This is a genomic window from Lentzea sp. NPDC004789 (assembly GCF_053601075.1).
This window is the reverse complement of record NZ_JBSGBE010000004.1, coordinates 9,520-123,643: the sequence shown is the minus strand read 5'-3', so window position 1 is coordinate 123,643 and position 114,124 is coordinate 9,520. Positions and strand designations below refer to the sequence as shown.

Annotated in this window: 108 protein-coding genes and 1 tRNA gene (1 of these 109 cut by a window edge); 40 read left to right on the top strand and 69 right to left on the bottom strand. The window is 68.7% G+C overall.

Annotation, left to right across the window (positions count from 1 at the left end):
- The 3 genes in view from ACWEIJ_RS10990 to ACWEIJ_RS10980 are tightly spaced (at most 11 nt apart) and all read right to left on the bottom strand, a layout consistent with a single transcriptional unit that may run on beyond the window.
- Positions 1–198: the 5' portion of a hypothetical protein gene (locus ACWEIJ_RS10990; RefSeq protein ID WP_449836980.1), read on the bottom strand. Its footprint begins 411 nt before the window's first position; 198 of the gene's 609 nt are visible here — the first part of the coding sequence; the start codon lies at positions 196–198; the stop codon falls past the left edge of the window.
- On the bottom strand, positions 195–1,145 hold the full coding sequence (gene meaB, locus ACWEIJ_RS10985) for a methylmalonyl Co-A mutase-associated GTPase MeaB (RefSeq protein WP_449836979.1): 951 nt from the start codon (positions 1,143–1,145) through the stop codon (positions 195–197). Before meaB ends, ACWEIJ_RS10990 begins: the two co-directional genes overlap by 4 nt.
- Before the next feature lie 11 nt (positions 1,146–1,156).
- Complete coding sequence (locus ACWEIJ_RS10980) at positions 1,157–2,347, bottom strand: acetyl-CoA C-acetyltransferase (RefSeq protein WP_449836978.1); 1,191 nt, start codon at positions 2,345–2,347, stop codon at positions 1,157–1,159.
- A gap of 124 nt (positions 2,348–2,471) precedes the next feature.
- Here ACWEIJ_RS10980 and mce point away from each other — a divergent pair, with 124 nt between their 5' ends.
- Entirely contained in the window at positions 2,472–2,918 is a 447-nt protein-coding gene (mce, locus tag ACWEIJ_RS10975) for a methylmalonyl-CoA epimerase (protein WP_449836977.1), read from the top strand.
- Here mce and ACWEIJ_RS10970 read toward each other — a convergent pair.
- Both ACWEIJ_RS10970 and ACWEIJ_RS10965 read right to left on the bottom strand, forming a co-directional pair.
- Entirely contained in the window at positions 2,881–3,459 is a 579-nt protein-coding gene (locus ACWEIJ_RS10970; RefSeq protein ID WP_449836976.1) for a TetR/AcrR family transcriptional regulator, read from the bottom strand. The genes mce and ACWEIJ_RS10970 overlap by 38 nt on opposite strands.
- A gap of 48 nt (positions 3,460–3,507) precedes the next feature.
- The gene (locus tag ACWEIJ_RS10965; protein WP_449836975.1) at positions 3,508–3,864 is read right to left on the bottom strand and encodes an SPW repeat domain-containing protein; all 357 of its coding nucleotides are present in this window, start codon (positions 3,862–3,864) and stop codon (positions 3,508–3,510) included.
- A 164-nt stretch (positions 3,865–4,028) separates the two neighbouring features.
- Here ACWEIJ_RS10965 and ccrA point away from each other — a divergent pair, with 164 nt between their 5' ends.
- The 3 genes from ccrA (at position 4,029) to ACWEIJ_RS10950 (ending at position 7,096) form a co-directional block, all read left to right on the top strand.
- Positions 4,029–5,342, top strand: coding sequence for a crotonyl-CoA carboxylase/reductase (ccrA, locus tag ACWEIJ_RS10960; protein ID WP_449836974.1), 1,314 nt, complete (start codon positions 4,029–4,031; stop codon positions 5,340–5,342).
- 36 nt (positions 5,343–5,378) lie between these two features.
- Positions 5,379–6,704, top strand: coding sequence for a chromosome segregation protein (locus tag ACWEIJ_RS10955; RefSeq protein WP_449836973.1), 1,326 nt, complete (start codon positions 5,379–5,381; stop codon positions 6,702–6,704).
- Between the two features lie 263 nt (positions 6,705–6,967).
- On the top strand, positions 6,968–7,096 hold the full coding sequence (locus tag ACWEIJ_RS10950) for a hypothetical protein (protein ID WP_449836972.1): 129 nt from the start codon (positions 6,968–6,970) through the stop codon (positions 7,094–7,096).
- Between the two features lie 12 nt (positions 7,097–7,108).
- Here ACWEIJ_RS10950 and ACWEIJ_RS10945 read toward each other — a convergent pair whose 3' ends face one another.
- Positions 7,109–7,648 carry a histidine phosphatase family protein gene (locus ACWEIJ_RS10945; RefSeq protein ID WP_449836971.1) on the bottom strand — a complete coding sequence of 180 codons (540 nt, stop codon included), beginning with the start codon at positions 7,646–7,648 and terminating at the stop codon, positions 7,109–7,111.
- 29 nt (positions 7,649–7,677) lie between these two features.
- On the opposite strand from ACWEIJ_RS10945, the gene ACWEIJ_RS10940 reads away from it, so the two are divergent.
- From ACWEIJ_RS10940 to ACWEIJ_RS10930, 3 genes are read left to right on the top strand one after another with little or no spacing between them, the layout of a single operon-like run.
- Positions 7,678–8,214: a GNAT family N-acetyltransferase gene (locus tag ACWEIJ_RS10940; RefSeq protein WP_449836970.1), complete on the top strand. Its 537-nt coding sequence runs from the start codon at positions 7,678–7,680 to the stop codon at positions 8,212–8,214.
- Positions 8,214–8,897, top strand: a complete 684-nt coding sequence (locus ACWEIJ_RS10935; protein WP_449836969.1) for an alpha/beta fold hydrolase — start codon at positions 8,214–8,216, stop codon at positions 8,895–8,897. Before ACWEIJ_RS10940 ends, ACWEIJ_RS10935 begins: the two co-directional genes overlap by 1 nt.
- Positions 8,898–8,928: 31 nt before the next feature.
- Complete coding sequence (locus ACWEIJ_RS10930) at positions 8,929–9,144, top strand: hypothetical protein (RefSeq protein ID WP_449836968.1); 216 nt, start codon at positions 8,929–8,931, stop codon at positions 9,142–9,144.
- An 85-nt stretch (positions 9,145–9,229) separates the two neighbouring features.
- Here ACWEIJ_RS10930 and ACWEIJ_RS10925 read toward each other — a convergent pair whose 3' ends face one another.
- Positions 9,230–9,523, bottom strand: coding sequence for a hypothetical protein (locus ACWEIJ_RS10925; RefSeq protein WP_449836967.1), 294 nt, complete (start codon positions 9,521–9,523; stop codon positions 9,230–9,232).
- A 32-nt stretch (positions 9,524–9,555) separates the two neighbouring features.
- Here ACWEIJ_RS10925 and ACWEIJ_RS10920 point away from each other — a divergent pair, with 32 nt between their 5' ends.
- The gene (locus ACWEIJ_RS10920; RefSeq protein WP_449836966.1) at positions 9,556–9,765 is read left to right on the top strand and encodes an FmdB family zinc ribbon protein; all 210 of its coding nucleotides are present in this window, start codon (positions 9,556–9,558) and stop codon (positions 9,763–9,765) included.
- Here ACWEIJ_RS10920 and ACWEIJ_RS10915 read toward each other — a convergent pair.
- Positions 9,692–10,090: a hypothetical protein gene (locus tag ACWEIJ_RS10915; RefSeq protein ID WP_449836965.1), complete on the bottom strand. Its 399-nt coding sequence runs from the start codon at positions 10,088–10,090 to the stop codon at positions 9,692–9,694. The two genes, ACWEIJ_RS10920 and ACWEIJ_RS10915, sit on opposite strands and share 74 nt — an antisense overlap.
- Here ACWEIJ_RS10915 and sigJ point away from each other — a divergent pair.
- Positions 10,089–10,991, top strand: coding sequence for an RNA polymerase sigma factor SigJ (gene sigJ, locus ACWEIJ_RS10910; RefSeq protein ID WP_449836964.1), 903 nt, complete (start codon positions 10,089–10,091; stop codon positions 10,989–10,991). The genes ACWEIJ_RS10915 and sigJ overlap by 2 nt on opposite strands.
- On the opposite strand, the gene ACWEIJ_RS10905 is transcribed toward sigJ, so the two are convergent.
- The 6 genes from ACWEIJ_RS10905 to dhaK all read right to left on the bottom strand — a co-directional run bounded on the left by ACWEIJ_RS10905 (position 10,963) and on the right by dhaK (position 16,503).
- Positions 10,963–11,550, bottom strand: coding sequence for a DUF3558 family protein (locus ACWEIJ_RS10905; protein WP_449836963.1), 588 nt, complete (start codon positions 11,548–11,550; stop codon positions 10,963–10,965). The two genes, sigJ and ACWEIJ_RS10905, sit on opposite strands and share 29 nt — an antisense overlap.
- A gap of 43 nt (positions 11,551–11,593) precedes the next feature.
- A complete protein-coding gene (locus ACWEIJ_RS10900; RefSeq protein WP_449836962.1) occupies positions 11,594–13,369 on the bottom strand; it encodes a 3-hydroxyacyl-CoA dehydrogenase family protein in 1,776 nt (591 codons plus the stop codon).
- A gap of 295 nt (positions 13,370–13,664) precedes the next feature.
- Positions 13,665–14,372, bottom strand: coding sequence for a dihydroxyacetone kinase phosphoryl donor subunit DhaM (dhaM, locus tag ACWEIJ_RS10895; protein WP_449836961.1), 708 nt, complete (start codon positions 14,370–14,372; stop codon positions 13,665–13,667).
- A 37-nt stretch (positions 14,373–14,409) separates the two neighbouring features.
- Entirely contained in the window at positions 14,410–14,799 is a 390-nt protein-coding gene (locus ACWEIJ_RS10890; RefSeq protein ID WP_449836960.1) for a hypothetical protein, read from the bottom strand.
- Positions 14,800–14,870: 71 nt separating this feature from the next.
- Positions 14,871–15,509: a dihydroxyacetone kinase subunit DhaL gene (gene dhaL, locus ACWEIJ_RS10885; protein ID WP_449836959.1), complete on the bottom strand. Its 639-nt coding sequence runs from the start codon at positions 15,507–15,509 to the stop codon at positions 14,871–14,873.
- Position 15,510: 1 nt separating this feature from the next.
- Positions 15,511–16,503 carry a dihydroxyacetone kinase subunit DhaK gene (dhaK, locus tag ACWEIJ_RS10880; protein ID WP_449836958.1) on the bottom strand — a complete coding sequence of 331 codons (993 nt, stop codon included), beginning with the start codon at positions 16,501–16,503 and terminating at the stop codon, positions 15,511–15,513.
- Positions 16,504–16,647: 144 nt separating this feature from the next.
- On the opposite strand from dhaK, the gene ACWEIJ_RS10875 reads away from it, so the two are divergent.
- Entirely contained in the window at positions 16,648–17,643 is a 996-nt protein-coding gene (locus ACWEIJ_RS10875) for an ABC transporter substrate-binding protein (RefSeq protein ID WP_449836957.1), read from the top strand.
- 24 nt (positions 17,644–17,667) lie between these two features.
- Here ACWEIJ_RS10875 and ACWEIJ_RS10870 read toward each other — a convergent pair whose 3' ends face one another.
- From ACWEIJ_RS10870 to ACWEIJ_RS10850, 5 genes are all read right to left on the bottom strand, one after another.
- On the bottom strand, positions 17,668–19,173 hold the full coding sequence (locus ACWEIJ_RS10870) for an aldehyde dehydrogenase family protein (RefSeq protein WP_449836956.1): 1,506 nt from the start codon (positions 19,171–19,173) through the stop codon (positions 17,668–17,670).
- Positions 19,174–19,250: 77 nt separating this feature from the next.
- The gene (locus tag ACWEIJ_RS10865; RefSeq protein WP_449836955.1) at positions 19,251–20,261 is read right to left on the bottom strand and encodes a hypothetical protein; all 1,011 of its coding nucleotides are present in this window, start codon (positions 20,259–20,261) and stop codon (positions 19,251–19,253) included.
- A gap of 199 nt (positions 20,262–20,460) precedes the next feature.
- Positions 20,461–20,706, bottom strand: coding sequence for a hypothetical protein (locus ACWEIJ_RS10860; protein WP_449836954.1), 246 nt, complete (start codon positions 20,704–20,706; stop codon positions 20,461–20,463).
- 11 nt (positions 20,707–20,717) lie between these two features.
- Positions 20,718–22,409: a sodium:solute symporter family protein gene (locus ACWEIJ_RS10855; protein WP_449836953.1), complete on the bottom strand. Its 1,692-nt coding sequence runs from the start codon at positions 22,407–22,409 to the stop codon at positions 20,718–20,720.
- Positions 22,410–22,529: 120 nt separating this feature from the next.
- Positions 22,530–23,705 carry an MFS transporter gene (locus ACWEIJ_RS10850; protein ID WP_449836952.1) on the bottom strand — a complete coding sequence of 392 codons (1,176 nt, stop codon included), beginning with the start codon at positions 23,703–23,705 and terminating at the stop codon, positions 22,530–22,532.
- Positions 23,706–23,785: 80 nt separating this feature from the next.
- Between ACWEIJ_RS10850 and ACWEIJ_RS10845 the strand changes: the two genes are divergently transcribed.
- Both ACWEIJ_RS10845 and ACWEIJ_RS10840 read left to right on the top strand, forming a co-directional pair.
- The gene (locus ACWEIJ_RS10845; RefSeq protein WP_449836951.1) at positions 23,786–24,418 is read left to right on the top strand and encodes a TetR/AcrR family transcriptional regulator C-terminal domain-containing protein; all 633 of its coding nucleotides are present in this window, start codon (positions 23,786–23,788) and stop codon (positions 24,416–24,418) included.
- The gene (locus ACWEIJ_RS10840; RefSeq protein WP_449836950.1) at positions 24,411–24,989 is read left to right on the top strand and encodes a hypothetical protein; all 579 of its coding nucleotides are present in this window, start codon (positions 24,411–24,413) and stop codon (positions 24,987–24,989) included. The genes ACWEIJ_RS10845 and ACWEIJ_RS10840 overlap by 8 nt, the downstream gene beginning before the upstream one ends.
- Here ACWEIJ_RS10840 and nucS read toward each other — a convergent pair.
- Positions 24,941–25,600, bottom strand: coding sequence for an endonuclease NucS (nucS, locus tag ACWEIJ_RS10835; protein ID WP_449836949.1), 660 nt, complete (start codon positions 25,598–25,600; stop codon positions 24,941–24,943). The two genes, ACWEIJ_RS10840 and nucS, sit on opposite strands and share 49 nt — an antisense overlap.
- Positions 25,601–25,696: 96 nt before the next feature.
- On the opposite strand from nucS, the gene ACWEIJ_RS10830 reads away from it, so the two are divergent.
- Positions 25,697–26,191: an NUDIX domain-containing protein gene (locus ACWEIJ_RS10830; RefSeq protein WP_449836948.1), complete on the top strand. Its 495-nt coding sequence runs from the start codon at positions 25,697–25,699 to the stop codon at positions 26,189–26,191.
- Here ACWEIJ_RS10830 and ACWEIJ_RS10825 read toward each other — a convergent pair.
- Positions 26,188–27,114, bottom strand: a complete 927-nt coding sequence (locus tag ACWEIJ_RS10825; protein ID WP_449836947.1) for a GlxA family transcriptional regulator — start codon at positions 27,112–27,114, stop codon at positions 26,188–26,190. The genes ACWEIJ_RS10830 and ACWEIJ_RS10825 overlap by 4 nt on opposite strands.
- A gap of 109 nt (positions 27,115–27,223) precedes the next feature.
- Here ACWEIJ_RS10825 and ACWEIJ_RS10820 point away from each other — a divergent pair, with 109 nt between their 5' ends.
- Positions 27,224–27,799 carry a DJ-1/PfpI family protein gene (locus ACWEIJ_RS10820; RefSeq protein ID WP_449836946.1) on the top strand — a complete coding sequence of 192 codons (576 nt, stop codon included), beginning with the start codon at positions 27,224–27,226 and terminating at the stop codon, positions 27,797–27,799.
- Positions 27,796–28,203, top strand: coding sequence for a hypothetical protein (locus ACWEIJ_RS10815; RefSeq protein WP_449836945.1), 408 nt, complete (start codon positions 27,796–27,798; stop codon positions 28,201–28,203). The genes ACWEIJ_RS10820 and ACWEIJ_RS10815 overlap by 4 nt, the downstream gene beginning before the upstream one ends.
- On the opposite strand, the gene ACWEIJ_RS10810 is transcribed toward ACWEIJ_RS10815, so the two are convergent.
- Positions 28,200–28,898 carry an SDR family oxidoreductase gene (locus ACWEIJ_RS10810; RefSeq protein ID WP_449836944.1) on the bottom strand — a complete coding sequence of 233 codons (699 nt, stop codon included), beginning with the start codon at positions 28,896–28,898 and terminating at the stop codon, positions 28,200–28,202. The genes ACWEIJ_RS10815 and ACWEIJ_RS10810 overlap by 4 nt on opposite strands.
- A 102-nt stretch (positions 28,899–29,000) precedes the next feature.
- Here ACWEIJ_RS10810 and ACWEIJ_RS10805 point away from each other — a divergent pair, with 102 nt between their 5' ends.
- Entirely contained in the window at positions 29,001–29,855 is an 855-nt protein-coding gene (locus tag ACWEIJ_RS10805) for a helix-turn-helix transcriptional regulator (RefSeq protein WP_449836943.1), read from the top strand.
- Here the strand turns inward: ACWEIJ_RS10805 and ACWEIJ_RS10800 are convergent.
- The gene (locus ACWEIJ_RS10800; RefSeq protein WP_449836942.1) at positions 29,770–30,528 is read right to left on the bottom strand and encodes an enoyl-CoA hydratase-related protein; all 759 of its coding nucleotides are present in this window, start codon (positions 30,526–30,528) and stop codon (positions 29,770–29,772) included. The two genes, ACWEIJ_RS10805 and ACWEIJ_RS10800, sit on opposite strands and share 86 nt — an antisense overlap.
- A gap of 18 nt (positions 30,529–30,546) precedes the next feature.
- The gene (locus ACWEIJ_RS10795; RefSeq protein ID WP_449836941.1) at positions 30,547–32,541 is read right to left on the bottom strand and encodes a protein meaA; all 1,995 of its coding nucleotides are present in this window, start codon (positions 32,539–32,541) and stop codon (positions 30,547–30,549) included.
- A 103-nt stretch (positions 32,542–32,644) separates the two neighbouring features.
- Here ACWEIJ_RS10795 and ACWEIJ_RS10790 point away from each other — a divergent pair, with 103 nt between their 5' ends.
- A complete protein-coding gene (locus ACWEIJ_RS10790; RefSeq protein WP_449836940.1) occupies positions 32,645–32,932 on the top strand; it encodes a hypothetical protein in 288 nt (95 codons plus the stop codon).
- Positions 32,933–32,947: 15 nt separating this feature from the next.
- Here the strand turns inward: ACWEIJ_RS10790 and murA are convergent, their stop codons facing one another.
- A complete protein-coding gene (gene murA / locus ACWEIJ_RS10785) occupies positions 32,948–34,210 on the bottom strand; it encodes a UDP-N-acetylglucosamine 1-carboxyvinyltransferase (RefSeq protein ID WP_355436631.1) in 1,263 nt (420 codons plus the stop codon).
- 35 nt (positions 34,211–34,245) lie between these two features.
- On the opposite strand from murA, the gene ACWEIJ_RS10780 reads away from it, so the two are divergent.
- Entirely contained in the window at positions 34,246–34,818 is a 573-nt protein-coding gene (locus ACWEIJ_RS10780; RefSeq protein ID WP_449836939.1) for a cob(I)yrinic acid a,c-diamide adenosyltransferase, read from the top strand.
- Here the strand turns inward: ACWEIJ_RS10780 and ACWEIJ_RS10775 are convergent.
- From ACWEIJ_RS10775 to ACWEIJ_RS10765, 3 genes are read right to left on the bottom strand one after another with little or no spacing between them, the layout of a single operon-like run.
- On the bottom strand, positions 34,815–35,246 hold the full coding sequence (locus ACWEIJ_RS10775; protein WP_355436637.1) for a DUF2550 domain-containing protein: 432 nt from the start codon (positions 35,244–35,246) through the stop codon (positions 34,815–34,817). The two genes, ACWEIJ_RS10780 and ACWEIJ_RS10775, sit on opposite strands and share 4 nt — an antisense overlap.
- A gap of 22 nt (positions 35,247–35,268) precedes the next feature.
- Complete coding sequence (locus ACWEIJ_RS10770) at positions 35,269–35,634, bottom strand: F0F1 ATP synthase subunit epsilon (protein WP_449836938.1); 366 nt, start codon at positions 35,632–35,634, stop codon at positions 35,269–35,271.
- A gap of 35 nt (positions 35,635–35,669) precedes the next feature.
- On the bottom strand, positions 35,670–37,202 hold the full coding sequence (locus tag ACWEIJ_RS10765) for an FAD-dependent monooxygenase (protein ID WP_449836937.1): 1,533 nt from the start codon (positions 37,200–37,202) through the stop codon (positions 35,670–35,672).
- A 47-nt stretch (positions 37,203–37,249) separates the two neighbouring features.
- On the opposite strand from ACWEIJ_RS10765, the gene ACWEIJ_RS10760 reads away from it, so the two are divergent.
- Positions 37,250–37,852, top strand: coding sequence for a TetR/AcrR family transcriptional regulator (locus ACWEIJ_RS10760; RefSeq protein ID WP_449836936.1), 603 nt, complete (start codon positions 37,250–37,252; stop codon positions 37,850–37,852).
- A gap of 70 nt (positions 37,853–37,922) precedes the next feature.
- Here the strand turns inward: ACWEIJ_RS10760 and ACWEIJ_RS10755 are convergent, their stop codons facing one another.
- The 12 genes from ACWEIJ_RS10755 to ACWEIJ_RS10700 all read right to left on the bottom strand — a co-directional run bounded on the left by ACWEIJ_RS10755 (position 37,923) and on the right by ACWEIJ_RS10700 (position 50,397).
- Positions 37,923–39,653, bottom strand: a complete 1,731-nt coding sequence (locus tag ACWEIJ_RS10755; protein WP_449836935.1) for an ABC transporter ATP-binding protein — start codon at positions 39,651–39,653, stop codon at positions 37,923–37,925.
- Positions 39,650–41,176 (bottom strand): ABC transporter transmembrane domain-containing protein, encoded by a 1,527-nt coding sequence (locus ACWEIJ_RS10750; protein ID WP_449836934.1) that lies wholly within the window; start codon positions 41,174–41,176, stop codon positions 39,650–39,652. Before ACWEIJ_RS10750 ends, ACWEIJ_RS10755 begins: the two co-directional genes overlap by 4 nt.
- A gap of 106 nt (positions 41,177–41,282) precedes the next feature.
- Positions 41,283–42,719: a F0F1 ATP synthase subunit beta gene (gene atpD, locus ACWEIJ_RS10745; RefSeq protein ID WP_204763927.1), complete on the bottom strand. Its 1,437-nt coding sequence runs from the start codon at positions 42,717–42,719 to the stop codon at positions 41,283–41,285.
- On the bottom strand, positions 42,712–43,626 hold the full coding sequence (locus ACWEIJ_RS10740; RefSeq protein WP_204763928.1) for a F0F1 ATP synthase subunit gamma: 915 nt from the start codon (positions 43,624–43,626) through the stop codon (positions 42,712–42,714). Before ACWEIJ_RS10740 ends, atpD begins: the two co-directional genes overlap by 8 nt.
- An 8-nt stretch (positions 43,627–43,634) precedes the next feature.
- Positions 43,635–45,281 (bottom strand): F0F1 ATP synthase subunit alpha, encoded by a 1,647-nt coding sequence (gene atpA / locus ACWEIJ_RS10735; protein ID WP_449836933.1) that lies wholly within the window; start codon positions 45,279–45,281, stop codon positions 43,635–43,637.
- 46 nt (positions 45,282–45,327) lie between these two features.
- Positions 45,328–46,161 (bottom strand): F0F1 ATP synthase subunit delta, encoded by an 834-nt coding sequence (locus ACWEIJ_RS10730; protein ID WP_449837333.1) that lies wholly within the window; start codon positions 46,159–46,161, stop codon positions 45,328–45,330.
- Between the two features lie 3 nt (positions 46,162–46,164).
- On the bottom strand, positions 46,165–46,698 hold the full coding sequence (locus ACWEIJ_RS10725) for a F0F1 ATP synthase subunit B (protein ID WP_449837332.1): 534 nt from the start codon (positions 46,696–46,698) through the stop codon (positions 46,165–46,167).
- A 44-nt stretch (positions 46,699–46,742) separates the two neighbouring features.
- Positions 46,743–46,985, bottom strand: a complete 243-nt coding sequence (locus ACWEIJ_RS10720) for an ATP F0F1 synthase subunit C (RefSeq protein WP_449837331.1) — start codon at positions 46,983–46,985, stop codon at positions 46,743–46,745.
- 76 nt (positions 46,986–47,061) lie between these two features.
- Positions 47,062–47,841, bottom strand: a complete 780-nt coding sequence (gene atpB / locus ACWEIJ_RS10715; RefSeq protein WP_449836932.1) for a F0F1 ATP synthase subunit A — start codon at positions 47,839–47,841, stop codon at positions 47,062–47,064.
- A gap of 150 nt (positions 47,842–47,991) precedes the next feature.
- Complete coding sequence (locus ACWEIJ_RS10710; RefSeq protein WP_449836931.1) at positions 47,992–48,438, bottom strand: hypothetical protein; 447 nt, start codon at positions 48,436–48,438, stop codon at positions 47,992–47,994.
- 88 nt (positions 48,439–48,526) lie between these two features.
- The gene (locus ACWEIJ_RS10705; RefSeq protein ID WP_355436670.1) at positions 48,527–49,666 is read right to left on the bottom strand and encodes a glycosyltransferase family 4 protein; all 1,140 of its coding nucleotides are present in this window, start codon (positions 49,664–49,666) and stop codon (positions 48,527–48,529) included.
- Between the two features lie 80 nt (positions 49,667–49,746).
- The gene (locus ACWEIJ_RS10700; protein ID WP_449836930.1) at positions 49,747–50,397 is read right to left on the bottom strand and encodes an L-threonylcarbamoyladenylate synthase; all 651 of its coding nucleotides are present in this window, start codon (positions 50,395–50,397) and stop codon (positions 49,747–49,749) included.
- Between the two features lie 401 nt (positions 50,398–50,798).
- Here ACWEIJ_RS10700 and ACWEIJ_RS10695 point away from each other — a divergent pair, with 401 nt between their 5' ends.
- The 4 genes from ACWEIJ_RS10695 to ACWEIJ_RS10680 are packed head-to-tail and all read left to right on the top strand — an operon-like array spanning position 50,799 to position 53,588.
- Positions 50,799–51,074, top strand: a complete 276-nt coding sequence (locus tag ACWEIJ_RS10695; protein ID WP_449836929.1) for a hypothetical protein — start codon at positions 50,799–50,801, stop codon at positions 51,072–51,074.
- Positions 51,071–51,601 (top strand): DUF3558 domain-containing protein, encoded by a 531-nt coding sequence (locus ACWEIJ_RS10690; RefSeq protein WP_449836928.1) that lies wholly within the window; start codon positions 51,071–51,073, stop codon positions 51,599–51,601. Before ACWEIJ_RS10695 ends, ACWEIJ_RS10690 begins: the two co-directional genes overlap by 4 nt.
- 20 nt (positions 51,602–51,621) lie before the next feature.
- A complete protein-coding gene (locus tag ACWEIJ_RS10685) occupies positions 51,622–52,845 on the top strand; it encodes a hypothetical protein (protein WP_449836927.1) in 1,224 nt (407 codons plus the stop codon).
- On the top strand, positions 52,842–53,588 hold the full coding sequence (locus tag ACWEIJ_RS10680; protein ID WP_449836926.1) for an ESX secretion-associated protein EspG: 747 nt from the start codon (positions 52,842–52,844) through the stop codon (positions 53,586–53,588). The genes ACWEIJ_RS10685 and ACWEIJ_RS10680 overlap by 4 nt, the downstream gene beginning before the upstream one ends.
- Positions 53,589–53,707: 119 nt before the next feature.
- On the opposite strand, the gene ACWEIJ_RS10675 is transcribed toward ACWEIJ_RS10680, so the two are convergent.
- A complete protein-coding gene (locus tag ACWEIJ_RS10675; RefSeq protein WP_449836925.1) occupies positions 53,708–54,664 on the bottom strand; it encodes a TIR domain-containing protein in 957 nt (318 codons plus the stop codon).
- 191 nt (positions 54,665–54,855) lie between these two features.
- Here ACWEIJ_RS10675 and ACWEIJ_RS10670 point away from each other — a divergent pair, with 191 nt between their 5' ends.
- Together ACWEIJ_RS10670 and ACWEIJ_RS10665 are read left to right on the top strand one after the other, a co-directional pair.
- On the top strand, positions 54,856–56,562 hold the full coding sequence (locus tag ACWEIJ_RS10670; RefSeq protein WP_449836924.1) for a hypothetical protein: 1,707 nt from the start codon (positions 54,856–54,858) through the stop codon (positions 56,560–56,562).
- Positions 56,559–56,882: a hypothetical protein gene (locus tag ACWEIJ_RS10665; RefSeq protein WP_449836923.1), complete on the top strand. Its 324-nt coding sequence runs from the start codon at positions 56,559–56,561 to the stop codon at positions 56,880–56,882. Before ACWEIJ_RS10670 ends, ACWEIJ_RS10665 begins: the two co-directional genes overlap by 4 nt.
- Before the next feature lie 10 nt (positions 56,883–56,892).
- Here ACWEIJ_RS10665 and prmC read toward each other — a convergent pair whose 3' ends face one another.
- The 5 genes from prmC to rpmE form a co-directional block, all read right to left on the bottom strand.
- Positions 56,893–57,759 (bottom strand): peptide chain release factor N(5)-glutamine methyltransferase, encoded by an 867-nt coding sequence (gene prmC / locus ACWEIJ_RS10660; protein WP_449837330.1) that lies wholly within the window; start codon positions 57,757–57,759, stop codon positions 56,893–56,895.
- An 18-nt stretch (positions 57,760–57,777) separates the two neighbouring features.
- Positions 57,778–59,163, bottom strand: a complete 1,386-nt coding sequence (gene lpdA / locus ACWEIJ_RS10655) for a dihydrolipoyl dehydrogenase (protein ID WP_449836922.1) — start codon at positions 59,161–59,163, stop codon at positions 57,778–57,780.
- Between the two features lie 11 nt (positions 59,164–59,174).
- A complete protein-coding gene (locus tag ACWEIJ_RS10650; RefSeq protein ID WP_449836921.1) occupies positions 59,175–60,383 on the bottom strand; it encodes an acyl-CoA thioester hydrolase/BAAT C-terminal domain-containing protein in 1,209 nt (402 codons plus the stop codon).
- 22 nt (positions 60,384–60,405) lie between these two features.
- Complete coding sequence (gene prfA / locus ACWEIJ_RS10645) at positions 60,406–61,470, bottom strand: peptide chain release factor 1 (RefSeq protein WP_449836920.1); 1,065 nt, start codon at positions 61,468–61,470, stop codon at positions 60,406–60,408.
- Positions 61,471–61,555: 85 nt separating this feature from the next.
- Positions 61,556–61,768, bottom strand: a complete 213-nt coding sequence (gene rpmE / locus ACWEIJ_RS10640; protein WP_355436719.1) for a 50S ribosomal protein L31 — start codon at positions 61,766–61,768, stop codon at positions 61,556–61,558.
- 254 nt (positions 61,769–62,022) lie between these two features.
- Here rpmE and ACWEIJ_RS10635 point away from each other — a divergent pair, with 254 nt between their 5' ends.
- Positions 62,023–62,409 carry a hypothetical protein gene (locus tag ACWEIJ_RS10635; protein ID WP_449836919.1) on the top strand — a complete coding sequence of 129 codons (387 nt, stop codon included), beginning with the start codon at positions 62,023–62,025 and terminating at the stop codon, positions 62,407–62,409.
- Positions 62,410–62,582: 173 nt separating this feature from the next.
- Here the strand turns inward: ACWEIJ_RS10635 and rho are convergent, their stop codons facing one another.
- The 6 genes from rho to argS all read right to left on the bottom strand — a co-directional run bounded on the left by rho (position 62,583) and on the right by argS (position 71,108).
- The gene (rho, locus tag ACWEIJ_RS10630) at positions 62,583–64,538 is read right to left on the bottom strand and encodes a transcription termination factor Rho (protein ID WP_449836918.1); all 1,956 of its coding nucleotides are present in this window, start codon (positions 64,536–64,538) and stop codon (positions 62,583–62,585) included.
- A 322-nt stretch (positions 64,539–64,860) separates the two neighbouring features.
- Positions 64,861–65,706 (bottom strand): homoserine kinase, encoded by an 846-nt coding sequence (gene thrB / locus ACWEIJ_RS10625; protein ID WP_449836917.1) that lies wholly within the window; start codon positions 65,704–65,706, stop codon positions 64,861–64,863.
- Positions 65,703–66,767: a threonine synthase gene (gene thrC / locus ACWEIJ_RS10620; RefSeq protein WP_449836916.1), complete on the bottom strand. Its 1,065-nt coding sequence runs from the start codon at positions 66,765–66,767 to the stop codon at positions 65,703–65,705. The genes thrB and thrC overlap by 4 nt, the downstream gene beginning before the upstream one ends.
- Positions 66,764–68,065, bottom strand: a complete 1,302-nt coding sequence (locus ACWEIJ_RS10615) for a homoserine dehydrogenase (protein ID WP_449836915.1) — start codon at positions 68,063–68,065, stop codon at positions 66,764–66,766. The genes thrC and ACWEIJ_RS10615 overlap by 4 nt, the downstream gene beginning before the upstream one ends.
- Positions 68,062–69,480, bottom strand: a complete 1,419-nt coding sequence (gene lysA / locus ACWEIJ_RS10610) for a diaminopimelate decarboxylase (RefSeq protein WP_449836914.1) — start codon at positions 69,478–69,480, stop codon at positions 68,062–68,064. The genes ACWEIJ_RS10615 and lysA overlap by 4 nt, the downstream gene beginning before the upstream one ends.
- Entirely contained in the window at positions 69,480–71,108 is a 1,629-nt protein-coding gene (gene argS / locus ACWEIJ_RS10605) for an arginine--tRNA ligase (RefSeq protein ID WP_449836913.1), read from the bottom strand. The genes lysA and argS overlap by 1 nt, the downstream gene beginning before the upstream one ends.
- 170 nt (positions 71,109–71,278) lie before the next feature.
- On the opposite strand from argS, the gene ACWEIJ_RS10600 reads away from it, so the two are divergent.
- The 3 genes from ACWEIJ_RS10600 (at position 71,279) to ACWEIJ_RS10590 (ending at position 74,835) form a co-directional block, all read left to right on the top strand.
- The gene (locus tag ACWEIJ_RS10600; RefSeq protein WP_449836912.1) at positions 71,279–72,130 is read left to right on the top strand and encodes a DUF3105 domain-containing protein; all 852 of its coding nucleotides are present in this window, start codon (positions 71,279–71,281) and stop codon (positions 72,128–72,130) included.
- Positions 72,130–72,822 (top strand): DUF305 domain-containing protein, encoded by a 693-nt coding sequence (locus tag ACWEIJ_RS10595; protein WP_449836911.1) that lies wholly within the window; start codon positions 72,130–72,132, stop codon positions 72,820–72,822. The genes ACWEIJ_RS10600 and ACWEIJ_RS10595 overlap by 1 nt, the downstream gene beginning before the upstream one ends.
- A gap of 138 nt (positions 72,823–72,960) precedes the next feature.
- Positions 72,961–74,835 carry an acyl-CoA dehydrogenase family protein gene (locus ACWEIJ_RS10590; protein WP_449836910.1) on the top strand — a complete coding sequence of 625 codons (1,875 nt, stop codon included), beginning with the start codon at positions 72,961–72,963 and terminating at the stop codon, positions 74,833–74,835.
- A 219-nt stretch (positions 74,836–75,054) separates the two neighbouring features.
- Here the strand turns inward: ACWEIJ_RS10590 and ACWEIJ_RS10585 are convergent, their stop codons facing one another.
- Positions 75,055–76,224, bottom strand: a complete 1,170-nt coding sequence (locus ACWEIJ_RS10585) for an ROK family transcriptional regulator (protein ID WP_449836909.1) — start codon at positions 76,222–76,224, stop codon at positions 75,055–75,057.
- 151 nt (positions 76,225–76,375) lie between these two features.
- Between ACWEIJ_RS10585 and ACWEIJ_RS10580 the strand changes: the two genes are divergently transcribed.
- The gene (locus ACWEIJ_RS10580; protein ID WP_449836908.1) at positions 76,376–80,605 is read left to right on the top strand and encodes a GH92 family glycosyl hydrolase; all 4,230 of its coding nucleotides are present in this window, start codon (positions 76,376–76,378) and stop codon (positions 80,603–80,605) included.
- A gap of 259 nt (positions 80,606–80,864) precedes the next feature.
- On the opposite strand, the gene ACWEIJ_RS10575 is transcribed toward ACWEIJ_RS10580, so the two are convergent.
- Positions 80,865–81,779: a cation diffusion facilitator family transporter gene (locus tag ACWEIJ_RS10575; protein WP_449836907.1), complete on the bottom strand. Its 915-nt coding sequence runs from the start codon at positions 81,777–81,779 to the stop codon at positions 80,865–80,867.
- A 149-nt stretch (positions 81,780–81,928) separates the two neighbouring features.
- Here ACWEIJ_RS10575 and ACWEIJ_RS10570 point away from each other — a divergent pair.
- Positions 81,929–82,003, top strand: a tRNA-Arg gene (locus tag ACWEIJ_RS10570).
- Positions 82,004–82,877: 874 nt separating this feature from the next.
- Here the strand turns inward: ACWEIJ_RS10570 and ACWEIJ_RS10565 are convergent.
- The 5 genes from ACWEIJ_RS10565 to pglX form a co-directional block, all read right to left on the bottom strand.
- Positions 82,878–83,135, bottom strand: a complete 258-nt coding sequence (locus ACWEIJ_RS10565) for a hypothetical protein (protein WP_449836906.1) — start codon at positions 83,133–83,135, stop codon at positions 82,878–82,880.
- Positions 83,132–84,379, bottom strand: coding sequence for a polymorphic toxin-type HINT domain-containing protein (locus ACWEIJ_RS10560; protein ID WP_449836905.1), 1,248 nt, complete (start codon positions 84,377–84,379; stop codon positions 83,132–83,134). Before ACWEIJ_RS10560 ends, ACWEIJ_RS10565 begins: the two co-directional genes overlap by 4 nt.
- Positions 84,380–84,715: 336 nt before the next feature.
- Complete coding sequence (locus ACWEIJ_RS10555) at positions 84,716–85,216, bottom strand: hypothetical protein (protein ID WP_449836904.1); 501 nt, start codon at positions 85,214–85,216, stop codon at positions 84,716–84,718.
- Positions 85,213–93,138 carry a polymorphic toxin-type HINT domain-containing protein gene (locus ACWEIJ_RS10550; protein ID WP_449836903.1) on the bottom strand — a complete coding sequence of 2,642 codons (7,926 nt, stop codon included), beginning with the start codon at positions 93,136–93,138 and terminating at the stop codon, positions 85,213–85,215. The genes ACWEIJ_RS10555 and ACWEIJ_RS10550 overlap by 4 nt, the downstream gene beginning before the upstream one ends.
- Before the next feature lie 845 nt (positions 93,139–93,983).
- Positions 93,984–97,481: a BREX-2 system adenine-specific DNA-methyltransferase PglX gene (gene pglX, locus ACWEIJ_RS10545; protein WP_449836902.1), complete on the bottom strand. Its 3,498-nt coding sequence runs from the start codon at positions 97,479–97,481 to the stop codon at positions 93,984–93,986.
- A gap of 155 nt (positions 97,482–97,636) precedes the next feature.
- Between pglX and ACWEIJ_RS10540 the strand changes: the two genes are divergently transcribed.
- The 3 genes from ACWEIJ_RS10540 to ACWEIJ_RS10530 all read left to right on the top strand — a co-directional run bounded on the left by ACWEIJ_RS10540 (position 97,637) and on the right by ACWEIJ_RS10530 (position 98,722).
- Positions 97,637–97,900 (top strand): hypothetical protein, encoded by a 264-nt coding sequence (locus tag ACWEIJ_RS10540; protein ID WP_449836901.1) that lies wholly within the window; start codon positions 97,637–97,639, stop codon positions 97,898–97,900.
- Positions 97,901–98,142: 242 nt separating this feature from the next.
- A complete protein-coding gene (locus ACWEIJ_RS10535; protein WP_449836900.1) occupies positions 98,143–98,355 on the top strand; it encodes a hypothetical protein in 213 nt (70 codons plus the stop codon).
- 31 nt (positions 98,356–98,386) lie between these two features.
- Entirely contained in the window at positions 98,387–98,722 is a 336-nt protein-coding gene (locus tag ACWEIJ_RS10530; RefSeq protein ID WP_449836899.1) for a hypothetical protein, read from the top strand.
- Positions 98,723–98,982: 260 nt separating this feature from the next.
- Here the strand turns inward: ACWEIJ_RS10530 and ACWEIJ_RS10525 are convergent, their stop codons facing one another.
- The gene (locus ACWEIJ_RS10525) at positions 98,983–100,629 is read right to left on the bottom strand and encodes an SWIM zinc finger family protein (RefSeq protein WP_449836898.1); all 1,647 of its coding nucleotides are present in this window, start codon (positions 100,627–100,629) and stop codon (positions 98,983–98,985) included.
- Positions 100,630–100,849: 220 nt separating this feature from the next.
- Between ACWEIJ_RS10525 and ACWEIJ_RS10520 the strand changes: the two genes are divergently transcribed.
- Both ACWEIJ_RS10520 and ACWEIJ_RS10515 read left to right on the top strand, forming a co-directional pair.
- Positions 100,850–101,551, top strand: coding sequence for a hypothetical protein (locus ACWEIJ_RS10520; protein WP_449836897.1), 702 nt, complete (start codon positions 100,850–100,852; stop codon positions 101,549–101,551).
- Entirely contained in the window at positions 101,548–101,811 is a 264-nt protein-coding gene (locus tag ACWEIJ_RS10515; protein ID WP_449836896.1) for a WhiB family transcriptional regulator, read from the top strand. Before ACWEIJ_RS10520 ends, ACWEIJ_RS10515 begins: the two co-directional genes overlap by 4 nt.
- Here the strand turns inward: ACWEIJ_RS10515 and ACWEIJ_RS10510 are convergent.
- From ACWEIJ_RS10510 to ACWEIJ_RS10495, 4 genes are all read right to left on the bottom strand, one after another.
- Positions 101,796–101,963, bottom strand: coding sequence for a hypothetical protein (locus tag ACWEIJ_RS10510; protein WP_449836895.1), 168 nt, complete (start codon positions 101,961–101,963; stop codon positions 101,796–101,798). The two genes, ACWEIJ_RS10515 and ACWEIJ_RS10510, sit on opposite strands and share 16 nt — an antisense overlap.
- Before the next feature lie 391 nt (positions 101,964–102,354).
- Positions 102,355–102,720, bottom strand: coding sequence for a hypothetical protein (locus ACWEIJ_RS10505; RefSeq protein ID WP_449836894.1), 366 nt, complete (start codon positions 102,718–102,720; stop codon positions 102,355–102,357).
- Position 102,721: 1 nt separating this feature from the next.
- Positions 102,722–103,378, bottom strand: a complete 657-nt coding sequence (locus tag ACWEIJ_RS10500) for a WXG100 family type VII secretion target (RefSeq protein WP_449836893.1) — start codon at positions 103,376–103,378, stop codon at positions 102,722–102,724.
- A gap of 13 nt (positions 103,379–103,391) precedes the next feature.
- On the bottom strand, positions 103,392–103,700 hold the full coding sequence (locus ACWEIJ_RS10495) for a hypothetical protein (protein ID WP_449836892.1): 309 nt from the start codon (positions 103,698–103,700) through the stop codon (positions 103,392–103,394).
- A 121-nt stretch (positions 103,701–103,821) separates the two neighbouring features.
- Here ACWEIJ_RS10495 and ACWEIJ_RS10490 point away from each other — a divergent pair, with 121 nt between their 5' ends.
- Complete coding sequence (locus tag ACWEIJ_RS10490) at positions 103,822–104,091, top strand: hypothetical protein (RefSeq protein WP_449836891.1); 270 nt, start codon at positions 103,822–103,824, stop codon at positions 104,089–104,091.
- Between the two features lie 65 nt (positions 104,092–104,156).
- Here ACWEIJ_RS10490 and ACWEIJ_RS10485 read toward each other — a convergent pair whose 3' ends face one another.
- Together ACWEIJ_RS10485 and ACWEIJ_RS10480 are read right to left on the bottom strand one after the other, a co-directional pair.
- Positions 104,157–104,552, bottom strand: coding sequence for a type II toxin-antitoxin system VapC family toxin (locus ACWEIJ_RS10485; RefSeq protein ID WP_449836890.1), 396 nt, complete (start codon positions 104,550–104,552; stop codon positions 104,157–104,159).
- Positions 104,549–105,262 carry an alpha/beta fold hydrolase gene (locus ACWEIJ_RS10480; protein WP_449836889.1) on the bottom strand — a complete coding sequence of 238 codons (714 nt, stop codon included), beginning with the start codon at positions 105,260–105,262 and terminating at the stop codon, positions 104,549–104,551. Before ACWEIJ_RS10480 ends, ACWEIJ_RS10485 begins: the two co-directional genes overlap by 4 nt.
- A gap of 97 nt (positions 105,263–105,359) precedes the next feature.
- Between ACWEIJ_RS10480 and ACWEIJ_RS10475 the strand changes: the two genes are divergently transcribed.
- Entirely contained in the window at positions 105,360–106,322 is a 963-nt protein-coding gene (locus ACWEIJ_RS10475; RefSeq protein ID WP_449836888.1) for a helix-turn-helix transcriptional regulator, read from the top strand.
- Positions 106,323–106,390: 68 nt separating this feature from the next.
- Positions 106,391–107,884: an amidase gene (locus ACWEIJ_RS10470; RefSeq protein ID WP_449836887.1), complete on the top strand. Its 1,494-nt coding sequence runs from the start codon at positions 106,391–106,393 to the stop codon at positions 107,882–107,884.
- On the opposite strand, the gene ACWEIJ_RS10465 is transcribed toward ACWEIJ_RS10470, so the two are convergent.
- From ACWEIJ_RS10465 to ACWEIJ_RS10455, 3 genes are read right to left on the bottom strand one after another with little or no spacing between them, the layout of a single operon-like run.
- Complete coding sequence (locus ACWEIJ_RS10465; protein WP_449836886.1) at positions 107,824–110,052, bottom strand: SseB family protein; 2,229 nt, start codon at positions 110,050–110,052, stop codon at positions 107,824–107,826. The two genes, ACWEIJ_RS10470 and ACWEIJ_RS10465, sit on opposite strands and share 61 nt — an antisense overlap.
- A 34-nt stretch (positions 110,053–110,086) precedes the next feature.
- Positions 110,087–110,644, bottom strand: a complete 558-nt coding sequence (locus ACWEIJ_RS10460) for a hypothetical protein (RefSeq protein WP_449836885.1) — start codon at positions 110,642–110,644, stop codon at positions 110,087–110,089.
- Entirely contained in the window at positions 110,641–113,337 is a 2,697-nt protein-coding gene (locus tag ACWEIJ_RS10455; RefSeq protein WP_449836884.1) for a scabin-related ADP-ribosyltransferase, read from the bottom strand. Before ACWEIJ_RS10455 ends, ACWEIJ_RS10460 begins: the two co-directional genes overlap by 4 nt.
- Positions 113,338–113,933: 596 nt before the next feature.
- Between ACWEIJ_RS10455 and ACWEIJ_RS10450 the strand changes: the two genes are divergently transcribed.
- Positions 113,934–114,124 (top strand): hypothetical protein (locus tag ACWEIJ_RS10450; RefSeq protein WP_449836883.1); only part of this gene is annotated, 191 nt, incomplete at its 3' end.

Here is a 114,124-nt window from a genome sequence, read left to right as displayed (position 1 = left end):
GCCGATGCCGGTGAAGGCGACGCCGATGACGCCCGCGATGATCCCGCCGACCGGCTCGCCGTCCGCGAACGCCAAGACGGCGCCGACCAGGGCGAGAATGCCGAGGACGCCGGCGACCGAACCGCCGGCCAGCACCTTGCGGGTGGCGCTCCTGCCGAGGTCGACGACGACGGGCGGAGGCGGTCCCCAAGCGGTCATGGCCGCAGGTTACCGCTGATCAACTGCTCGGCGGCGGCGAACGGGTCCAGCTCACCGGACACCACGCGCTTGGCCAGCTGGTCCACCGCGCCGAACCGGGTTCGCACGCGTTCCACGGCGATCGCCTCGATCTCGGCGCCCGCGCGGCGCAGCCGGCGTTCCTCCAGCTCGCCGTGCGCGGCGAGCCACGACCGGTGCTCGGTGACGGCCTCGACCACGCGGTCCAGGCCCTGCGCCCGCGCGGCCACCGTCTTCACCACGGGCGGCCGCCACAGCGGGCCCTCGCGGTCGCGGCGGCCCAGCGAGATCATGTACTTGAGGTCGCGCGCGGTCTGGTCCGCGCCGTCGCGGTCGGCCTTGTTGACCACGAAGACGTCGGCGATCTCCAGAATGCCCGCCTTGGCGGCCTGGATGCCGTCGCCCATGCCCGGCGCGAGCAGCACCAGGGTCGTGTCGGCGAGCGCGACGATCTCGACCTCGGACTGACCGACGCCGACGGTCTCCACGAGGATCACGTCGAACCCGGCGGCGTCGAGCACGCGCAACGCCTGCGGGGTGGCCCACGACAGTCCGCCCAGGTGCCCGCGCGTGGCCATCGAGCGGATGAAGACGCCGGAGTCGGTGGCGTGGTCGCCCATCCGCACGCGGTCACCCAGCAGCGCGCCGCCGGAGAACGGGCTGGACGGGTCCACCGCGATCACCGCGACCCGCTTGCCCTGCTCGCGATAAGCCCGCACCAGGGCGTTGGTCGAGGTCGACTTGCCGACGCCGGGAGCGCCGGTGATCCCGACGACCTGGGCGTTGCCCGTGTGGGGAGCGAGCGCGGCGGCCACCTCGGGCAGTGCGGAACTCCCCTGCTCCACCAGGGAGATCAGCCTGGCGACCGCGCGCGGCTCGCCGTCACGCGCGCGGTCGACCAGTCCTGCTACGTCAACAGCTTTGGCCACAGCCGAAGACACTAGGCCTTCGAGGGCACGCGGATGATCAGAGCGTCGCCCTGACCACCACCACCGCACAGCGCGGCCGCACCCACGCCGCCGCCGCGCCGCTGCAGCTCAAGTGCGAGGTGCAGGGCGATGCGGGCGCCGGACATGCCGATCGGGTGGCCGAGCGCGATGGCGCCACCGTTGACGTTGACCTTGTCCTCGGAGATGCCGAGCTGCTTGGTCGAGACGATGCCGACCGCCGCGAACGCCTCGTTGATCTCGACCAGGTCGAGGTCGGCGGGCTCGATGCCCTCCTTGGCGCAGGCGGCCTTGATGGCGTTGGACGGCTGCTCGTGCAGCGAGGCGTCCGGACCCGCGACGACGCCGTGCGCGCCGATCTCGGCGAGCCACTCCAGGCCCAGTTCCTCCGCCTTGGCCTTGCTCATCACGACCACGGCCGCGGCACCGTCGGAGATCTGCGACGCCGAGCCCGCGGTGATGGTGCCGTCCGCGGCGAACGCCGGGCGCAGCTTCGCGAGCGACTCGGCGGTGGTGTCGCCGCGCACGCCCTCGTCCGTGCTGAACAGGATCGGGTCGCCCTTGCGCTGCGGGATGGCGACCGGCGCGATCTCGGCGTCGAACACGCCGTTCTCGGCGGCCTTCGCGGCGAGCTGGTGCGAACGCGCGGAGAAGGCGTCCTGCTCCTCGCGCGTCACGCCGTAGCGGCCGTTGTACTTCTCGGTCGACGAGCCCATCGCGACCTGGTCGAACGCGCAGAACAGGCCGTCGTGCGCCATGTGGTCCTGCAGCGTCACGTCGCCGTACTTGAACCCGCTGCGCGACTTGGGCAGCAGGTGCGGCGCCTGGGTCATCGACTCCTGGCCACCGGCCACGACGATGTCGAACTCACCGGCGCGGATGAGCTGGTCGGCGAGCGCGATCGCGTCGATGCCGGACAGGCAGACCTTGTTGATGGTCAGCGCGGGCACGCTCATCGGGATGCCGGCGGCGACAGCGGCCTGGCGGGCTGGGATCTGGCCCGCACCGGCGGTGAGCACCTGACCCATGATCACGTACTGCACCTGCTCGGGAGCCACGCCCGCGCGTTCCAGTGCCGCCTTGATCGCGACGCCACCCAGCTGGGCGCCGGAGAAATCCTTGAGCGATCCGAGCAGTCGCCCCATCGGGGTGCGCGCCCCGGCGACGATGACGGAACCGGACACAGCTGCCTCCATGGAAGAGCGAACGGTCGTTAACTGAGCACCATACCCGCGGCTACTGGGCGGTAATTCTGTGAGACCCCGCACAGACCCACCTGCACCGATCAGGTAGCTACCCTTGCCCGTTATGAACGCAGAACTCGCTCGATTCGTGACCGCGGTCGACCATGTGGGCATCGCGGTGCCCGACCTGGACGTGGCGATCTCGTTCTACCGCGACAACTTCGGCCTCGAAGTCGCGCACGAAGAGGTGAACGAGGAGCAGGGCGTGCGCGAGGCGATGCTGCACGCGCCCGGCGACCACGACGGCACCGCGATCCAGCTGCTGGCGCCGCTGAACGAGGACTCGACGATCGCCAAGTTCATCGGCCGCTCCGGCCCCGGCCTGCAGCAGCTCGCCTATCGAGTGTCCGATGTGGACCTCGCGGCGGACGTGCTGCGGGGCAAGGGCCTGCGGCTGCTCTACGACCAGGCCAAGCGCGGCACGTCCAACAGCCGCGTCAACTTCGTGCACCCCAAGGACGCGGGCGGCGTGCTCATTGAGCTGGTCGAGCCCGCGGCATCAGCGCACTAGCCACGAACGTCAGCTCTCGGTCGATCGGGTCGTCCTCGTCGCTGTGCCGTGCCACCGAATGCCGGTAGCTCACGGCCAGCGCGAGGAGCGCCGCGGCGGCCTCCACGTCCTTGATCGCCACGGCCGCGCCGCCCGCGGCGAGGATGACCTGTTTGATCTGCGCCGCGACGTTGTCGTAGCGCGCCTGCATGGCGTCGCGGACAGCCGAATGCGTATCCGCTTCACGCCACAGCAGGTGTGACAGCAACGGTGATGCGTTCAGGCGCGCGTCCAGTGCCGCGACGAGCCTTCTGAGCGATTCGGCGATGTCCCCCGCCACTACGACCCTGCGGTGGTCGACCGTGCTGTCCGGCAACCGGGCGACCAGCGCGGCCAGCAGGTCCTTCTTGCGGTTGAAGTAGTAGTGCACCAGGCCTTTGGGCACGCCGGCGCGTTCGGCGATGCGCGAGGTCGGGGTGGCGTCGAAGCCCGAGTCGGCGAAGAGCTCCTCGGCTGCGGCCAGGATGCGTTCCTTGGCCGAGTCCTCCACGCGTTCCTCCATCGAGCAGGGATGTGGGCCCAAGAACTCCTCCTGGGCCCACGGTTTTCGTCAGTGCTGAGCCGCAGCAGAGTGCGCGGCGTTCGCGGCGGGCATCGCCAGTGCGCCCGCGGCGACGGTGAGCACACCACCGACCCAGGACGCCCACGAGGCGGCCGTCATGTCGGTGTAGCTCATCACCCACGGCGAGATGAACAGCAGTGCGCCGAGCACCATCTGCACGTACTCCCCGTAGATCATCGCGGGCATGGCGAGGTCGACGAGTCCGTCGATCGCGATGAGCGCGCCGAGCACGATCATCGTCCACATGGCCGCGTTCGAGGTGTCCACGACGAGCGGAGAGAGCAGCACCAGCACGCCGATAGCCACCTCGGCCCAGTCCTGCCACCTGGTCCACGCCTTGGTCATCTCCACACACCTCCTCCTTACTCGGACACCTCCATGCTCCGCTTGGTTGGCCGCCCGGTCAAGAAACTTCAGTGGAATCCCTCACAGGCGTGATTCTGAATCGGTTACTCCTGAGTAACCTCCGGCAACCTGCGACGATCCCTCACTAGGGAAGGAATGCCGCCGTGCAGAAGATCCTTGATGCGATCCTGGCCGACGAGCTGGACGCGATCGGTTCCTTGGACGTTCCGGAGAGCTATCGGGGCGTGACCGTGCACGCGGACGAGGCCGACATGTTCTCGGGCCTCGAGACGCGGGACAAGGACCCGCGCAAGTCGCTGCACGTCGACGAGGTCGCCACGCCCGAGCTCGGGCCGGGCGAGGCGCTGGTGGCCGTGATGGCGTCCGCGATCAACTACAACACCGTGTGGACCTCGATCTTCGAGCCGGTGTCCACGTTCGGGTTCCTGAAGAAGCTGGGCGGCCGGCACGACCTGCCGTACCACGTCGTGGGCTCGGACCTGGCGGGCGTCGTCGTGCGCGTCGGTCCCGGCGTCACCGCGTGGAAGCCGGGCGACCGCGTCGTGGCGCACTGTCTGGACGTGCCGCTGGAGGCGCCGGACGGCCACAACGACACGATGCTCGACCCGCAGCAGCGGATCTGGGGCTTCGAGACGAACTTCGGCGGTCTCGCGGACCTCGCGCTGGTGAAGTCGAACCAGCTGATGCCGATGCCCAAGCACCTCACGTGGGAGGAAGCGGCGTCGCCCGGTCTGGTCAACTCGACCGCGTACCGCCAGCTGGTGTCCGTCAACGGCGGCAACATGAAGCAGGGCGACACGGTCCTCATCTGGGGCGCGTCCGGCGGTCTCGGTTCGTACGCCACGCAGTTCGCGCTGAACGGTGGCGCGACGCCGATCTGCGTCGTCTCCTCGCCGGAGAAGGCGGAGATCGTTCGTTCCATGGGCGCCGAACTGATCATCGACCGGTCCGCGGAGGGCTACAAGTTCTGGAAGAACGAGCAGGAGCAGGACCCGCGCGAGTGGAAGCGGTTCGGCGCGAAGATCCGCGAGCTGACCGGCGGTGAGGACCCGGACATCGTGTTCGAGCACCCCGGCCGGGAGACGTTCGGCGCCTCGGTGTTCGTGACGCGCAAGGGCGGCAAGATCGTCACGTGCGCGTCGACCTCCGGGTACATGCACCAGTACGACAACCGCTACCTGTGGATGAACCTGAAGTCGATCATCTCGTCGCACTTCGCGAACTACCGCGAGGCGTGGGAGGCGAACCGCTTGATCGCCAAGGGAAAGATTCACCCGACAGTGTCCAAGGTGTACTCACTGGACGAAACGGGCCAGGCCGCCTACGACGTGCACCGCAACGCGCACCAGGGCAAGGTCGGCGTGCTGTGCCTTGCGCCGGAAGAAGGTCTGGGCGTTGTGGATCATGAGATGCGCGCGAAGCACCTGACTGCCATCAACCGATTCCGGGGTGTGTGACCTTCTGGGGTTACCCGAACGGGTAGCGTGAGGGGCATGGGCCCCCTCGCCGACGACCGTGACCTCGTCCCTCTGGGATCCGGCTTCGACATCGTCAAGCGCGGTTACGACCGCGCCCAGGTCGAGGACCATCTCGAACGCCTCGACTCGGACCTGCGGCTGCTGGCCGCGGACCGCGATGCCGCCGTGTCCCAGACGTCCGACCTGGCGCGCCAGCTGGAGGCCGCACGCTCGGAGATGACCGAGCTGCGCAACCAGGTGGAACGCCTGTCGCTGCCGCCGACGACGCTGGAGGGGCTCTCCGAGCGCCTCCAGCGCATGTTGCGGCTGGCCCAGGACGAGGCCAACGAGATCAAGGCCCGTGCCGAAGCGGAAGGCGGGCACATCCGCGCCAAGGCGGAAGCCGACGCGGGTGTGCTGCGCCAGCGCTACGAGAAGCTCATCGCCGAACTGGACGAGCGCCGCGCGGCCATGGAGGCCGAGCACAAGGGCGTGCTGGAAACGGCCCGCGCCGAGGCCGAGAAGATCGTCTCCGAGGCCGAGGCCGCGGCCCGCAAGATCTCCGACGACTCCGAGGCCCGCCGCGTGACCGTCGAAGAGGACTTCGAGATCGCGATGGCCGCCCGCCGCTCCGAGGCCATGGCCACCCTCGCCCAGCAGGAGGCCACCTCGAAGGCCGAAGCCGACCGCCGGGTCCGCGAGGCCACCGAGGAAGCCGCCCGCATCCGCGCGGCCGTCGCTCAGGAGCAGACCTCGTCGAAGGCCGAAGCCGAACGCCGCGTCCGCGAGGCCACCGAAGAGGCCAACCGCCGCCGCCACGACTCCATCACCGAGGCCACCGCCCGCATCCAGGAAGCCACCGACGAGGCGAACCGCCGCGTCCGCGAGGCCACCGAGGAAGCCAACCGCCGCACCACCGCCGCCACCCAGCGCGTCGACCAGCTGCGCAACCTCCGCAACCGCCTCTCGCACCAGCTGCACAGCGTGCGGACGGCGTTGCAGGAGGTCGTGCCGCTGCTCGACCCGGTGGAGGAGGAGTCGGAGCCGCCCGCGGGCCAGCTGGAACCCGCCGCGCCGGTGCCGGCCCAGCCCGCGCCCGCCGCCGCGCCTCAGTCGACGCCTGCCGCACAAGCCGCGCCGCCTCAGGCGAACCCCGCTGCGCAGCCCACGCAGGCCGCGCCGTCTCAGGCGGGCCAAGCCGCACCGAGCAAGCCTGCCCAGGCATCGGCTCCGGCACAGGCTGCAGCGCCTCAGACGGCCTCGGCACCGTCTGCCGCAGCACCGGGCAAGCCCGCCCAGTCGCCTCAGGTCGACGGTCCGACCGCGAAGATCTCGCGGCCACAGCCCGCCAAGAAGTCCTGACGGCCCAAGCTCGCGCAGGGGTCCCCTCCAGGGGGTCCCCTGCTTTCATTCTCCCATCCAGCACCGACAATTCCGGGTCCGCGCAGCTCAGGCCTTTGTCCTGTCCGCTCGAACCTCGCGGTGCCCGGACCTGCCTTGCGGGTCGATCGAACACTTGCGGCCGGCCTGCGCCTTGAAGGTGGGGACCCCTCCCGGGGAAGCGCGCACATCATGCCCACATGGGCACTGCTATTCGAGTCATCCGGTGGGTCGCCGTCGCCGCAGTGCTGTTCTTCCTGATCGCATTGATCACAGGCGTCGGCATCGAAGTGGCCGTTCCGCTGCTGGTGATCACCGTTCTGGTGGTTGCCGGCACCAGCGTGACGGACCTCGCGATCAGGCGCAGGAGATGAGTCTCCGCGTGCTCAGCCGGACGAGACAGCCGTGACCTCGTAGATCGCCGGCATCGGCATCGCCCGGCAGAACTCCCAGTCCGCGTGCTGCCCTGCCGCGATCAACGCGCGCGACAGGAACGTCCCGTGCGACCCCACCAGCACGGTGGCGTCCGGGTACTCCACGGTCATGCGCGCCAACGCCTTCCCCGCCCGCACGGTCAGCTCGTCCAGGCTCTCCCCTGCCCCGTGCGCTACCGACGGCCGTGCCCAGCTGCAGGCGTACCACCCCTCCCAGTCCGCGCTCGGCAGCAACCCCGACTCCCACTCCCGCAGCTCCGGCCACGTCGTCACCGCCAGCCCCAGCGCTTCGGCCGCCGGTGCCACGGTCTGCACCGCCCGTCGCTGCGGACTCGACAGCACCGCCGACGGCGCGAACGCCACCAGGCGCGGCACCAGCTCCTGGGCCGCGGCCAGACCGTCCGGGGTCAACGGCCGCTCGTCGAAGTCGGGAACGCCGAGGCGCGGATGCACGGACTGCGCGTGGCGCACGAATACGATCCGGGTGGTCACAACACTCATCTTGGGGGAACAGGATGTACGTGAGGTCGTTGGGCGACGGCGCGGAGCTGCGCCCGTTGGAGCCGTGGCAGGCGGAGGAGTTCTTCGCGCACATCGAACGCGGCCGGGCCTTCATCGCGACGCACATCGCGTTCGCGGACAAGGCGAAAGACCTGGAGAGCGCGCGGAACCTGCTGCAGCAGTACGCCGACAACACCGCCGCGGACACCGCGCGCATCTGCGGGATCTGGCTCGACGAGAAGCTGGTCGGCGGTGTGATGCTGCGCGAGATGGACGTGCCGCAGGGCCGGGCCGAGGTCGGGTGCTGGCTGGAGCCGAGCGCCACCGGCAAGGGGCTGGTCACGCGTGCGGCGAAGGTCCTGATCGACTGGGCGGTTCGCGAGCGCGGCGTGCATCGGGTTGAGTGGCTGGTGTCGCCGGCGAACGAGCCGAGCATCGCGGTCGCGCGGCGACTCGGGTTGACGAAGGAAGGCGTGCTGCGCTCGTACTACCCGCTGCGCGGGGTCCGGCAGGATCTCGAGGTGTGGTCGGTGCTGGCGCCGGAGTGGGAGAGCTGATGGACGATCTGGTGCTGTTGCACGCCTTTCCGCTCGACGCGCGGATGTGGGACGTGCCGGGCGCGTTGACGCCGGACCTCCGCGGCAGCGGTGAGCCGGACCTCGACGCGCTCGCGCGCCAGGTCATCGCCGAGCTGGGAGACCGCGAGGTCGTGCTCGGCGGGTGCTCGATGGGCGGCTACGTCGCGATGGCCGTGCTCAGGCACGCCCCAGAACGCGTGAAGGGCCTCGTCTTCGTCGACACCAAGCACACCGCCGACACTCCGGAGGCCGCCGGGAACCGGCACGCCATGGCCGACCGGGTCGAACGGGAGGGCGTCGGCGAGTGGCTCGTCGAGGCGACGCTGCCGAACCTGCTCGGCCCGAACGCGTCACCGCAGGCGCGCAGCCTGACCAGGACCATGATCCTCGACCAGCGGCCGGAGGACGTGGCGTGGTGGCAGCGCGCGATGGCGAGGCGGCCCGACTCCACCGAGGTGCTGGAGGCGCTGGACGTGCCGTCGCTGGTGCTGGTGGGCGAGCACGACAAGCTCACGCCTCCCGACGTGGCCGCGAAGCTAGCGGTGACGCTGAAGCACGCCACCAGCGAACGCGTCGAGGACGCCGGGCACCTGCTGCCGGTCGAGCAGCCCGCGGAGTTCCGCGCCCGGCTGGAACGGTGGCGCGCACAGGTCCGCGTCTAGCGGTCCAGAGGCCGACGGCTCCCGCGAGCACATGGTGCAGGTCACCTCGCCCGCCACCACGGCGTTGCCGGGACGCAAGAACTACCAGGGCTTCAGCGGTTTCTCGCTCGCGGTGGCCGACGACGAGAAGGTCGTCTTCTCCACCACGTTGACCGAGGTGACCTGGGACGACGCCCGGCTGACCACCGCCGACCCGGTGACCGTGGCAAGCAGCTCAGGCAGGAGGGCGGCGAGGTGGACCGGCTGAGCATCACGCAGTGCCCGAGCCACTCGGGTGACCGAGAGCGGCGCGATCTGCCTGATCTACGACCGGAAAACCGCGGCGTGAGGTCTCACCACCGTCGCGCGGCCGGCCCCCGACGGCCGCGCGAGTCCCAGCAGCCCTGGTGCCAGTGGCGGCGTTCCTCGACCGAACCGGTCTCCTCGGCCGGCCAGGCGACGACGTGCGGGACGCCGGGGCGGATCTCGTGGTCGCAGCCGGGGCAGCGGTAGGTCTTCTGCGCCTGCGCGCCCGAGATGGCCCGGACCAGCCACTCGCCGTCCGGACCAGACTCCACGCGTGCCCAGCCGACACCCCCGCCGAGCGGTCGGGGATCTTCGTTCTTGGGCGCGTTGCGACGGGGCACGGCCACACGGTAACCGCTCGTAGAATCGGGCCGTGCCGACCTACGAGTTCCGTTGCCGAACCTGCGACGACACCTTCGAGCTGCAGCGACCGATGAGCGAGTCGTCCGCTCCGGCGAACTGCCCCGACGGTCACGCCGACACGGTCAAGCTGCTGTCGATGGCCGGGATCAGCGGGACCCAGCAGCAACAGCCCGCTCAGGGCGGCGGTGGCTGCTGTGGTGGCGGGTGCTGCGGATCCTGAGCAGGTACAGCACGCTGGCGACCAGCAGCGCGGCCGCGAGGGGAATGTGCAGCGCCACGAGGTGGAAGACGCCGGCGAAGACCTGAGCGGTGATCAACGCCAGGAAGCCCGCCGCGTACCAGATCGGCCGCGCCGACCCGCCGCCCGGCCGCCACGTGAGCACGGCGACGACGAGGTGGACGACTGCCACGACCCACAACGCGTACGAGCCGGCGCTGTGGAAGACGTGACCGTCCGGGAGCGTCAGCCTCAGCCCCGCCGTGATCGACTGGACGAAGACGAGCACGGTCTGCAGGGCGACGGTGGTGTGCAGGAGTTTGACCATGACAGTCCGACGACGCAGCGGCCTGGAACGTGAGGCCGCCGAGATCACGAGCGAACGACGGCAGCTGCTGAACCTGGCCTACCGCCTGCTCGGGTCGCTGACCGACGCCGAGGACGTGCTGCAGGAGACCTCCGCGCGGTGGTACGCCCTGTCGCCGCAGCAGCGAGCCGCGATCGAGTCCCCCGGCGCCTGGCTGACCAGGGTGGCCGGCCGCATCTGCCTGGACGTGCTGGGTTCGGCACGGGTGCGGCGAGAGCGCTACGTGGGCGAGTGGCTCCCGGAACCGCTGCCGGACCAGGGCGCGGATCCAGCGGACCAGGTCACGCTCGACGAGTCGGTCACCATGGCGTTCCTGGTGGTGCTGGAGCAGCTGACCCCGGCGGAGCGGGTGAGCTTCGTGCTGCACGACGTCTTCCGCTACCCGTTCGCGGAGGTGGCGGCCGTCGTCGGCAGGAGCCCGGCGGCGTGCCGGCAGCTGGCGACGTCCGCGCGGCGGCGAATCCGTGCCGCCCAGCGCGACGAGACGCCGGCCGCGAGGCGCGCGGAGGTCGTGAAGGACTTCCAGCGCGCCTGGGAGGCGAAGGACATCAAGGCTCTCGTCGCCCTGCTGGACCCGGCGGCCGTCATGGTCGCCGACGGCGGCGGCCAGGTCAGCACGGTGCTCAGGCCGGTGGTGGGCGGCGAGCAGATCGCCCGCTACCTCGTCGGCATCGGCAGGCTGGCGCCGGAGCTCGCGGTTCTCGCCAGGACGGTCAGCAACCGGCCGGGCCTGGTCGCGACGCACGACGGCGTCACGGTGACCGTCGCCGCGTTCGAGGTGGTGGACGACCGGATCACCAGGATCTGGGCGGTGCGCAACCCGGAGAAGCTGGCTAGTTGGAGTGCTCGCGGTCGATCATGACCTCGGCCACCTTGCGGCCCTGGTCGCAGACCGTGCCGAACTTGCCGGACGAGTCGATGATGATGATTCCGAGACCACCGCCGTCGTAGGGCACGACGAGCACGCACGACGGTTCGACGTCCGGCTCGTTGGAACGGTCGAGGTAGGTGACCTTGTGACCCTTCACGTCCCAGTCGCCGGTGGTGCGCTCGATCGTGATCTGCCTGCCCTCGCGAAACCGCAGGGAGACGCCGACCTCGACCTTGTCGATCTTCGTGGTCCAGCGGCACGACTGGTCGAACGTCGAGTCGTAGTTGATCTGCGTCGGCGGCGTCTCGGCCTTCGCGCCGGGATAGGGCAGGTCGGTCCACTTGAGCTTCGCGCACACGCCCTGGACCTCACCGTCGATCGGCGCGACCGGCGGATCCTCCGAGGAGCTCGGCTCGGTCGAGGCCTGGTCCTTGTCGAACGGCGAGGTCGCGTCGAGCGGGGCCTGCGCGACGGGAGTGCCCTCGACCGTCTTGCCGGCACAGCCGGAAGCGAGCACGAGGACAGCCAACAGGAGCACCAGTCGCCGCATGACACCACCATGCCAGATGCGACATGGTGCTCCCGTTAGCGGCTCACGAGTAGTCGCGGAATCCCTTGCCGGTCTTGCGGCCGAGGCGGCCGGCCGTCACCAGGTGCTCCAGCAACGGGGCCGGTGCGAAACCGGGCTCGCGGAACTCCATGTAGAGCGTGCGCTGGATCGCCAGCGACACGTCCAGCCCCACGACGTCCAGCAGCGCGAACGGTCCCATCGGCAGACCGCAGCCGACCTTCATCGCGTTGTCGATGTCGTCGGCCTCGGCGTAGTGGGCCTCCAGCATCTTCACCGCGTCGTTGAGGTACGGGAAGAGCAGCGCGTTCACGATGAAGCCGGCCACGTCACCGCAGTGCACCGGGTGCTTGCCGAGGTCGAGGCAGATCCTGCGGGCCGTCGCCACCACGTCGGCGCCCGTGGAGATCGTCTCGACGATCTCCACCAGCTTCATGACCTGCGCCGGGTTGAAGAAGTGCAGGCCGACGACGTCCTCGGGCCTGCTCGTCGCCGCGGCGATCTCGATGACCGGCAACGAGGACGTGGTCGTCGCGAGCACCGCGCCGGGCTTGCACACCTCGTCGAGCGCCGCGAAGACCTCCTTCTTGATGCCGATCTCCTCGGCCACCGCCTCGACGATCAGGTCGCAGTCCGCCAGCTCCACGAACTCGACGGCGGGCGAGATCCGCTGCAGGACCGCGTCCCGGTCGGCCTCCGCGAGCTTGCCCTTGCTGACCGCGCGGTCGAGCGACTTGCGCACGGCCCCGATCGAGGCCTCGGCCTTCTCCAGGCTGCGCGCCCGCAGCACCACGTCGTACCCGCGCTTGGCGAACACCTCGGCGATGCCCGTGGCCATGGTGCCCGTGCCGATGACACCGACCCGTTGCACCTCGCGGGTCTGCTTGGCGGCGTCCACTTCGGACGGTGTCAGCGCGTCCTTGACGACGACCGGCGAGTCGGGCCCGTCGTAGGTGTAGAAGCCGCGCCCGGTCTTCCGGCCGAGGAGGTTCGCCGTGATCATCTGCTTGAGCAGCGGCGCCGGCGCGTGCAACCTGTTGCGCGACTGGTGGTACATCGTGTCGAGGATTTCGTACGCGGTGTCGAGACCGATGAGGTCCAACAGCGCCAACGGTCCCATCGGGTAACCGCAGCCGTACCGCATGGCGGCGTCCAGGTCCTCACGCGTCGCGTACTTGGACTCCAGCATCTTCACCGCGTGGTTGAGGTACGGGAAGAGCAGCGCGTTGGCGATGAAACCGGCCCTGTCCCCGATCACGACCGGCGACTTGCCCAGCCGTTCGGCGAACGCGACCACGTCGGTGATCACATCCGGCTCCGTGACCACCGTGCGCACGACCTCGACCAGCTTCAACACCTGCGTGGGGTTGAAGAAGTGCAGGCCGACGACCTTGCCGGGCCGCTTCGTGACCACCCCGATCTCGGTGATCGACAAGCTCGACGTGTTCGACGCGATGATCGCCTCGGGGTCGAGGATCTCGTCGAGCTCCTTGAAGATCCTGGTCTTCAGCTCGACGCTCTCCGGCACCGCCTCGATCACCAGGTCGCACCCCTTGAGGCTGCCCAGGTCGAGGCTCGTGGAGACCCGGCTCACGAGCTGGGCCTTCTCGTCCTCGGTGAGCTTCTCGCGCTTCACGGCCCGCGTCGTCGAGTGCTCCAGGTGCCCGAGCCCGCGCTCGACCCCCGCCGCGTCGACTTCCACCACCTTCACCGCAAGCCCGGTGCGCGCGAGTACCTCCACGATGCCCGCGCCCATGGTTCCGAAGCCGACGACTCCGACGGTGTTGATTTCGCGCGCCACTGCAGACCTCCCTGCGGGGTAAAGCGTGGGCTACCAAGGAGTAACTTGCGGGCGACTATGCCACTCCCAGCGCAGACGGGTGCCGTGAGCTTCGCCATCAGGATCGAAACAGTTATCGGTCCAGCAAACTCCTAGAACCGGCCTTCTGCCTGATGAACCCATGTGGGGCAACGCGAAGTTGAGCCGTCCGGGTAGCCGTCGAGTGCACCGGCAGGTCGGCGAGGTGATTCACGCTCAGCTGAGCGCCTCCCACGCCCCCGTCGGACCGCGAATTCCCCGGTGACCCACCGCGAGCTCAGTCGTCGAACCCCCTCTCCGCCAGCTCCTCGATCCGCCGGACCGCCTCCTCGGCGTCCTTCCCCGTCGCCACCACGGTGATCGCCCCGCCGCCCGGCGCGCTCAACCCCATCAACGCCAGCACGCTCGCCGCGTTCGCCTCCTCGTCGCCGTACCGGACGACCACGTCCGCATCCAGCTCCGCAACCGTGCGCGCCAGCAACGCCGCCGGGCGGGCGTGCAGGCCCACGTCGTTGGTCAGCAACACCTCCGCGGACACCGCATCCGGCACGAGGTGCAGCGAAGGCCGCGAAGGCACCGCCGCCGGACTCTCGCCAGAAGCGCCCTCCGCCGCGGCCGCGACGTCGGCGAGAGACGCACCTCCTTGTGCCGCAACGGCTGCTGCCACCGCACCTTCCACCAGCGGCCCGTCGACCACGGCGTAGCGCGACGGCTCGTCCGCGGACTCCACGGCCATCTCGGCGGTCATCTTGGCGCTGCCGAGGTCGTAGAGGACGACCACGCCCGCCCCGGAGTCCGCGTCCGCCAGAGCCTCGACCACCGAGCCGTAGTCGGTGCCAAGACCGCCCTCCTCCGTGCCGCCGACGGGCAGCACGGCGACGTCGGGCGCCATCTGCCCGGCGAGCTCGGCGACACCGTTGGCGAGCATGTCGCTGTGCGAGACGATGACCAGCCCGACCCGGCCGGTGTCCGACGCCGCCGTCATACCGCCACTCCTGCTCTGCCTCGCCGAACGTTCTGTTTCACTGGTGCGGCAGCGCTTCCGGATCGGGACGGCTCAACGCGCTCAGGCCGCACAGCAGCACTCCCAGGTCGAGGCGGCCCGACACATTCAGACCGCACCCCATCCCACCGAACGCCCAGCCCCGCCGCACATTCAGGCCGACCCGGCTCGACGCGCTCAGGCCGCACCCCACCCCGCCGAACACCCCGCGCCGCCGCAGCAGTGCTTCCGGATCGAGGCGGCCCGAGGCGCCCAGGCCGCACCCCACCTCGCCGAACGTTCTGGTTCGCTGGTGCGGCAGCGCTTGTGGATCGGGACGGCTCGACGCGCTCGGGCTGCACTCCATCCCTCCGAACGCCCCGCCCCACCACAGCACCACTTCCAGGCCGAGGCGGCCCGACGCGCTCAAGCACCATCGTCACGCCACACCACCACATCCCACACCGACACCGCCGGACCGGGCCCGCCCGGACAACGCCGTCACGCCTTGGCCGCCGCATCAGCGAAGGCCCGCAGCAGCAGGGCCGTCGACCGCGCGCCGGGGTCCAGGTGGCCGGCGCTGCGCTCGCCCAGGTACGACGCCCGTCCCTTGCGCGCCACCATCGGGATCGTCGACTCCGCGCCCTCGGCCGCCGCGTCTGCCGCCGCCGACAGGGTCGCCGCCACCGAGCCGTTCGCCGAGCCGTTCACGGAGGCGGCCGCGGTCACGGCCGGGGTGAGGGCGTCCACCATCGTCTTGTCGCCCACCACGGCCTTGCCGCGCGCCACCACGCCGTCCAGCGCGGCCTGCAGGGCGCGGGCCACGGCCTCGCCGTCGAGTTCCGGCTCGTCGCCCACGGCGGCCGACGCGCGCAGGAAAGCGGTGCCGTACAAGGGGCCCGCCGCGCCGCCCACGGTCGAGATCAGCGTGGTGGCCACCAGCTTCAGGACCTTGCCGGGAGACGAGGGCTCCTCGGTGTCCAAACGGGACAGCAGGGCGGTGAAGCCGCGCTTCATGTTCTCGCCGTGGTCGGCGTCGCCGATCGCCTGGTCCAGGCGCACCAGTTCGTCGCGGTGTTCCTGCACCACCGCGGCCGCGGCTCGCAGGGCCGCCACCACCTCCGCCGCCGTGCACCCCACGTCAGACTCCCCACCGCAGTGCGGGCGTGTGCACCGGCGCGTCCCACAACGAGATCATCTCGTCGTCCAGCTTCAGCAGCGTGAGGCTCATGCCCTGCATCTCCAGGCTGGTGATGTACGGGCCGACGAGTCTGCGTTCCACGGTGATCCCCCGGTCGGCCAGCAGCTGTTCGGCGATGCCGTGCGCCAAGTACAGCTCGATCAGCGGAGTTCCGCCCATCGAGTTCGTGAACAGCAGCACGCGGTCGCCCGAGGTGAACGGCAGGTCGTCCAGGATCGGGGTCAGCAACGCCGACACCATGTCGGAGGCGGAGCCGGCGGGCACCCGCGCCCGGCCCGGTTCGCCGTGGATGCCGATGCCGATCTCCATCTCGTCGTCGGCGAGCTCGAACGACGGCGAGCCCACGTGCGGGACCGTGCACGCGGTCAGCGCCAGGCCCATCGACCGGACCGACGCGATCACCCGCTCGGCCAGCGCGACGCACGCCTCCAGCGAGTCGCCGCGCTCCGCCGCCGCGCCGACGATCTTCTCCAGCAGGACCGTGCCGCCGACGCCGCGCCGGCCCGCCGTGTACAGCGAGTCCTTCACCGCCACGTCGTCGTCGATCACGACGCTGCGCACCTCGGACTCCGCCATCTCGCCCGCGGTCTCGAAGTTCAGCACGTCGCCGGTGTAGTTCTTCACGATCAGCAACGCCCCCGCGCCACCGTCGCACCGGGACACCGCGTCGAGCACCTGGTCCGGGGTCGGCGAGGTGAAGACCGCGCCGGGACAGGCAGCGTCGAGCATGCCGCGCCCGACGAACCCGCCGTGCAGCGGTTCGTGGCCGGAACCGCCGCCCGAGATGATCGCGACCTTGCCCTGCACCGGCGCGTCCGCGCGCACCACGACCGCGGGGTCGTAGTGCACGGACAGCAGATCGGGATGGGCGGCCTGCATTCCCCGCAGCGCGTCCCGCACCACGGTCTCCGGATCATTGATGATCTTCTTCATCGAACAGCCCTCCCGATCGGCGGTGACCGTGTTCCTTCTTACTCCGGGGGTCTGACACTCGGAACGGGCAAACGTCCCGGGTACCGTTAGGCTGCCCTAAGAAATGCAGGTCAAAGTCACTGCGAGTAGTGGAGGAACCACGTCGTGTCGAAGAGAGCAGCTCTGCTCGTCGCGGTCGCACTGACCCTGACCGCGTGCACCCAGAGCACGCCCGACAAGCCCGCCGTCGCCCAGGGCGGCGCGGACTTCGGCAAGGCGGGCGAGCTGAGCAACGGCTTCGGCACCACCGCGAAACCCGGCGAGTTCCCGCGCACGATCAAGCACGCGATGGGCGAGACCAAGCTGGAGAAGAAGCCCGAACGGGTGATCGTGCTGGACACCGGAGAGCTGGACAACGTTGTCGCGCTCGGCATCAAGCCGGTCGGCATCGCCTACACCGACGGTTCCCCGACCATGCCGTCCTACATCGGCGACAAGGCGGGCACGCCGGAGAACGTCGGCACGATCAACAACCTCAACCTCGAGGCCATCACCAAGCTCGAACCCGACCTGATCCTCGGCTCGAAGCTGCGCGCGGAAGCCCTCTACCCCAAGCTCTCCGCCATCGCGCCGACCGTCTTCTCCGTGCGCCCCGGCTACGTTTGGAAGGAGAACTTCCTCCTCAACGCCGCCGCGCTCGACCGCCAGGCCGACGCCGCGAAGATGCTCGAGGACTACACGAACAAGGCCACCGAGACCGGCACCGCGATCGAGCAGAAGCTCGGCGTGCGCCCGACCGTGACGGCGCTGCGGTTCATGCCGGGCAAGATCCGCCTGTACGCCAAGAAGTCGTTCATCGGCACGGTCCTGGTCGACGCCAAGATCCCGCAGCCGACGCCGTCCCAGGTCGACGACCTGGCCGCCGAGGTGAGCGCGGAGGAGATCGGCAAGGCCGACGCGGACTTCGTCGTCTACTCGACCTACGGCGACCCGGCCAAGACCGCGCAGCCCTCGGTCCTGGGCGGTCCACTGTGGAGCGGCCTGAACGCCGTCAAGTCGGGCAAGGCCAAGCCGGTCGCCGACGAGACCTACTTCCTCGGCCTCGGCGTGCTCGCCGCGAACGTGGTGCTGGACGACCTCAGGACGCAGCTCGGCGCCTGAGCGCCCGCTCGCGCGGATGCTCTGCTACCGGCCGAAGAGCATCCGCGCGAGCCGCAGCATCTGCTTGCCCGCCAACGACGACCGGTCGAACGTCGCCATGTCGAGCACCGCCTTGAACCGCTGCTTCGTCACGGCCTTCGGGTAGGCGAACTCGCGCAGCCCGTCCTCGCCGTGGATGCGCCCGAACCCGGAGTCGCCCACCCCGCCGAACGGCAGCCCGGGGATCGCCGCGTAGGTCAGCACCGAGTTGACCGACACCATGCCGACCCGCAGCTCGCGCGCCAGCTCCTCGCCGCGCGACTTCGAGAACACCGCGGCGCCCAGCCCGTACTTCGACCGGTTCGCGAGCCGCACGCCCTCCAGCGCGTTGGGCACCCGGTTGATCACCACGGTCGGCCCGAACGTCTCCTCGGTGATCGCGAGCGAGTCCTCCGGCACGTCCGTCAGCACGACCGGCTCGACGTACGGCGGCCTGATCGACTCGGGCCCGCCCACCAGCGCCTTGCCGCCGCGGTCCAGCGCGTCCTGCACGTGCTCGCGGATGATCTCCACCTGCGACGGCATCGTGATCGGCCCGAGGTTCGCGCTCGGCTCGCCACCGGGCTTGAGCTTGCGCGCCCGCTTCACCGCGATCTCGATGAACTCGTCGGCCACGTCCTCGGCCACGTACACGCGCTCGACGCCCGCGCACGTCTGGCCGGCGTTGGACACCGCACCCCACATCGCGGCCTCGGCGGCGGCCGCCAGGTCCGCGTCGGAGTCGACGATCAACGCGTCCTTGCCGCCGCACTCGACGAGCACCGGCGTCAACGTCTGAGCGCACGCGGCCATGACCTTCTTGCCGGTCCTCGTGGAACCCGTGAAGGCGACCTTGTCGACACCGGAGGCGCACAACGCCGCGCCCGTCTCGCCGAAACCGGTGACGACCTGGAACACCGGGTACTCGGGCACGGCCTCGGAGAACGTCGACGCGAGGAACGTGCCGACACCCGGCGTGAACTCGGAAGGCTTGAACACCACGGCGTTGCCCGCCGCGAGCGCGTAGGAGATCGAACCCATCGGCGTGTGCGCGGGGTAGTTCCACGGCCCGATGACGCCGATGACGCCCAACGGCCGGTACTCGACGGTCGCGCTGTGGTTGAACATCAGCATGCCGGAGGAGACACGGCGCTTGCCCAGCACACGGCCCGCATGCCGCGCGGCCCAGTGCAGGTGGTCCATCACCAGCGCGATCTCGACGCGGGAGTCGTCGGCCGGCTTGCCGGTCTCCGCGCTGATCAGCGAGACGAACTCGTCGGCGCGTTTCGACAGGACTCTGCGCCACGCGTCGAGCTTGGTCTTGCGCCCCTCGAAACCGAGGCCCGCCCACCACGCGGAGGCCTCGCGCGCCGAGGACACCGCTTCCTCGACCTCGGCGGCCGTGTGGATCGGGTGGTGCGCGACGACTTCGCCCGTGCGCGGGTCCAGTGAAGCGAACCGCCGCTGCTCGCCATCGGCCGACAGCGCGCTGTCCGAAGCGGTCTGCGTCATTGGGCCCTCCCGGGTACTCGCCAGTAACCTCGACACTAACGCGTACTTGAAGAACTTTCAGCCCCCGCCTGGCCCCGTCAGGCGCTGGGCAGGCCCGGAAGCACCGCCTTGGCGAACGCCTGCGCCGCCTGGCAGCGGTCCAGGGTCTTCTCCTTCGACGCTCCGACGGAGAAGTCCGCGATCTCACCCGCGTCGCTGGAGTCCTTCGTGCGGACCACGATCAGATCACACGTCGGGAAGGGACCGTCCTTGAGCACCTGGTAACCCTTCACCCCGCCGAGATCGACCTCGGCCGAGTCGCGGTCGAACTTGCCGTCCTTGGGGATGCGCGCCGTCCGGAACTCGAGCTGCATCTGCGCGCTCTGCCCGCTCCACGAGCACTGGTGCAGCCCGAACGGCAGCGACCGCGGCGAGGCACCGAGCACCGGCGCGAGCGTGGCCCTGTCGACGACCGCGCACGGGTCGACCTCGACCGGCGACCCCTTGGGCGGCGTGTACCTCTGCGGGTTGCCCCTGGCCTTGCGGACCGCTCCTTCGAGCACCTTGCGCCCCGGCTCGCACGGATCGGCCGCCTGGTCGCCGGTGCCCGTGCTCGACTGGATCCGCACCGCCTGCGCCGGGTTCTCCTGCGTCACCGCGCTGAGGAAGCACGACGAGCCCAGCTTCTGCTCGCTGCTCTTGAGCCCGGCGAGCTGCTTCGTCGCGTTCTTCAGCTCCGTGGACGTCAACGAGTAGCCGAGGTCCAACGTGATGTTGAGGGTCTTGCCCGCCTTGTCCTTCATGTAGTTCGAGCAGCGCGTGTAGTTGCTGCTCGTGTACTTCGACGGCGTGCCGACCGTCTGCAGCACTTCCTTCTCGATCAGCGCGCACGGGTTGACCAGCCGCAACCGTTCCGCCGCGAACGCCGGGTCGACCGGCTTGTTCGGCTGCGCGGTCGGCTTGGACGACGGGTCGGTCGAGCTCGCTTCGGCGCCCGCGTGCACGGTGCGGCGCGGGGAGTGCGTCTTGGCGAGACCGGGACCGGTCGTGCAGCCGGCCATCAGCAGAGCAGCGGCGGCGACCACGGCCGTGGCACGAAAACGGGGCACGACGTGCACGGTAGCGACCTTCGCGGCCGCTCGTGGGCGGTACCCCGTGATCCAGGCGTGGCCGGAGTCACGGAGCGCTTCGGGAACGATTCAGAAGATCAACGCGCTGTACCAGGTGAAGACCCCGATAGAAGGAGAGACGTGTACAACCGCATTCGCCGCGCATTCAACTGGCTCGACGCGTGGACGATCGAGGCCTTCAACCCTGTTTACCCAGGTCGTCCGCAGTCGTGACCTTCTTCGCGAACTGAGGCCGCAACGTCGCCCAGGCGGCGAACGCCGCCGACAGCACCACCATGGCGATGCCGGCCCACAGGTTGATGTTGACCCCTTCGGCCTTCTTCAGGTCGTCGTCGGACGTGAAACCGAGACCGACGACGACGAGTACAACGCCGTACAGGCCGAAGAGGAAAGCGATGATCAGTCGCAGGTCGAACAACCTCATGACGGCCTCCCTCAGCCGAAGATGATGTAGAGAACGGTCGTCAGCGCCAGCACTCCGCCACCGAGCAGGGCGGGCGAGCGGTACCAGCCCGCGTCCTCGCCGGTGGTGGAGTGCGAGCGGTCCTCCTTGGGCGTCAGGCTGTAGACCAGGCCGACCAGCTCGTTGTCCGGCTTCGGCCGCGTGACGAGGCTGACCGCGACGCTCACGACGACGTCCACCACGAACGCGAGACCCGCGCCCAGGAAGCTCGCACCCTGACCGGGCAGCTCCAGCCACTTGATGCCGAACGACGGCTCCGAGATCGCGTAGATGAACATCGCGGTGAACGTGCCCGCGAGCAGACCCACCCAACCGGCGGTGGGGGTCATCCGCTTCCAGAACATGCCGACGATGAACGTCGCGAACAGCGGCGCGTTGAAGAACGAGAACAACGCCTGGATGTAATCCATGATGTTGGACCCGCCGAGCGCCGCCGCGATGAACGCCGTGCCGATCGCGAGCACGCACGCGCCGACCGTGGCCAACCGTCCGACGCGCAGGTAGTACTCGTCGGGCCGGTCCTTCTTGATGTAGTCCTGCCACAGGTCGTAGGTGAAGACGGTGTTGAACGAGCTGACGTTCGCCGCCACACCGGCCATGAAGCTCGCCAGCAGACCCGTGATCGCGACGCCGAGGATGCCGTTGGGCAGCAGGTCGCGCATGAGCAACGGCAGCACGTTGTTGTAGGCCACGCCACTGCTCGTGTCGCCGGACTTGAGCTGCGCCATCTCCGGCACGATCACCGCGGCGATGATGCCGGGAATGATGATGATCCCCGGGATGAGCGCCTTCGGGTACGCACCGATGATCGGCGTGCGCTTGGCCGCCGACATCGACTTGGCGCTCATCGCGCGCTGCACCTCGGCGAAGTTCGTCGTCCAGTAACCGAACGACAGCACGAAACCGAGACCGAACACCAGCCCGATGACACTCCACACCGGGTTGTCGATGCCGGTGAGCCCGGTCGCGGGCCAGGCGCTCAGCTGCTCCTGATCCGTCACCTTCTGCACGAGACCCTGCCAGCCGCCGACCTTGATCAGGCCGATGATCGTGATCGGCGCCAGCGCGGCCACGATCACGAAGAACTGCAGCACCTCGTTGTAGATGGCCGCACTCAGGCCGCCCAGCGTCGTGTACGCGAGCACCACCAGCGCCGCGACCACGATGGACACCGGCAGCGGCCACCCGAGCAGCGCGTCGATGATCACCGCGAGCGCGAACAGGTTGATGCCCGCGATCAGGATCTGCGCGACCGCGAAGCTGATGGCGTTGACGAGGTGGGCCGGCTTGCCGAACCGCCGGCGCATGAACTCGGGAACGCTGCGCACCTTCGAGCCGTAGTAGAACGGCATCATCACCAGACCGAGGAACACCATCGCCGGGATGGCACCGATCCAGTAGTAGTGCACGGTCGCCATGCCGTACTGCGCACCGTTGGCCGTCATGCCCATCAGTTCGAGCGCACCGAGGTTCGCCGAGATGAACGCGAGACCGGTGACCCACGCCGGCAACGACCGCCCGGACAGCAGGAAGTCGAGGCTGGAGGAGACGGATCGTCTTGCCATCACGCCGATGCCCAGCACCACCGCGAAGTAGATGACGAGCAACGCGTAGTCGATCGGTCCCGCGTCAAGCCGCAGGTCCGCCCCGGCCAACACCGACACCGCCCACCTCCCAGACTTCCACAAAGTCCAACATCAACGACCAGGAGGGAACGTTACTCCAGGTGCGCCGGTTACTACCCCGTGCAGCTGATCACCAAACCACGAGCTGTGATGGGGCGCTCACTGAAGTTGAGCCTCGTAGCGCCACAGTGACGGAAGCGCTGCACTGAGTACCCCTGCCGATGCCAAACAAGCCACACCGCCGATCGCCACCGTCTTCCTGATGCCGAACCGCGTGGCCATCGCACCCGCACGCAGATCGCCGAGCGCGGGCCCGACCGATCCGACGAGCATCTCGATCCCGGCCAGCCGGCCGCGCAGCTCGTCGGGGATCGTGCTGTTCCAGATCGCGCCGCGGAACGTGTCACCGAGCCAGTTCGCCGCTCCCGCCAGCGCCAGGAACGCCACCGCGAGCCAGATGTCGCGCCTGACCGCCACCCCGATCATCGCCACGCCCACGAGCGCCGCGGCGAGCAGCACCCACCGCCCGTGCCGGGTGACCCGGCTGGTCCAGCCACCCGTCGTGGCGGCCACGAGCACGCCCAGCGCCGACGCCGAGTAGAGGAACCCGACCGCCCACGGCCGGTCCGCCGCGAGGAACGGGAACAGCGCGGTGGGCAACGCGAGCACGGTGGCCGCGAGGTCGACCAGGTAGGTGCCGACCAGGTCCGGCCTGCCCGCCACGTACCGCGCGCCGTCGACGAACCTCGGCCACTCGGCGTCGGCCGCGGTCGGCACGGCACGAACGCGCGCGAGCAGCGCGACCGACACCGCGAACGTCACCAGGTCGAACGCGAACGCCGTGGTGACTCCCGCCGCGGCGATCACGATCCCGGCCGCGGCGGGCGCGAAGATGCCGCCGACGCCCCACCGCAGCCCCAGCAACCCGCCCGCCGCGACGAGCTGATCACGGGGCACCAGGCGCGGGATCATCGCCTCCAGCGCGGGTTGCTGCAGTCCCTGGATCGCGGCCGCGATCGCGGCCGACCCGAACAGGAACACCAGGCTGGTCGGGTTGACCAGCAGCAACGCCACGACCGCCGCCAGCGCGACCTCGGTGACGAGCGCGATGGTCCGCCGGTCGAACCGGTCCGCGAGCACGCCGCCGTACAGCCCGAAGGCGATCGACGGCAGCAGCTCGACCACCCCCACGGCCCCGACCGCGAGCGGTGACCCGGTGATCGCCGCGATCTGCAGCGGCACCGCCGTCATGGTGAAGACGGTGCCGAGCATGGTGACCGCACCGGACCACCAGACGAGCCGGAAGTCCTTCTGCCGCAACGGGCGTAAGTCCACGTCAGGTCTCCTTATCAGTGATAAGGGGAATTTAGCGGCGATAAGGTGACGGGTGCCAACAGGTTTTTCGGAAGGTGCTCATGGCGTTGCAGAGGGACGAGGTCGTCCGCACGGCGTTGAAGCTGCTCAACGAGGTGGGCATCGACGGCCTGAGCACCCGCAGACTGGCCGCCGAGCTGGGCGTGCAGTCACCCGCCCTGTACTGGCACTTCAAGAACAAGCGCGAGCTGCTCGACCTGATGGCCGAGCAGATGCAGGCGGAGGTCCTCCCGCCGGAGCGCCGCCCGACCGACGACTGGAGCGTGTGGCTGGCCGCCGACGCACGCGCCAAACGCCAGGCGCTCCTGGCCTACCGCGACGGCGCGCGCGTTCACCACGGCACGGTGCCCACGGCCAACGAACTGCCGGCCATCGAGTCACAGGTGCGCGCGCTGTGCGATGCGGGGTTCACACCGCTCGATGCGTTGCGACTGATGCTCGCGGTCGAGCGCTACCTCATGGGGTGGGTGACCGAGGAGCAGGCGTGGCTGCAGCACGCCCACGAGCCGCTGTACCCGGACCTGGACGACGTGCCGTTGCTGAAGGAAGCCGCCCAGGTCCTGCGGATGGAAGACCGTGACGCCGACTTCGAGCACGGTCTGATGCTGCTGATCGAGGGCGCGAAAACCACGTGCGGACGTGCGTCCGGCACCCCAGACTGCCCGCGTGGCTGATCACAAGCAGAGGACCTGGGTGTGCCCGTTGTGCCGCGCGGTGGTCACCGACGGCGGCGACAACGGGGCTGACCTCTGCGACATCTGTCAGCTGCGACCGGCCTGGGAGGCGCTGCCCCAGACCGTGCGGGACGAGATCGGCCCGATGATCGACGCGGACGGCCCGATCCGGTCGGGCTACGAGCTGGCTGAACTGGACGGAAACCGGCGCCCCACCATGGAGTACATGAAGCTGGCCTCCTACCGCGGCAGGATCGGGAAGAGGACCTGCTCCTGCACGGAGACCGACTACGGGCACGTGAGCTGGACGTGCCCGTCCTGCGACCGTCCGCTCCTGGGCTGCGACCACAACCGGGGCAGGATCTGCGCGCCCTGCCGCTCACGACCGGACTGGGAGGCGCTGCCCCAGGCCGTGCGGGACGAGGTCGGCGCGATGAGCGAGGTGATGTCCGCCGCCCACCGGCTGCGCGACCTGGACCACAACCGGCTCAGCATCTTCGACTACACGCTCATGGCGGTCTATCAGAACAGCCTGAACTCGTCCGGCTCGATCCCGCGCAACGCGTCGTAGTCCAGCACCACGCACCGGATCCCGCGGTCCTCGGCCAGCACCCGAGCCTGCGGCTTGATCTGCTGCGCCGCGAACACGCCCTGCACCGGCGCGAGCAGCGGGTCGCGGTTGAGCAGCTCCAGGTACCGGGTGAGCTGCTCGACGCCGTCGATCTCGCCGCGCCGCTTGATCTCCACGGCGACCGAGACGCCGGACGCGTCGCGGCACATCAGGTCGACCGGGCCGATCGCGGTCGGGAACTCGCGGCGCACCAGCGTCCAGCCCTCGCCCAGGGTGGTCACGTGCTCGGCGAGCAGCTTCTGCAGGTCGGCTTCGACGCCGTCCTTCTGCAGGCCGGGCTCCGGGCCGAGCTCGTGCTTGGAGTCGTGCAGCACCTCTTCGAGGGTGATGATCAGCTTCTCCCCCGCCTTGTTCTGCACGGTCCAGATGTCCGGGTCCTCGATGAGCCAGCAGGGCGGGCTCATCCAGTTCAACGGCTTGTAGGCGCGGTCGTCGGAGTGGATCGACACCGAGCCGTCGGCCTTGATCAGCAGCAGTCGCTGAGCCATCGGCAGATGGGCGGTGAGTCGTCCGACGTAGTCGACCTGGCAGCGAGCGATGACGAGACGCACCGCGACAGGCTACGGGGTGTGTCCATGAACGAGGCGTTAGGTACGGTCCGTGGCGTGGAGAGCCTTGGCACCCGTCAGGTGTACTCGAACCCTTGGATGACCGTTCGGGAGGACGCGATCCGGCGCGCGGACGGCACCGACGGCATCTACGGCGTGGTCGACAAACCGGACTACGCGCTGATCATCCCGCTGGACGGCGAACGCGTGCGGCTCGTCGAGCAGTACCGGTACCCGCTCGGCGTCCGGCGGTGGGAGTTCCCGCAGGGCACCGCGCCCGACCGCGCCGACTCCGACCCGCTGGAGCTCGCCACCCGCGAACTGCGCGAGGAGACCGGCCTGCGGGCCGGCAAGATGATCGAACTGGGCGTTCTCGACGTCGCGCCCGGCATGTCGTCCCAGCGCGGCCGCGTGTTCCTCGCCACCGAGCTCACCGAGGGCTTCCACGAGCGGGAGCACGAGGAGCAGGACATGCGTTCGGCGTGGTTTCCGCGCGCCGACTTCGAGGCGATGATCGCGAAGGGCGAGATCGCCGACGCGCAGTCGATCGCCGCCTACACGTTGCTGCTGCTCCACGAGCACGCTCAGCCCTAGCTGCGACAACCCTGGAAGGCCGCGCGGTAGCTCTGCGGTGAGGTCCCGGCGATCCGCTTGAACCTGTCGCGGAACGCCGTGGCCGATCCGAACCCGACCTTGCTCGCGATCAGCTCCACCGGCTGGTTCGTGGTCTCCAGCAGGTGCTGCGCCTGCCGCACCCGCGCCCGGTGCAGCCACTGCAACGGCGTCGTGCCGGTCTGCTCGCGGAACCGCCGGTTCAACGTCCGCGTGCTCATCCCGGCCCGCCTGGCCACGTCCTCCAGCGTCAGGTCGTTCGCCGCGTTGGCCTCCATCCACCGCAGCACGGGTTCGAGCTCCGCACCCTGCGGCGCCACCGGTGGCGTGACGATGAACTGCGCCTGCCCGCCTTCTCGCTCCAGGGGCATCACGGCCAGCCGTGCCGCGTCGGCCGCCACCGCGGACCCGTGGTCGCGGCGGATCATGTGCAGGCACAGGTCCAGCCCCGCCGCAGCACCGGCCGAGGTCAGGAACTGCCCGTTGTCGACGTAGAGCACGTCCGGGTCGACCCGGATCGCCGGATGCCGCGCCTGCAGCTCCGCGGCCGCGAGCCAGTGCGTGGTCACCCGCAGCCCGTCCAGCAGCCCGGTCGCCGCGAACACGAACGCCCCCGAGCAGATCGACGCGATCCGCGCGCCCCTCGCGGCGGCCTGCCGCAGCGCCTCGATCACCCGCTTCGGGATCACCAGGCCGGGGTCGTGCCCGGGCAGCAGGATCGTGTCCACTTCGGACAGCAACTCCAAGCCGTGCGGCACTTTCAGGTCGAACAGCTCGGCCTTGGCGGTCCTCTTCGGACCGCAGATCCGGACCCGGTACCGCCCGGTCCAGTTGAACGCGTCGACTCCGACGGCGAAGTCGAACGGGACCACGCCGTCCATCACCACCACTGCGACCTCGTGCACAGCCATCACAGTAGCTGGCGAGAATCCGTTGGAACATGGCATTCCAGCCAGTTCCGGGCACGCCTTCGCGCTCCTACCGTCGTGATCACCGACAAGCAAGGAGGAGCGGATGCTCGCTCAGGTGGTGTTGTTCGACGGGTTCGACCCGCTGGACGTGATCGGCCCGTACGAGACCCTGGCCGCGGGCGGGATCGAGGCCGAGCTGGCCGCGGTGGAGGGGCCGCGGGAGGTGCCGGCGGGCCTGGACCTGCTGTCGCTCAAGGCGACCGCCCAGCTCGACCCGAAGGCGGATCTCATCGTGGTCCCCGGCGCGGCAGCTCGGACCGATGACGAGACGATCGCCCTGCTCAGCAAGGCCGCAGCCACTCTCGCACCCGCGTTGACCGGCGCGAACACGCTCGCCACCGTGTGCGGTGGATCCTTGGTGCTGGCCATGACCGGCCTGATCAAGGGCAGGAACGCGACCACCAACCACCTCGGCCTGGCAGCGCTGGAGTCCATGGGCGTCAACGCCGTCCGCGCCAGAATCGTCGACGACGGCGACCTGGTCACCGCCGCCGGCGTCAGCTCGGGCATCGATCTCGGCATCTACCTCGTGGAACGCGAGATCGGCGCCCAGCAGGCGCTGGAAGTGGAAACCCTCTTCGCCCACGAACGCCGCGGCACCGCCTGGAGGGCCGCGTGAGCAAGCTGTTCCTCTCGCTGCACGTCCTGGCCGCGATCATCGCCGTCGGCCCGGTCACCGTGGCCGCCAGCATGTTCCCGAAAGCCGTCCGCGACAACGGCGATCCCGAGCTCCTGCACCGCATCTGCCGCGGCTACGCCCTGATCGGCATCGCGGTGCCGGTCTTCGGGTTCGCGACGGCCGGCGTGATGGGCGTGACCGGCCACCCCTGGGTGGTCGTGTCGATCGCGCTCACCACCGCCGCCGCGTTCGTGCTGGCGCTGAAGATCCTCCCCGGTCAGGAGAAGGCCCTCGGCACCAAGGACCTCAAGCACCTGGCCATGTACACGGGCATCTTCAACGTGCTCTGGGCCGCGGTCACCGTCCTGATGATCCTCAGGCCCGGCTCGACCACGGGCGCCTAGCGCTGGGCCACCGGGCGCACCACGATCTCGTTCACGTCGACGGAGTCGGGCTGCGAGATCGCGTAGGCGATCGCCTCGCCGATGGCGGAGGCGGGCAGCGCGATCTTGCGGAAGTCCTCCATCATCGACGCCGCGAAGTCCTCGGTGATGGTGTCGGCCAGCTCGGACTCCGTGACACCGGGCGAAACGACCGTGACGCGCAGGTCGTCGCGCTCCTGCCGCAAGCCCTCCGACAGCGCCCACACCGCGTACTTCGTCGCGCAGTACACAGCCGCGGTGGGCATGACCATGTGCGCGGCGATCGAGGCGACGTTCACGACGTGCCCGCCGCCGGTGAACCTCGGCAGCACGGCGGCGATGCCGTTCAGCACACCGCGGATGTTCACGTCCACCATGCGGTCCCACTCGTCGACCTTCAACGAGTCCAGCATCGACAACGGCATCACGCCCGCGTTGTTCACCAGCACGTCGACTCGGCCGTAACGCGCCACGGCCGAGTCCACAAAGGACTGGAACGACTCGCGCGAGGTCACGTCCAGCCGTGCGAAACCACCGCCGATCTCTTCGGCCAACGCCTCCAGCCGGTCCTCCCGGCGCGCCCCGAGGAACACCTGATGCCCGGCCTTGGCCAGCACGCGGGCCGTCGCCTCGCCGATACCGCTGGAAGCTCCACTGATCATCACAACTTTGCTCATGGCCACAACGATCGGCGCGAAATCCGCACCCAACCAGGACACCTTCTCCCTAGGTGTGACACACCCGGGCAGGCACCGCGAACGACGAATACCCTGAAACGCGTGCTCGGAGAGTTCCTGAAAGCCCACCGCGCCCGCGTCAACCCGGAGGACGCCGGCCTGCCGAGCCACACCCAGCGCAAGGTCAAGGGCCTGCGGCGGGAAGAGGTCGCGGTGCTGGCCGGCGTGAGCGCCGACTACTACGCCCGGCTGGAGCAGGGCCGCGAGACCAACCCGTCCGCGCAGGTGCTCGACGCGCTGAGCCGGGCGCTGCGGCTCGACACCGACGCGCGCGCCCACCTGCACCGCCTCGCCGGGGTCGTCGCCGACGAGGGGCACGCGCCGGACGTCGTCAGTCCCGAACTGCGGCGGCTCATCGACGGCCTGCACGACATGCCGGCGTTCGTGATGAACTCGCTGCTCGACATCCTCGCCGTCAACGCGCTGGCCGAGGCCCTGTACGAGCCGTTCAGCCCCGCCGACAACGCCGCCAGGATGACGTTCCTCGACCCCGCCGCCACCAGCTTCTACCCGCGCTGGCAGTGGGTCGCCCAGAGCACCGTCGCGCACCTGCGGAAGACGGCGGATCCGAAGTCCCAGCGGCTTGAGCGGATGGTGGCCGAACTCAACCGGCACCCGACCTTCAAGGAGCTCTGGGAACAGCACGACGTGCGCGGGAAGACCCAGGACGCCAAGGACTTCGTGCATCCGGCGGTCGGCCCGCTCACCCTCGAATTCCACTCGTTCGACGTCCGCGAGGCGCCCGGCCAGTTCCTGGTGATCTACCAGGCCGAGCCGGGCCCGAACGCCGACGCGCTGAAGCTGCTCGCGACTAGTCGGGCCACACGGGCGGCCGCTTCTCCAGGAACGACGCCCGTCCCTCTTTGGCTGACGGGGTCTGGGAGGTCTCGGCCATGACGGCCAGCGCGATCTCGTAGGCGTCGATCTCCGGCCGGTCCAGCTGCGCGTAGATCGCCACCTTGCCCGCGGCCTTCGACGCCCGGCTGCCCCGCGTCGCCCGCGCCAGCAGGTCGTCGACCTCGGCGTCCAGCTCCTCGGCCGGCACGGCCTTGTTGATCAGGCCCCACTCCACCGCCGTCGCCGCGTCCACGACGTCGCCGGTGAGCGCCATCTCCATCAACCGCTTGCGCCCGATCGAGCGTGCCACCGGCACCGCGGGCGTGTGGCAGAACCACCCGCCTTTCCCACCGGGCAAGGCGAAACCGGCGTCCAGCGAGGCCACGGCGAGATCGCAGGAGGCCACCAGCTGGCACCCCGCCGCCGTCGCCAGCCCGTGCACGCGCGCGATCACCACCTGCGGCACGGACTGGATGGTCTTCATCAGCGTCGTGCACAGCTCCAACAGCTCTCGCACGCCCTCCTTGTCACGGGCGTGCACGTCCGCGAAGTCGTGCCCTGCGGAGAAGACCGGGCCCTCGGCGGCGAGCACGATGCCCGCCGCGTCGGAGGTGCCCGCTTCCCGGAACGCCTCCAGCAGCTCGGTCAGGTGCTCGGCGGACAGCGCATTGCGCTTCGCCGCGCGGGTCATCGTGATGCGTACGACCGAGCCTTCACGCGCAACATCGACCATCCCAGAGACCCTAGAGCCCTACGACAGCGAGTGCACCTCCCGGATCACGGTGACGATCTCGTCCATGATCTCGGTCAGCTCGTAGTCCTTCGGCGTGAACACCCGCGCCACACCGCGCTCGCGCAGCTTGGCCGCGTCGTCCGGCGGGATGATGCCGCCGACGATCACCGGGATGTCCCCGGCACCGGCCGCGCGCAGCCCGTCGACCACCGCGGGCACCACTTCGAGGTGCGAACCGGACAGGATCGACAGGCCGACGACGTGCACGTCCTCCTGCACGGCCGCGGACACGATCTGCGACGGCGTCAGGCGAATGCCTTGGTAGACGACCTCGAAACCGACGTCGCGGGCCCGCACGGCGACCTGCTCGGCACCGTTGGAGTGCCCGTCCAGGCCCGGCTTGCCGACCAGCATGCGCAGCCGCTCGCCGATCTCCTCACCGGTCCCGCGCACCCGGTCGCGCACGCGCGCGATCTCCGAACCCGCCTCACCGGACGCCGAGGCACCGGAAACACCGGTGGGCGCACGGTATTCGCCGAACGTCTCCCGCAGCGCCTGCGACCACTCACCGGTCGTCACACCGGCTTTCGCGCAGGCGATGGTGACCTCGACGAGGTTCTGGTCGGACTTCGCGGCCTCGCGCAACGCGTCCAAAGCCTCGGCGACAGCGGCGTTGTCGCGGTCGGCGCGCCACTGCTGGATCGCCTCGACCGCGTGCATCTCGACGATCGGGTCGATGGTCTCGATCGCGTTCGCGCCCTCGGCCTGCAGCGGCGACGGCTCGGTGGTGTCGAACTTGTTGACACCGACGACGATCTCCTCGCCCGACTCGACGCGGCGACGCCGGTCCGCGAGCGACGACACCAGCTGCGACTTCATGTAGCCGGACTCGACGGCCGCGACGGCACCGCCCATCGCCTGCACGCGGTCGATCTCCTCGCGCGCACCGGCCAGGATGTCGTTGACCTTGGCCTCGATCACCGGCGAGCCGTCGAAGATGTCCTCGTACTCCAGCAGGTCCGTCTCGTACGCGAGCACCTGCTGCATGCGCAACGCCCACTGCTGGTCCCACGGGCGCGGCAGGCCCAGAGCCTCGTTCCACGCCGGCAGCTGGATCGCGCGCGCACGAGCGTTGCGGGACAAGGAGACCGCGAGCATCTCCAGCACGATGCGCTGGACGTTGTTCTCCGGCTGCGCCTCCGTGAGCCCCAGCGAGTTGACCTGCACGCCGTAGCGGAACCGGCGGTGCTTCGGGTTCTGGACGCCGTAGCGCTCCAGCGTGATCTCGTCCCACAGCTGGGCGAACGCGCGCATCTTGCACATCTCCTCGATGAACCGCACACCGGCGTTCACGAAGAAGGAGATGCGGGCAACGACGTCACCGAACTTCTCCTGCGGCACCTGACCGGAGTCGCGCACCGAGTCCAGGACGGCGATCGCCGTGCACATCGCGTACGCGACCTCCTGCGCCGGCGTCGCGCCGACCTCCTGGAGGTGGTAGCTGCAGATGTTGATCGGGTTCCACTTCGGCACGTTCGACACGGTCCACGCGACCATGTCCGTGATCAGCCGCAGCGACGGTCCCGGAGGGAACACGTAGGTGCCGCGGGACAGGTACTCCTTGATGATGTCGTTCTGCGTGGTGCCCGCGAGCGAGGCGACGTCCGCGCCCTGCTCCTCCGCCACGGAGACGTACAGCGCGAGCAGCCACATGGCCGTCGCGTTGATCGTCATCGACGTGTTGGCCTCGCCCAGCGGGATCTGGTCGAAGAGCTGACGCATGTCGCCGATGTGGCTGATCGGCACACCGACCTTGCCGACCTCGCCCTTCGCGAGCTCGTCGTCGGGGTCGTAGCCGGTCTGCGTCGGCAGGTCGAACGCCACGGACAGGCCGGTCTGCCCCTTGGCGAGGTTCCGGCGGTAGAGCGCGTTGGAAGCCGCGGCCGAGGAGTGACCCGCGTACGTGCGCATCACCCAGGGGCGGTCGCGTTCGCGGTCAGCTGGATACGGCACAGCAACCTCCCACATCGTCGTTCTCCGGAGCGTACTGGCCAGTAACCATTGCTGCGCGTGCGATTGCTCACTGAATCGAGACCACTGAGAGCATGATGAGGGGGTGACGGGCTTCTACCAGACCGCGGTCGTCTTCGGCGTGATCGGACTGCTGGTGCTGGTGTTGCGGTACTTCGCGGGCAACGACGAACGGCCCGTACCGGATCTGGACGGCACGGACTTCGGGTTGCTGAGCGAGGTCGCGCTCGTGCCCACGGAGGAGGCCGCGAACGTCCTCGTGCGGAAGCTGAAGGCGAATGGGGTGCGTGCCACGCGTTCGCGGAACGCACCGTACCGGGTGATGGTGTTCCCGGCGGACGTCGCGAACGCGCGGCTGGTGCTGAAGAGCTAGTTGCCGGTCACGGCACTAGGAAACCCGCTCGACGTCGGCACCGAGTTTGCGGAGGTTTTCCACGAACCCAGGGTAACCGCGCTCGATGTGGAAGATCTCGTAGACCTCGGTGGCGCCGTCCGCGCACAGGCCGGCCAGCACCAGGCCCGCACCAGCGCGGATGTCCGAAGCCCACACCGGCGCGCTGGACAGCTGCTCGACGCCGCGGATCACCGCGTGGTGACCGTCCGTGCGCGCGTCGGCCCCGAGCCTGATCATCTCGTCGATGAACCGGAACCGCGCCTCGAACAGGTTCTCGGTGATCATCGAGGTGCCCTCGGACACCGCGGACAGCGCGATCGCGAACGGCTGGTTGTCCGTGGCGAAACCGGGGTACGGCAGCGTCACGAAGTCGACCGCCTTCGGCCGGCCCTCCATGACGACCCGGAAGCCCTCGTCCTCGCCCTCGTAGACGGTCACCTCGGCGCCCGCCATCCGCAGCTTCTCCAGCACCAGGTCGAGGTGGTGCGGGTTCACGCCGCGCACGCGCACGTCGCCGCGCGTCATGGCGGCGGCGAAGCCCCACGTGGCGCCGACGATCCGGTCGCCGATGACGCGGTGCTCGGTCGGCGTCAGTTCCTTGACGCCGTGCACCGTGAGCGTGGACGTGCCGGCGCCCTCGATCTTCGCGCCCATCTGCGTGAGCATCAGGCAGAGGTCGACGATCTCCGGCTCGCGCGCCGCGTTGTCGATGACCGTCGTGCCGTTGGCCAGCACCGCCGCCATGAGGATGTTCTCGGTGGCGCCCATGCTGGGGAAGTCGAGCCAGATCTGCGCGCCGTGCAGCCCTTCGGCCTCGGCGACGATGCAGCCGTGCTCGATCCACGTCTTGGCGCCGAGCTTCTCCAGGCCGCTCTGGTGCATGTCGAGCGGCCGCGACCCGATCGCGTCCCCGCCCGGCAACGCCACGACCGCGCGCTTGCACCGGCCGACCAACGGGCCCAGCACGCAGATCGACGCCCGCAGCTTGCCCATCGCCTCGGAGTCGGCGTGGTAGCTCAGCTCCTGCGGCGTCGTGATCCTCGCCACGTCACCTTCGAGCTCCACCTCGCACCCGAGGCTGCGCAGGGCGTCCGCCATCAGCGGCACGTCGAGGATGTCCGGGCAGTTGGTGAGGGTCGTCGTGCCCTCGGCGAGCAGGGCTGCGGCCATCAGCTTGAGGACGCTGTTCTTGGCGCCGACGACATCGACCTCGCCGACCAGACGTGCGCCACCGTGTACCCGGAAATGCTCGCTCACGCGGCAATCCTACGTACGGCCATAGAGTGCCGGTCATGGCGGTACATCTCACCAAGATCTACACGCGGGTCGGCGACGACGGCACGACCGGACTCGGCGACTTCTCGCGCGTTCCGAAGACCTCGCCTCGCATCGAGGCGTACGCGGACGTCGACGAGACGAACGCGGCTCTCGGCGTGGCCCTGGCGCTGGGACAACTGGCGGAGGACGTGCACGACGTCGTGCGCAAGGTGCAGAACGACCTCTTCGACGTCGGAGCGGACCTCTGCACGCCGATCGTGCCGGACCCCAAGTACCCGCCGTTGCGCATCACCCAGGCCTACGTGGACCGCCTGGAGGGCTACTGCGACACGTTCAACGAACGGCTGGGCAAGCTCGACTCGTTCATCCTGAACGGCGGCACCCCCGGCGCGGCCCTGCTGCACCAGGCCCGCACGATCGCCCGCCGCGCGGAACGGCGTGCGTGGGCGTTGATCGAGGACGACGCCGAGCACACGAACGTGCTCACGGCGAAGTACCTGAACCGGTTGTCGGACCTGCTGTTCATCCTGGCCCGCGTCGCGAACCCGGACGGCGACGTGCTGTGGCAGCCCGGCGGAAACGCCTAGCTGGCCCAGGGAATGCTGCGGCCCGGAGGCGCTGACTCCAACCAGGACAGGAACCCCGTCAGCGCGTCCGGGCCCATCGCGATCTCGACCTCGCCACCGGGGACGCGGCACCGCAGCACCGTGGCGCCGACGGGCATGGCGTAGGCCTCCGGCCCGGTCGGTTCACGGCGCGCGTCGATCTCCAGCCCGTCCCGGGAGATCAGCTGGTTCGGGCCGGACCCGAGCGAGAGCACCCGGAACCAGGCGAACGAGTCGCCCCGGTAGTGCCCCACGCCCAGGTGCCAGCCACGTCCACGATCGTCGAACTGGCTGCGCAGAGCGACGTGCACGCCACCCTCACGCAGCAGCCGGATGCGACGCCAGGCGAAGTAGGCGATGACGACCGCCACCCCAAGAAGGATCAGTCCGGCAATCTCGGTGATCCCCACGGCTGCGCCCTCGCGCCCGGTCTCAGGCCGACTGTTCCACGGCCCGCACGCGCGCTGCCGCACGTGCGCGCTCGGCATCGTCCGAGTCCTGCAGCGCCGACCGCGCCGCGTCCACGTCGATCTCGCCCGCGAGCTCGGCGTCCTCGGCGAGAACGGAAACGCCGGTGCCGGTCACGGAGAGGAAGCCACCGTGCACGGCGGCGGTGACGAGGCCACCGTCCGTCGTGCGGATGCGCACCACACCACCCTCGACGAGCTGACCGAGAACGGGCTCGTGACCGGGCAGGATGCCGATCTCGCCCTCGGTCGTCTGCGCCGATACAGAGGTGGCCTTGCCGGACCACAGGCGGCGTTCAACGGCGACCAGTTCAACGGTCATCTCGGCCACGCGTATCTCCCTCGTCGTCTGGAGTCGATCTGAGTCTAAACGGTCGCCCGGCCGGCTCGCCGCCCGCCCGGTCCTGAGCCATCGCCGAACCACGTCGCGATCGCCTCGTCGAGCCCGTCCCCGCCGGCCCACGCCACGACACCGTCCGGCCGCACGAGCAGTCCTGGCAGCTCCGGCTCGTCCTGGCAGCGCGTGCTGACCGTGCGCACGCGATTCCGTGAGACGTCCGGCACGCCGCCGAGGTCCAGCAGCAGTCCACTGCCGTCGTGCAGGTGCTCGGCGAGCGTCGTGCCGTCGGCCAGCACGAGGTCCGGCGCGCTGCGGCCGATGAGCGGGTGGTCTCCTGGCAGGTCGTAGCGGTGCCACACCCCGGAGATCTTCTTGGCGAAGTAGGTCGTGACCGCCGTCGTCCCGATCAGCTCTCCGACGATGTGACGCAGGGCGCGAGCGTGCGAGTCGGGCCGCATCAGCGCGATCTGGGCGCGGGTCCACTCCAGCACCCAGGCGCCGATGGGGTGGCGTTCGGCGGTGTAGGAGTCGAGCAGGTTCTCCTCCGCCCGGCCCCGCACCACCTCCGCGAGCTTCCAGCCGAGGTTCACCGCGTCACCGATCCCGAGGTTCAGCCCCTGCCCGCCGAACGGCGAGTGGACGTGCGCGGCGTCTCCGGCCAGCAGCACGCGGCCGAGCCGGTACGAGCTCACCTGCCGGGCGTTGTCGGTGAACCGGGTGGCCGAGACGACCTTGGTGATCGTGACGTCGACCCCGGACACCGCGCGCAGGCTCTTCTCCAGCTCGTCGCGGGTGATCTCGGCGTCGCGGTCGGCCGGCGGCCCGTCGAACTCGACGGTGAGGATGCGGCCCGGCACGGGGCCGTGCGCGTAGATGCCGGTCGGCGTGGTCTGCCAGCCGCGGCCGAGCCGCTCGTGGCCCTCCATCTCCACGATCGCCTGGTGCCCGGTGATCTCCGGTGCCGTGCCGGGGAACTCGAACCCGGCCAGCTTGCGCACCTGGCTGCGGCCGCCGTCGCAACCGACGAGCCAGCCCGCCTGCCACGTCCGGTCGCCCGCGTGCACGGTGACGCCGGTGTCGCTCGCGTCGAAGCCGGTCAGCTCGACGCCCCGCAGCACCTCCACGCCGAGCTCGGCGGCCCAGTCGCCCAGGATCGCCTCGATCTGCTGCTGCGAGACGAACCCGACCTCACCAGCCGGGCCGCGCCCCTGGAAGGCCGGGTCGCCGTCGTCGAAGTTCTCGGCGGACAGCCAGAGCCCGCCGAAGTGGCCGGCGAACTTGGGCGGTGTCGCGTCCTGGGGCGCCTTCTGGCCACCCGCCTTGGCGAGGAAGGAGCGGAAGTGCCCGAAGGACTCCTCCTGCGCGGCGACGAGCCGGGGCAGCAGGCCGCGCCGGTGGAAGGCCTCCGCGGTGGGCACGTTGATCGAACCGGCCTTGATCGTCAAGTCCGGTTCGGTCAGGCGCTCCAGCACGGCCACGGAGACGCCGCGCAGCCGCAGTTCACAGGCGAGCATCAGGCCGGCCGGACCGGCGCCCGCGATGATCACGTCATGGGTCATGCAGAAAACTGTACTCGACTCAAAATTCAGCCGGGTATAGTTTTCGCATGACGTCGTTGCGCGAGCGGAAGAAGGCCGAGACCCGGCAGCGGATCGCCGACGTGGCGACCGTGATGTTCGTGATGCGCGGCTTCGACAACGTGACCATCGCCGAGATCGCCAAGGCCGCGGACGTGTCGAAGGTGACGGTGTTCAACTACTTCGCACGCAAGGAGGACATCTTCTTCGACCGCTACCCGCAGGCCGAAGAGCTGCTCACCGCGGCCGTGCGCGACCGTTCGGCGGACGAGTCACCGCTGCGGGCGTTGCGGCGGCTGTTCGTGGAACTGGCCGAACAGCAGCACCCGCTGGGCGGGTTCCACGAGCGGTACCCGCCTTTCTGGCACACGGTCGTGGCGTCACCGGCCCTGCGCGCACGGGCCCGCGAGGCCGTCGACGAACTGCAGGCCCTCCTGGCCCGGTTGATCGCCGAGACCAGCGACGACCCCACGCCCGCCATCACCGCCGCGGTGATCATGGCCGCGTATCGCGCGGTGTTCACCGACAGCGTCGCCCGCATGCTCGCGGGTGACCCCGCCGACGAGGTGACCGCCGATCACATCGACGCCGTCAACCGCGCCTTCGACCGGATCGCGGCCGGGCTGACTTAGTCCCCGTGCCACGACCGCCAGAGCGCCGCGTACGTGCCGCCCCTCGCGACCAGATCACGGCCGGACCGACCTAACCCCCGTGCCACGACCGCCACAACGCCGCATACGTGCCACCCCTGGCGACCAGATCGTCGTGAGACCCCAGCTCCACGATCCGGCCCGCGTCCACCACCGCGATCCGGTCGGCGTCCCGCGCGGTCTGTAGCCGGTGCGCGATCGCGATCACCGTGCGGCTCTCCCGCACGGCCGCGATGGCGCGCTCGGCGTGCCTGGCCGTGGCCGGGTCCAACGACGACGTCGCCTCGTCCAGCACCAGGGTGTGCGGATCGGCGACCTCCACCCGTGCCAGCGCCAGTTGTTGTGCCTGCGCGGGATCCAGCTCCACGCCGCCGGCTCCCAGCCTGGTGTCCAGCCCTTCCGGCAGCTCGTCGAACCAGCGGGCGCCGACGGTCCGCAGCGCGTCGAGCAGCCGTTCGTCCGGCGCGTCCGGCGCGGCCATCGCCAGGTTCTCCCTGAGCGTCCCGATGAACACGTGGTGCTCCTGCGTCACCAGCACGATCGGCTGCTCGCCCGCGGCCACGAGATCCGCGACCGGCACTCCGCCCACGAGCACAGAACCCCCGGCGGGCCGGTCGACCCCCGCGATCAACCTGCCCAGCGTGGACTTGCCCGCACCGGAGACGCCCACGACCGCGAGCCGCTCTCCCGGCTGCACCACGAGATCAACGCCGTGCAACACCTCGTGTCCGTCCACATAGGAGTATCGGACCCCGCGCACCTCGACGCGGTCGTCCTCGGGTTCACCGACCGGCGGCACGGGTTCGGCGTTGGCCCCGATCCCCTCGATCCGCGCGAACGACGCGGCACCGCGTTGCACGAACTCGACCCACATCAGGATGCGGTCCATCGGTTCCACCAGCCGCCACGTCCACAACGCCCCCGTGATGACGACCTCGATGCCGACGCCGTCGGCGGAGTAGGCCACACCGCCCACCAGCAGCACCAGCACGGTCGGCAAGGTGTTGACGAACGAGCCCACGGGGAAGAGCACGTTCCGCAGCCGCAACGTCCGCAGCCGCGCCTGGTACGAGCGCGCGATCGTGTCGTCGGCGGCGGCCACCATCCGGTCGCGCAGTCCGTAGGTCTCGATCGTCCGGCTGCCCTCGCCGACGGCCGCGGAGATCTCCGCCACGTCGCCGTTGGCCTCGCTCTCCAAGAGGTACGCGCCGCGAGCACGTGCCAGATACCAGCGAAGCACCCACATGACCAGCGGCGTGCCGACGAACGCCACCAGCCCGAGCACCGGATCCAGCAGGAACATCGCCACGAACACCACGACGATGTGCACGACCCCGGTGAACACCTCGGGCACGCTGTCCCGCAACGCCTGCCCGACCGTGCCGACGTCGCTCGTCACGCGGGTCAGCAGATCGCCGGTGCTCAGCCGGTCCACCACCCGCGCCGGCAGGGCGAGCGAACGCGCCACGGCCTCCTCCCGCAACGCGGCCAGGAACCGTTCGCCGAGCCGCGCGGTCTGCAGGGCGCTGTACCGCACCAGCAACAGATGTGCGACCGCCGCGCCGAGCACGCCCAGCGCCATCAGGTCCACAGTGGACACCGTCAGCCCGCCGCGCTCCACGCCGCCCACGATCTTGCCGAGCAGATACGGGCCGACGAGCCCGACCAGTGCCGTCAGCACGGTGAGCACGAGCACCGCGGCCGCCGTCCGCCGTTCGCCCCGCATCAGGCGCACGGCCGCCAGCCGCACCTCGCGCCGGTCCGCGATCGGCAAGCGGTTCATCGGCTCTGCTCCAGTTCTTCCCGCACAACGGAGGAATCCAGGTGCACCACGCGGTCCGCCTGCCCCACCCACAACGGTGACGACGACACGACCACGGTGGTCCGCCCGAACCGCGCTTCCTTCACGCGCCTGGCCACCGCCGCCTCGGTCACCGCGTCCAGCGCCGACGTCGGTTCCACCAGCACCAGCACGTCCGGTTCGCTCAGCAACGCCCGCACGAGCCTGAGCCGTTGCCGCTGGCCGCCGGACACGTTGCGCCCCTTGGCCTCCAGCTGCGAGTCGAGCCCGTCCGGCAACGCCTCCACGACGTCCACCGCGGCCGCCGCCCAGATCGCCTGCTCCAGCTCGATGTCGTCGTGCTCGGCCACCGACACCGCCTCGCGCACGGTCCCGCGGAACAGGTAGTCGTCGTTGTCCGCCACCACACCGGGCAACCGTTCGACCGCGTCGCGCGCCGACGCCGAGTTCGCGGACACGACCACGGTCAGCACGCCGCGCTGCACGTCCAGCGGCTCGCCGGTGTCGTCGGCGTCCCGCCGCAGGGTCAGCAGATCGACCACCCGCCGCGCCGACACCAGTGCCCGCGGAATGGCGTCCGCGCCTTCCATGAAGAAGCTGACCGGGACGATCAACGTCGTGACGTACAGGTACACCGCGAGCATCTCGGGAACCGTGATCGTCCCGCTGACCGCCATCCGCGCCACGATCCACGTGACCACCGCGAGGAACAGCGCCGGCAACCCCCACGTCAGCGCCTGCACCCAGCTCAACCAGGCGGAGACCCGGTAACCGTCCTTCAGCACCTCCCGCGACATGGCCCGGAAGCGCTCCTCGAACGCCGGCTTGCCCCCGATCCCGGACAACACCCGGAGGCCGGACACGATGTCCCCGGCCCGCGAAGTCAGTTCCCCCTGGCGGTGCCGGTATCCCGCCTCCACCGCGTGCAGCCTGCTCATCACCGGCCCGGTCGCCACCGCCAGCACCGGAACGCCCAGCAACACGACAACGGCGAGGAGCACCGAGATCTTCAGCAGCAGCACGGCCGTGACCACGTACGCGATCACCGCGCCCACGCCGGGTCCGGTGCTGGTGAGCGCATGCGCGATCCGCGCAGTGTCCCCGTTCTGCAGATAGGTCAGCTCACCCGTGGACAGCTTCCGCCGCACGACGCCACCAAGCGTCGTGACGTGCCGGACGACGACCTGCGCCGTCCTGAGCGCCGCATCGGTGCGCACCAACGTCATCGTGCGGTGCCTCGCCACCCCGACGAGAGCCAGCAACACCGCCGCGACGACCAACGCCACGCACCACCACACCAGGGCCGCGCGGTCGGCCGCCCGAAGCGCCTCGACCGCCTGCGCGATGAGGTACGGCGGCAGGATCAGCCCGCACATCCACAACGACCCCCACCACGCCCCCGCCAACACCCGTCGGCGCTGCATCCGCACCAGCCACCACAGGTACCGCCAGGCCGATCGGGTGTCGGGCGTGCCCGGATCGTCGTAAGGCGCGTGTCGGGACATGCCCCGACTCTGCCATCACCCCGCACCGCGCCACGACCGCTTTAACGGCCGAAGGGCCGTCCCTCCACAAAGGAGGAACGGCCCTTCGGGTCGGCTGTGCCGAAGCTCAGTTGCCAGCGAGCTTCTTGGCGTTGGCCTCGACGTCGTCCAACCCGCCGCAGGAGAAGAACGCCTGCTCCGGGTAGTGGTCGAACTCGCCCTTGCAGACGCGGTCGAACGCCTCGACGGTCTCCTTGATCGGCACGAAGGAGCCCTTCTGGCCGGTGAACTTCTCCGCGACGAAGAAGTTCTGGCCGAGGAAGCGCTCAAGACGACGCGCGCGACCGACGAGGACCTTGTCCTCCTCGGAGAGCTCGTCCATACCGAGGATGGCGATGATGTCCTGCAGCTCCTTGTACTTCTGCAGGATCCGCTTCACCTCCTGGGCCACCCGGTAGTGCTCGTCGCCCACGATCGACGGCTCGAGGATTCGAGACGACGACGACAGCGGGTCGACGGCCGGGTAGATGCCCTTCTGGGAGATCGGACGGGAGAGCTCCGTCGTCGCGTCCAGGTGGGCGAAGGTGGTCGCCGGGGCGGGGTCGGTGTAGTCGTCCGCGGGCACGTAGATGGCCTGCAGCGAGGTGATCGACTTACCGCGCGTCGAGGTGATGCGCTCCTGGAGCTCACCCATCTCGTCGGCCAGCGTCGGCTGGTAACCCACGGCGGAAGGCATGCGGCCCAGCAGGGTCGACACCTCGGAACCGGCCTGGGTGAAGCGGAAGATGTTGTCGATGAAGAGCAGCACGTCCTGGTTCTGCACGTCGCGGAAGTACTCCGCCATCGTCAGAGCGGACAGGGCGACGCGCATACGCGTGCCCGGCGGCTCGTCCATCTGACCGAACACCAGCGCGGTGTCCTGGAGGACCTCCATCTCCTCCATCTCCAGGAGGAGGTCGGTGCCCTCACGGGTGCGCTCACCGACGCCGGCGAAGACCGAGGTGCCGGAGAACTCACGCGCGATACGCGTGATCATCTCCTGGATGAGCACGGTCTTGCCGACACCCGCGCCGCCGAACAGGCCGATCTTGCCGCCCTTGACGTACGGGGTGAGGAGGTCGATGACCTTGATGCCGGTCTCGAGGATCTCGGTCTTGCCCTCGAGCTGGTCGAACGACGGAGCCTTGCGGTGGATGCCCCACTGCTCGCCGTCACGGCCGAGGCCCGGCTGGTCGAGGCAGTCGCCGAGGGCGTTGAACACGTGGCCCTTGACGACGTCACCGACGGGAACCGAGATGGCAGCGCCGGTGTCGGTCACGGTGGCACCGCGGACCAGACCGTCGGTCGGCTGCATCGAGATGGTGCGGACGAGGTTGTCGCCGAGGTGCTGCGCGACCTCGAGGGTCAGCGTCTTGGCGACGGCCTCGAACGTGATCTCCACGTTCAGGGCGTTGAACAGCTCCGGCACGGCGTCGCGCGGGAACTCCACGTCGACGACCGCACCGATCACCCGGACCACACGGCCGGTGCGGGTGGTGGTGGCAGTAGCACTCATGTCACTCATCACTTCCTGCGCCACCGGTAAGCGCGGCAGCGCCACCGACGATCTCGCTGATCTCCTGGGTGATCTGGGCCTGACGGGCCGAGTTCGCCGCCCGGCTGAGGTTCCGGACCAGCTCCGTCGCGTTGTCCGTCGCGGCCTTCATGGCCGTACGACGGGCAGCCGACTCCGAAGCCGCCGCCTCCAGCATGGCGGAGAACAGCCGAGTCTTCACGTACTTGGGCAGCATGGCACCCAGCAACGCCTCGGCGCTCGGCTCGAAGTCGTACACCGCGCGCGGGCCCTTCGGCGCCTCGCCCGTGTACTCGACCTCCATCGGCGCGATCCGCCTGGCGGCCGGCGTCTGGCTGAGCATGGACTTGAACTCGGTGTACACGACGTGGATCTCGTCCACGCCCTGCGCGCCGTTCTCCGTGCCCTCCAGGAACGCCTGCACCAGCGCGTCACCGGCCTCGACGGCGTTGACGTAGTGCGGGGTCTGCGAGAACCCGCTCCACGCGGCCGTGATCTCGCGGCGGCGGAACTGGTAGTAGCCCTGGCCCTTGCGGCCGGTCACGTACAGCACCGGCTCCTTGCCCTCGGACCGGAGCAGCTGCAGCAGCTGCTCGGCGGCCTTGAGGACGTTGGCGTTGTAACCGCCGCACATGCCCTTGTCGCTCGTGATCACCAGCACCGCGGCGCGCTTCGGGTTCTGGCGCTCCGTCAGCAGCGGGTGGTCGAGGTTCGCCGAGGCCTCGGCCAACGCGGAGAGCACGTTCGTGATCTCGTCCGCGTACGGCCGGGAGGCCGCGACCCTGGTCTGCGCCTTCGCGAGGCGAGACGTCGCGATGAGCTCGTAGGCCTTCGTGATCTTCTTGGTCGAGTTGACCGTTCGGATCCGCTGGCGGAGCTCCCGAATCTGTGCGCCCATGGCTCAGATCACTTCTTGGTCGGCTCGGGCTTGTGCAGCTTCACCGACTCCTGCGCGACCTTGTCCGCGTCCATCGCCTTCTCGGGCGCCTCGTTCACGATCGTCGTGCCGTCCGAAGCGGTGAACTGCTTCTTGAACTCGGCGATGGCGGCGACCACGCGGGACTGGGCGTCGTCGGAGAAGACCTTGGTCTCGACGATGCCACCGAGGACGTCCGCGTGGTTGCGGCGCAGCGAGTCCTTGAACTCGGCGACGAACCGGCGGATGTCGCCGACGGGGACGTCGTCCAGGTGGCCCTTGGTCGCGGCGAAGATCTCGACGACCTGCTCCTCGACGGGCACCGGGGAGTACTGACCCTGCTTGAGCAGCTCGACCAGACGGGCACCGCGGTCCAGCTGGGCGCGCGAGGCGGCGTCGAGGTCGGACGCGAACGCGGAGAAGGCCTCCAGCTCGCGGAACTGCGACAGGTCGAGACGCAGCGAGCCCGCGACCGCCTTCATCGCCTTGATCTGCGCGGCACCACCGACGCGGGAGACGGAGATACCCACGTTGACGGCCGGGCGGACACCGGCGTTGAACAGGTCGGACTCGAGGAAGCACTGACCGTCGGTGATCGAGATGACGTTGGTCGGGATGTACGCCGACACGTCGTTCGCCTTGGTCTCGATGATCGGGAGACCCGTCATCGAGCCGCCGCCCATCTCGTCCGACAGCTTCGCGCAACGCTCGAGGAGACGCGAGTGCAAGTAGAAGACGTCGCCGGGGTACGCCTCGCGGCCCGGCGGGCGGCGCAGCAGCAGGGAGATCGCGCGGTACGCCTCGGCCTGCTTGGTCAGGTCGTCGAAGATGATCAGGACGTGCTTGCCCTGGTACATCCAGTGCTGGCCGATGGCGGAGCCGGTGTACGGCGCCAGCCACTTGAAGCCGGCGGAGTCGGAAGCCGGGGCGGCGACGATCGTCGTGTACTCGAGCGCGCCCGCCTCCTCCAGCGCGGCCTTGACGCCCGCGATGGTGGAGCCCTTCTGGCCGATGGCGACGTAGACGCAGCGGACCTGCTGCTTGGGGTCGCCCGACTCCCAGGCCTTCTTCTGGTTGATGATCGTGTCGATGCAGACCGCGGTCTTGCCGGTCTTGCGGTCACCGATGATCAGCTGACGCTGACCGCGACCGATCGGGGTCATCGCGTCGATGGCCTTGATGCCGGTCTGCATCGGCTCGGACACCGGCTGACGCTGAAGCACGGTGGCGGCCTGCAGCTCCAGGGCGCGGTTGTCGTCCGCGACGATGTCGCCGAGACCGTCGATCGGCTGGCCCAGCGGGTTGACGACGCGGCCGAGGAAGCCGTCGCCGACCGGCACGGACAGGACCTTGCCCGTCCGGCGGACCTCCTGGCCCTCTTCGATCTTGTCGAAGTCACCGAGGATGACCGCACCGATCTCGCGGACCTCGAGGTTCAGGGCGACGCCGAGGACGCCACCGGGGAACTCGAGCAGCTCGTTGGTCATCGTGCCCGGAAGGCCCTCGACGATGGCGATGCCGTCGTAGGTCTCGGAGACGACACCAACCTCTTCCCGGCTGACCTCCGGGGAGTAGCTCGAGACGTACTTCTCGATCGCACTGCGGATCTCGTCCGACGAGATCGTCAGCTCCGCCATGTCGTTCCTGCTCTCACTTCTTCGTTCTTGGGAAAGGGCTCGGGGGCTAGCTGGCGAGATTGCGGCGCAGTGCCGCCAACCGGCCGGCGATGCTTCCGTCGATGATCTCGTCGCCGATCTTGATCGTGAGGCCGCCGGCCAGGGCCGGGTCGACCTCGACGTGCAGCGCGATCGGGCGCGAGTAGATCGTGGTCAGCGTCGCGGTCAAGCGGTCGATCTGCTCCGCGGTCAGCTCCACCGCGGACCGGACGTGCGCGACGGAACGCTGACGGCGCTTGGCCGCCAGGTCGGCGAGCTCGGAGAGCCCGTCCGCGACGCGCATCCCACGCGGGTGGCGAACCAGCTGGTCCACCAGCGTCTTGGTGACCGGGCTGACCTTTCCCTCGATCAGGGAGTCGACCAGCGCGACCTTGCCGTCCACGGACCCGGCCGGGTCGGCGAGCAGGAGCTCCAGCTCGTGCGAGCCGGCGACGATGCGGCCGAGCCGGAACAGCTCGTCCTCCGTCGAGTCGAGCTGGCCGTCGCGCTCGGCACGCACCAGCAGCGCGGTGCGGGCGAGCGACTCGACGCCGTCGACGAGCTCGCGCGGGCTGGACCAGCGCGCGGTCACGACGGCGACCAGGACCTGCAGGGTCTCCTCGCTCACCTTGCCCGCGAACAGGCCGCGGACGAGCTGCTCGCGACCCGCGGGCTCCGACGAGGCGTCCGCGAGCGCGCGACGCAGCGCCGGCTGCTCGATCAGCAGGCCGAGCACGGCGAAGAGCTCCTCGCCCAGCCTGGCGAGGTCGTCCGTGGACGTGGTGGCGTCGGCCAGCTCCAGCAGCCGCAGTTCCGCGGCTGCCAGAGCTTCACGACTTGCGGCATGCAACGTCATCGGCAGCCTCTACTTGTTGGCCGGCGCCGCGACGGCGTCCAGCTCGTTGAGGAAGCGGTCGACGGTGCCGCGGCGGCGGGCCTCGTCCTCGAGGGACTCGCCCACGACCTTGCTCGCCAGCTCGACGGCGGTGCGGCCGAGGTCGGCACGCAGCTCGGCGACGATCTGGGCGCGCTGCGCGTCCAGCTGGTGCTGGCCCTGCGCGACGATGCGCGCGGACTCGGCCTGCGCCTGCTCACGCAGTTCCTCGATGATCTGCAGGCCCTCGGCCCGCGCGTCGTCGCGGATGCGAGCGGCCTCGGCACGCGCCTCGGCCAGCTGCTCCTTGTACTGCTCGAGCGTGCGCTGAGCCTCGGCCTGGGCCTGCTCCGCCTTCTCGATGCCACCCTCGATCTTGGCCGTCCGCTCCGCGTACAGCGCTTCGAACCTCGGCGACACGAACTTCTTGATGACGAAGAAGAGAAGCAGGAACGCAACCAGACCGAGGATCACCTCAGCGAGCTGCGGAACGACCGGGTTGTGCTTCTCCTCCGCGGCCAGGATCAGGATGTCGTACACGACGTCTCCTAACTCGTAGAAGGGTTAGGTCAGCCGGCGGTCGCGATGAAGTACACGACGAAGCCGATCAGCGCGAGGACCTCGACGATGGCGAAGGTGGTCCACGCAAGACCGAGCAGGACGCCGCGGGCCTCGGGCTGACGGGCGGTGCCGCTGATGACCGAGGAGAAGATCAGACCCACGCCGATGCCGGGGCCGATGGCCGCGAGGCCGTAACCAATGGCCGCGAGGCCCTGGTTGATGTTCCCGTTGGAGGCTTCCTGGGCGATCATGAGAGCGCTCACTGTTGCTGTTCCCTTTCCAACTCGGTCCGCGAGTGTTCGCGGATCGGAGGCTTTGTGCTGTTACTCAGTGCTCTTCTGCCAGCGCCATGCCGATGTAGCTGGCAGACAGCAGCGCGAAGATGTAGGCCTGCAGGCACATGATCAGTGCCTCCAGGAAGGTCAGCGCGAGGGCGAAGGCGAAGGACACCGGCGCCACGATGACGGTCAGACCGCCGTTGAGCAGCAGGAACTCACCAGCCAGGGTGAACACCAGCAGCAACAGGTGACCCGCGAACATGGCCGCGAAAACTCGGATCGCGAGCGTGAGCGGGTTCAGGACGAACTTCTGGAAGAACTCGATCGGGATCAGCAGCGGGAGCACGAACCACGGCGCGCCCGGCGGAACCGTCTGGTGCTTCAAGTAACCCACGAAGCCGTGCCGCTTGAACCCGACGAAGTGGTACACCGGGTAAACGACGAGCAACGAAACGGCGAGCGGGAAACCGATGTGCGACATCGTCGGGAACTGGACGAGCGGGATGAGCCCGAACAGGTTGTTCACCAGGACGAAGCAGAAGATCGTGAGGACCAGCGGGATGAACGGCTTGAAGTCCTTCGCGCCGATCTGCTCCCTGGCGATGTTGTTGCGCCCGAAGTCGTAAAGCGACTCGGCGGCGAACTGGAACTTGCCGGGGATGAGCTTCAGGTTGCGGGTCGCCGCGATGAAGAAGGCGCCGATGATCAAGATCGACAGCACCAGCAGGACCATCGGCTTGGTGACCGAGCCGAAGATCGGCGGGAGGAAGAAGTCCGCAACTCCGGGGGCGACGAACTTGTCACCCTCAGCCAGCACCATCGTGGTCACTGTGTTCCTTCCGGTTCTCCCGGCCGGCGTTCACTCCGCCGGGGGAATCGTCACGATCTGGACTTAACGTACCTTACGGTTCGCAAGCGACTACCAGAGGCACCCCTGCTATCGGGTGTCCCTGGTCTGCGCGGACCATATCAGCAGGTCTCAGGCGCCTTCCGAGGCGGGCACCACCATCTGACTACGGCTGCGCTTGGAGGCTCTCGCCTCCAGGAAAGACGTCACGAGCACGGTCGCCACCAGGGTGATTCCCAGTGCCTTGGGTTCAAGCCACGACTGGTTGCGCAACAAGATCACCGCAGCCAGCAGGACGATCAGCTTGCCCATGAATCCGCCGAGTGCGGCGACCATCACGAACATGGGATCGAGCGCCGCGGTCTTGCGCATCAACAACAGCGTCGCGAGGCTCGACGCGATGGCGATCGCACCACCGATCAATGATCCGTTGAGACCATTGGTCCCCCAGATCACGGTTGACACGACGACGCCGGCGGCAAACGTGCCGAGCGCGGCCCAGGCGGCCGCGCGGAACATTTCACCGGCGAGCCGCTGGATCGTCAGCTCGTGCGTGACGGCCTTGTCCGCGTCGCTCATGTCTCGAAGTGTAGGAAGTCCCATTTGGCGTGCCGCAAGCAGCCCCGGTTAACGGCGGTTAAGCGGGGCCAAACAAGATGAACGCCGTTTACGGCTTGCGGGTGTCCCGGAGCCTGGGGATGACCGAGACCACGAACGTCACGATCAGCCCGATCACGAAGCACGTGGCCACGATGACCGGGTCGAACAGCGTGAGCGCCACCGCGCCGAACGCCAGCACCCCGGCCCACAGGTAGATGAGCAGCACCGCGCGCCGCTGCGAGTGCCCGATCTCCAGCAACCGGTGGTGCAGGTGCATCTTGTCCGGCGAGAACGGGCTCTCGCCGCGGCGAGTGCGGCGGATGATCGCCATCAGCAGGTCGAGCACCGGCACGAACAGCACGGCGGCGACGACGATCAGCGGCGACAGCAGACCGAGCAGGTCCACGGCGCTGCCGGTGGCCTGGTTGAACTTGCCGGACGCGCTCGTCGTGGCGGCGGCGAGCATGAGGCCGATGAGCATGGAACCCGAGTCGCCCATGAAGATGCGCGCGGGGTTGAAGTTGTGCGGCAGGAACCCCAGGCACGCACCGGCGAGCGCGGCGGCGATCAGCGCGGGCGGGTAGGCCTCGACCGCACCCTGCCGTTCGATGAGCAGACCGATCGAGAACGCGCACGTGGCCGCGGCGGCGATGAGCCCGATCCCGGCGGCCAGCCCGTCGAGGCCGTCGACGAAGTTCATCGCGTTGATCATCGTGACCGCGAGCAGCACCGTCAGCAGCGCACCCTGGTTCTGGTCGAGGCTGATGGTCGCGCCGCCGTCCCACGGCACCCACGCGATCATCCACTGCAGACCGAACAACACCAGGATGCCCGCCGCCGTCACCTGCCCGGCGAGCTTGGTGAGCGAGTCGAGCTCGAACCTGTCGTCGATCGCACCCACGAGCACGATGACGCCGCCCGCGACGATGACTCCCCACGGGTCGTTGGAGAAGTCGAACGCCGCCCGCAGCACCGGCAACTGGTGCGCCACGAACATGCCGCACAACACGCCGCCGTAGATGGCAACACCACCCATGCGCGGCATCGGTTGCACGTGCACGTCACGCTGCCGCGGGTAGGCGACCGCCCCGACACGGAACGCCAGCGCGCGCACCAGCCCGACGAGCAGGAACGTCACGACGGCAGCGATCAACGCGACGAGCAGGTACTCGCGCACGGGAAGGACGAACGAGGATGCGGGCCCCACGGGCCTACCAATCAATCGGGAGTGTTCGGGGTGCTCGCCACGGTACCCGCGGCGACATGATCAATTCTGGCAGCAGCGGCTCAGCGCGCTACTTCGACCTCGACACCGAGCACCTCGTTGACCGCTTCCCCGCTCACCGCACCCTCACGCAGGATGAGCGCCTCCGGCCCGGTGAGGTCGACGATGGTGGAGGCGACGTTCTCCCCGCTCAGCCCACCGTCGAGGTACACGGGCACCGCGTCCCCGAGCTGATCACGCGCCTCCTGCGCACTGGCGGCCGGCGCGTGCCCGGTCTTGTTGGCGCTGGACACCGCCATCGGCCCGACATCGCGCAACAGCTCAAGCGCCACCGGGTGCAACGGCATGCGCAACATGACCGTGCCGCGCGTCTGCCCCAGATCCCAGGCAAGGCTGGGCGCGTGCGGCAACACGATGCTGAGCCCACCGGGCCAGAACGCCTCGATGAGCGCCCGCGCCTGCCGCGGCACGCTGAGGACCAGTCCGTCGATCGTCGTCCAGGACCCGACCAGCACGGGCACGGGCATGTCAGGCCCACGCCCCTTGGCGTCGAGAAGACTCCGGACCGCTTCAGCGTCGAACGCATCGCAGCCGATCCCGTAAACGGTGTCGGTGGGCAGGACGACAAGTCGCCCGCTCCGCACCGCACCGGCCGCGGCGGCGAGACCCGCCGCGCGGTTGCTCGGTTCGCTGCAGTCGTAGACCGTGCTCACCTCGGTGAGCCTAGCCAGCCGCCTCGACCGGGTGACGCAAGGCCCGCCTAATCACTCAGCGTCCCGTCGCTCTCGTCCGTGCCGCGTTGCCACTCTGCGCGTTCGAAGCGCTCCTGGGCAGGTGAAGTTTCAGCCCAAACAGGGTTGAGTAGTTCAACGCATCCCCCGAACGGACGCACCACTGTATGGTCATGAGTCGACCACAGAGCGCAATCGGGGAGGGTCGAGCTCCTGTGTCCGAGGAAGCAACGTCGTGGGGGAAGCGCGCCAGCCTTCTGCCGAACAAGCACGTGCAGGCTGTGCTGGGCACTGGCGCCGCGGACATCGCGGCAGCCAGCAGGGCGGTAGCCGCGGCAACCGGGTCCGGAACGTTCTCCGTCGACCCGGCGACTGTCGACAGCATGATCAAGAAGTTGGGCGAGATGCAGGACGAGCTGGCCGCGATCTCGAGAAGGTCGCGCGAGCTCAGCCAGGACACCAAGCTCGGCGACGGCTACGCCAGGGTGATCAGCACCCACAACGCGCAGTTCGGGGAAGAAGTGACCAGGCGACAGCTCACCGACATCGCTCGGGAGATCAACGCCTTGAAGACCCAGCTCGAAAAGAGCCGCGCCTCCTACAAGGGAGTCGACCAGGCTCACGCCGACTCGCTCAAGAACCTCGACGGGAAGTCATGAAGCGCACTCTCATCGCAGCCGCAATCGGTCTCGTCGCTCTCACCGTCGGTTGCACCGGCACCAAGGGGGACGCTAAACCAGATCCGACCGGCGGCACTCCGACAAGTTCGTCCGAAGCCCAGAGCGGCCTGGCCTCGATCAAGCCGTGCGATCTGCTCACCGAGGCCGACGCGAAGTCGGTCGGCCTCAGCTACCCCGGCGAGACCGCGGACATCGGCACCGCGAAGGGCTGCGACTGGCGGGCCAGCGGCAACGGCGGGCTCAGCGCCAGCGTTCGCGCCAAGAGCGGCGTCAAGGAACTCAACTTCAAGGGCGACAAGATCTCCGAGATCAAGGTCGGCAAGTTCACGGCCACCAAGGTCGAGGCGCCGGACGGCGACAAGGCCGCCTGTTCCGTGTTGATCGCGGTCACTGAGAGTTCATCCGTCTCGGTCCAGTCGAACATGGATCTCTCGTCCACCGACACCGCGACGGCCTGCGACCGTGCCTCCAAAGCCGCCGAAAAGATCGCGGCGAAGCTGCCGTAACAACGCCCGAGGGGGAACTCATGGCGCCCGTCAAGCCCACCGTGCAGCCGTCGACGGAGAACTACCCGGCGCAGCAACACGAGCACATGAAGGACCTGGTCAACCAGAACTACGACCCGAACGCCGCGACGACCGTGATCGACGCGTGGACGCAGTTCGGCACCAAGTTCAAGGAGTTGGCGAACGACTTCAATAAGATCGTCAACGACTCGCAGGCCGGGTGGAACGGCACGGCTGCCGAGGGGGTTCGGCAGGCGCTGGGCAAGGTCGGCAAGTTCGCGGACGACACCGGAACCGCGTTCCACGCCACCGCAGGCGCCATCGCGGTGCAGCGCGACGCGGCGGTGCAGGCGAACCGGAGCATGCCCGAGCCGGTCGACTACAACCCGTTGAAGATCGCCGGGAAGTGGGCGAGCGCCGCCGTCATCGCTCCGCCGGCCATGATCGGCGGGGCCTACGAGATGTTCTCGACGTACAACGAGAAGCAGGAGGCCAAGCAGCAGGCCGTCCAGGTGATGCAGACGCGTGACGCCACGATGATGTCCGCGGCGCAGTCCATGCCCGCCATGGACGCCACTCCGCAGGTCACGCAGGACCAGGGCGTCACGCAGCCGAGCAGCACCACGCACTCGCAGAGCCTGAACAGCGTCAACTCCAACCAGCGGTTCAGCAGCAGCAACAACACGGGCATGCCACCGGGCTCGAACAGCAACGGCACGACCAACGCGTCGTGGGTGGCGCCGCAGGCGAACAACCCGTCGCTGCAGAACCCCGGCAACAACCCGAACAACCTGCCTGGCGGACAGAACCGGCCGCCGATCACGCCTCCCGGCATGCTTCCGCCCGGCATGAGGCCTCCTGGTGGCGGCCCCGGCGGCGCGCCCGGCATGCGGCCGGGAGGCGCCGGCGGTGGTCGCGGCACGGGATTGGGCGGGCCCGGCGGTGGTCGTGGCACGGGTGCCGGCGGCCTGGGCGGACCCGGTGCGGCCGGGCGCGGCGCGGGCAGCTTCGGGCCGTCCAACCCCGGCGGTGGCGCCGGAGTCACCGGCAGCGGGCCCAACGCAGCCGGGGCGGCGGGACGTGCGGGAGCGGCCGGGGCCGGTGGCACGGGGGCCGGTGGTGGCGCCGGTGCCGGCAAGGGTGGTGGCGAGGAGGACAAGGAGCACAAGTCGAACTACCTCGTGCCCACGGACGAGTTCTTCGACGACGATCGCATGGTCGCGCCGCCGGTGATCGGCGGATGAGGCTGATCGCTCAGCTCTCCCTGCCCGCGTTCGAGGTTCTCTGGGAGGACCTGCGGGCGGGGAGTGTGCCCTACCCCTTCGACGTCGACCAGCACGGCGACACGCTCGACGAGCGTGCGCGCGTCAAGGCCTCGGTGCATCAGGATCTCGAACGCAGGGGGCTCGCGCGGCGCGGCAGGCCCGAGCCCGATCTCGAGGACGCGCTGAACCTGTTGGCGCGGCCCGAACTTCGGGTTGCCGCCCTGTGCGTGCCGGACATGAACCAGCAGAGGTTCGTGCGCGCCAGCGTGGTGGCTCGTGGTGGCTACGCGGTGCTGGTGACCCAGGACGACGCCGGTGTCACGCTCAAGCTGGTGCAGCCCAACGAGATCGCGACCAGTCTCGCCAACGCCATGCCTCCGGGCCGGCCCGGGCCGGGCAGGCTCGTCACGGTGCCCGGCGAGGCTTTCGAAAGCCGTCAGCAGGAAGGGTTCCGGCAGACGGTGCGCACGACGGAGAACGACGACGTCCGGCTCGCCAAGCAGATGCTCACGGGGCCCGCGATCGGCAACGGCCACTTCCTCGTCCAGCTCGGGCAAGGCCGGGCCAAGCGGGACTTCCCGCCGATCACCTGGATCGACACGAACCGGGGCCGGTACGCCAACGTCCAGACCCGCGCCGGCTGGTACACCATCAGCCCCGCGGACAACACGGGTTTGGCGCGGCACCTCGGTCAGGTGCTGGCGATGACGGTTGAGCGCTGACCCGCGCAGGCACACACGCGGTCACGCGCGAGGCGGCGGTTCCTCAAAGCGCGTGACCGCGTGCCCTCCCCGACGAGAGAACATACGACCGTTCGGCCTCAACGCGACAAAACGTCAGATTATTGGCCAGGATTTGGCAAGTCCGTCCAGGACTCCACCACCCGCAGGCCGCTGCGCAGCGCGGTGAGCCCCTCGCGGAACACCGTCATCATGCGGCGGACGGGCACGTCGGTCGCCTCCAGCCGGTGCGTGCTCGCCAGCAGCGCCTCGACGCCGGGAATCAGCTCGCCCAGCTCGGACACGAACGCCGCCTGGAACGACGCGCCGGCCGCCCTCAGCACGCGGTCCGCCTCGAAGGCCCTGCGTTCGAACGTCCGGCCGGCGTCGCGCAGGCGGGCAGCAGCGGGTCCCAGAGCCGGCCAGTCGACGCCCACGAGCTCCCGGAACTGCGCGACGACGGCCGAGGTCGAGGCGATCACGGCCTGGACGTCCCGCGAGAACCGGTCCAGCTCGGCGGAGACGTCGACGTCCAGCACCGGCGCACCGCTCAGCAGAGCCTGTTCGGCTGCCTCGACGCGGTCCACCAGCTCGCCGGCCAGTGCCAGCATCGTGCGGCGCCACACCGGCGAGGCCGTGCCCTCCAACCAGGCCTCGCGAACACTGCGGTACTGGCGTTCCTGCACGATCTGCACGGCGAGGTCCGGGTTGTCCTCGGTCAGGTGGTCGCCGCCGAGCAGGACGACCGGCAGCAGCAGGCCGCGGACGCCGTCGACGAGAGCCTGGTTGTAGAAGAGGAACAGCTCTTCGCGGCAGTACGGGCGGTCGAAGTAGCGGCGGGTCAGGACGGGCAGCAGGACGGTGGCGCTGCGCACCGAGGCCCTGATCACGGGCTGGGCGAGATCACCCCACCCGATGGCCTCGCGGTCCAGGAAGATCTCCAGCTCGCGACCGCGGTCGGCGTAGGCGTAGTGGCGCAGGGCGTCCTTGAAGGGGCCCACGAAGTCCATCACCACGTCGTCCTGGCGGGCGTAGCTCAGGAAGCAGCGGATCGGCGGAGCGTCCGGGAAGGACGTCATCTGCCCTCGTTCGGCGCATTGACAATGTGCAATTCGTCCACCTTCGACTCATTTCGACCTTGACCGACTATTGTGCCAGCAACAGCGAAAAATATAGGCCCCCAACTGTCCTATCACGTCCCTGACCAGCACGAACGACCGGTGCTTGAATTCAATGACAGAAAGTGGACAGGACAATGTCAACTCCTGCGGTGACGAAGGGAAGCGATTCTCCGGCGTTGCGCGACGACACGACCCGCTTCCTCTGCGGAGCCGCACACCGCGACGAGGAGTTCGCGGACGCCGCCATTCGCGAGTACCTCGTGGAGGCCACTCGGTCCGTGCCTCGGTCCCCCGGCGTCAACGCCGGCGCGGTGTTGCGGGAGGCGGTGGCGGCACGGACGCGGCGCAAGGTGCGCGACAGCGTGCTGGTGGTGCTGGCGGTCGTGGTGCTGTTCGCCGGGAGCGGGTGGCTGCTCGGGTCGTGGCTGCTGGTCGCCGTGTCCGCCGGGGTCGTGGCCGAGGCGCGGATCGGGCTCGGGCGGCGCGTGCGGCGGGGCTCGCCGCACGAGCGCGGGCCGCTCGCGCTGGGCACGGCGGTCGGGATGCTCGCGCTGTTGCTCGTGTTCTACAAGATCACCACGATGCTCTCCGAGAGCGGCAGCAGGTACTCGGACGAGTACGAGCAGGAGAGCGGCGACGGCGGGCTCGCGATCACGATCATCGCGATCGTGCTGATCTTCGCGGTGCTGCTGGCGGACCGGGACATCACGTGGCGGCTCGTGACGAAGAGCTTCCGCCGCGCCCACTTCCGCACCAGCAGGCCGGCGGAAGAGCTGTGGCGCAACGAGTGGACGGTCCGGCGGCTTGGGCAGTCGAACTACGCCGAAGCGCTCGCGCGGTATCCGGTCGACGACGACGTGACTGACGACCCCGATCAGGCAGAGGTGATCGTCTACCACGGTTATCGCCCGTTCGTGGGGTCCGGCACGATGTTCGAACCGTGGTCGATGGCACTGCCGCTCAAGCCCGCCGCCGGAAAGGATGCCCGGGAAAGGACGGCACTGCCGGGGTTCACCCTGCCAGAGCTGTACGAGCACGTCACGAACGAGCTGGTCAAGACCGGCCGGTCGCCGTCGCTGTCCCCCGGCCACCGGTTGCGCGACCTCAGGACGGGCGACCGCGTCGTCATCTCCTCGATCGAGCTGGTCGACCACGTCGACGACGCGGAGGCGCGGATCGTCCTGCCGGACAAGGACCACTCGCCGCGAGGCAGTGTCGGCAAGTCCGTTGTGGACGAACTGATCGCCAGGCCGATGGAGTGGATGCGGTACTTCCGCTCGTTCGAGGTCGAGACGTGGGACCGCGACGTGGTCGTGTCCGCGTACCTGACGTTCGGGCTCGACGAGGAGATGCTCTACGTCGAGTGGACGCCCTGCATCCTGCACCCGATCCAGGCGCGGTACCGCGAGATCGACGTGCTGCCCGAGCAGTCGATGCGCCCGTTCAGCGATGCGCTGGTCGACCTGCTCAGGTTCCCCGCCACGCTGCCGCGGCGGGTCGCGACGGCGGTGGGGTGGATGAACCCGATCCACCAAGCCGAGGGCACGCTCGTCGCGGCGAGGTACGGCGCGAACATCAGTCTGCGCGAGCTCGCCGGCGAGCAGCAGGTCGACAACTACTTCCAGCTCACCGACGTGGAGCGCTACGTCAAGGTCCTGGAGGCCCGGCTGCTGCGCACGACGGGCGAGTTCCTGCAGGACAAGGGCATCTCGGTCACCGAGTTCATGGAGCAGGCCATGCAGGTGACGAACAACAACGTGCACATCACCGGCCCGGTGATCTCCAGCAACATCGCCACGGCCGGCAAGGCCCGCACGGGCACCGCGAAGATCAGCACCACCGGGGAAAAATCATGAACGAGCGGAAGTTCGAGATCAAGGGGCCGGTGATCGGCAGCAATCTCGGCACCAGTGGACGCGCCAGAGCCGGAGACGTCCACATCGGACACATCAAGGACGTCGCGGCCGTGCTGCGGCTCCTCGACGAACTGCGCGAGGACCTCAACGCCGCCAAGGCACCGACGGCGACCATCGAAGCGCTCGACGACCTGCGCGTCGAGGCGCGCAAACCCAAGCCCAGCAAGGACGTCACCGAACACCTGATGGAGAAGCTGGCCGACCGCGGCCTCGGCGAGCAGATGAAGGAACTGGCGAAGGCCTTCGACGCCCTGTTCTAGGAACGTCGTGCTAGGAGACCTTGCGGGCGGTCGCGAACCGGGGCCGTCCCGCCAGATCGGCGTGGTCGGCGACGTCCGTGAGCACCCGGCGCGCCGAGAGCAACGCCGGCACGGACTCGCCCTGCGTGTCGTCGTGCTCGATCCCGACCGCGCCACCCGGCTTCAGCCACCGCGCGGCGGCGGAGACGACGTGCCGGATCACGTCCAGCCCGTCCGCGCCGGAGAACACCGCGTGGTGCGGATCGTGCACGCCGACCTCGGGCTGCACGGGAGTTCCCTCTGGCACGTAAGGCGGATTGCACACCACGAGATCCACCAGACCGTCCAGATCGGACAGCAGTGAGGGATCAGTGGCGTCACCGGAGTGCAGCCGGATCGGGGTGTCCCCCAGCGCGATCCGCGCGTCCGCGTTCCGCCGCGTCCACGCAAGCGCTTGCGGATCGATCTCGACCGCGTGCACCACCGCATCGGGACGAGCATGAGCGATCGACAGCGCCAACGCCCCGGTGCCCGTGCACAGATCCACGACCACGGGCGCGGAAACACCGACCAGGGCCTTGAGGCCCCACTCCATCAGCAGCTCGGTCTCCGGCCGCGGCACGAACACCCCCGGCCCGACCTCGACCTCGATGGCGCCCATCGGCGCCCAGCCGAGGATGTGCTGCAACGGAATGCGCGACGCCCGCGTGCGGACGAGCCGGTGCAGCTGGTCGATCACCGGCGGATCGACCAGCGGGATGAGCGGCAGCCGCCCGCGTTCCACCCCGAGCACGTGCGCGGCCAGGTACTCCGCGTCGACGCGGGGACTGTCCACGCCCGCCTCGGCGAGGATCTTGGCCGCCTCGGAGATCGCGAGGCGCAGCGGCTGCCGGTTCATCATCAGCGAAAAGGTATCTCAGAAGTTGATCATGTGCCCGGCCAGGCCGTGCACCGCTTCCTTGACGGCCTCCGACAGCGTCGGGTGCGCGTGGACGTTGCGCGCGACCTCGTGAACGGTGAGGTCCCACTGCTGCGCCAGCGTGAGCTCGGGCAGCAGCTCGGTGGCCTCCGGCCCGATGATGTGGCCGCCGAGCAGCTCGCCGTGCTTGGCGTCGCTGATCAGCTTCACGAACCCGCCGGGCTCGGCGAGACCGTGCGCCTTGCCGTTCGCGGTGAACGGGAACTTCGCGACCTGGACGTCGAAGCCCTTCTCGCGGGCCTGCTCCTCGGTGTAGCCGAACGACGCGATCTGCGGCTGGCAGAACGTCGCCCGCGGGATCATCACGTAGTCGAGCTCCATCGTCTCGGCGCCCGCGATGGTCTCCGCGGCGATGATGCCCATCGACTCGGCGGTGTGCGCGAGCATCAGCTTCGCCGTGACGTCACCGATGGCGAAGATGTGCGGCACGGACGTGCGCCCGCGACCGTCGATGTCGATGGCACCGCGGTCGGTCAGCTTCACGCCGGTGTTCTCCAGGCCGTAGCCCTCGACGCGCGGCACGAAACCGATGGCCTGCATGACCTTGTCGGCTTCGAGGACCTCGGTCGCGCCGTTCTTCGTCACCGTGACGCGGACCTTGGGGCCCGACTCGTCGATCGACTCGACGCGGGTGCCGACGCGCACGTCGACACCCATCTTCTTGTAGCGCTTGAGCAGCTCCGCGGACACCTCGGCGTCCTCGAGCGGCACCATCCGGTCGAGGAACTCGACGATGGTGACCTTCACGCCGTAGTTGTGCATCACGTACGCGAACTCGACACCGATCGCGCCCGCACCGGCGATGATGATCGACTCGGGCAGGTCCTCGGTCATGATCTGCTCTTCGTAGGTCACGACGCGGTCGGACTTCTGCGTGTTCGGCAGCATCCTGGTCGTGGCACCCACGGCGAGGATCGCGTGGCCGAAGGTGATCGTCTCGTCCCCGACGGTCAGCGTGTGGTCGTCGGTGAAGTTGGCCCACCCGTTGTACTCGGTGATGCCGTTCTTCTTCATGAGGAAGTGCACGCCCTTGACGCGCCCGTCCGCGACCTTGCGGCTGCGCTGCCACGCCGCGCTGTAGTCGAAGCTGACGGTGCCGTCGACCTTGATGCCGAACGTCTTCTGCTCGTGCGTGAAGATGTGCGCGAGCTCGGCGTTGCGCAGGAGAGCCTTCGACGGGATGCAGCCGACGTTCAGGCAGACGCCGCCCCAGTACTTCTCCTCGACGATGGCGGTCTTCAGCCCCAGCTGAGCCGCCCGGATCGCGGCGACGTACCCGCCGGGACCCGCACCCACGACGACGACATCAAAGTGTGCGCTCATAAGCACACACCCTAGGTCCCGAGCTGCTCCTGCAAGAACTCAACCGTCCGTTTCCAGGCGTTCGCCTGAGCGTGCGCGGTGGCCTGCGGAACACCACCACCCGAGAAGGTGACGCCGGGCCCCGGATAGGTCACGTCGGTCGCCGGACGGTGCGGCGGGCCCGCTATCAGGTGTCCTGCCTCGGGATACACGACGTGCTCGAACGGGAACGGGTGCTCGTGGTCCTTCAGCCGGCGCACGGCGACCTCGCTCAGCTCCGCGGACGGCCACCCGTCGTCGCGCCCGGACGAGATGAGCAACACACCGCCGACGATGTTCTCGACCCGGATCTCGGTGTCCTCGGGGATGCCGTCGGAGGTGTCGAACGCGAGCCGCAACGGCACCGGTTCACCGTTGACGATCTTCGCCCGCAGCTCGTCGCCCACGTGGCAGGGCAGGTACGGCAACGGCTCGCCCTTCAGCGTCCACGACGCCGCCTCGTGCGACAGCTTCTGCAGCAGGTTCGCGCCGGGCCCGATCCCCTGCGTCACCACGCCGCTGCCCACCACGCTGACCACGGCCCTGACCTGCGGGTACGTCGCACCGATCAGCAACGCCAGCTCACCACCGCGAGACCCGCCGACCACCCCGATCTCGCCGGAGCGTTCCGCGAGGTGCTCGATCGCCGTGCCGAAGTACTCGAGCGGAACGTCCACGAGGTGCTCGGGCAGGCCCTGCATCCCGAAGTAGCCGAGCGCGAACGTGACGAACCCGTGCGCGGCCAGCAGAGCCGCGTCCGTCTCGTGCAGACCGCCCTCGGACCCGCCGAGCACGATCACGCCCGGCAGCTCGCCTCCGTCGTCCCCGGGAGCGAACAGGGTGCCGACCAGACCGTTCTCCCGCACCTCGACGCGCTCGACGCCCTCGGGCACGGTGAGACGTTCGAGAACGCGATCACCCACGCCGTCGACGGACAGGCACATCGGGCTGGGCTTGCCGCCGGTGCGTTCCAGCGACCAGAACAACCCCATCGGGTCAACGCCGCGGTAGCTGCCCTCCAACGGGGCATGCCGAGTCAGGTCGACGACGCCGCGATCATCGGCCTCGAACGAGGCGTGCGAGGCGCGGTCGCCGGTGGAGAGCTGGACCGTGAGGGGCTGGCCGGGCTTCAGGCCGACGATGACGACGTCGACCGGCCGGTCGAGAGGCGCGGACTGCGGATTCACCAGGATCTCGGCCACAACGCGCCCCTCTCACGTCGGATTACCCGCCTGCGAGCCGTTCTGCCCGGTCGGCGGCGGCCAGCGCGTCCACCACCGCGTCCAGGTCACCGTCGAGCACCTGGTCCAGGTTATGCGCTTTGTACCCAACCCGGTGATCAGAAATTCGTGATTCGGGGAAGTTGTAGGTCCGCACCCGCTCCGACCGGTCGACCGTGCGGATCTGCGTGCGCCGCGCGTCCGACTGCTCCTGCGCCTTCTGCTCCTCGGCCAGCGCCGCGAGCCGCGACTGCAGCACCTGCATCGCACGCGCCTTGTTCTGCAGCTGGCTGCGCTCGTTCTGACACGAGACCACGATCCCGGTCGGCAGGTGCGTGATGCGCACCGCCGAGTCGGTGGTGTTGACCGACTGCCCACCCTTGCCCGACGACCGGTAGACGTCGATGCGCAGGTCCTTCTCGTCGATCTCGACCTCCCCGACCTCCTCGGCCTCGGGGAACACGAGAACACCGGCCGCGGACGTGTGGATCCGCCCCTGCGACTCCGTGACGGGCACCCGCTGCACGCGGTGCACACCGCCCTCCCACTTCAGCCGGCTCCAGACACCTTCCGGCGTCGGGCTCTTGGCCTTGATGGCGACCGTGACGTCCTTGAACCCGCCGAGGTCGGAGTCGGTGCCGTCGAGCATCTCGACCTTCCACCCCTGCCGCTCGGCGTACCGCGTGTACATCCGCAGCAGATCCCCGGCGAACAGCGCGGACTCCTCGCCACCCTCGCCGGACTTGATCTCCAGCAACACGTCGTCACCGTCGTGCGGGTCGCGCGGCAGCAGCAGCTCGGTGAGCTTCTCCTCCAGTTTGGGAAGCTGCTCCTGGAGCTGGTCGACCTCTTCCTGGAACCCCTTGTCCTCGGCCGCGAGCTCCTTCGCCGCTTCGAGATCGCTCCTGGCCTGCTCGATCTCCCGAGCGGTCTTCACGATCGGCCCGAGCTCGGCGTACCTCTTGCCCAGCTTGCGCGCCCCGGCCTGGTCAGCGTGCACGCTGGGGTCGGCGAGCTTCTTCTCGAGCTCGTCGTACTCGGCGAGCAGGCTGTCCAGCGACTGCGACACTTGAGGACTCCCTAGTAATGACCTGCAAGACGGCAAACGGCGCCTGCCTCGGCACGTTTGCCGAGGTCAGGCGCCGTTGAAGCAGCTACTTGTTGCGCTTGCCGTAACGCGCCTCGAAGCGCGCGACGCGACCGCCGGTGTCCAGGATGCGCTGCTTGCCCGTGTAGAACGGGTGGCAGTTCGAGCACATCTCGACACGAACCTCAGACGCCGAGGTGGTGCTGCGGGTGGTGAAGCTGTTGCCGCAGCTGCACGTCACCTCGGTGGCGGTGTACTCCGGGTGGATTCCAGCCTTCAAGATCTTGTCCCTTTCAGACGATGGCCGCCGGGTCCCAGTGGTAACGGGTGAACCGGAGCCGGACTCGACCGTTTAGTTTGCCAGACCCTTCAACACGTGCAAAAACGCGGTTGTTCCCGACCCTCGCCACCGCCCTCCGGGGTGTTTGAAGTCACAACCGCTCACCGTCCTCAATACGCCGTTCGGCGCAAGGTGCAGCCGTTCGGCCACATACGGCTCCGTGTTGTTGGTGGCCGTCCATCAGACTGTGTGCCGTGTTCTGCACCGCCGAACGGCCCCTGAACCAGCGCGTGTGGCTGGCCGTGCCGTTCCTGTTCTCCGCCGCAGTGTTCGGCCTGCTGGGCTCAGCAGGCCTGATCACCGCATCCTGGACAACAGTTCCGCTGTACCCGGTGGTCACCGGTGCAGGCGTGGCGGTAGCCGCGGCCGTGTCCGGCGGAGTCCGCTGGCGCCGCCCGTGGCAACGCACCTGGCTGAGGTGGCCCTACCTGGCCGCCGTACTGGTGTTTGGCGTCCTGGTGGGCGCCGTGGAGGTGCCGGCGCTGGTCACCGCTGTGGTGGGCCTACCGGTCCTGCTGGCCCTGGTGTTCCAGTGCCTGGTGCAGAACGACGAAGGCCAACCAGCCTCGAACTGCCGCTAGCCCTCTCGCTTTGCCGCACGCGGGGCCCTTTCGTGCGCCAGGAGAGTACGAAAGCTCCCCGCGTGCCCCAGGAGCAAGCGGGGGTGCGGGGCTTGGCGTTCGAGTGAACGGATGCGAAAAGACCCCCGGCGACCTGCACCGGGGGTCTTTTCACGTGAAACTTGCGCGGGCGATCAGTCCTGCTCGGCCCCAGGCGTCGTCTTCGCCACCTGCATCAGGAACTCGATGTTGGTGCGAGACTTCCGCAGCCGGTCCAGCAGCAGGTCGATGGCCTGCTGCCCGTCCAGCGCGTGCAGCACCCGGCGCAGCTTGTGCGTGACCGCCATCTCATCCGGCGACAGCAGCAGCTCTTCCTTGCGGGTACCGGACGAGTCGACGTCCACAGCCGGGAACGTCCGCTTGTCCGCGATCTTCCGGTCGAGCTTGAGCTCGGCGTTGCCGGTGCCCTTGAACTCCTCGAAGATCACCGAGTCACCGGCGGAACCGGTCTCCACCAGCGCCGTCGCGATGACGGTCAACGAGCCGCCACCCTCGATGTTGCGGGCGGCACCCAGGAACCGCTTCGGCGGGTACAGCGCGGTCGAGTCGACACCACCGGACAGGATCCGGCCGGACGCGGGCGCCGCCAGGTTGTACGCACGGCCCAGACGCGTGATCGAGTCGAGCAGCACGACCACGTCGTGGCCCATCTCGACCAGGCGCTTGGCCCGCTCGATCGCGAGCTCCGAGATGGTGGTGTGGTCCGACGGCGGCCGGTCGAAGGTCGAGGCGATGACCTCGCCCTTCACCGAGCGCTGCATGTCGGTGACCTCTTCCGGACGCTCGTCCACCAGGACGACCATCAGGTGGCACTCGGGGTTGTTCTTCGTGATCGCGTTGGCGATCGACTGCAGCACCGAGGTCTTGCCGGCCTTCGGCGGCGACACGATCAGGGCGCGCTGGCCCTTGCCGATCGGCATCACCAGGTCGATGACGCGGGTGGTGAGGATGTGCGGCTCGGTCTCCAGGCGCAGACGCTCGTTCGGGTAGAGCGGCGTCAGCTTGGTGAAGTCCGGGCGGTTGCGCGCCTCGTCCGGGTCCAGGCCGTTGATCTTGTCGACGCGGACCAGCGGGTTGAACTTCTGGCGCTGCTGCTCGCCCTCGCGCGGCTGGCGGACGGCGCCGGTGATGGCGTCGCCACGGCGCAGGCCGTACTTGCGGACCAGCGACAACGAGACGTAGACGTCGTTCGAGCCCGCCAGGTAGCCCGACGTGCGGACGAACGCGTAGTTCTCCAGCACGTCGAGGATGCCCGCGACGGGGAGCAGGACGTCGTCCTCGCGCACCTCGGTCTCGCGGTCGGGACGCTCGCCGCCCTCACCACGGCCGCCGCGGCGGCGACGGTCGCGGAACCGGCCACGACGGCCGCCTTCCTCGTCGTCACCCTGCTGCTGGCCGCCCTGGCGGTCACGGTCGCGGTCGCGGTTGCGGTCACGGCCGCCCCGGTCACCGCGGTCCTGACGGTCGCCGCGCTCAGAACGCTCGCCGCGCTCCTGGCGCTCACCGCGCTCCTGCCGGTCGCCCCGGTCGGAACGCTCCTGGCGCTCACCGGAACGCTCGGAACGCTCAGCGCGCTCCTGCCGCTCCGGGCGCTCGGCGCGCTGCTCGGGCTGCTGGCCCTCGCCGGCCTCGGCGTTGCCGCCACCACGGCCGGAACGACGACGGCGGTTGCCTCGGCGGCCGCCCTCCTCGGACGAGCCGGTCTCGGCGGGAGCTGCGACGACGGCGGGCTTCTCCGCCACGTCGAGCTGCTGCTGAACAGGCTTTTCGGCAGCCGCGGGCTTCTCGGCGGCCGGAGCCGAAGCCTTGGCGGCGACCTTCTCGGTCTTCGCCGGCTTCTCGGCTTTCGCGGGGGCGCCGGAGCCCTGCTTCTCCTTGATGGCCGCGATCAGGTCGCCCTTGCGCAGGCCTGCGGTTCCGGTGATGCCCATTTGGCCGGCGAGCTCGCGCAACTCAGCGAGCACCATGCCGGACAGACCCGCGCGGCGGCGCGGCGTCGTGCCGTTCGAAGGGGTGGACAGAGCGTTCTCCTCGGCTCCAGAACCAGAAGCAGCTGCGACATCGCTGCTCAGCAAATCGGTGTTGCTCACACATGTCCTTCCTGACCAGGCCCCGCCTCCTACGCGGCCCAGCGGACCCGTCTTCCCACGTCAACTGGGGAACGACGGTCAAGTCCGATGCAGACGGAAGCACACACCGCTTCCGGCAGGCACGGGACTTTTCTCAGGTCACACGGCGATCGGGTGCCTCTTTTGCGTCCGCCCCGCCCGCACGGCACAGGGCCGGAACACAAAAGGATTGCGACCCGGAACGAGTGTCCGGGCGCGACACCGGCGCCCGTGCGCGCGGTGACTGATCGCCCCCGAGGGTAGACGCCGGTCTCCCCCTATGCAACAACCGGGGTCGGGCGTGTCAGTCCAATGGCCGAACACGCACGCCGGCGGTGTCGACGTCGAGTCTCCGCACGTCGAAGCCGTGGACGTCGACCTCGGCCGGCAGGTCGCCGAACGCGATCACGGTGGGTCCCGCTCCGGACACGCACGCGGGAACACCGAGCTTGCGAAGATCGTTGATCACCCGAACGGTGTCGGGCCACGCGGGCTCGCGGTAGTTCTGGTGGAGGCGATCCTCAGTCGCAGCAAGGAGAACCGACGGATCCGACGTCAACGCGTGCACCGCCAGGGCGGCCCGTCCCGCGGCGTGCGCGGCGTCCGCGTGCGGCACTTCGGCCGGAAGCAGGCCGCGCGTGGTCTTGGTGGACGACTCCTGGGACGGGATCAGCACGACCGGGCGCACCCGTGCGTCGGGCTCCATCCGGACGGCGCGGAACCGCTCTCCTTCAGACCACGCAACGACTACGCCGCCGTACAAGGAGGCCGCCGCGTTGTCCGCGTGGCCCTCGAACTCGGCAGCGATTTGCAACGCGTCCGTGTCCAACTCGCGACCCGTCAGGGTGAATCCGGCTGCGACACCCGCCACGATCGCCGCCGCCGACGAGCCCAGTCCACGTGCGTGCGGAATGACGTTGCGGCACTTCAGGGCGAGCCCACCGGTGTACCCGGCGGCGCGGACGGCCCGCACGACGAGATGGCTCTCGTCGAGCGGGACGTCACCCGATCCAGCGCCTTCGACGGTGATCGACAGACCGTCCGCAACGGCGACCTCGATCTCGTCGTGCAGGCCGAGCGCCATGCCCAGCGCGTCGAACCCCGAACCGAGGTTCGCGGTCGACGCCGGGACGGTGATCAGGAACCTCACGCGAGCTCCAGCGCGTGCGCGACCGCACCGGGGTCGACCGGGACGGGTTCGACCTCGGTGACGCCGAGCAGCGCGGTGTCCGGGTCCTTCAGACCGTGGCCAGTGACGGTGCACACAACCGTCGACCCGCGCGGCAGGCGATCGTCCTCGGCGGTCATCAGCAGACCGGCGATGGACGCGGCCGACGCGGGCTCCACGAAGATGCCCTCGGACGACGCCAGCAGCCGGTACGCGGCGAGGATCTGGTCGTCGGTGACGGCGTCGATGAGGCCGCCGGAGGAGTCGCGGGCGTTGATCGCACCCGTCCACGACGCGGGCGACCCGATCCGGATCGCGGTCGCGATGGTCTCCGGGTTCGTCACCGGCTCGCCGCTCACCAACGGCGCCGCACCGGCGGCCTGGAAGCCGAACATGCGCGGCAGGCCCTGGTCGTACGACGTGTAGCCCTTCCAGTACGCGGTGATGTTGCCCGCGTTGCCGACCGGCAGGCAGTGCACGTCCGGCGCCTGGCCGAGGACGTCGCAGACCTCCCACGCGGCGGTCTGCTGGCCGATCAGGCGCACCGGGTTGACCGAGTTCACCAGCGTGACCGGGTACTCGGCCGCGGTCTTGGACGCGAGCTCCAGGCAGTCGTCGAAGTTGCCGTCGATCTGCAGGATCTTCGCGCCGTGCATGACGGCCTGCGCGAGCTTGCCCATCGCGATCTTGCCGCTGGGCACCAGCACGGCCGCCGTCAGCCCGGCCTTGGCCGCATAGGCCGCGGCCGACGCCGACGTGTTGCCGGTGGAGGCGCAGATGACCGCCTTCAGCCCGGACGCGAGCGCGTACGTCATGGCCACGGTCATGCCGCGGTCCTTGAACGACCCGGTCGGGTTCGCGCCCTCGACCTTGACCCACACGTCCGAACCCGTGGTCTCGGACAGGCGCTTCGCGTGCACCAGCGGCGTGCCGCCCTCGTGCAGCGTCACGACCTCGGCGCCCTCGGGGATCTCGATGCGGTCCCGGTAGGCGTTGATGAGACCGGGCCAGCCTGCTCTGACAGCCGAATTTTCTGGGCTCACTCTTCGCCCTCCACCCTCATGACGCTGACGACGTCCCGCACCACGGGGAGGCCACCGATTTTGTCCACAGTGGACCGCAGCGCGGCGTCCGTCGCCGCGTGCGTGACGATCACCAAGCTGGCGTCCTCGGTGCGGCCTTCCTGGCGCACCGCGGCGATGCTCACGTCGTGCTCGGCGAACACCGCGGCGACCTGCGAGAGGACACCGGCCTTGTCCGCCACGTCGAGGCTGATGTGGTAGCGCGTGGGCGTGTTCCCCATGGGCTGCACGGGAAGCGCGGCGTAGGCCGACTCGCGCGGACCACGTCCGCTCGCGACCTTGTTGCGCGCCACGGCGACCAGGTCGCCGAGCACCGCGCTCGCCGTCGGGGCGCCACCGGCGCCCTGCCCGTAGAACATCATCTCCCCCGCCGCGTCGGCCTCGACGAACACCGCGTTGAACGCGCCGTTGACCGAAGCCAGCGGATGCGTCCTGGGGATCATGGCCGGGTGCACTCGAACGGCGACTGACTCCTGGCCGGACGGAGACGTGACGCGCTCGCAGATCGCGAGCAGCTTCACCGTGCGGCCGAGTCCCTTGGCCGCCGCGATGTCCGCCGCGGACACCGCGCGGATGCCCTCGCGGTACACGTCCGCCGCCGTCACCCGCGTGTGGAACGCGAGCGACGCGAGGATCGCGGCCTTCGACGCGGCGTCGAACCCGTCGACGTCGGCAGTCGGGTCGGCCTCGGCGTAACCCAGCCGCGAGGCCTCCTCCAGCGTCTCGGCGTAGCCGGCGCCGGTGGCGTCCATCGCGGACAGGATGAAGTTCGTCGTGCCGTTCACGATGCCCATGACGCGCGTGATCCGGTCTCCCGCAAGGGATTCCCGCAACGGGCGCAGCAACGGGATCGCACCGGCGACCGCGGCCTCGAAGTAGAGGTCCGCACCGGACGCGTCGGCCGCCTCGAACAGGTCGGAGCCGTGCTCGGCGAGCAGCGCCTTGTTCGCGGTGACGACGGACTTGCCCGCCTTCAGCGCGTCCAGCAGCAGCCCGCGCGTCGGCTCGATGCCGCCGATGACCTCGACGACCACGTCCACGTCGGGGGACGCGACGAGCGCGGCGGCGTCCGTGGTGAGCAGGTGCTCCGGCACCTCGCGGTGTTTGTTCGGCCTGCGCACGGCGATGCCCGCGAGCTCAACCGGCGCGCCGATGCGCTGGGTGAGGTCCTCGGCCTGGTCCGTCAGCAGCCGGACTACCTCCGTGCCCACCGTGCCGCAACCCAGCAAGGCGACCCGAATCGGTTTCACGGCTCTCATACCTCCAGACGGAACAGATCGTCCTCGGTCTCCCGGCGCAGCAGCAGCCGCGCCTCTCCACCGGTCACCGCGGCGAGCGCGGGCCGTGGAAGTCGGTTGTACCCGCTCGCCATCGAGTAGCAGTAGGCCCCGGTCGCAGCGATCGCCAGCAGGTCTCCCGGCGCGAGGTCGTCGGGCAGCCAGCAGTCGCGGACCACGATGTCACCGGCCTCGCAGTGCTTGCCGACCACGCGGCACAGCACGGCCCGCGACTCGGGCTCGGCGGCGCGCGAGACGAGCTTGCAGTCGTAGACCGCGTCGTAGAGCGCCGTGCGGATGTTGTCGCTCATGCCGCCGTCGACGCTCACGTACCGGCGGCGCGCGCCGCCGTCGAGCTCGACGTCCTTGATCGTGCCGACCTCGTACACGGTGACCGTGCCGGGCCCGACGATCGCGCGGCCCGGCTCGACCGCGATGCGCGGCATCTCCAGCCCGTTGTGCTCGCACTCCTTCTGCACGATGTTGTGCAGCTGCCGCGCCAGCTCGGCGGGCGGGGGCGGGTCGTCGTCCGGCGTGTACGCGATGCCGAGACCGCCACCGAGGTCGACGACCGTGAGCGACTCGATCTCGCCGTGCTCGGAGCGGATGTCCGCCAGCAGGCCGATGACACGACGGGCCGCGACCTCGAAGCCGGACGCGTCGAAGATCTGCGAACCGATGTGGCTGTGCAGGCCGACGAGCTTGAGCCCGGACGCCTTGAGCACGCGCCGCACGGCCTCGGCCGCGTCGCCGGAGGACAGCGAGAAGCCGAACTTCTGGTCCTCGTGCGCGGTCGCGATGAACTCGTGGGTGTGCGCCTCGACGCCGACCGTCACGCGGATCAGCACCGGCTGCACCACACCGCGTTCGCGCGCGATCGCGTCCAGGCGTGCGATCTCGTGGAACGAGTCGACCACGATCCCGCCGACGCCCGCCTCGACCGCAGCGGTCAGCTCGGCGACGCTCTTGTTGTTGCCGTGCAACGCGATGCGCTCGGCCGGGAAGTCCGCCCGCAGCGCGATGGCGAGTTCGCCGCCGCTGCAGACGTCGATCGAGAGGCCCTCTTCCGCCACCCACTTCGCGATCTGGACGCTCAGGAACGCCTTGGAGGCGTAGTGCACGAGCGTCGGGTCGCCGAACGCCTCGGCGTGCTCGCGGCAGCGCGCGCGGAAGTCCTGCTCGTCCATGACGAACAGCGGGGTGCCGTACTGCTCGGCGAGCCCGCGCACGTCCACGCCCGCCAGCTCCACGACGCCGTCGGCGTTGCGCCTGGCGTTGCGGGGCCACACGTGCGGGGGCAGGTGGTCGAGCTGCTCGGAGGTCGAAGGGCGGTCGCCGGCGGTGCTGCCGGGAACGAGAACGTCGGCGTGCCGGGGTCCGGCCGGGTGCGCGCGCATCACATGCGCTCCGGGGCGGTCACGCCGAGCAGGCCGAGACCTGCGGCGAAGACACGCCTCGTGGCGTTCACGAGCTGAAGCCTGACCTGGTGCAACGGAGTCGTCTCCTCGTCGCCGCGTGGAAGCACGCGGCAGTCCTGCTGGAAGCGGTGGTACGTGCCCGCGAGCTCTTCCAGATAACGAGCCACGCGGTGCGGTTCCCTCAGTTCGGCGGCGGTGGCCACCACGCGCGGGAACTCGCCGATGGTGCGGATGAGGTCGCCTTCGCGCTCGTGGGTGAGCAGCGCGAAGTCCTCTCCGGGGGTGATGCCGAGGTCGGCGGCGTTGCGCAGGATCGACGACGTGCGCGCGTGGGCGTACTGCACGTAGTAGACCGGGTTGTCGTTGCTGTGCTTGCGCAGCAGGTCGAGGTCGATGTCCAGGGACGAGTCGACGGACGAGCGGATCATGGCGTAGCGCGCCGCGTCCACGCCGACCGCCTCGACCAGGTCGTCCATGGTGATGACGGTGCCCGCGCGCTTGCTCATCCGCACGGGCTGACCGCCGCTGACGAGGTTCACCAGCTGGCCGATCAGCACCTCGACGGTGGCCGGGTCGTCGCCCAGGGCCGCCGCGGCGGCCTTGAGCCGGCTGACGTAGCCGTGGTGGTCCGCGCCGAGCATGTAGATGCAGAGGTCGGCCCCGCGGGCCCGCTTGTCGAGGAAGTACGCGATGTCGCCGGCGATGTAGGCCGGGGCGCCGTCGCTCTTGATCACGACCCGGTCCTTGTCGTCGCCGTAGTCGGTGGACCGCAGCCACCAGGCGCCGTCCTTCTCGTAGAGCGCCCCGTTCGCCTTGATCCGCTCGACGGCCTCGGCGACGCGGCCGTCCTGGTGCAGCGAGTCCTCGTGGAAGTAGACGTCGAAGTCGGTGCCGAACTCGTGCAGGGTGCGCTTGATCTCGTCGAACATCAGCCCGACGCCGACCCTGCGCACGGTCTCGGGGTCGGCGAGCGCACCGGGCTCGCGGCGCAGGACCTCGGCCGCGATGTCGCTCACGTACGTGCCCGTGTAGCCGTCCTCGGGGGCCGGTTCGCCCTTCGCGGCGGCGATCAGCGACCGGACGAACCTGTCGATCTGCGCGCCCGCGTCGTTGAAGTAGTACTCCCGCGTGACCTCGGCACCGCGGGCTTCGAGGACCCGGCCGAGCGCGTCGCCGACGGCCGCCCAGCGCGCGCCGCCCAGGTGGATGGGGCCGGTCGGGTTCGCGGAGACGAACTCCAGGTTGATCTTCTTGCCGGCCAGTTCCGAGCCCGTGCCGTAGCCGTCCTTCAGCGCGTCCTCGACGATCGCGCCCTGCGCCTCGGTGGCGATGGTGAGGTTGATGAAGCCGGGACCGGCCACGTCGGCCTTCGCGATGGCCTTCTGCCCCCGCAGGGCCTCGGCGAGCCACGTGGCGAGGTCGCGCGGCGCGACGCCGGCCTTCTTGGCGAGCTGGAGCGCGATGTTCGTGGCGTAGTCGCCGTGCTCGGAGTTCCTGGGTCGCTCGACCGTCACCTGCGCGGGCAGCGAGGTGGCGTCCAGGCCTCGGTCGCCCAGCAACCGGGCAACCGTGCTCCGAACGAGATCGGCGAGCGCTTCGGGGGTCACGACGCATGAGTCTAGAGAAGCGTTGTCGCAGGTCTCGACCGGGTTACCGGGTCTCGGAGGGTGAGACGGCAAGTGTTAACGAGGACGTGGTATCGCTACGCGCTGACAGTGACCAGACACGAAGTCCCTACACTGGCGCCCGGTTGACCAGGACGACATCTGAGGCGGACATGGTAAGCGGCAAGAAGACGAAGGCCACACGCAGCAGCGTGGCGGCCGCCCGTTCCTCGGTGGTGGCGAGCAAGCCGAAGCCGTGGGGAACGATCATCGCGGTGATCGCCGTGCTCGGCCTGGCCGGCGGCGTGTTCGGATACGCGTATTCGCAGATCCACGCGAACAACGTCAAAGAGGCCGCCCTGGCCAAGTGGAAGCCCTCCGACACGAACAAGGACCCGTCGACGCAGCTCGCGGGCATCGTGATCAAGGAGTACAAGGGCTCCCGCCACGTCGAGCCGACCCAGCGCGTCGCCTACGACCAGAGCCCGCCCTTCGGCGGTCCGCACGACGGCCAGTGGGCCGACTGCACCGGTGTCGTCTACGACAAGGCCGTCCGCACCGAGAACATGGTCCACGGCCTCGAGCACGGCGCCGTCTGGATCGCCTACAACCCCGACCAGGTCAAGGACGACGCGCTCGCGAAGCTCAAGACCAAGGTCGAGGGCGTCCCGTACACGATGATGTCGCCGTACCCCGGCCTCGACAAGCCGATCTCGCTGCAGTCCTGGGGCCACCAGCTGAAGGTCGAGAAGGCCGACGACGAGCGCATCGACCAGTTCATCTCGTCGCTGCTGCGCAACCCGAACACCTACCCCGAGGTCGGCGCGTCCTGCGAGAACCCGCAGTTCCAGTCGAACCCGGCCCCGTTCGTGGCCGAGAAGCCGGGCGCGGACGCCGTGCCGATGGACGGCGGCAAGGACGAGTCGAAGACCGAGGCCGCGCAGAACATGAGCACGCCGCCGTCGTCGGGTTCGCCGGCGACGCCTCCGTCGTCGGGATCCCCGTCGACGCCGCCGTCGAGCTGATGAGCACTCCCGCCGAGGAGACCGAGGTGTCCGGGCGTCCCTCCGGGGTCGCCCGCGCCCTCGTCATCGGTGCCGCCGTGCTCGCCGTGCTCCTGCTGGGCGCGGCGGTGGGCCTGCTCGTGAAGCTGCCGGGTTCAACGTCCTCCGCGGTGCCGGCGTCCGGTTCCGTCGACGTCGGCTTCTGCCAGGACATGGCGCAGCACCACCTGCAGGGCATCCAGATGGCCAACATCGCCCGCGATCGGTCCGCCGATCCGGAGATCAGGCAGCTGGCGTTCGACATCGCCTCCACCCAGCTCGAACAGGTCGGGCGGATGAAGGGGTGGCTGATGATGTGGAACGAGCACGAGCAGAACGTGTCGGGCGTCTACATGGCGTGGATGAACGACGCGGGCGTGCACGGCCACGGCGCCACCACGCCGGAGGCCGGCAAGCCGCTGATGCCCGGCATGGCCGTGACCGACGAGCTGGCCAAGCTGCGGACGCTGACCGGACGCGAGTTCGACGTCTACTTCCTGCAGCTGATGCTCCGCCACCACACCGGCGGCGCGCCGATGGCCGAGTACGCGGCCACGCACGCCGGCCAGCCGTTCGTCCGGACGCTGGCGGACAACATGCTGAAGTCGCAGTCCGCCGAAGTGGAACTGATGAAGGACTACCTGGCCAAGCGCGGAGCCGCCCCGCTGCCGTAGCCCGGTGCTTCCTCGATGAAGGGAACCTTTCTCCACCTCAAGTGGAGGAAGGTTCCCTTCATCGTTTTCACCCCCAGAGCCGGTGGACATCCGCCTACCGCCGAGTAACGTGGGTCACACCCCTACTCGGAGGTAACCATGACCGTCGACGAGCGCGCGGCCAGGCAGGTCGCCGAACAAGCACGGGAAACCCGCTGGCAGCGACCGAGCTTCGGCAAGGAGCTCTTCCTCGGTCACTTCCGCATCGACCTCATCCACCCGCATCCGAGTGGCACGGCGCAGGACCGGGAGCGCGGCGAGGCCTTCCTCGAGAAGCTGCGCGAGTTCACCGAGTCCCACATCGACAACACCGTCATCGAGCGGGACGCCCAGATCCCCGACGACGTGCTGAAGGGCCTGAAGGACCTCGGCGCGTTCGGCATGAAGATCAAGCCGGAGTACGGCGGCATCGGCCTGACCCAGGTCTACTACAACAAGGCGCTGATGCTGGTCGGCTCGGCGAGCCCCGCGATCGGCGCGATGCTGAGCGCGCACCAGTCCATCGGCGTGCCGCAGCCGATCGCGATGTTCGGCAGTCCCGAGCAGAAGCAGGAGTTCCTGCCCCGGTGTGCCAAGGGCGAGATCACCGCGTTCCTGCTCACCGAACCGGACGTCGGCTCGGACCCGGCCCGCCTCGGCACCATCGCCACCCCCGACGGCGACGACTACGTGCTCAACGGCGTGAAGTTGTGGACCACCAACGGTGTCGTGGCCGATCTTCTGGTCGTCATGGCCCAGGTGCCGAACAAGGGCATCACCGCGTTCGTCGTCGAAGCGGACGCCGAGGGCATCACCGTCGAGAACCGCAACGCGTTCATGGGCCTGCGAGGCCTCGAAAACGGCGTCACGAGGTTCCACGACGTCCGCGTGCCCAAGAAGAACGTGATCGGCAAGGAAGGCGCTGGGCTCAAGATCGCGCTGGCCACCCTGAACACCGGACGGCTGAGCCTGCCCGCGCTGTGCGCCGGTTCGGCGAAGTGGTGCCTGAAGATCGCTCGCGAGTGGTCGAACGAGCGCATCCAGTGGGGTCTGCCGGTCGGCAAGCACGAGGCCATCGCCGGCAAGATCGCCTACATCGCGGCGACGGCGTACGCGCTGGAAGCCGTGCTGGACCTCAGTTCCGAGCTCGCGGACGCCGGCAGCCACGACATCCGCATCGAGGCCGCGCTGGCGAAGCTCTACGCGTCCGAGAAGGCCTGGCTGGTGGCCGACGAGCTGGTGCAGATCCGCGGCGGCCGCGGCTACGAGACGGCCGAGTCGCAGGCGGCGCGCGGCGAACGCGGCATCGCGGCCGAGCAGGTGCTGCGCGACCTGCGCATCAACCGGATCTTCGAGGGCTCCACCGAGATCATGCACCTGCTGATCGCCCGCGAGGCCGTCGACGCGCACCTCAGCGTCGCCGGCGACATCATCGACCCCGACGCCGACCGGCAGGCGAAGATGAGGGCGGCGGCCAAGGCCGGCGGGTTCTACGCGAAGTGGCTGCCCACGCTGGTCGTCGGCAAGGGCCAGAGCCCGGCCGGGTACACGGAGTTCGGGCCGCTCGCCAGGCACCTGAGGTTCGTCGAGCGGTCGGCGCGCAAGCTCGCGCGGCAGACGTTCTACGCCATGTCGCGGTGGCAGGGGAAGATGGAGCGCAAGCAGCGGTTCCTCAGCCGGATCGTCGACATCGGCGCCGAGCTGTTCGCGATCAGCGCCGCGTGCGTGCGGGCCGCGCAGGACTCCAACCCCAACGCCCAGCTCCTGGCGGACGCGTTCGCCAAGCAGGCGCGGATCCGGGTCGACGAGCTGTTCGAGAAGCTGTGGAAGAACACCGACGACAGCGACGTGCTGCTGGCCAAGCAGGTGCTCGACGGCAACTACACGTGGCTGGAGGAGGGCGTGCTGGACGCGTCCATCCCCGGCCGGTGGATCGCGGACTCGACACATCGGGAGTCGACGGCGACGAACGTGCACCGGCCGACGCCGCGCTGAGGCCGTTACTGCACTGGGCAGGCTGATGGTGCGGGCGCGGCACCTGCCCAGTGCACGGCCGGTAGGGGGCTACGTCCCCCGCATCCCCCTACCGACTCCCCTTGCAACGGAAGGACACAACACCCTCCAGGTGGAGGTGCCGGTAACGCTAAGCCACAGAACGCCGTTAACAGCTACGACAATTGAGTGAATTACCAGGTGAGGGCCACTCGACTACTCTCAGAGAGTAACTTCGAAGACCAATTCACGCGCGGCCTCCAGGCCCATCGCGATGGCTCCGGAGAGCACCGCGCCATCACCGAGCGACCCCGCCACGATCGGGGGCGCCAGCGGCGTCGTCGTGCGCAACGCGGCTTCGATCGGCGCGAGCAGCAGGTCGACGTTCGAGCCGACGCCACCACCGAGCACGACCAGCTCGGGATCGATCACCGCGGCCACGGACGCGACGAGGAACGCCAGGCGTTCCGCCTCCAGCCGGACGACCTCGACGGCCAGCGCGTCACCGGCCCGTGCGGCGCTGAACACCTCGCGGGCCGTGCGCGCCGCCAGCCCGCGTTCACGAGCCAGTGCCACCACGGACTCCGCCGCCGCAGCCTGTTCGAACTGTCCACGTTGGACGTCCGAAGCGGACTTCCCGAACGGCAGGAACCCGACCTCGCCCGCCGCCCCGTGCGCGCCGCGGAACAGCACGCCGTCCACGCAGATCCCCATGCCGACACCGGTTCCGACGGTCACGCACACGAACACCCGCGCGTCCTGCGCCGCTCCGTAGACGTGTTCGCCGACCGCGGCCAGGTTGGCGTCGTTCTCCACGATCACCACGGGGCCGAGCGCAGACTCCAGCCCGTCGAGCACACCCGCGGACTCCCAGCCCGGCAGGTTGGGCGCGTGCCGCACGACCCGCGAACGCCGGTCGATCACCCCGGGACTGCCGATCACCTTCACCACGACGTCGGTCAACGCGATCCCCGCGTCCGCAACGGTCCGCGCGGCCAGCTCCGTCACCGTGCGGACCAAGGAGGACGCCGACCGGCTGCGGTTGCGCTCGTCCACCCGTGCCACCACGGACCCGCCCAGATCGGCCACCGCGGCCCGGATCCGTTCCCGCCCGATGTCGACGCCCAGCACGTACCCCGCGACCGGATTCGGTTCGTAGACCACGGCCGAGCGGCCAGGGCCGGCGGTGGTGCGACCGATCGGGCGCACCAGGCCGTGCCGTTCGAGATCGACGAGCGCCTGCCCGACCGTCGGCTTGGACAGCCCCGTGTCCTTCGCGATCTGCGGCCGGGTGGCGGCACCCAGACGGCGCAACCGGTCCAACACAGCGCGTTGGTTGAGCACGCGCATGCCCGCTGGTGTGCCCACCTCTGGCGGCTTGCGGTCGGTCACCGGCCGAGTCTAGATCTTGAACTGGGGCATCTGCGCGCGACTGTGGAGAGGACAGGTTCGCAGACAAGTTCCGTCCGGTCCCTTGACAACGATGTCAGCTGCCGAAACGCTCCCTCGCGAACGGGGCAGGCAAGGCGGCGGAAGGGTTGCAATGAGGCAACTGGGGAAGAGACGAACCACGACTCTGTTGAGCGTTGCGATCACTGCGACACTGGTGTGCGGCGTTACCAGCGGCAACGCGGCCGCGGCACCAGAGGAGTCAGGCGTGGGCTTTTCGTCGTCCTTTGAGGACGGTCAACCGCAACCGTCGTGGGTGAGCACGGTCGAGACCGACGCGACCGGCCAGCCGAAGTCGGCCGGCGTGATCGGGTCGAGCGGTCCTGGCCTTCCGGGCAACGTCGCCGACAAGGCGGTGGTCGCGGCCAACGGGGACAACGACGCCTCCGGCGAGGGCGTCGACAAGATCAACGACGGCAACGTCAACACCAAGTGGCTGGTCTTCGCCTCCACCGGCTGGGTCACGTTCGACTTCCAGAGCAGCCCTCAGACGATCAAGAAGTACTCGCTCTCGTCGGCGAACGACGAGCCCGAGCGCGACCCGAAGGACTGGACGCTGCAGGGCTCGAACGACGGCACCAACTGGACCGTCGTCGACACCCGCACCGGCGAGAGCTTCGCCGAGCGGTTCCAGACCAAGGTCTACGACGTCGCCTCTCCGGCGTCGTACCGGCACTACAAGCTCGACGTCACGGCGAACCACGGCACGGACATCGTGCAGATCTCCGAGGTCGAGCTCTCCGACGGCTCTGCGAACCAGCCGACGCCGAACATGCGCAGCCTCGTCGGCAGCGGACCCTCCGGCGGCTACACGGCCAAGTCGAAGGTCGGCTGGACCGGCGTGAAGTCGTTCCGCGTCCAGGGCAAGCACACGACCGAGGGCCGCGCGTACAGCTACAACAAGGTCTTCGACGTCGACGTCAAGGTCGAGCCGCAGACCGAGCTGTCGTACCTGATCTTCCCGGACTGGGTGAACGACAACCTCAACTACCCGAGCACGTACTCCGCGGTGGACCTGGCGTTCTCCGACGGCACGTACCTCAGCGAGCTCAACGCGGTGGACCAGCACGGCGCGGTGCTGTCGCCGCAGGGCCAGGGCGCGGGCAAGTTCCTGTACGCCAACCAGTGGAACAAGGTGGCGGCCACGATCGGCGCGGTCGCGGCCGGCAAGACGATCAAGCGGATCCTGGTCGCGTACGACGGTCCCAAGGGCCCCACGGAGTTCGGCGCCTGGTACGACGACATCCGCATCGGCGACGTCGTGAAGAAGCAGTACTCTAAGCCGTCCGACTACGTGCTGACCACCCGCGGCACGAACTCGAACGGCTCGTTCTCGCGCGGCAACAACTTCCCGGCGACGGCGGTGCCGCACGGCTTCAACTTCTGGACCCCGATGACCAACGCGGGTTCGCAGAGCTGGCTGTACGAGTACCAGCAGCGCAACAACGCGCAGAACCTGCCCACGCTGCAGGCGTTCACCGCCTCCCACGAGCCCAGCCCGTGGATGGGTGACCGGCAGACGTTCCAGGTCATGCCGTCGGACAAGGCGCCGACGCAGGACCGCGCCGCGCGTTCGCTCGCGTTCAAGCACGACAACGAGATCGCGAAGGCGCACTACTACGGCGTGACCTTCGAGAACGGCATGAAGACCGAGATCGCGCCGACCGACCACGCGGCGGTGTTCCGGTTCACGTTCACCGACGGCGGACAGAAGAACCTGGTGTTCGACAACGTGAACAACTCCGGCGGCCTCACACTGGACGCGGCGAACGGTGTCGTCACCGGCTTCTCGGACGTGCGGCTCGGGTCGGCGGGCACGACCCGGTTGTTCGTCTACGGCAAGGTCGACAAGCCGGTGACGGCGAGCGGCAAGCTCACCGGAGCCGGCCGGGACAACATCGGCGGCTACTTCTCGTTCGGTGACAAGACCGTCGAGCTGCGGATCGCCACCTCGTTGATCTCGGTGGACCAGGCGAAGTCGAACCTCGATCAGGAGATCAAGCCCGCGGACTCCTTCGACGCCGTGCGCGACCGCGCGCAGGCCGCCTGGGACAAGATCCTCGGCATCATCACCGTCGAGGGCGCGTCCGAAGAGCAGCTGATCACGTTGTACTCCAACATGTACCGGCTCTACCTCTACCCGAACTCGGGCTTCGAGAAGGTCGGCGACAAGACGCAGTACGCGTCCCCCGTGTCGCCGCCCGCCGGTGCGAACACGCCGACGCAGACCGGCGCGAAGGTCGTGGACGGCAAGATCTACGTCAACAACGGCTTCTGGGACACCTACCGGACCACCTGGCCCGCGTACTCGTTGTTCACGCCGTCGCAGGCGGGCGAGATGGCCGACGGCTTCGTCGAGCAGTACCGGCAGGGCGGCTGGGTGTCGCGGTGGTCCTCCCCCGGCTACGCCGACCTGATGACCGGCACGAGCTCCGACGTGGCGTTCGCGGACGCGTACCTCAAGGGCGTCAGCAACTTCGACATCAAGTCCGCCTACGACGCCGCCGTGAAGAACGCCTCCGTGGTGCCGCCGAACAGCGCGGTCGGCCGCAAGGGCATGGAACGGTCGGTGTTCCTCGGCTACACCGGTCACGACCAGATGGACTCCGAGGCCTGGTCGTGGGCGATCGAGGGCTACCTCAACGACTTCGGCATCGCGTCGATGGCGAAGGCGCTGCACGAGAGGACCGGCGAGAAGCGGTACGCCGAGGAGTACGAGTACTTCCTCAACCGCGCCCAGAACTACGTGCTGACGTTCGACCAGCGGATCGGCTTCTTCCAGGGCCGCAACACCGACGGTTCGTGGCGTGTCGCCGATCCCGCGAAGTACAACCCGCAGGAGTGGCGTTACGACTACACCGAGACGAACGGCTGGAACATGGCGTTCACGGTGCCGCACGACGGACAGGGCCTCGCGAACCTGTACGGCGGGCGGGACAAGCTCGCCCAGAAGCTCGACCAGTTCTTCTCGTTGCCGGAGACCACCAAGTTCCCCGGCGGCTACGGCGGCGTGATCCACGAGATGGTCGAGGCGCGGGACGTGCGGATGGGCCAGTACGGCCACTCCAACCAGCCGTCGCACCACATCGCCTACATGTACAACTACGCGGGCAAGCCGTCCGGCACCGCGGAGAAGGTGCGGGAGATCCTGTCGCGCCTGTACATCGGTTCCGAGCAAGGCCAGGGCTACGCCGGTGACGAGGACAACGGCGAGATGTCGGCGTGGTACCTGTTCTCGTCGCTGGGCTTCTACCCGCTGCAGATGGGCAAGCCGGCCTACGCGATCGGTTCACCGCTGTTCAAGAAGGCCACCGTGGCGCTGGAGAACGGCAAGAAGCTGGTGATCAACGCGCCGAAGAACAGCGCGAAGAACATCTACGTGCAGGGCGTGAAGGTCAACGGCAAGGCGTGGAACAAGACGTCGCTGCCGCACGACGTGCTCGCGGCCGGCGCGACGATCGACTTCGACATGGGCCCGACGCCCTCCGCGTGGGGCACGGGCGCTTCGGACGTGCCGGACTCGATCACCACCGGTGACGCGGTCCCGACGCCGCTGCGGGACGTTTCGGCAGGTGTGGCCACGGCTGCTTTGGTGGACAACAACTCCGCGACCTCAGCGGTGGTGCGTTCGTTCGACTTCAAGGCGGCCGACGCGAAGGAGAAGGCGGAGTTCTACACGCTGACCAACGCGAAGACCGGCAAGTCGCCCTCGTCGTGGGAGCTCAAGGCCTCCTACGACGGCAAGACCTGGGCGACGGTAGACAAGCGCTCCGGCGAGAACTTCCAGTGGCAGCAGTACACCCGGTCGTTCAAGATCGCGTCGCCGGGCCGCTACAACTTCTACCGCCTGGAGTTCTCCGAGGACGTCGCGCTGGCGGAGTTCGAGCTGCTGTCGAAGCCGCTGCCGGTCCCCACCACCAAGGTGACCGGCACCGTCAACGGCCCGCTGCAGGTCAAGGGCGTGACTTATGTGGACGGTGCCACGATCAACGGCCCGGTCACGGTCACCCGCGGCGCGACGCTGTACGTCTTCGGCGGCGAGATCAAGGGCCCGCTGTCGGCCTCCGACGCGGCTTCCGTGGTGCTCGTGGGCACCACCGTGGGCGGCCCGGTGACGGTCAACGGCTCGGCCACCGAGGTCTCCGTCGAGAACACCACCATCGGTGGCCCGGTGTCACTGACGTCGAACAAGACCAGGTCGGTCGTGGCGTTCTCGACCGTCGGCGGCCCGCTCTCCTGCACCGGCAACACCCCGGAGCCGTCGAACAACGGCTTCCCGAACGAAGTGAAGGGTCCGAAGGCAGGACAGTGCACTGGTCTGTAGCGACCAACTGATCTCGTTTGAACCAGAAAGGCCGCGTTCCGTCACGGAGCGCGGCCTTTCCCGTTCACCTGAAAGGATCTATCCCTTTCAGACATACTCCGATGAGATCTTGGCAATTCACGAGGTGCTGACCGGGGAGGCTGTTGTGGTGCCGTTCGAACGAGGCCGCGTGCGGGTCGTCGTACCACAACCCCGTGAGCCTCTTCCGTCACGAACAGGCACCCCGTCCACTAAGGACGGCTTCCGCGACCTGCCCGCCTCACCACGACAGCTCCCGGCACCGCTGCGCTGACGAGCCGCCCTCGACCTGCAACGTGGCGTGCTCGATGTGGTACTTGGTCGCCAGCAACGACTGCGCGGCCTTGAGCACGGCCTCGTGATCGGCGTCCTTCGACGTCGCGAGGTGAGCCGAAGCCACCTCCATCCCGCTGGTCAACGTCCACACGTGCAGGTCGTGCGCCTCAGTCACCCCGGGCAGCTCCGTCAACGCCTTCTGCATCTCGGTGACGTCCAACCGCTCAGGCGCGTGCTGGAACAGGATGTGCAACGCGTTCTTGGCGAGCCCGTACGTCCGCGGCAACACCCACACGCCGATCAGCACACCCATGATCGGGTCCGCGTACTTCCACCCGGTCGTGAGCATGACCAACGCCGAGATGAGCACCCCGACCGACCCGATGAGGTCCGCCAGCACCTCCAGGTACGCACCCTTGACGTTGATGCTGTCCTTCGCGCCCTCCCTGAGCACGGCGAAGCTCACGAGGTTGGCCACCAGCCCCAGCGCGGCCGCGATCAACACCGGCCACCCCGGCACCGCGGGCGGATCCTGGAACCGCCCGACCGCCTCGTAGATCACGTAACCGGCGACCCCGAACAACAGCACCGCGTTGGCCAGCGCCGCCAGCACCTCGGCCCGGTAGAACCCGAACGTCCTGTTCCGCCCGGCCCTGGCCCGCTTCGCGACCATGATCGCCGCCAACGCCATGCCCACACCCAGCACGTCCGTGAGCATGTGCGCGGCGTCCGAGATCAGCGCCAACGAGGACGTCGCGAACCCCACGACGAACTCGACCACCATGAACACCGCGCCGATGCCGAACGCGACCCACAGCTTGCTGGCGTGCTGCCCGCTCGCTGACGCCGATCCGTGCCCGTGCCCGTGCCCGTGACCCATGCTCGGAACATATAGCGATATGCGCATGAGTGCAATCCGGGCGATTCCCGCCTCGGCGTGGACGTGGCGGAGACCACGCTTCAGCGGTTCGAGGGGGTGGGTGTGAAACCTGGTCGCCCGAGTGCGCTAGGATCTTCCATGTTGGTAGCGCCCCCGTAGCTCAGGGGATAGAGCACCGCCCTCCGGAGGCGGGTGCGCAGGTTCGAATCCTGCCGGGGGCACCACAGTGATCAAGCGTTTCCGCAGGTCGGCCCTGTTCCTTAAGGGGGCCAGCAAATACAGCGAGGCGTAAAGCCGCAGGTCAACCCGGTCCGGTATGTGCCCTCTGGGGACACATAGGTCTCGCTCGGTCTTCTCTGGTGGAAGCAGCACGACCAGCGACTGTCGGCGCATTTCAGTGTCTCTCTGCTCTCGCGACCAACGGCCGCAGCACCCGGCAAACGGCCCCCGAGGGTGTCAGACGATGAACGCAGGGACACGGTAGCCCAGCAGCACACCGCTCCACGCCCGCGATCACGCGGCAGCCAGGTTAATGGCGGCGTAGAAGTACGCCTTCTACTCGATCAGCCTCAGGGTCTCGCTGCTGAACGTGCCTCGCGAAACAGGATTGTCATGGCGTTCCTGCCGATCCGGTCAGCCAGGTAGCACAGCGGCGCATCGACCGCAGCGCCGGCGAAGATCAGAGCGGGGGTCACCATGCCTTCAGTGCATCAGTTCGTCCAGCCAGGAAGCAGCGCCGGATGCGCTTGTCCGCGACGGCGACGGCGACGGCGACGGCGACGGCGACGGCGACGAGCAGGCTGCACAACAGTCCTAACGCATAACAGAACGTCCCACAGGTCGAGCGATTCCCTCGAAGCGCCTGACAGTGCGTTCTCGGTACCGGGCCATTTCCCGCAGGACGAAATGAATGCACTGAACCCGCTAAAGGCGACGCGGCGGAATAGACCTAGGCCCGGATGCCTGGATCGAGGAAACCTCTGACCGCAGTTTCCCCAGGCGTTCACCTTCTTCGATCAAGTCGCGAACAAAGCCCTCCCAGATCTCGTCGAGCTTGGCCCGGGTCAGTTCACTCTCGATCCCAGTGATAGCGAGCGCTCAACCGTTGAGCATTTCTTCCATCCAGGACCAGTCACCCGGCACGTTCTCCAGACGTCGCACGGCCAGGTGGAAGCACCGTTCAAGGCTGACGGAGTCGACCCGCAGGTCCACTCCAGCTTCCTTGCCGTACAGAGTGACCGTCCACAGCTGACCACTGAAACCAATGCGCTCGTGATCGAACTTGATGTAGCTCGACACACCACGGCGCCCGAGTTCATCCAGAAGGAGTTCAACACCTACAAAGTCCACGATCATGACCTAAGCATAGGACCGAAGCATGTTGGCAATCCCCTGCACATCGTCATAGCCCTACCGATCGCGCCGATTACGTTCCAAAGTCCTTCAGGGACCGGCGTGCGACCATTCCTTTCCATCAACAGCGAAACCACGTCATACGCCGTCCGCTTGTTACCCTCGAGAAAAGGATACCCGTCGGCGATGTCACGAGCCGCCGAGGCGACCTTCTCGCAGTAGTTGCTGTAGTAGTTGACATTCAGGACAACAGTTTTCGAGGTTATCTTGTCCTTGCTCAGATGCCCGCTCGCGTGTCGGCGGTTGATGTCGCAGATCTCCCGTACTTCGACACCGACTTTGAATCCCCCGTTGGGACACCAACCACTGTTGTGCACAAGTGACTGGATATTCCCAAAAACGACGTAGAACGTGTGCAGGCCGTCGACCGTCAGGTTGTAAACCTTCCGGTACTCAGTCCACTCAGTGGTACTGACGACCTCGACCCGCGAGCCGTCAACGGCTCGAAGATCGTCACCTGGCTCGAGTTCCTTCGCGTCACGCCAAGCCGCGCGGCCTTCGACCCAGAAGGGAGGCCCACCGGTCGCAGTCAGGGAATCGGTCTTGACCCCCACTGCACCATCGGTGTCGACGGTGATCTTGACCAGATCCTTCGCGCCTGTACCGACGATCAGATCGGTGACTTCGCGCGCTCCTGTCCCATCTGTTGTCGGGTCGGTGGCCAGCACCTTGTCGCCGACCTTGACTTCCTGGATCGGCTTGGTGGAGCCGTCCTCCATCAACTCACGTGTGTCGGCAGCGAAACTGTTGACAGTACGCAGGCAGCCCATAGCACTGACAGCCTCATCGCCGTACTTCTGCAAGCCCTTGCCGATGAGCTTCGCGCCAGTCGCCGCGGCGCCCGCGAATGGCACGAGTGCCGCTGCCGCCAGAGCTGCGTTCAGGTAGTCGCCTTCGGCGAGGTACCACAGCGCGTTGATTCCGTCCGCGATCTCGCCGACCACCGGGATCATGCCGACCACATCGAGGATCGTGTGGCCGACCTCGGACCAGTCGATGCTGCTGACCTTGTGGTCCACCCACTCCCAGAAACCCACCTCCTTCGGCTCGCCGACCGACTTGATCACAGGCTCGCCACCGGTGACCTTGTCGACGTCCTTCTTGATGGACTCCTGCCGATCAGCGACCTTGTTGTCCGACACCTGCTGAGCAGGCGCATTCGGCGAGGACGACACGGGCGAGCTCATCGAGTCACCGGCCGACCGGACCCGCGAAGATCGGAGCCGTTGCTGCAGCTACCGGAGGGAGCAGGTTGTTACGCGCCGCCGACGCTGCCGCATCCCGCGCTACATCGGTCGGTGACGGGCCTGGCCGGTATACACCGAGACCTCCCGTGTTGTTCTTGACCGGCGCAACCCCAACGCCGGTGACACCATCGAACACGCACATCGGGAGTGGGGGGCTGACACGCGAGGACGTACTTGCCCTGGTCACCACCGCGGCTGGCCTGCTCAACAGGCGCTGAACGCGACGAAGAGTCCGGTCGCCAATCTCCTAGCGAGACATACTGCAGAGTTCGTCGATTAAGAGACATCGACCCATTCGGTGTCTGCTAGACCCCGTGCCGCAAGACGGAGCTGTTCGAGCTCCGTCTTGCCCAGCGGTTTCAGCGGTTCGTCGAGGTCCAGCAAGCCAACCCGAAGCCCGTCCGCAGAACGACCCTCAAGAATCAACTCGGCGGTCTCTTCGGCTACGAAGAGGTCCGGTGGCCCGGTATAACCGATCCCGTCGGCGATCCAAGCCACCACACCCCCGGAACGAAAGATCCAGTCGAAGACCAACTCCACCGAGCGACGCCACGAGTCGTTCGACGGGAACTCCTCGAAAGTTATGTCCCAGACATTCACGTCTTGCAACCGACCTGCCATCAGGTAGGTTTTTCCGCCTTTGACCACGTTCTCGAACACATTCACGTCGAGATCGCCGCCAGTCCACGTTCCTGCAGGCTGAATCGAGTAGAAGGTCACCCCAGGCCGTCCGCCGCTGAAGTCCTGAGTCAGTGCGGCACGAGCGTTGATCGTCACGGAATCACACCCCATCCCCTCAGCTGCTGCAGATTGGGCACGAAGGTGGTCGCCAGCTGTCCGTTCATCGGACCTGCGGTGTAAACCTGCGCAGCAATGTACTGGCCATTGTACATACCCACGTAGATGTCCTTGGGGTCACCCTGCCAACTCGTGGGTGTCACCTTCTTGGTCGGATTGGTCAAGATCGGCATCAAGATGTCGCGCAGTTCGCCTGGACTCGTCTTCCCCTTCCAGGGCCCAACAACGCCTTGCTGTTCCAAGTGCCTCCACCCGTGCTGCAGTCGCTTGGTACTGCTCAACGCGTTCTCGGCCGTCTTCGTACACATTCCGGAGTTGTGCACGAGCACTTCTGGCGACTCCGACGAGGCCGATTTCACGTAGTACGTGTGAATGCCATCGACGGTGAAGTTGTAGACGGTCGCGTACTCGGTCCACTGGGTAGTCGCCACCACCTCGATCGACGAACCGTCGACGCGGCGCAGGTCATCACCGGGCGCGAGATCCTTCGCATCGAGCCAGGCGCCCCGGTTGGTCACCCAGAACGGGTGACCCGCAGTCGACGTCAGGACATCGGTCCGGTCGCCCGCCGCCCCGTCCGTGTCGACGGTGATCTTCACCAGCTCCTTGTCACCGGTGCCGGTGATCAAGTCCGTGACCTCACGGGGCACCGTCTCACCAGTGGTGGGATCAGTCGCGAGAACCTTGTCGCCGACCTGTACGTCGCGGATCGGCTTGGTGGTGCCGTCCGCCATCAGCACGAGCGTGTCACCGATGAAGCTGTTGCACGTCTTGAAGATCTTCCCGAGCCACTCGGCGACCTCAGGACTCCTCTTGCCGACCCACTTGAGACCTGTGCCCGCCCACCCGACGAACGGGATCATCGAGACGCCGGCCAGTGCGGCGTTCTCCCAGTCGCCTTCAGCGAGGTAGAAGAAGGCATTGATGCCGTCCGCGATCTCTCCGTAACCAGGGATGAGCCCGGCCACGTCGAGAACGAGGTGGGTCATCTTGAGGCTGGTGTCGAGAACCCATTCCATGTAGCGCTCGGGTTCGCTCATGAACTGCGCGATCTGCGACAACTCCGACAACGTCGGCGGCCTGACGTTGTCGATGGGATTCTTCCCCTGGAGAGCATCGATCATGATCTTGCTGATCGCATCTACCAGCGTCGCCTCCACCCATTCCTGGGTGACCTTCGCAGGTAGCGACGGCGACGATGAGACCGGCGGCTGGTACGAGTTGTCGACGGTGCCCGCGTACATCGGCTGTGTCGCTGCGGCAATCTGCGGCAGCGGATTGTTGCGTGCTGCGTCGACTGCGGCCGCACGTGCGACTTCGGTTGGCGATGGGCTCGGCCGGTACACACCGATCCCCGTGTTGTTCTTGCCGGGCACGACCCCTCGACCGGGCACCGTGCTACCTGGGTTTGCGCTGCCACCAAAGGAGTCGTTGGAAGGCCCGCCGTCATAGGCTCCGCCGGGCCGATTGCAGTAGCTGCCTTCGGCTTGGCACCACGAAAGCCCCGGTTCGGGAGCAGGCGGGCAGTAGGTCACGCGCGGACCGAACCCCGGGTCGCTGATGACGGTGCAGTTCCTGGGGAGATGACCGTCGGGGTCGTCGTAGTTCGTCGGCGCGCCGAGACCGTAGGCGTAGCGATTTGAAACACCAGAGGGCGAGGAGGGCAACGTGATGTTGTCCCGCGCGGTGAACCCGCCCGCTCGCGGCGAGTACCAGCGGGCGCCCATGTCGACTTCGCCACTGGCCGGATCGGTGTAATCGCCCTGGAATCCGAGCGAACGCTTGGAGCCTGCCGAGGCGATCGCCTGTCCGAACGGGTCGAAAGCCACGCTGTCGGTCAACGTCTGCAGCGAACCGGCCGGATCGAATCCTCCGACGAGATCACCGTGTCCGTCGCTGACCGTCAGGCGCTTCTGGTCGCCCTGGCCCAACGCCAGCAGCGAGCCGTCGGCCCCGCGGCTGAAGCGCGACTCGCCATCTGACACGACGTCCAGCGAGTTGCCCGCGTAGGTGAAGTTCTTGCCGTTGCGCGCACTCAGCCGGTCGAGGCCGTCGTAGGCGAACCGCGTTTCGCCGTTGCGAACGGCGCGGTCGAACGAGTCGAAGCCGTACTTCTCCTCCAGCCCGGACGAAACGCGGGCGGTCAGGGTGCCGCGTGCCGACCACTTGTAGGTGTAGTCGCCGTCGCCCTGCAGCCGGTTGCGTTCGTCGTACGTGGCGGTCTTCGCGCCGACGCGCACGCGGTTGCCCGCGTCGTCCCAGCCGTAGTCGGTGCGAGTGCCGTTGGACGTCCACGCGGTCAGGCGGTTCGAGTAGTCGTACTCGTAGTTGTTCGTGCCTGAGCCTGCCAGGCCTGTGGTCGTCTTCGAGGTCAGCCTGTCTGCGAGGTCGTAGCCGTAGCCGATCGAGGCCGCGATCGTCCCGCCTGCGCCGGTCATCGTGTCGGTCTTCAGGCGGCCGTACTCGTCGTAGGTGAACGAGCGGGTGCGGTCGGCGCCGTAGTCGACGGTCTTGACCTCACCTGCGTCGTTGTAGCCGAACGTCTGCGTGGCGCCGGTGACGGAGTCCTGCACGGTCGCGGCGCGGCCACGCAGGTAGGAGTACCGCGAGGTGCCGGACTCGTCGGTGCGGGTGGCCATGCGGCCGTTGGGGTCGTAGGTGAACAACGACTTGCCCGATGGGCCGTCCGTCGTGAGCAGTGAGCCGCGGTCGTTGTAGGTCAGCACATTGGTGCCGCCGGGCGCGCTCGACTCGACCATGAGGCCGGCCAGGTCGTAGCGCAGAGTGCGTGCGTCGGTCGACTCCTCGGCGCCCGTGCCGGTTTCACCGGTCAGGCGGTTCAGCAGGTCGAACGTCCGCGTGCGAGTGACGCCACCCGGTGCCGTGACGCGGTCGGGGTTTCCGGCCAGGTCGTAGCCGACTGTCCACGTGCGGTCCGCGGTCTGCGGGTGTGCCGTGGTCGAGGGTTCGATGGTCGACTCGCCGAGACCGAGGCTGTTGACCGTGTACACGGTGGTGTTGCGGCGCCCGTCGGTGAAGCGGGTCCGGTTGCCTGCCGCGTCGTAGCCGAAGGACGTGGTGATCGTCTTGTTGTCGGCCACCGGTTCGGTCTGGCTCGTGACGCGCCTCAGCGCGTCGTAGGTGTAGGTGGTCGCGCGCTGGAAGGGGTCGGTGGTCTGCACGAGGTTGCCCGCGCGGTCGTAGTAGTTGCGCGACATGCGCAGCAACGATTCATTCGCATCGAGCGTGTACTGAGTGGACGGTCGACCAGCAGTGTCGTAGGTCAGGAACGTGGTGCGGTTCAGACCGTCGGACACGCGGGACTGACGGCCGATGCTGTCGTATCCGAGCTTGGTCACCACGCCGGCGGGATCGGTGGACGAGGTCCGCTGCCCCAGCGGGTCGTACGCGAACGTGGTGGTCTCCTCAGCCGGTGAGGTGATCGTCTTGAGGTTGCTCGCGTCGTCGTAGGTCATCCGCGTCGTGAACGCGGACGGCGTCGGGAAACGCTCCAGCTGCGTGGACGTGACCGCGCGGCCGAGGTCGTCGTAGGTCGTCTCCACGCGGGCGCCGGTCGGGTCGGTGACCGACAGGCGTTCTCCCGAGCGGGTGTAGCTGTAGAGCCAGGAACCCGTGGTGTGACCGGTCGTCGTGGCGTCCGCCTGGTACTGCGCGACGAGACGGCGCTGCTGGTCGTAGCTGAACTCGGTGACGGCGCCACGCGGGTTGGTGACCTTGCGGACGTCACCCAGCGGCGTGTACTCGGTCAGCGTGACGGCTCGAGCAGCGGTCGCGGTCCCGGGCTTCGTGTACTCGGGCGACTCCGTCCGCACTACGCGGCCGAGCTTGTCGAATGCCTGTTTGCTGATGTTTCCGTTGGCGTCCGTGAGCTCCGTCGCGTCACCGAAGGTGTCGAGTCCGGTTTGGATGGTCGGCCGCGTGGAGCTCGGCGCCGTGCCGTTCGTCTCCACCTGCACGGTCGGCGAAACCACAGCGACCAGCCGGCCGCTTTCGTCGTAGGTGTAGTCGGTCGTGAAAGCGGTGGCATCCGCGCCCTCGGCCGTTCCTCGCGGATCGGTGGCGGAGCGCAGCAAGCCGCGCTGGTCGAAGACGCTCGACGTGGTCAGCCGCTCGGTGCCGTTGAACGAGGTCTCGCTCGTGCGCCGACCGGCGGAGTCGTAGCCGTACTCGACGGCGAAGGTTCGCTGAACGTCCTGGTGCACGCTGTTGGACGGCTTGCCCGTAATGGCGACCTTCGTGACATTGCCGCCCGCGTCGTAGTCGTACGAGGTGGTGCGGGCAAGGCCGGTGGGGTCGGCGTTCTCGGTCTTGACGCGGTTCAGGACGTCGTAGGTCTTCTCCACGACAAGGCCGCCCGCGTTCACGACCCGCGTGACGTTGCCCGCCTTGTCATAGGTGAATTCCTGCAGCACCAGATCGCGGGTCGCGCCGGAGGGGTCGAACGGGTCCCTGATCTTCGACGCGATGACGCGGCGGACGGAGTCGTCCTTGTAGTACTCGTACCGCTTGCTGCGGCCCATCGCGTCGGTCTCGCGGGTCAGCCTGCCTGCGACGTCGTAGGCGTACGACTTCAGCACCAGCGTGTCGAGCACCGTCCGGTCGCCTTCGCCGTCCCCACCAGGACCGCCCGGCCCGACCGGGTCGCCGTGCCACGCCCGCAGCCGCACTTCGGCGATCTTGTTGCGGCTGGTGTAGGCGAACTCGTACTTGGTGCCGACCGCGTCCACGGTCCAGGCGAGGTTGCCGAAGCTGTCGTAACCGCTGGTGGCCACGTTGCCTTCGGGATCGGTGATCCGCGCCGCCCGGCCGTAGCCGTCGTACTCCGTGGTGACCTGCCTGGTCTGGTCACCACCGGTCAGATCGCTGACCTTGACCACCGTGACGTTGCCGTCCGCGTCGTAGTCGTAGCTGGTCTGCTGGGTGTGTTTGACACCGGTGACCTTGTTCGTGGTCGCCGGGCGCGTAATCGTCTTCTGCCGCGAAAGCTCGTCGTAGGTGAACGTCGTCGTCAGGCCCTGCGGGTACGCCTGCGAGACCTCGGTCTGAGTGATCTTGCGGCCGAGCTTGTCGTAGGTGAACCGCGTGACCAATCCCGCGGCGTTCGTCACCGACTCCAGGTCACCGGACCGGTAGTAGGTGTACGAGATCTTCGCGCCCCGGCCGTCGGTCGTGGTCTCCACCAGGCCGGCGGGACCGAACGAGGACGACGTGGTGTAGGTGTGCCGCACCGTCGAGCCGTCCGGCAGGCGCTGGGACTCGAACAAACCACGCACGCCGACACCTGTGTAGCTGTTGGTCGTGCGGTAGGTCGCGTCGTCAGGGCCGGAAGACCGGCCGTCCGCGGACGTGAGCAGTTTGCCGTTGCGCGGGTCGGTGAGATCGCTGGGGTTGTTGTAGTAGGTGAAGTACGAGGTTTGGCAGTCGGTTTTCGACGTGCGGCAGGTCGTGCGCGAGACCGGGTTGCCGCGCGAGTCGTTGGTCAGGTTGACCTCGTTGCCGTTCTCGTCCGTGATCTTGTTCAGGAAGCCGCGGTCGTCGTAGTCGAACGTCCGCACGCCCGCTCCGCGGTTGGGGCCGCCGCCCCACGGGTCACCTCCCGGCGGCACGGGGCCGCCAACGGGGATGTCCTCAGGTCGGACGCCCTGGCCGAGCGGCGTCAGCGAACGCAGGATTCGGCCACGTGACGGGTCGTAGTCGGCATAGTGATAGCGGTTGCCCGGATCCGTGACCATGGTGGTGCGCACCAGGTTCTGCTCGGTTCCGGTCACCGCAGGCGCGGCGATCTTCCACAAGCCACCGTTGCCGTCGGTGTATTCGCGCAGCCGGTCGTTCACCACGTCGTAGGTCATCGTCGCGGCGACCCTGTCGCTGGGCAGCGTGATCTTCGTGAGCTGGTCGGCCGGCTTGGCCATCTCGAAGTGCTGCTTGGCCGAGGTGCTGCCGATGGCGTGCTCGTAGAACGCGACCTCGTCGATCGAGCCCGAGAAGTACCGCATGCCGCCGGCGAGGCCAGGCCAGCCGTCGGTGTAGGCCGCGCCGAGCTGGTTGTTCGTCATGGTGAGGTGGTCGATCTCACCGAGCGCAGTGCCGACGACCTCTCCGTCGAGGTACAACGACTGCGTACCAACGGATCCGGAGAGCACGACGTGGTGCCATCGATCGTTGTTGACCGTGCCCGTGGTGGTGATGGGCTCGACCTTGCCGTTCCAGAAGTTGCCGCGCAGCTTGCCGTCCGTGCCGACCCACAGCACGGGCATCTGCGGCGTCGACGGCGTGGCACCGGGAGCGAACTCGTAGTGCTGCATGCCGAGCAACGGGCCGCCCGAGGTGGTCTTGAACCACATCTCCACGGCGAGGTCGCGATTCTTCTTGATCAGGCCGCCCGGCAGCTTCACGAACGACGACGAACCGTTGAACTGCCGTGCACCGTCCGGAGATCCGGCGATCGCACCGGGCACCCACGTGGTGTCGTTCGCGGCGCCGTCGTCCTTGCCCAGGTTGGTGCGGACCTGGCTCTCGATCTTGGTACCGGCCGGGTCGCCGAGCCGCCAGTACGAGCCCGGGTTGGAGTCGATCACCGCGCTGCGGTAGTGCGACCCCTGGTCGTACTGGTACCGCGTGCATCCCGACTTCGGATCGCACACCTTCGACAGCTTGTCGCCGACGTACTCGTAGTTCCAGGTGAGCTGCTGGTTGTTGCCTGCGTCGACGGTCACGGACCGGACGTGCGGCTTGAACGTCGGCTGTGCGTCGGCCCAGGTGAAGCTCAGCTTCCGCTCGTTGCGGGGATTGACGACCTCTGCCAGCCTGCCCGTCACCTGGTCGTACGTGACCTCGACGAACTGTCCCGTCTGGTCGGTGATTCTGGTGAGCTTGCCGTCCTGGGCGAACCGGTATGAGGTGGACCGGGTGTCGACCATGATCCAGCCGCCACCGAACTCGGCGGGCTCCGCGTGCAGGTCGGCCTGCCTGCCGGGAGCCGGCGCGAAGCCACCACCGGGGTTGCGGCCGAACCGCACCTGCTGACCGTCCGGGTAGGTGATGAGGACGTTGCCCGAACCGTCGTTGTCCGGCACTGCCCGCATGTCCCATCGGGTCGACCAGCCCGCGCCGAACGCGAGGTCACGACGCGGGTCGAGGCTGTTGTACGTGCGGGCGACCGAGAGCTCGGGCCCGGCACCGGACAGCGACACGTCGATGGCGCTGGAGAAGTAGTTGCCGTTCTGCGGGTCGAAAGCCTTGTTCGCGCCGTTGTACGGGGCGTTCGCCAGATGCGTGGTGATGCTCGGTTGCGGCACCGAGGTCAGCAGGTGGCTCCACGGCAACGCGGGGTTCTCCTGCGTGCCGTCGAAGGCGAAGGACCGCCACACGTAGTCCCTGCCCCAGTACAGCTTGTCGGCTGGGATCGTCCACATGTGAGTGTCGACGCGGCCGGAGTCGAAGCAACTGCCCGTGACGGCGCCGTCCGCGAACTCGCAGATCTCGAACCTGTACTTCAGCGCCCGGTTCGACGGCGAGTCGATGTCGACGGCATCGGTCCACACCTGTGGGGTGAGCGTCGGCGAGGAGTAGCCGTTCGGCGGGTACTGCGCCTTGACCACCGGCGGGATGTTGTAGACGCGGAACGACAACCGGGCAGGCGCGATCTGCTCGTCGGTGAACCACGCGCCGCCCTTGCGCAGCATGGAGAAGTCGAGCAGGTAGCCACCGGCGTCGAGCGGGTCGATCCACGCGTCCAGCGTCACCGAGCCACCGCGCGGCACGTCTTGCGGAAGCTGCGCGGTCTCCACCGCCCTGACCGGGTTGCCCTGCTCGGTGAACGCGCGGTAGCCCAGCGCGAACGTCTGCGGAGTCCACGTCTCCGCACCGCGGTTCGTCACCGTGATCTTGACCTTGCCGCCCTGCTGGGCGTGTACCGGAGGTTCTGGTACACTGCGGTCGATGCGGTATTCGGCGTCGTACGGCGTGTGGGTGATGTAGAGGCGAGGCGGGTTCGCGGTGTCGCGGCCGGTGAACTTCTTCCAGCCGTAGTTGTCGGATTCCGACGCGCGGACGCTCAGACCGTAGTTCGCCTGTTCTGAGCCGGGACCGCCTCGCTACTCCGATCGAGCAGCACCCGGTGCTCGACAATCAGGCGCCCTCGCAAGAGAACCCTGATAGAGCCTGTTCCCATCTGTTGTGTGCCCAGCCGGGGGCACCAAAGTAATCAAGTATTTTCGCAGGTCAGCCCAGATCCCTCGCGAAGTCGGTGAGGGCATGGAACTTAAATCCGCAGGTCACCCCAGGTCCGGTTGGTGCCCCACTGGGACACACCGAGTACTTTGAAGTTGTCGTACCGGCCTGGAGGCGTGGCGGAGCTTCCGTCCGCTGGTGGTATGACAGCGTGTGCGCAGCCGCTGACCCCGTTCGTCCCTGGCCACACCCTGGCGGAGGCCCTGGACGTCGCGGTCCTCGAAGTCCTGGTCGCGCGGACGTATCCACCGAAGCAGGGTCCAGTTTGCGGAGTCGGGCTTCGGCGACCTCGACCGACCTGACGCACAGGCAAACTGCCGACCGAACTGTCCTGCCGCTTACCCACCCACGGATCACGATTACCACCCTCGGCCGGCCGCGCCCAAGGATTGCGGGCGGCAACGTCGCCCTGTCGTTCTTGAACGTCCACCGATGAGAAGTGTCACGTGACCCGGACCGACTTCTAGCTGGGGTGGGCGGAACTGCGGCATCTCTAGCTCGACGGAAGTGCCAAGTTCTTTGGCGGTCTGCCTCGGCGAGACTTCGGTGGCCGCCACGCGCGCAGTTCGTCGGCGGTCGCATCCCACCGCTGTAGTTGCCAGTTCAGGAAGTTGGTGACGTCCGCACCGGAGTCGTCGACCGCCAACCAGGTCATCCACGGCGACAGTTCCAGCAAACCGGCGAGCAAGGGTAGAGCGGAACTCCGGTCGAGGGTATCGGCTGGCGCGAGGAGTCCCATCAGGACGGCGGCACGTTGCCGTTCGTCCCACCCCGCCCACCCGAGCAGCATGTCCTTCCTTCCCTTGGCAGACGCTCGCGGGTAGGAGACAAAGCGTTCATGCGGCACGTCGAACTTGCCGCGCAGGCGCCAATAATCGATCTTGAGGTAGTCCGTGGAGGAGTAACTGGGAGGCACCAGCGGAAGCGAAGGACCAGCGGAATCGGTGACGTCCTCCTCGTGCTGCAGCCGCCACACCCGTTCCCACTCCGCACGCTTGGCGAGGCCGGACTCACGCATGCGTAGTGCCGCCAGGTAGGGCACGTACTCGCGCTCGACGCAGGACGCGATCACGTCCACAACAGGCTTGCCGGGCGCGTAGAGCGTCACAACCTCCGCGACAGCAGGATCGCTGGCGACCTGTCGAGCGAGTTCCGCGACGGTCAGTGGCCTGGGCCGCGCCTCGGTCCCGTCGAGGGCGAACCAGTGTCGCGGATCCTCGCACCGATCGAGGATCCAACTTTCGAGCGCGGCGTCCTGGAGGTCTTCCCAGGAGACCCTGGTCCACCGCCGCTTATACTCCGGCCGTTCCACCAGGCCGAGTTCGGGGTTGTCGCGAATGGCTCGGACGCGGCGTTCGACAACGTCCTGGTACTCAGCCGGCCACTCACGTGGCACCTCGGTGGTGATCGCGGCGCCTTGCCGCTCGAACCAGGTCGTGGTGTGTTCTCCGGCGCGTGAGCGTTCGGCCAGCACGAGCTCGAACGCTCGCTCGCCAACGCTCAACTCGGGGACCGCATCGGGGTGCGCGACCAGGTCTTCGCCGTGAGTGAGACCGTAGAGGTGGTAGACCTCCCAGTCGAGTTCCTCCTGCAAAGCGATCATCGTCGCCCGCACGGAGTGCCACCGCACCTTGGCGAGGGCCAGCCGCTCGGCGGTCGGCGGACCCGCTGCGAGAACCTCGCTCGGTTCCAGCGAAACCAGTTGTCGTGCGAGCTCGGCGAGGCGTGCGCCCGACCGCGTCGGGATGCTGTTGGGCAGAGGAAGCCCCCGCAGGCGAGACGGCGTGAACTCGTAGATCTCCATCCACGGCTCTGCGGTCGCGGACGACCCCGGCACGATGTGCCGCTTGCTCTGGCTGTGTTGCTTCAGCCAGAAGCACGCGGCAGAGCTGTTGAGGAGGCCGAGGAGCCCGACGTGGTCCTCCTCCGTGGCGGACTTCGGCAGCTTGATCACCGGAGCGGAGGTTAGGGGCATCGCACGGTTGCGCGACAACGCGAACTGGTTGTGCGTCGCGACCCAAGACAGTGTGATCGACCATTCGTGCGCATCCTGCGTGTAAGTCACCTGGTGCCAATCGAACCAAGCCCTGCCGTCTTCCCGGTAGGAACGGCCGGAGTAGTTGGAGCGCGCGAGCAGGCTCGTCCGGTACGGCCACAGGCGACGGAGGTGTCCGGGATACCGCCTGATGTCAACCAGTCCGCTCCACCTGTCACGAGGGAAGAAGGCGACGTTCACGGGCTTGGCCGTCCAGTCCCTGACTTCCGAGCCGGTGATAACCGGAACGAGCGCGTCACCGCCCTCGGCCCCGACGCGCTCGAAGTGCCGGGGTGGGGCAACGAATACAGAGTCCGAGCCCGTGGTGGCGGCATAGCCGATGCGGATCGCGCGATCACCGAGCGACTCGCCGCCCGCCATCCGTTCGAGGAACCCGGCGGTTCGTGGCGGGGAAAGGCTCCAGGGGTGAACGGCCAGGTCGCCTCGGTCGACGGTGAAGGAAGAGCTCCACTCCGAACTCAACCCCGCCTCCCACGACTGCCGCGAGATCGATCGCCACACGACACCGTCCTCGGGTCGGTCGGGAAGCGTCGGCTCGCCGCGTAGCCCCGCGACGACGAGGATCTCGTCCTCCGTCACGGGTCGTCGGTTACGTCCAATGAGTACGACTGTCGGTGTGCCACGGTCAGGGATGTACGCGCCGGATGTGTCGAGGACGTGCGTCAGGGTCGCACGCTCACCGTAGAAGTCCTCCACCAACCTCTTGCCGAACTCGCGCTTCATGAACGCGTTGGAGACGAACTGACCGACGTGTCCGGCCTGGTCGCCCCTCACGGCCAAGCCGAACATCAGCTCGGCGAACGGGACGGTGAGGGCGAAGTGCCCCGTGCACGACGGATACCGTTCTCGATAGCGGCTCGCCAGTGCTCTGTCGGCGACCGTGATGTACGGCGGCTCCGACACCACTACGTCATACCTGCCTGGCGTCAGCATTTCGCCGAGCCGCCCCGGTTCGTCGCCTCCCACGAGGACGTCGGCAGGAGCAGGCAGGAGCGCGTCGCCCACCACGACGTTGAAGTCGTGTTCACCGGGCAGCGGGTCACCGTCCAGCAGTCGGAGCGCCGCGACGAGGAGCCGGAACCGCGTGATCATCACCGCGGGTAGGTAGCGATCTACCCCGTGTACGGCGCGAAGCGCGCAAAGCACGCGTTCCACGCGGGAGGCCGTCGGTTCCCACTGCTCCCACGCACGAACCACCCTCTCGAAGGCGGAGAGAAGGAACCGACCCGAGCCGCATGCCGGGTCTATGATCCGCAGTTCGGCCGGATCGTCTTCCAGTCGAGGGTTCAGCGTGTGGTCGAGGACCAACGACACCACCATTTCAGGCGTCGTCAGGAGTGCGTACCGATTTCGCGCCGACCGCGACAGATCTTCGTAGAGAACTTCGGTGAAGACCGTCGACAGATCGACGTCCCGGAAGCGGTGGACGGCCGCACCGTCGGCGTCGACCCGCCTCCAGAAAGCGATCAAGCGAGCGGCGGCCGCCGCTGAGATCGGGCGACGCGCGAGGAGGTCGATCGCGGCCCCCAGTACGTCAATGCCGCCGGGTTGGGACAGGCGGCGGAACACCGCCATCAAGAAGTCGGCAAGCGTCGCTGACGGATTCTCGGCGAACCAACGGGTCTGCCCCGTCTCCGCCGCGCGGACGCCATCTTGATCCTCGCCCGACAGGAGAGGCACCCCTGGCAGGAGCTGGTTGTCCTCCACATATCGCACGAAGACCGAGGCCAGCACCCAGCACACGGCGGCGCAGTCCACCTGTTCGTCGACCCATGCGGAGAAGGTCGTCCCAATGCCCATCTCGTGCACTTGACGCTCATATGTGACACGCAGCGCGTTGGCGTCACCGGCAAGCCCGATGTTCTGGCGCAGGTCCTTCTCGACGGCTCGCACCTCGTCCAGCAGCTCGACGAGCAGTCTGCCTGGGTCGATCACCTGATCGCTCCTCCACGTCGGTTGCCGCTCGCGCCTACCGGTTATTTTTTAGACCGTGTTAGTCGGCGTGCTGCTAGCCTAGCACTGCGCCCGCCTGTTGCCGGTCTGTCGCCGGGGCGCGCCTCGCGCTGTGGAGACCCGATTTGGAGGGCGCCTTGTTGAACGCCACATGGCTCCGGCTCATTGTGTTGCCGCTGCGCGTGGTACCAGCCCTGCTGCTTGTGATCTTCGCCGGCGTGGTCGGACTCGTCGCGCTGTTCTGCCCGTCGGACCGCAGGGACTACGCACTCGATCTCGTGAGCACTTGGACGACCGCCGCCTGCATCATTGCCTTGGGGCAGAGCAAGGTGGCCCTGCCCACCGGCTCGTCCAACCAGAAGCTCAAGCCCGGACGAGGCAGATCTCTGGCGACGAAGTGAAGCCCTGTGGATCAACCCGCTGGAATCGATGGGCGTGGTCCAGCCGTGCGCCTGTGGCGAGCGATCCGCAGCTCCAGGCTGGGCGGCGTGTCGCTGCCGCTGCGTTCCCCTCACCGCCGCGTCAATGCGGAAGTCGATCACGGACTAGCGGACGGCCAACGGGGCGAACGACAGCAACACGTAGAGAATGCTGTCGTCTACCCAGACCAGCAGACAGTGTGAACCGCTGAGCAGGTGGACGCATGAGCCGGCACGACACGCTCGTCGTGGGCGGCGGGCTCGCGGCGGCGCTGGCGCTCTCCCGCGCCGGCCGCCGGATCCTGGTGGCCGAACAGGCTCCTCAGTTCGCCGAGACCGGCGCCGGACTCCAGCTCGGCCCCAACGCGTTGCGGGCCTTCGACCAGCTCGGCGTGCTCGGGCACGTACTCGACAATACTGCCGGGCCCGCGCCGTGATCCGCGACGCCGTCACAGGCGACGAACTCACGTGCTCGACCTGGGCGACCCGTTCCGCGCCCGGCACGGCCACCCGTACGTCGTCGCGCAGCGCCACGACGTGCTGTCCGCCCTGCTCGACGCCTGGCGCGCCGAGCTGGGCATCTACCTGTGGACCGGCTGCACCGCCGCCGGTGTGCAGGAGCAGGCGGAGCACGTAGAGGTCATCGTTCACGGAGTGACCCGTCGTCCGGCCACTGCACGGCCAGCGGCGGCGGCCCTGCGGGCTCACCGAATCGGGGTGGTCGACCTCGTCGCGCGCACCGAGAAACACCGCGGTGACCAGGTCATCGAGTTCCTAGCTGTACCGCACGCCCGCGGCGGTTGACTTCCGGCTGGGCGACCGAGATCAGTGCCGCCAACCAGGTTGATCTCGTAGCCCGGCTCCGAGCCGCCGGACCACGCCACCGTCCGCTCCTCGGCGAGGTTGGTTGAAGAACCCGAGCGCCATCGGGCTGCGGCCGGCGTTCGGCACCGTGCTGTGGGACGCGAACTGGTCGTAGCTGGTGTGCAGGAAACGTTCGATGATGTCCGGGGCGAACACACAGGATCATGCATGCGCCGAGGCTCAGCCTCACGCTCGCCTGATCAGGGCAGGTGGGCCCAGTCGAGTTCCTGGCGTAGCGCCCACTTCGTGCGGTGCGTGTCGCGGACCGCGGCCATGTGGTCGCAGAAGTCACCGTCGCGGTCGCAGCGGGCGAACAGGCTCCTGACTTCGGCCAGCAGGCGGGCCGCCGCCTGGTAGGAGTCACGGTTGCGGAGCTCGATCGCCCGGTCGGCGGCGCGGAGCAGGATCGGGATGGCGTCGGCCGGGTGGCTCGCGGCACGGGCGCGCGCGAGGCGGAGCCACAGCCCCTCCGAGCAACCGCCGTCGACAGCGGCCTGCCAGGCAGCATCGATCTCGTCGTCGGCCAGCAGGATCTCCACCAGCGTCGAGCGACCCGGCGACCAGGATCCCGTGGCGGGCGGTGCCTCGGAGAGGAAAGCGAGCGCGCGTTCCCGCCAGGACGGAAAGCCTTCGGCGGTGGCCTGGCGCAGCGCGCGGAAGGACTCCAGACTCGGACGGTCGACGAAGTTGGCCCACAACATCTCGCCCGCCTGATCGCGCCGACCGGCGCGCAAGTGGATCTCGGCGGCCAAATCACGCAGGCGAAAGTCAGGATCGAAGTCGGCCAGACCGCGTTCCAGCCAGGTCAGCGCCTCGTCGTCACGGCCGTCGACGCACAGCCGCCCGGCGATGCGGAGCACATCGTAGGCACTCGTCACATCCCGGCCCAGCACCTCGATCAGTCCATCCGCCCCACCCGACGACTCGGCCAGGCTCTCCATGAGGTGGCTGATGACGAAACGGCGGGCGCTGTAGTCGTTCGGCTTCTTCGGAGGCAGCTTCCGCCAGGCCTGCTCGACGAGCTCCCGGTACCGCGCCAAGCCCGCTGAGCCGAGCACCTCCTCGTACTCGGGCAGCACGTCGAGGAACACCTCGTACTCGCTGCTCACCGCACGCGTGACCAGACGCTCAGCCAGCTCCACCGGGTCCGGCGAGCCCGCTTCACACGCCGCCAGATGGATCTCCTCCGCGCGGGCGATCGCCTCGGCCGACCCGCCGTCGGAGTCGTCCACCCGCTCGGCGGAGGACTCCAGCAGTTCCAGCGCGTACTCCGCGAGAGTGATCGCCGCATCGGCGAACCCGGCTCCGACCAGTCGCTCGACCTCGTCCAAAGCCTCACCGACGTGCAGGAAATAGCCGTACGCCCCGCCGTAGTCGACGAAATCGGGGATGTCGATGGCACGTTCCAGGCGGTCTCTGATGTCCCGGTCGTCGAACGCGTTCTCCTGCCCGGCCTCGACGGCCAGCCGCGCCCGCAGCACTCGATCCGATTTCGCGGCCGTCATCAACTGCTCGATCAGCCACTCCTGATCACAACCACGCAGGAACAACCGCAACCGCTTGTCCGACAACGGCTTCGCACGCGGCTCCCCCAGCACACCACCTTGCTCCAGCCAAGCCAGCGAGGCGGCCACGCAATGCTTGCAGAACACGCCGTCAGCTCCGTACGGGCAGGAGCAACGGCCGCTCAAACCGTTCGGCGTGACATCAAGCCGCACCCGGTAAGTACGAGTGCCGTCCACCGTGGCGTTCACGATCGAACCGTTCACCGTGACCCGCCGAACCTGACCCGCCGCGAAGTACTGCTCACCTCGCTCGAACGACCTCGCGTCAGCCAGCTTCCGCACCGTACTCACGCTCACCACCACGGTTGGTCATCCTGCCAGGCACACAACAGCGCCAATCACATGCGGGCCGCACCCTCACTGGACCGCGACAGCGACACGCCACCCTTTTTGGTGAATCCTTTCCATCAGGCGCCGCAGGAAGCGGGTTTGGCGGTGAGATGGTCCCCCGCCCCGAAAGGCACCTCCCCTGATGACCTCGCACTCCCCCTCGCACCTGGACGTGATCGAACAGCGGTTCCTCGTGATGACCGCCGGTCCGCAGCCGCTGACCATCGACTGCGCGGCACTCGGATGCGGTCTGCCCGACGAGAAGCTGCCCCTGGACCAGGTGCGCGTACTGCTCCTCAAGCGACAGACGAGCTGGGTGAGCAAAGACGCCGTGTGGCACGAACTCGTCCGAAGGGCACACGCGACACCCGAACCGTGGACCACCATCGCGGCCGCGATGATGATGCCCGGTCTCAAGCACATCGCCGGAAAGCTGGGATCCCGCTTCTGCGGTGACCGCAACGACCTGGACTCCGAGATCCTCGAAGGCTTCCTCCAAGCACTCGACATCGCCGACGCACGATCACCGAAGATCTTCGGGCAGCTCTACTGGGCAGCCTTCCGACGCGGCCACGAAGCCTGCAACAGCGAAAGGCGACGAGCGATGTCACGGTCCGAACTCACCGACACCACAATCGACGCCCGCACAGCCGACGGACATCCAGACCTCATCCTGGCAGGAGCCATGCTGTCCGGTGTCATCACACCCCACGAAGCCGACCTCGTCTCCGATGTGCTCCTCGACCACGGAGACCGGTCAACCGCAGCCAAGCAGCGCGGGATAAGCCGCCACCAGGTGGCGGCCCAGCTCAACACCGCCTCCCGCCACCTCGCCGACTACCTCCTCGGCGGCCCACTTCGTCCGGCCGTATGACCACACTCATGATGCTGCGTGCACCGAAGTGGCACGTGCACGCAGCATGCAGAACCACAGACCGAGAAGTCGACTGGATCGACGCCGCGCCAGGAAGCAACGCCGCGGCGGACTGCAAAGCGATCTGTCGCCTATGTCCAGTCCGCCTCACCTGTGCCATCACGGCACTCACCAGGGACGAGAGCTATGGCGTGTGGGGCGGCATGGACCAAGTCGACCGCGAAGCGCTCAGACATGCTGAGGTTCAGGTCGCAGCATGAACACAACTCCCGACTCCAGGCAGCAGACCCGCCGCCAGCAGCAGCATGAAGCCGTGGATGTCGTCTTCGAGGTCAACCTCGTTGACGGTGCCGAAGCTGAGCGTCTTGGCCTGCTGCAGGCGGCAATCATCCGCGATGTATTGCTGTGGCACCACCGAAACGGAAGCGCGCCACCGCACAGGAGCGCCACCTGACTACAACAACACGAAACTGGCCTGCACGACCAAGCATCCACGCTGAAACCGCTGGTCAGCCCTGTTCCCATCCTTTGGTGCTCCCGCCGGGGGCACCAAAGTCGATGGGCGATCTGTGTTCGCGGAGTGCGCGAACCGGGTCGCCTTTGGGCGTTTTCTGGGGGCCGAGCCCCAGACCCCACGCCGGGGGCGAGCCCCCGGACCCCCGTAGGTTGCCCAGCGCCGGATCCACGCAGATGGTTCTGTTCTTCTCTGCTCTCGTGACCAACGGTCGCAGCACAGGCGTTGGAACGAAACTCATCGCGCTGATCGACACGACAGTCAGCCGACCTGACCATCCCTGCGCCTGCTACCTCGACGGTTGCAGGTAGTTCGTGTCGCCGAAGTCGTCGTCATCAGGGGTGTTCAGCTCGTCACGAAGGCGGCCCAACCGGCGCTCTCCCTCGGCGGCGAGGCGCTCGCGCTCCTCCTCCGGCATCTCCTTGTAGCGTGCGGCCGCCTCCTGCACGCCTGGCGTGAGGGCCTGGCTGAACAGCGGGCTCGCCACCGCCTCGCGCAGTCCTCGGCGGCCGGCCAGGACGTCGTCGACGAGTTTGCCGAACGCCGGGTCCGCCGAGCGGTCACGGAGGATCTTCAGGGACTCGCGCAGCACATGGGAGTGGGCCGCGTCGCCGCGGGCCACGTCGAGCAGCGGTTCTGGCCTGGGCTTGGTCACGTCAGGCTCCCGGGTGGTCGTAAGCACCCTTTGGCAGCGGGTGGTCCTTCATGTCGTGCAGCAGGCTCAGGTAGCCGGCGATCGTGCCGGTCACGCCGGTGCAGATCGTCCACGCCATGCCGTGGGCCTTGCAGATGTCGCCCCACACCGAAATCGCCTTCATCGCGGTCGCGGCCATGGTGGCGCCGCCCGCGATCGCGCCGACCACGGTCCACGAGGCGGCTGCTGTGGCGGCTGCCTCGATGGCCCAGGCGATGACCAGGTCCAGCAGCAGTTCCAGGAGGCTGACGATTGTCTTCGCCACGCCCCACACGCCGAAGGCAGCCTGCTCGAACTGGTGACCGGTGTTGTTGAGTGCGCTGATCTGTGCGCGCAAAGCCGTGGGCAACTGGTCGAAGTAGGCGTGCGCGGCGCTGGCCGCATTGCCTTCCCAGCTCTTGAACATCGTGTCGAGGCCGCCCGACACGACACTGGCGTAGGACTCGTTGAACTTGCCCAGGTTCTTGAGCGCGCTGCCTGCCCTCGCCAAGGCCTCGCAGCCGACGTAGACCCAGTGTCCAAGACTGAAGTAGTCCGGGAACGACAGGATCTTGTCGAATGTCTCTGGAATCATCTGTTCACCGACGGGTGCGACCAGGGCGGCCGACGGGTTGGTCATTCGCGCGCTCCGGTCACTTGCTGGGACAGGTGGCGTCGAGGCGGCGTTCTTCGGTGTCATCGGTGCTGCGGTACATCTGCGCTGACTTGTGCAGCTCCGCCGCGGACTTCGTCACGACCTCGATCAGTCGGTCGAGAGAGTCGGAGACAGCGGACTTGGTGTCATTGCTCGCGCTCGCGATGCTGGCGAACATTCGCGCATCGCCGTAGTCGTACGACAGGTGCTTGTGCAGGTAGTCCTTCGCCGCGGCCGTGTCGTCGACCAGTCCCTCGAGGACAGCCGCGAATGCGTCCAAACTCGACGGATCTGCCCTGAACGACATGACTCCACTCCTCCTGTCGAACTGACAGTGTCCGATCAGTCACGTAAGGTAGCGGTACTGGAGACGGCGCGCCCGGCGAGCGGAGGACGGTGTGGCCACCGGCACCTGTCGATGGGGTCTGATGTTCCGGACCCTGTGGATCGCGGTCTTCGCACCAGTTCTCATCGGGCTCCTGGCCGGCGGGATCTTCGGCCACCCCGTGTTCCTCGGCGTGTTCGCGATCTGGCTCGGTGTGCTCGCCTGCGTCCTGCGGGCCGAGGCGCTCAACGCCCAAGCACGCGCGCAGGAGGCACCGAACGCACGGCTGCTGGGCAAACGGGCTGGATGGATGCTGCTCGCCCTCGTGCTGATCTTCGGGAGCGCTGGACTGGTTCGTGCCGTACTCGGCTAGGTAGGCCACCGGGCTCGGGGTGGATGGCAACATCTGAACCAGCCGGCCAGGAGTCGCGGCGTCGGTCAGGTCAGCGCGTCGATCGGTGCGACGGTCACCAGATCCTTCACGGCGTGGGCGAGTTGCTCGTCGAGCGTGACCAACGCGTCTGCCTGGAGCTGGGTCAGGGCGACGTACTCGGCGGCGAAGGTGTCGGGCCATCCGAGTTGATCGGCCACCTTCCACGCGGTCGCCTGGAGGACCCGGTCGCCGAGCAGCCGGATCCGCAGGCCGCGCAGGTGGTTGAGGTGTCGGTCGGCGTCCTTTTTGGTCAACTTGCCGCGGCGCACTTCCTGGTAGAGGAGCGACAGCGTCTGCGAGCGGAGGAGCGTCGGGGCCAGGAGCTGGTGTCCGGCGCCGATCACGGCCTGGTCTTGTGCCAGGCGGACGGCCACGTCCGGGCCGATCACGTACTTGGTCATGGGAGGTCCGCGCCTTTCCGTTGCCTGACAGCAGTGTCGGCCGCCGCGATGAGCCGGGCGAGTTCGGCCGGCTTGGTGTGCATGGGCCAGTGGCCGGAGTCGAGGTCGACGAACTCGAGGTGCTCGGCCTTGGCGAGTTCTGGCACGTCGCCCGCGTTGATCCACTCCTTGGCCTGGGCCGGGGTGAACTCCGGGCAGATGACCACGACCGGGACCTCGAAGCGCCGCTCGTCGGTCAGCCGCACGACGCCTGTGGCCACGCCCTCGGGAACGGGGATCGCGGTGGCTTCGAACGCGTGCTTCGCTTCCTCGTCGAGGTCCGCCGAGTCCGGGCCTTCGAACGCGGGCCAGCCGGGGAAGGGCATGGCGCCGTCGCGCAGTTCGAAGAAGTCGGCGTACGGCTTTCCGCCGGAGGTCGGGAAGCCGCCTACGAGGACGACTCCGGCGATCTTGTCCGGACGCGCGTCCGCGGCCAGCCAGGCCAGGGTGCAGGCAGCCGAGTGGCCCACCACCAGCGGTTTGTCGGCGGCCGCGTCGACAGCGGCGAGCACGGTCGTCACCTGGTCGTCGAGCGTGGCGGAGGTGGATCCGTCGCCCTGGCCGGGCAGGGTCAGCGGCACGGGGCGGTGGCCTAGCGAACGGAGTGCGGAGGCGACGTCGTCCCAGGCGGATCCGTTCAGCCACAGGCCGGCGATGAGCAGGACATCCATGATCAGTTCTCTCTTCCCGTGCGCGGTCAGGTCACGCTAGAGGCAATTCCGGACGATCTACTTCCGGTTTGTCGGAGTGATCGCCTAGCCTCGGCGGGTGCCGAGTGATGTCAGTCCCACCGCGCGGGCGCTGCGTGCGCTGGAGATCCTTCAGGCGCGTCCCGGCACGACGGCCGACCAGCTCGCCGAGAGGCTGGGTGTCACGGAGCGAGCGGCCCGGCGCTACGTCGGGATCCTGCGTGAGGCGGGCATCCAGGTCGAGTCGGTTCGCGGCCCGCACGGCGGGTACCGGCTGCGGCGCGGGACGCGGCTGCCGCCCATCGTGTTCACCCAGGCCGAGGCGCTGGGGCTGGTCATGGCGGTGCTCGACGGTCAGCCGGCCGCGACCGAAGCCGACGACCCGGTCGGTGCGGCACTCGGCAAGGTCATCCAGGCGCTGCCGGAGAACGTCGGGCGGCAGGCGGCCGCCCTGCGCGAGCACGCCACGGCGGCGCCCGATCGGCACTCCGCACGCCCGGATCCCGCCATCACCGGCGCACTCGTCGCCGCCGTCGCGGCCAGGCGCCGCGTGTTGATCGCGTACCGCAGCGAGAGCGGCAACGCGTGGAAGTCCGAAGTGGACCCGTGGGCCGTCGTGGTCCGGCACGGGCGCTGGTACCTGTTGTGCCATTCCCATCGCGCGGACGCGATCCGCACCTATCGGGTCGACCGGGTGCGCGCGGTCGGGCAGACCGGGCACGAGTTCGAGCCACCCGACGACCTCGACCCGATCGCGGCACTGGAGGAGAACCTCGGCACCGGCTGGGAGTTCCCCACCCGCGTCGTCTTCGCCGCCCCACCGGCCGAGGTGGCGCCCTGGATCCGGCCTCCCATGGGGCGGCTGCACCCGTTGGACGACGGGTGCGTGCTCATCGGCAGCACCAGCAATCCGGCGATGTACGCGCAGGAGTGGTTGGCGACTGTGCCGTTCGCCTTCCGCGTCGAGGGCGGAGACGAGCTGAAGGCCGCGGTCGCGGAAGTGGCGACGCGCTTCGCCGCGGCCGTGGCGCCGATCTCGTAGAACTGCCTTTTCCCGTTGTGCCGATTGGAGTTTTATGGCCTCACGCAGAGGTCCGTACGGTCGGGTTCATGGGGAATTTCCGTACGGCAGAAGAACTTCTGGCCGCCTTGCGCGCCGGTGAAGTGACCTCGGTGGAGCTGACCGACGAGGCGATCGCTCGTGTCGAGCGGGACGACGAGGTGATCAACGCGATCGGCGTGCCGGACTTCGACCGCGCCCGCGCCGCCGCGCGCGATGCCGACCAGGCGCGCGCTCGCGGCGAGGACCGGCCGTTGCTCGGTGTGCCGGTGACGGTCAAGGAGTGCTACAACGTCGCCGGGCTGCCCACTACCTGGGGCATGCCGCAGCACCAGGGCTTCGTGCCGGCCGAGGACGCGGTCGCGGTGTCACGGGTCAAGGCCGCCGGGGCGGTGGTGCTCGGCAAGACCAACGTCCCCTTGGGGCTGCAGGATCTGCAGAGCTTCAACGAGATCTACGGCACCACCAACAACCCGTGGGACCACGCCCGTACGCCGGGCGGGTCCTCCGGCGGGTCGGCGGCGGCTCTGGCGGCCGGCTTCGGTGCGTTGTCCCTCGGCACCGACATCGCCGGTTCGCTGCGCACCCCCGCGCATTTCTGCGGGGTCTACGCGCACAAACCGACACTCGGGCTCGCGGCCGGCCGCGGGATGGTGCCGCCGGCCGAGCCGGCGTTGCCGGTCGACCTCGACCTCGCCGTCGTCGGTCCGATGGCGCGCACCGCCCGCGACCTCGCGCTTCTGCTCGACGTCATCGCCGGGCCGGACCCGTTGACGCACGGCGTGGCACACGAGCTGACCCTGCCGCCCGCCCGGCACGACCGGCTCGGCGACTTCCGGGTCCTGGTCCTCGACGAGCATCCGCTCCTGCCGACCGGGTCCGCCGTGCGGGCCGGCGTGCACCGGGTGGCCGAGGCGCTCGCGGACAGCGGCGCCCGCGTCGAACGGCGCAGTCCGCTGCTGCCCGACCTGGCCGAAGCCGCGACGATCTACACGCAGCTGCTGTTCTCGGGCTCTGTCGCGCGTTTTCCCGTCGACGAGGACGAGCAGCTGCGGGTCCGCGCAGCCGGACTGGGCGCGGACGACCGGAGCCTCGACGCGGCACGGCTGCGCGGCATGGTGCTCAGCCACCGCGACTGGATGGAGGTGAACAGCCGCCGGGAGGTCCACCGCCACGGCTGGCGGCAGCTGTTCGGCGAGTTCGACGCCGTGGTGTGCCCGGTGACGCCGACGCCCGCGTTCCCGCACGACCACAACCCAGACCTGATGGCGCGCCGGATCGACATCGACGGCGTCGAGCACCCGTTCTTCGACCAGCTCGTCTGGGCCGGTCTGGCCACCATGCCCGGCCTGCCCGCCACCGCCGTGCCCGCGGGCCGGTCCCCGGAGGGCCTGCCGGTGGGAGTGCAGCTCATCGGCCCGATGTTCGAGGACCGCACGCCGCTGCGGCTGGCCGAACTGCTCGAACAGGAGATCGGCGGCTTTCAGGCGCCGGCCGCGAGCGCGGCGATCAGGTCGTCGCCCGGCAGCTCCACACCGAGCTGACCGCCGGGGTTGATCACCAGCACCCCGCCCGCCAGCGCCGGGGCCAGCTCACGGCCCGTCGTCTGCATCGGCGACACGGCCTCCTGCGGCACGTGACCCGGTGCGGACCACGCCGCCACGAAGCGCTGCCCGCTCTGGGTGACGCCCATCCGCAAGTTGCCCTGGCCGTCGGTTTCCACGATCAGGTTGGCGTCCAGGGTCGCCGCCAGCAGGCGTTGCTGCGTCGCCCAGCCGCACGCCACGTAGCCCAGGACCACGTCGAGGTCCGCCAACGGCTCCGGGAAGCCGCGCCGGCGCGGGCCGGGGCGGTAGTTGGGGTTCAGGTAGGTCTCGCCGGTCAGCTCGCCGTCCGCGCCCACCGCGTACGCGCCGAACAGGGTCGCGTCCGGGATGCCCTCCACGTGGTCCGGGTCGACCTCGGGGTCGGCGCACCACAGCCACGTGTCCGGTACCTGACGCCGGGCCTGCTCGCGCAGGGACTCCGTGACCAGGGGCAGGCCGGGGTGCAGGGTGAAGTCGTCGATGTGGTCCGGGTACTCGTGGAACGGCTTCGGCAGGACGTAGACGCGGGCGCCCTCCGCGGTCACGGCGGTGATGAGCGTCCACGGACCCTTGAGCCGGAACAGGTGGTGTTCCCGGTCCGACTGGATCTCGCTTTCGTAGGCGAGGTTGCCGTCAGCGGCGCCGTAGCGGTGCACGAACAGGTCCTCGACCTTGGTCAGCCGCACGTCCGTCATCGTGTCCAGCGGCGGGTCCTGCTCGGAGATCACCTGGTACGGCGACTGCCACGCGGGCAGTTCCTCGTCGAGTTCGAACCGCAGCGCGTCCTGGTTCTCGATGAGCTGGCCGATCAGGTAGGTGACCGCGTTGCGGACGTCGGCGAACCGCTCGTGCTTCTCCTTCACCTCGCCCTCGGCCCAGTACACCTCGTACCGGTCGCCGTCGCGGACCAGGCACCACGCCTGGTCGCGATGGCCCTCCAGGCTGTAGAAGCGCGGGCTGGTCTGGACGCGCGTGATCACCTGCAGCAGCGGCGCCAGTGCCTTGCGGAACGCCGCCTCGACCTGGTTCTCGCTGAACGGCCGGCCCATCGCGAGCGCGGCGGCCCTGGCCTTCGCGATCTCCGTGACGACGGGGAGCTCGTACCGTTGCTGGCGGATGTGGTCGACCAACCCCGGCGACGGCGGGATCTGGTGCTCGCGCAGGTAGTACGCCACGCCGGCGGGCCACGTCCAGCGACCGTCGGTCTGGTAGGCGAGCGGCACGACCTCCTCGTCGCCGCCGGTGAAGAGGTCCTTCGCCGAGCCGCGCGACGACAGCACGACCGGAGCGCTCTCGAGGTAGCGCAGCAGCAGAACCTGTTCCCTGGCACCGATCATCGGGCGATACCAGACACCCTTGCCGTCCTCGATCACGTCGAACGCGCGCGCGAGTTCGATCTGGGTGTCGTGCTGCCGCGGTTGCGGTTCCACGAGGCCGGCGCGGCCCTCCTGCTGGACCTTGCCCGCCGCGTGCCACATCCAGTCCGGCACGGCTTCCGGCCTCCTCGGCAGCAGGCGCAGCTCGTCGGCCGCGTGCTGGAGCGCGGCGCCGTGACCCGGTGCGATCAGCCACTCCGGCTGGCCCTCGACCAGGAACCGGCGCGTGGTCTCCCCGCCAGCGACGAACGTGAAGCTCGCGACGAACCAGGTGCCGATGCTGTTGCGGAAGTCGCGCATCCGCTGGCGGTGCAGCCACTGGCTGACCATCACCGGCGGCGCCCACGCGTGAGTGGTGCCGTCGACGGTGACCGTCGCTTCGATCTCCATGCGGCGGGCGAGCGCGCGGCACCGCAGTTCGATCTGCTGCCAGCCCTCGGGAGCGTGCGCGAGAAGAGCCTCCTCGACCTGGGCGGCGATCGAGGTGTTGGTGCGCGGCATCGTGTCGCCGGGAGGCAGTGACGGGTACTGCGGCCACGCGCCGGGCAGCGGTGGCAGCTCGCGGAGGAAGACCAGCCGTTCGTCGCTCACGTGGCCCTGCAACGGATCCAGCTCGGTCGGTGCCGGGCCGTCGTCGGTGATGCGCCAGATCTCGGCGCCCAGCACCGTTTCGAACTGCGCGGTCGTCGCGTCCGCGCCGTGCTCGATCCGGAACGCCTTGTTCCCGTCGATCGCGATGTCGAACTGCACGTGCTTCACTCCTCGCCGCACACTGGGAAAACGGTCACGACTGCCGCGGTTCGACGTACTCGGCCCACTTCGGCGGCTGCTTGCCCATCTCCTCCATCATCTCCAGCATGTCGCGGAGATCCGCGACGTTCGGGGCCGTGCCCGCGAACCAGTCGCTGACGCTGTCCCACGCCCGGCGCGCGCCCTCGCCCTCGACGACGTCCCAGACCGGTGGGTCGTCCTGGTCCAGGTCGGCGCCGTCGACGACGTGGTAGGCATAACCCTGGTGCGCCGTGAGCGCGAGCAGTCCGCGTGGGTCGGCCAGCTCGTGGTCCAGGCCGCCCAGCGTGGCGACGACGTGCCGCTTGCGTTCGGCGGTCATCGCGTCGACCCCGAACGCCGTGCCGGCCAGCCACAGTCCTGATTGGACACCCATGATGCGCAACACCTCGCGCACCGCCTCGGGCACGCGGTCCACGCCCTGGTCCGCGGCCATCTGGTCGATCTGGTCGTCGGTCGCGCCCACCACGGACCCGCGGCGCAGACCGTCCGCGCACACGCGGTCGAAGATGGCGGCGATGCGCTCGCTCGGGTTGTCGGTCGGATGGTTCACAGCGGGTAGAGCCTCTCTCCAGCTCGGTTGACGACTTCCAGGCGCATGTTCGGGAAGATGCGCTCGTAGGCGAGCATGATCTTCTGGCACGACATGCAGATCTGGAACTCGGCCGGTGTTCCGTCGCGCTTGGCCGACGGCAGGTCGACCACCATGCGGAGATCGCCCGAGATGTCCGCCGCGGAGAACGGCGTGCAGGTCGTGCCGTTCGCCTCCGCCCTCGCCGCCGCGCGCCTGTTCAGCTCGTCGATCGCGAGGGACATGCGGTCCTGCGTGCGCTGCACCTCGCCCTTGAAGCCGTTCTTGTAGTAGTTCTCGTCTTCCTTGTTGAGCGTGTCGACCATCTTGTTGGCCTGACGCAGCGCCGTGTCGACCTCGTTGCGGGACAACCCGCTGTACTCGGCGAGCTGGTGCCGCGCGAGGTCCTCGAACATCTTCGGTTCCGAGTCGTTGGCCCTCGGCGTACCGCTGCCGTCGCGCCAGCCGCCGTGCTCCGGGTCGTACGAGGTCGCGTTGGACGTCTCGAACAGCCGCTCGTTCTTCGGCGGCTGCTGCGGGGCCTCCGCCGCGGGACTCCAGTCGTGCTGCTTGCCGCTGAAGTTGTAGAAGTCGGCCGACTCGCCGTCGCGGTCACTGCGGTAGCGCGCCGTCGACAGGGTGCGCTCGTGCGGACGGCGTTCGGCGTCCGTGCTCGGGTTGCGGCCGGTGAGCTCGCGGACCGCGTCGAGCCCCTCCTCGCGCTTCTCGCGGTTCTCCTCGCGCAGGTCGCGGAAGTCGTCCTCCCGCTCGCCCCGCCGTTCCGCGGTCTCCGGCGCGAACTCGGGCGTCTCGTCACCCCACTCCGGCGTGTGCCCTGGCGGGTAAGGACTTTCGTGGATGTGCTGCTCGCCGTTGGGACCGAACGTGCGCCACTCGCCGTTCGGCGGCCAGCCGGGACGTTCGTTGCCCTGGGTGTTGGTGGCGAAGACGTTGCCGTTGTAGTCGACCCAGGCGTGCGTGTTCGGCGCGGTGACCGGCGCGCCGAGCTCCTGGGCGAGCCGGGCCGCGAACCCGTCGTCCCGCCTGCCCGCTTCGCACCCGACGAGGGTGATCGGGTCGCCCCGCTCGTAGTCGGGGTTCGCGCGGACGATGTCCGCGACGTCCTTCGGGGTGAGCGGGTAGCGGCCCAGCCTCGCGTTGTCGGCGTTGCTGTGCAGGTCGACGACGAACTGGCCGTGGATCTTCGGCAGTTCCTTCGCCGTGTGGTAGGCGTTGCCGTCGTTGCTCGCGTCGTAGATCGACATGCCGGCCGGGGTGGTGTGCACGTGGTCGCGCACTTCCGCGTCGAGCTCCTCGTTGAGTGAGCCGAGGCGGTCGCTGAGCGGTTTCTCCTGGCGTTTCGGCGGTTCCTCTTCGTGCCGATCCTTGTCCTGTTCGGACGGTTGGTCGTTGTGGTGCGGTTCGCTGGTGGGCTCGTGCCCGTTCAGGCGGTCGAGCACGTGCGGCGTGGACGGCTGGTCTGCGTGGCTGGGCGTCTGGTTCGCCGGTGGTGGCGAGGTGTTGAGCCGCTCCGCGATCGAGGGGCGGGGCAGGTCCGGTTGCGCCAGTGGTTGCGGCAGCGGTTGCGTTGGGCCGGGCTGGCGCTGTTCGGGTGCGTCGGACCTCGGCGGAGTCTCGGCGTGCCGCGGTGGAACGGGTTCGTGGCTGGGCGGTGTCCGGTCCGTCTGCGCGGTGGTGGTGTCGCTGGTCTTGTGGCCGACGAAGTCCGGGTTCGGCACGAACGGCCCGAGCACGAACTCGCCCGCCTCGCGCCGAACCTGGTGCCAGCCCTCGACGTAACGCCAGTCGATGCCGCCCGGGAAGAGCGTCTCGTTCTCGTCGTACTCGCGGCCGTGGCCGGTGTTGTGCAGCGTCTCGTCGGTCATGATGCCGCCGGGCGCCTTGACCACGTACATCTTTCCGTCGCCGACGCCCGCGCGTTCCATCGCCTTGTGCTGCTCGGAACTGGTGCTGACGTAGGCGTTGGTGTGCCCGTCGACGTGCTGGAGCAGGTCCGGCTTCTCGTCGGGCCGCGGCACGTCGAACCCGCCCGCCGCCTTGATCTCCTCCGGCGAGCGGGTGTCGCCGCGGTACAGGGCGTGCTCGTCGCGCTGCCAGCCGGGGACGTCGCGGTGCGCGACCTTCGACGGGTCCACCCCGTACTTCGACGGGTCGACGTGCCGCATCGCGACCGGCGGGCCGCCGTCCGGGCCGGGAGGTGGTGGCGTGTGCTGCGGTTGGGTGTCTGGCGTGTGGGTCGCGTTGGGGGTGACCGGGCCGGGGTGCTGCGTGCCGGTCGGGCCGGGGGCGGGCGGCATGCCCTGATGCGGGCGTGCCGGAGGTGCGAACGACTGCGGTGGACGCCTTTCGCCACCGTTCGGAAGGGGCGCGTGGCCGGGCTGGCGGTGCGGGGGCGCCTGCTGGTGGAAGCCGGGAGGCGGGCCGCCTGGGCGGGGTGCGCCGGGGCCGTTCGGCGTGACGGGCCGGGCGCCTGGAGTGCCGGGATGCGTGCCAGGGCCTGCGTTGGGTGTGCGGGAGTGCACGCCGGGGGCTGCGTTGGGCGTGCCGGGGTGCACGCCGGGGGCTGCGTTGGGCGTGCCCAGGTGCACGCCGGGGGCTCCGGGAGGCGTGTTCGGACGGAACCCCGGACCGCCGGGCGGTGTGCCTGGGCGCATGCCCGGACCACCGGCAGGCATGTCAGGCCGCGCGCCGGGACGGGTAGCCGGACCACCCGCGGGAAGGCCGGGCTGCGCGGGCGGACCAGCGGGGCGCACGGGCGGGCCACCGGCAAGGCCAGGACCGCCTGGGTGCGTGGGCGGACCGCCGGGGCGTACGCCTGGGCCGCCTGCGGGCATGCCTGGGGCAGGGCCGTTGCGTCCGGCGCCGCCAGCGTTGGAGCCACCCGGTCCGAACGCTCCAGGGCCGTGGTTGGGCATTCCGCGACCCGGACCACCTGGCGGCGGACCGCCGAAGCCCTGGGGCGAGGTGCGGGGAGTCGAGCCACCGAGGTTGGGCGCCGGACCAGGTCCACCTCGGCCGGGTGCTCCGGGGCCCGAGGTGCCGACGTGTTGCGCCGGGGCGCCGGGCGGACGGCTTTGGCCACCGGCCACCGGCGCTGCGGAGGGTGGGCCGCCGGAGGGCACGCGGCCTGGGCCGCCTGCGGCCGGGCCGTTTGCCGGGGCACGTCCCTGACCGGCCGCCATCGGCGCATTAGCGGGCAGGCCACCGGCAGGTGCACGACTCGTACCACCCGCAAGCGGACCACCGGCGGGTGCGCGGCCCTGTCCACCAGCCGCAGGCAGGCCACCGGCAGGCGCACGACTCGTGCCACCCGCAGGCACACCACCAGCAGGTGCACGGCCCTGACCACCAGCCGCAGGCAGGCCACCGGCAGGCGCACGACTCGTGCCACCCGCAGGCACACCACCAGCAGGTGCACGGCCCTGACCACCAGCCGCAGGC

What these genes read in the sequence shown, in the direction of transcription:
- mce (WP_449836977.1), top strand. Translation starts at nt 2,472, where the DNA reads ATGAACGCAGAACTCGCTCGATTCGTGACCGCGGTCGACCATGTGGGC.
- ACWEIJ_RS10970 (WP_449836976.1), bottom strand. Translation starts at nt 3,459, where the DNA reads ATGGAGGAACGCGTGGAGGACTCGGCCAAGGAACGCATCCTGGCCGCA.
- ACWEIJ_RS10965 (WP_449836975.1), bottom strand. Translation starts at nt 3,864, where the DNA reads ATGACCAAGGCGTGGACCAGGTGGCAGGACTGGGCCGAGGTGGCTATC.
- ACWEIJ_RS10955 (WP_449836973.1), top strand. Translation starts at nt 5,379, where the DNA reads ATGGGCCCCCTCGCCGACGACCGTGACCTCGTCCCTCTGGGATCCGGC.
- ACWEIJ_RS10935 (WP_449836969.1), top strand. Translation starts at nt 8,214, where the DNA reads ATGGACGATCTGGTGCTGTTGCACGCCTTTCCGCTCGACGCGCGGATG.
- ACWEIJ_RS10930 (WP_449836968.1), top strand. Translation starts at nt 8,929, where the DNA reads ATGGTGCAGGTCACCTCGCCCGCCACCACGGCGTTGCCGGGACGCAAG.
- sigJ (WP_449836964.1), top strand. Translation starts at nt 10,089, where the DNA reads ATGACAGTCCGACGACGCAGCGGCCTGGAACGTGAGGCCGCCGAGATC.
- ACWEIJ_RS10915 (WP_449836965.1), bottom strand. Translation starts at nt 10,090, where the DNA reads ATGGTCAAACTCCTGCACACCACCGTCGCCCTGCAGACCGTGCTCGTC.
- ACWEIJ_RS10905 (WP_449836963.1), bottom strand. Translation starts at nt 11,550, where the DNA reads ATGCGGCGACTGGTGCTCCTGTTGGCTGTCCTCGTGCTCGCTTCCGGC.
- dhaM (WP_449836961.1), bottom strand. Translation starts at nt 14,372, where the DNA reads ATGACGGCGGCGTCGGACACCGGCCGGGTCGGGCTGGTCATCGTCTCG.
- dhaK (WP_449836958.1), bottom strand. Translation starts at nt 16,503, where the DNA reads ATGAAGAAGATCATCAATGATCCGGAGACCGTGGTGCGGGACGCGCTG.
- ACWEIJ_RS10870 (WP_449836956.1), bottom strand. Translation starts at nt 19,173, where the DNA reads ATGACGCAGACCGCTTCGGACAGCGCGCTGTCGGCCGATGGCGAGCAG.
- ACWEIJ_RS10860 (WP_449836954.1), bottom strand. Translation starts at nt 20,706, where the DNA reads ATGAGGTTGTTCGACCTGCGACTGATCATCGCTTTCCTCTTCGGCCTG.
- ACWEIJ_RS10845 (WP_449836951.1), top strand. Translation starts at nt 23,786, where the DNA reads ATGGCGTTGCAGAGGGACGAGGTCGTCCGCACGGCGTTGAAGCTGCTC.
- ACWEIJ_RS10830 (WP_449836948.1), top strand. Translation starts at nt 25,697, where the DNA reads ATGACCGTTCGGGAGGACGCGATCCGGCGCGCGGACGGCACCGACGGC.
- ACWEIJ_RS10820 (WP_449836946.1), top strand. Translation starts at nt 27,224, where the DNA reads ATGCTCGCTCAGGTGGTGTTGTTCGACGGGTTCGACCCGCTGGACGTG.
- ACWEIJ_RS10810 (WP_449836944.1), bottom strand. Translation starts at nt 28,898, where the DNA reads ATGAGCAAAGTTGTGATGATCAGTGGAGCTTCCAGCGGTATCGGCGAG.
- ACWEIJ_RS10800 (WP_449836942.1), bottom strand. Translation starts at nt 30,528, where the DNA reads ATGGTCGATGTTGCGCGTGAAGGCTCGGTCGTACGCATCACGATGACC.
- ACWEIJ_RS10780 (WP_449836939.1), top strand. Translation starts at nt 34,246, where the DNA reads ATGGCGGTACATCTCACCAAGATCTACACGCGGGTCGGCGACGACGGC.
- ACWEIJ_RS10765 (WP_449836937.1), bottom strand. Translation starts at nt 37,202, where the DNA reads ATGACCCATGACGTGATCATCGCGGGCGCCGGTCCGGCCGGCCTGATG.
- ACWEIJ_RS10760 (WP_449836936.1), top strand. Translation starts at nt 37,250, where the DNA reads ATGACGTCGTTGCGCGAGCGGAAGAAGGCCGAGACCCGGCAGCGGATC.
- ACWEIJ_RS10755 (WP_449836935.1), bottom strand. Translation starts at nt 39,653, where the DNA reads ATGAACCGCTTGCCGATCGCGGACCGGCGCGAGGTGCGGCTGGCGGCC.
- ACWEIJ_RS10750 (WP_449836934.1), bottom strand. Translation starts at nt 41,176, where the DNA reads ATGTCCCGACACGCGCCTTACGACGATCCGGGCACGCCCGACACCCGA.
- atpD (WP_204763927.1), bottom strand. Translation starts at nt 42,719, where the DNA reads ATGAGTGACATGAGTGCTACTGCCACCACCACCCGCACCGGCCGTGTG.
- ACWEIJ_RS10740 (WP_204763928.1), bottom strand. Translation starts at nt 43,626, where the DNA reads ATGGGCGCACAGATTCGGGAGCTCCGCCAGCGGATCCGAACGGTCAAC.
- atpA (WP_449836933.1), bottom strand. Translation starts at nt 45,281, where the DNA reads ATGGCGGAGCTGACGATCTCGTCGGACGAGATCCGCAGTGCGATCGAG.
- ACWEIJ_RS10720 (WP_449837331.1), bottom strand. Translation starts at nt 46,985, where the DNA reads ATGATCGCCCAGGAAGCCTCCAACGGGAACATCAACCAGGGCCTCGCG.
- ACWEIJ_RS10710 (WP_449836931.1), bottom strand. Translation starts at nt 48,438, where the DNA reads ATGAGCGACGCGGACAAGGCCGTCACGCACGAGCTGACGATCCAGCGG.
- ACWEIJ_RS10695 (WP_449836929.1), top strand. Translation starts at nt 50,799, where the DNA reads ATGATCAAGAAGTTGGGCGAGATGCAGGACGAGCTGGCCGCGATCTCG.
- ACWEIJ_RS10690 (WP_449836928.1), top strand. Translation starts at nt 51,071, where the DNA reads ATGAAGCGCACTCTCATCGCAGCCGCAATCGGTCTCGTCGCTCTCACC.
- ACWEIJ_RS10685 (WP_449836927.1), top strand. Translation starts at nt 51,622, where the DNA reads ATGGCGCCCGTCAAGCCCACCGTGCAGCCGTCGACGGAGAACTACCCG.
- ACWEIJ_RS10680 (WP_449836926.1), top strand. Translation starts at nt 52,842, where the DNA reads ATGAGGCTGATCGCTCAGCTCTCCCTGCCCGCGTTCGAGGTTCTCTGG.
- ACWEIJ_RS10675 (WP_449836925.1), bottom strand. Translation starts at nt 54,664, where the DNA reads ATGACGTCCTTCCCGGACGCTCCGCCGATCCGCTGCTTCCTGAGCTAC.
- ACWEIJ_RS10665 (WP_449836923.1), top strand. Translation starts at nt 56,559, where the DNA reads ATGAACGAGCGGAAGTTCGAGATCAAGGGGCCGGTGATCGGCAGCAAT.
- prmC (WP_449837330.1), bottom strand. Translation starts at nt 57,759, where the DNA reads ATGAACCGGCAGCCGCTGCGCCTCGCGATCTCCGAGGCGGCCAAGATC.
- lpdA (WP_449836922.1), bottom strand. Translation starts at nt 59,163, where the DNA reads ATGAGCGCACACTTTGATGTCGTCGTCGTGGGTGCGGGTCCCGGCGGG.
- ACWEIJ_RS10615 (WP_449836915.1), bottom strand. Translation starts at nt 68,065, where the DNA reads ATGAGAGCCGTGAAACCGATTCGGGTCGCCTTGCTGGGTTGCGGCACG.
- lysA (WP_449836914.1), bottom strand. Translation starts at nt 69,480, where the DNA reads ATGCGCGCGCACCCGGCCGGACCCCGGCACGCCGACGTTCTCGTTCCC.
- ACWEIJ_RS10600 (WP_449836912.1), top strand. Translation starts at nt 71,279, where the DNA reads ATGGTAAGCGGCAAGAAGACGAAGGCCACACGCAGCAGCGTGGCGGCC.
- ACWEIJ_RS10595 (WP_449836911.1), top strand. Translation starts at nt 72,130, where the DNA reads ATGAGCACTCCCGCCGAGGAGACCGAGGTGTCCGGGCGTCCCTCCGGG.
- ACWEIJ_RS10590 (WP_449836910.1), top strand. Translation starts at nt 72,961, where the DNA reads ATGACCGTCGACGAGCGCGCGGCCAGGCAGGTCGCCGAACAAGCACGG.
- ACWEIJ_RS10580 (WP_449836908.1), top strand. Translation starts at nt 76,376, where the DNA reads ATGAGGCAACTGGGGAAGAGACGAACCACGACTCTGTTGAGCGTTGCG.
- ACWEIJ_RS10575 (WP_449836907.1), bottom strand. Translation starts at nt 81,779, where the DNA reads ATGGGTCACGGGCACGGGCACGGGCACGGATCGGCGTCAGCGAGCGGG.
- ACWEIJ_RS10565 (WP_449836906.1), bottom strand. Translation starts at nt 83,135, where the DNA reads ATGATCGTGGACTTTGTAGGTGTTGAACTCCTTCTGGATGAACTCGGG.
- ACWEIJ_RS10560 (WP_449836905.1), bottom strand. Translation starts at nt 84,379, where the DNA reads ATGAGCTCGCCCGTGTCGTCCTCGCCGAATGCGCCTGCTCAGCAGGTG.
- ACWEIJ_RS10535 (WP_449836900.1), top strand. Translation starts at nt 98,143, where the DNA reads ATGAGCCGGCACGACACGCTCGTCGTGGGCGGCGGGCTCGCGGCGGCG.
- ACWEIJ_RS10515 (WP_449836896.1), top strand. Translation starts at nt 101,548, where the DNA reads ATGACCACACTCATGATGCTGCGTGCACCGAAGTGGCACGTGCACGCA.
- ACWEIJ_RS10500 (WP_449836893.1), bottom strand. Translation starts at nt 103,378, where the DNA reads ATGACCAACCCGTCGGCCGCCCTGGTCGCACCCGTCGGTGAACAGATG.
- ACWEIJ_RS10495 (WP_449836892.1), bottom strand. Translation starts at nt 103,700, where the DNA reads ATGTCGTTCAGGGCAGATCCGTCGAGTTTGGACGCATTCGCGGCTGTC.
- ACWEIJ_RS10490 (WP_449836891.1), top strand. Translation starts at nt 103,822, where the DNA reads ATGTTCCGGACCCTGTGGATCGCGGTCTTCGCACCAGTTCTCATCGGG.
- ACWEIJ_RS10485 (WP_449836890.1), bottom strand. Translation starts at nt 104,552, where the DNA reads ATGACCAAGTACGTGATCGGCCCGGACGTGGCCGTCCGCCTGGCACAA.
- ACWEIJ_RS10480 (WP_449836889.1), bottom strand. Translation starts at nt 105,262, where the DNA reads ATGGATGTCCTGCTCATCGCCGGCCTGTGGCTGAACGGATCCGCCTGG.
- ACWEIJ_RS10470 (WP_449836887.1), top strand. Translation starts at nt 106,391, where the DNA reads ATGGGGAATTTCCGTACGGCAGAAGAACTTCTGGCCGCCTTGCGCGCC.
- ACWEIJ_RS10455 (WP_449836884.1), bottom strand. Translation starts at nt 113,337, where the DNA reads ATGCGCCCAGGCACACCGCCCGGCGGTCCGGGGTTCCGTCCGAACACG.